Raw genomic sequence first — 115343 nt, forward strand, 5'->3', positions numbered from 1 at the left:
TGGGCGGCTCGTCAGCGCAGGATGGCGGCTCCGTCGGGCTACTGGAGTTACCGACGGACGGGTTGGCCCCGAAGGCCTCCGCGCGGTTCAGAACCCGCACGGGTTTGGCAGCGGTTGCCCTGCTAATGGTCTTAGTGGTGCTGGCAGGCAGTTGGCTGTGGTGGCAGGCAGCCACCGGCTCTCCCACAGCAGTTCCACTCAGTGATGTGTCCGCGCTCACTGGCGACGGTCCGGCAGCCGCGTCGGACCCGGCCGGGGCCGCCGCCGGACGGAGGGGATCCAACACCCGAATCAATCCTCGTCCACGTCGCCGGAGCAGTCGCCAGGGCAGGGGTAGTGGAACTGCCGGCCGGAAGCCGTCTCTTCGAAGCCATTGCGGCGGCAGGCGGGGGAACCGATGTGGCGGACCCAGCCCGGCTCAACCTTGCGGCTGTGCTGGCCGACGGACAAAAGGTCATCGTGCCGGCACTGGGAGAACCTGATCAGGCTTACACCCCACCCGACGGAACAGCTGGCTCCGGGATGAAACCAGACGCCGGCGGCCAGCTCCCCGGCAGCGGGAAGATCAATCTGAATACGGCCGACGTCGCCGAACTTGGCACGCTGCCACGCGTTGGCCCGGTCCTGGCCCAGCGCATCGTGGACTGGCGGCAACAGCACGGGCGCTTCACGTCCGTGGAGGAACTCGACGCAGTGGAAGGTGTGGGGCCAAAAATGCTCGCCGCACTGCGTCCGCTGGTGGCGATTTGAGATGGAGGGCGCTGAACTGAACGGACCCCAGAAGCAGGCTTCCCCGACGGATGGCACTGGGGCGGCCGGATCGAGCCCCGCCGTGCCGCGACGCTGGCAGCGCTTCGTGGACGTTGCGGTCGCGTCGGCCCCGGCCGAAACGTCAGGGCCAGCGGCCGGCCGGCCGGTGCGGACGGGCGCCGGCATCTCCGGACCAATAGTCCCCGGGGCCCGTGCCGGGAAAAGCCCGGTACCGGGAAGATACTTCGAGGCACGCCTCCGCCCCGGGCATGCAGCCGTGGCAGCGGACAGTGCTGTTCTGCCCCGCACCGACTTGCGCCTTGTCCCCGCAGCGCTGCTGGTGTGGGTCACGGCCGCAGCCGGGCAGTGGCTGACTGTTCCCGGGCTGGGGATCCTGTGCGTAGTGATGACGGTAACCGCAGGGCTCCTCGTGCGGGCGGCTTCCGCCAGGACCCGCGGCTGCCTGCGCGGAGAACCCAGTGCCAGGGGCCAGCGAAGCCTGCTGGCAACGCTGGCGGCAGCATTGATACTCGCCGCCGCCGCAGCGGCCCACGCGGCCGTTGCAGCGTCCCAACGCCTCGAGGGTCCCGTCGCGGCTGCTGCCACAGCCCGTGCGGCCATCGTTGCCGACCTCGAAATCGCGGGCATCCCGCGGCGGCTCACGATCCCGGGCAACCGGGGCGCGGCAGAACGCTGGGCCGTCCGGACAACCCTGCTCGTTATGCGAACGGACGGCCTCCAGTTCACGGCTTCGGCGGCCCTGCTGGTGATGGGTGGCCCGGAGTGGGCGGACGTCCTGCCCGGCCAGCAGTTGCGCGTCTCCGGCACGCTCCGCCCGGCCGAAGCAGGTCAGCCGCATGCGGGGGTCCTCGCTGCCTCGTCGGCAGCAGTAGTGACCGTGCGGCCGGACGACTGGCTTTCAGGCCTGGGTCATGTGCGCCAGGACTTCAGCGATGCGGCCGACCGGCTGGAAGGCGATGCCAGGGGCCTGCTGCCCGGGATGGTCACCGGGGACACCAGCGGACTCGACGGCGAGCTGGACCTCGCGATGAAAACGGTCGGAATGACCCACTTGACCGCCGTCAGCGGAGCGAACTGCAGCCTGATTCTTGGCGCGCTGCTGCTGGCAGCACGCACCGTGCGCCTGCCGCGACCAGCCGCCGCCGGTGTTTGCCTCTCCGGGCTCGGCCTGTTTGTACTCCTGGTCGGACCTGACCCCAGCGTTCTCCGCGCCGCCATGATGGGCGGCATCGGGTTGGCCGCATTGGCGTTCGGCCGCGCCGGCCGCGGACTGAGCCTCCTGTGCGTGGCCGTGATCGGCCTGGTCCTGGCTGACCCGGCCCTGGCTGCCAGCTTCGGCTTCGTCCTCTCGGTCCTGGCTACGTTCGGCATCGTGGTGGCGGGCCGGCGCATTATGAACTGGCTGCCGTCCCGGATGCCGCGATGGGCGGCAGCCGGGGTCGCGGTCCCGCTCTCGGCGCAACTCCTGTGCGGGCCGGTGATTGTGCTGCTGCAGCCCCAATTCGCAGCCTATGCCCTGCCCGCCAACGTGGCAGCCGCCGCGTTCGTGGTTCCGGTCACTCTTCTTGGGACCGCCGCGCTGCCACTCCTGCCGCTGATCCCGGCCGCAGCGGACATGCTCATGATGGTGTCCGGCGGGTTCGCCGCAGTCGTAGCCGGGACGGCGCGGTTTTTCGCCATTCTGCCGGGCGCGGCATTGCCATGGCCAGAAGGTATTTTTGGACTCTGCACCATGGCGCTGCTCTCCGCGGTAGCGCTGGCAGTCCTCTGGCTGGCGCTGCATCCGGCCGGGACGGTACGGCTGGCACTTTCCGCGCACGCCCGGACCAGTGCTCTGCTGGAGAGTTCATTTGCAGGGGCGTGGCGCGGGGGGCCGGTGGCGTGTGCGGCTCGCTCCGGCGCATCAGCGATCCCGCGGACGCGGTACTCCGGCCTCCCGACCGCGCCGCCCGCAGGCCGGGAACCGCGGCTTGGTGGACCGGTCCCGGCGTGGCACGCTTAGAGTCTGCAAACCAACTTCCGGGAGGAATCTTCAGTGGCGGCTTCCCAAACCCAACGCCCAAGGACGATGGCGGCGAACACCGCCACGTGGCGAGACGTGACCGCCGCGGCTGTCGTTCTGGTGGGCGGACCGGAGGACTACCTGGGCAGTCGTGCCATGGACCGCATCCGCGGCCAGGTCCGCGAGGCCGCTCCGGATGTTGAAGTGAGCCGGCTCAACGCCGCAATTTACATACCGGGCGCACTGGAGATGAACGTCAGCCCGTCCCTCTTCGGCGAGCAGAAGCTGATCGAGGCCGAGGGACTTGAAGCCATGAACGACGCCTTCCTCGTCGATGCCCTGAAGTATCTCGAGCGGCCCGAACCCGACGCCGTGCTGGTCCTGCGGCACGGCGGGGGCGTGCGCGGCAAGAAACTCCTGGACGCTGTGAAAGCCGGCGGCTGGCCGGTGGTTGATTGCCAGCCGCTCAAAAAGGATGCCGACAAGGTGGCGTTCGTGGCGTCTGAATTCAAGGCCGCGGCCAGACGCATCAATCCTGATGCCGTGCAAGCTCTGGTAAATGCCGTTGGTGCGCACCTGGCTGAACTGGCGGCGGCCTGCAGTCAGTTGATAGCAGATGCCACCACCGCTGTGGACGTGGAGATGGTTGACAGGTACTACGGCGGCCGGGTCGAGGCCACGGGCTTCAAAGTTGCCGATGCTGCGATGGCCGGGAACGCTCCGCTGGCTCTTTCAACCCTGCGCCACGCACTTGCGACAGGTGCGGACCCGGTCCCGATCGTTGCTGCGTTGGCATCCAAACTCCGGGGCCTGGCCAAGGTCGCCGGTGCGCAGGGGTCTTCGTCGCAGATCGCCAAACAGTTGGGTATGCAGCCGTGGCTCGTGGAGCAGGCGCAGCGCGACGTCCGGCGCTGGACGCCCGAGGGGCTGGTGCGCTCCATCCAGGTCACGGCCGAGGCCGACGCCCAGGTCAAGGGCCTGTCCCGGGACCCGGTCTACGCCGTGGAGCACGCCGTGACGGTGATTGCGACGTCGGTACGCCGCTCCTGAGCCACGGGGGCCGGGCCGGTTTTCCGGCCCGGTACCCAAAGACCCCGGTCAGCGTGGCCGAAAAGACACCCGGAGATCAAATCTATCCATTAACTGCATGTGGCCGGCGCCCCTAGGGGTGCCGGCCACAGTCATCAGTTCAGTTGAACTGGAAACCTTAGAGTGCGTTGACCTTCTTGGAGATCGCAGACTTGCGGTTTGCGGCGTTGTTCTTGTGGAGAACGCCCTTGCTGACAGCCTTGTCCAGCTTACGGCCGGCAGAAACCAGTGCAGCAGTAGCGGCATCCTTGTCGGTGGACGCAACGGCGGTGTTGACGGCGCGGATGGCAGTCTTCAGCTCGGACTTGACTGCGTTGTTGCGCAGGCGAGCCTTTTCGTTGGTCAGGATGCGCTTCTTCTGGGACTTGATATTAGCCACGTGTGAACTCTCTTTTTCAATGCGGAAAATGGTCTAGAGGGTTTTCAGATTGGCCATCGACTGAGCGGCGTGGGGATACCTATGGCGGCCAACCATGCATGGCCGTCGACCTGCACGGACACACAGCTGTCAATAATAGCAGAGACAGCGCTCGACCGACGTGTCGCGGACGGCGCGGCAGGCAGACGGGATCTGCCGGGTTAGGTCCAGCCGTGCCGGGCCCGCAGCTCCGCGGCGACAAGGCCAAAGCGCTGCGCATCAAGGATTGCTCCTTCGCGGCGGACATCTTTGGGGTTGATCTGCAGGACGCGATCGAGCTTGGCTTCGCTCGGCCGGCGCTGCCGGTCCCACGCGCCTGTTCCGATGTCCACATAGTCGTCAGCCAGGCGGGCATCGTCGTCGTGGTCCTTGCTTGTCAGCATCAGACCCAGCAGGTAGCGGCCGCTCGTCCCGACCAGCAAAACCGGGCGGTCCTTCCCCTGCGAGTAGTCCTCCTCGTAGGGAACCCAGGTCCAGACCACTTCTCCCGGCTCGGGCAGGCCGTTGGGGGATGGGGCGTAGCGGGCGGCGGCGGTTCCCCGGAAATCGCCCGGATAGGCTCCGGACAGTTCCGGTGCCGAAGTTTTTCCGGCGGGCGAGCCAGGCTGCGCCCGCCCCGGCTTCCGTGCAACTGGCCGCGCCGAGCTTCCGCGTGCCGGCTTGCCGTGCTTGTCCAGACTGTCGAGGAGGCGCAGTGCGCCGCGGACGGCATTGCCGATCGCGCGTAAGTTCAGTGCCATGGGAAAACCCTACCGCCAGCACTACTTAATGCGCCCTCATGCACGCGGACGTGGGACACTAGGAGTTCAGATATGCGGCACGCAGCAGGATGGTGGACCATCAACCGCGCAGCGCCGTCACAAGCCAACAGTAAGGACCCTGCGTGTCTCCCATGGCCCGCACCGCCCCGGTGCCCGCCGCAACAGATCCGGCCATCATCCGGAACTTTTGCATCATTGCGCACATTGACCACGGCAAGTCCACGCTGGCGGACCGGATGCTCCAGTACACCGGCGTCGTCCAGTCCCGGGACATGAAGGCCCAGTACCTGGACCGGATGGACATTGAGCGTGAACGCGGCATCACCATCAAGTCTCAGGCGGTTCGTATGCCATGGGAACTCGACGGCGTCAGTTACGCCCTCAACATGATCGACACCCCCGGACACGTGGACTTCACCTACGAGGTCTCCCGCTCGCTGGCAGCCTGCGAGGGTGCGGTCCTGCTTGTTGACGCGGCGCAGGGTATTGAGGCGCAGACTCTCGCGAACCTCTACCTGGCGATGGAAAACAACCTGACGATCATCCCGGTGCTGAACAAGATCGACCTCCCCGCTGCGCAACCGGAGAAATACGCCGCCGAACTCGCCAGCCTGATCGGCGGCGACCCCGACGACGTGCTCCGCGTCTCCGGAAAAACCGGAATGGGCGTCGAGGTCCTGCTGGACAAGATTGTCCGCGATCTGCCGGCCCCCGTGGGCGATCCAAACGCGCCGGCCCCGCGCCATGATCTTCGACTCCGTGTATGACACGTACCGCGGTGTGGTCACCTACGTCCGCGTGGTTGATGGCATGCTGCACCCCCGCGAACGCATCCAGATGATGTCCACCCGCGCCACCCACGAGCTCCTGGAAATCGGGGTCAGCTCCCCGGAGCCCACCCCCTCCAAGGGCCTCGGCGTCGGCGAAGTTGGCTACCTCATCACCGGTGTGAAAGACGTCCGCCTCTCCAAGGTTGGTGACACCGTCACCAATCTGGCCAAGCCCGCCACGGTATCCCTCCCCGGCTATGCCGACGCCAAACCCATGGTGTTCTCCGGCCTGTATCCCCTGGATGGCACGGATTATCCGGTGCTTCGGGATGCGCTGGAGAAGCTGATGCTCAATGACGCTGCGCTGGTGTACGAGCCGGAGACGTCTGCTGCTCTGGGATTCGGGTTCCGCGTGGGATTCCTGGGCCTGCTGCACCTGGAAATCACCCGTGAGCGCCTCGAGCGCGAATATAACCTGGACCTGATTTCCACCGCTCCGAACGTGGAATACGAAGTGACGCTGGAGGACAAGAAGGTCGTCCACGTCACGAATCCGAGCGAGTACCCCACCGGCAAAATTGCTGAAGTCCGCGAGCCGATGGTGTCAGCCACCATCCTTGCGCCGAACGAGTTTGTCGGCGCCATTATGGAACTTTGCCAAAGCCGGCGTGGCGTGATGGGCGGCATGGACTATCTCTCCGAAGACCGGGTGGAAATCCGCTACCGCCTGCCGCTGGCCGAAATAGTCTTCGATTTCTTCGACATCCTTAAATCAAAGACCCGCGGCTACGGGTCCCTGGACTGGAAAGCCGACGGCGAGCAGGTAGCGGACCTGGTCAAGGTGGACATCATGCTCCAGGGCGAGCAGGTGGACGCCTTCAGCGCCATCACACACCGGGACAAGGCCTACGCCTACGGCGTGATGATGACCGGCAAGCTCCGCGAACTCATTCCGCGCCAGCAGTTCGAGGTACCGATCCAGGCCGCGATTGGGTCCAGGATCATTGCCCGGGAAAGCATCCGCGCCATCCGCAAGGACGTCCTCGCCAAGTGCTACGGCGGTGACATCACGCGAAAGCGCAAACTGCTCGAAAAGCAGAAGGAAGGCAAGAAGCGGATGAAGATGGTGGGCCGCGTCGAAGTACCGCAGGAAGCGTTCATCGCGGCCCTGACCACGGACGAGTCCAAGGACAAGGCCAAGAAGTAGCTGTGACGGTGAAAGCAGCGGTCAGATCAGGGTCAGGCCGGACCCGTGCCTAGCATCCTTCCCCTCGGCGACCCCGCGCCGCCTGACGGACTGTTGCCGGCCCAGGCGCTCGACGGTGCCATCGGGCGGGCGTTTGGGCTATACGTCCACATCCCGTTCTGCGCGGTCCGGTGTGGCTACTGCGACTTCAACACCTACACCGCCACGGAGCTCGGCGGCGGTGCGTCGCAGGACGCCTACGCCAGCACGGCGATTTCCGAAGTTGAACTGGCGGTGAGGGTTCTGGCGGGGTCCGGCCTGCCGGCGCGTCCGCTGAGTACCGTCTTCTTCGGCGGCGGAACCCCCACCCTGCTGCCAGCGGAGGACCTGGCCCGCATCCTGACTGCCGCCATCGACGCCTGGGGGCTGGAACCCGGTGCCGAGGTAACCACGGAGGCCAACCCCGATTCGGTCACCCCCGGGTCGCTTCAGCTGCTGGCCGATGCCGGGTTCACCCGGGTCTCCTTCGGTATGCAGTCCGCGGTCCCGCACGTCCTGAAAGTCCTGGACCGCACCCATACCCCCAGCCGCGTGCCCCAGGTCGTTCAATGGGCCCGCGAAGCAGGGCTTGCCGTGAGCCTGGACCTGATCTACGGGACGCCGGGGGAGTCGCTGGCCGACTGGCGCCATTCGTTGGAGACGGCGCTGTCCTACGGCCCGGACCATATCAGCGCCTACGCACTCATCGTGGAGGACGGCACGAAACTCGCCGCGCAAATCCGCCGGGGCGAGGTTGCCGGCATCGACGACGACGATCATGCTGCCAAATACGAGCTCGCCGACAAACTCATTTCCGCCGCAGGACTCGGCTGGTACGAGGTCAGCAACTGGGCCCGGACTCCAGACCAGGTGTGCCGGCACAACATCGCCTACTGGCGTGGCGACGACTGGTGGGGCATCGGCCCCGGTGCCCACTCCCATGTGGGGGGCGTCCGCTGGTGGAACGTCAAACACCCCACAGCCTTCGCCGGACGGCTGGCCTCGGGAGCGTCACCGGCCGCTGGACGTGAAACCCTCGACGCAGCAACCCGCGATGTGGAGCGCATCATGCTCGAGGCCCGCCTGGCAACAGGGCTCAACGTGGTTGGACTGGGAGAGACCGGACGGCACGCCGTCGCCGGGCTGATTGCCGACGAACTCGTCGACCCGGCCCTTGCCTTCCGGGGCCGCCTGGTGCTTACGCTCAAGGGCCGGTTGCTGGCCGACGCCGTCGTCCGCCGGCTTCTGCCGGGCTAATACCTGCCCGAAGGCCGGCAGGACTGGCTGGGCCGAAACGCCAAGGCTCCGTGCGCCCCGGCCGTACGCCCAACTGATGTTGCCGGCTCGATCGCGGCTACTTGATCCAGCGGAGGTTGAACTCGTAACGGTGCGGCTGGCCGCGGTTGACGTGGATGCCTGCCGCGACCGAGAAACACGTCACGGCAATCCAGATCACGGTGGCCAGGACGGCGAACAGGTTTCCCACGACGGGGATAAAAACAAGCAGATTGGCCACGATTGCGGCGATGGTCGGGGGAAGCGTGAAGTTCAACGCTTCCTTGGACTCCTGCGCCGTGAAGGGTCCGCGGTCCTTGAAGATCAGATAGATCAAGAGGGCCGGGACGCAGCCCAGGATGCCGCCGAAGTGGGCCAACGTGGCCCACTGCCGGTCCTCGCTGGCTGTCAGCGGCAAGGCATTGGCGGGAACGCCATGGTACGGGTGCTGGCCATGGCCGGCCGGGTCGCCCATGTGTTCGTTATCTGCCACGGTGAAGTCCTTCGGATTGCGGTGATGCGTTGTTGCCTGGAAGTGCCCGGGCCGTACACGACGCGCGGGCACCCTTCCAAGAATACGTGCTCGGGCAGGGAAATGAAGCTCGGCGCCGGGGGCCACGCCGTCGCATGGTTACTCCACGGTCAGGAAATCAATGACTTCTTCGACCCGCCCCAGCAGGGATGCTTCCAGATCGGAGTAGCTGAGTACGGCCCCCAGAAGCTTCTGCCAACCCAGTCCGATGTCTTCCTTGGTGGTGTGTGGCCAGCCGAAGGCCGTCAGGATACCGGTCTTCCAGTCGACGCCGCGGGGAATGACCGGCCATTGCTCGATGCCAAGGACGGCCGGACGGATGGCCTGCCACACGTCCACGTACGGATGGCCCACGATCAGCACGTTGCCCGCAGCGCCCGGGGAGGCCATCACCGCATCGGCAATCCGGGATTCTTTCGAATTCGGCACAAGGTGGTCCACCAGGACCCCCAGCCGGCGTCCCGGCCCCGGACGGAAAGCTGCCACAGCGCCGGCCAGGTCATCGATGCCGTGCAGCGGCTCCACAACGATTCCCTCCACCCGGAGATCGTCGCCCCAGACCTTCTCGACGAGTTCGGCATCGTGCTTGCCTTCCACCCAGATCCGGCTGGCTTTCGCCACTTGGGCTCTCTGGCCCTCCACTCGGACCGACCCGGACGCTGTCCGTGCGGCGGCGGCCGGGGCCGGTGCGCGCGGAGCCGGCGGCAGCAGCCGGATCGGCTGACCCTCCAGCAGGAAACCGAAGCCAAGCCGGAAGGACCGCGATTTTCCGCGACGGTCCTCCAGCGCAACGACGTGCATGCCGCCGGACTTCTCGACCCGGGTCACGGCCCCGACCCAGCCGGACTGCACTTCCTCCAGCACCATGCCGCGCTGCGCCGGCACCTCCGGGAGCCGGCTGGGGGCCGGGGCAGACAGGTCCTGGGGTCCCCAGTTCTGGTACGACATCTCTATACACTCTGCTTTGCACTCGGAATCGATGGCTGCCGGTGATCCGGAATCAGATGCCCCGCGGTAATGCCCGGAGCGAATCCAATGCTAACAACGCGGCGACTCATATTAGACTGGTTAGCACTTGGGCATGCCGAGTGCTAACCCGTAGCCGCCGGCCCCGGTGAAAGCGGTCCGGCGCCGGGTGCCCGAACAGCAACACGTGTCGCATTTGGATGGGAGGCAGAGCATGAGTGAACCGCGCAAACTCGAAGTCCTGCGCGCCATCGTGGAGGACTACGTCCATTCCCGTGAGCCCGTCGGGTCCAAAGCCCTGGTGGAACGCCACCACTTGGGCGTCTCGAGTGCCACCATCCGCAATGACATGGCGGCTCTGGAGGACGAAGGCCTGATCGCCGCTCCGCACACGAGTGCGGGCCGGATCCCGACCGACAAGGGCTACCGGCTGTTCGTCGACCAGATTTCCGCCGTCAAACCGTTGTCCCAGGCGGAGCGCCGTGCCATTCAGGCGCTTCTTGAGGGTTCCGAGGATCTCGACGACGTCCTGGAACGGACCGTGCGGCTTCTGGCCCAGCTGACAAACCAGGTCGCCGTCGTGCAGTACCCGCTGCTGAGCCGGGCCAAGGTCCGGCATGTCGAATTCGTGCTGCTGGCGCCCCGGAAGGTGTTGGTGGTGCTTATTGCCGATACCGGCAAGGTGGAACAGCGGGTCATCGACGTCGGGCAGGAACTTCCGGATGAGGCGCTCTCCGAACTGCGGAACCGGTTCCTGGCCAGCTTGGCCGGGACACCACTGAGCTTGTTGGCACTGAGCCTGCAGTCCGTCGTCGCCGGCTGTCCACCGGCCCGGCGAGGGGCAGCCCAGGCGCTGGCCCGCGGCCTGGAGGCACTGGCTTTAAGCAGTCGCGAAGAGCGCATGGTCATGGCCGGCACCGCCAACCTGGCCCGTTCCAACGTGGACTTCCCACTCAGCATCGGCCCCGTCCTGGAGGCACTCGAGGAGCAGGTGGTGATGCTGCGCCTGCTCAGCGACATGGCGGAGGACCCCCGCGGCGTGACCGTGAGCATCGGCCGCGAGAATCCCTACGACGGCCTCGCAGAGGCATCCGTCGTGGCGACCGGCTACGGACCCGATGCGACCGCGAAGGTCGGCGTGCTGGGTCCCACCCGGATGGACTATCCCACCACCATGGCCGCAGTCCGTGCGGTAGCGCGGTACCTGTCGAGGATTCTGGGACCCTGAGGAACTGTTGACGGCCACCAACCCCGCGGACTTCCAGTCCGCACATTGACTTCTTGCCCACCGGGCTTTGCGCCCGGACGGCAAGGCAACTATGGCAGTACAAGAAGGAAGAGAAGCGAATTTTGAGCAGCCACTATGACGTTCTTGGAGTCTCCCGCGAAGCGACGGGCGAAGAGATCAAGAAGGCGTACCGCAAACTGGCACGGACCCTGCACCCGGATGTAAATCCGGGGGCGGACGCCTCGGACCGGTTCAAGGCCGTTACCCATGCCTACGAGGTGCTGTCCGATCCACAGAAACGCCGCGTCTACGACACCACCGGAAATGAGAACGGCACCGACAATGGCTTCGGCGGCGGCAGCTACTCCGGACAGGGCTTCGCGTTCCAGGACATCTTTGAGACCTTCTTCGGCGCAGGCGGCGGACAAGCCGGCCCGGCGTCGCGGGTCCGTCGCGGCCAGGACGCCCTGATCAGCGTGCGGATCGATCTGCGTGACGCCGTTTTCGGCGTCAACAAGAAGCTTGAGGTGGACACCGCTGTCACCTGCCCCACCTGCGAAGGTTCCTGCTGCCGTCCCGGCAGCCACCCGGAACGCTGTGACATCTGCGGCGGCAGCGGCCAGGTCCAGCGGGCCGTCCGGTCCATCCTCGGCCAGGTCATGACGACGGCGCCCTGCGGCTCCTGCGAGGGCTTCGGCACCGTCATCAAGGACCCGTGCAATGAGTGCAGCGGCCAGGGCCGGATCCGCAGCCGCCGTTCCCTGACAGTCAAGGTCCCCGCCGGTGTAGCCACCGGCACCCGCATCCAGTTGTCCGGTCAGGGCGAGGCAGGACCGGCCGGTGGTCCGTCCGGCGATCTCTACGTCGAGATCCGGGTGAACACGGATGCCACTTACGTCCGCGACGGGGACGACCTGCACGCAAGCCTGAACATTCCGATGACGGCGGCTGCCCTCGGCACTGAACTGACCTTGGACACCTTCGACGGCCAGCAGGAAATCGACGTCAAGGCCGGAACCCAATCGGGTGAGATCATCACCCTGCGCGGACTCGGCGTCACCCACCTGCGCGGCTACGGCCGCGGCGACCTCAAGGTCCACTTGCAGGTGGAGACCCCGGGCAAGCTCGACCCGGCCCAGGAAGACCTGCTCCGGCAACTGGCGAAGCTGCGCGGTGAACAGTTCACCGAGGGGAAACTGGCAGCCAGCGGTGGCGTCTTCGCCAAACTGCGGGACCGGCTCGGTAACCTGTAGCGGTGAGCAATCCGGTCTTCTTCACCGAACCGGGAACCCTGGACCAGCAGGTTCCCGGTTCGACCTTCATCCTCGGCGGCTCAGAGGCGCGCCACGCCGTTACTGTGAAACGCCTGGGTGCGGGGGAGCCCGTTGACATCGCGGACGGGGCCGGGAAACGGCTCACCGGCACGGTACGCGCCGCCGCCCCCGGCGAGCTCACCGTCGAATGTTCGGAACTCGCCGTTGAACCCCGGCCCGGTATTCGACTCGTCCTGGTCCAGGCCCTTGCCAAGGGCGACCGGGACGAGCTCGGTGCCGAAACCGCGACCGAGCTTGGCATCGACGCCGTCATCCCCTGGCAGGCCGAACGCTCCATCGTCCGCTGGAAAGCCGAACGGGCCGCGAAGGCCCACGCGAAGTGGCAGTCCGTCGTGACCGCGGCGGCCAAGCAGGCCCGCCGTGCCTGGATCCCCGAGGTCCGGGCAGCGGTCGACGGCGCCGGTCTGCAGTCCGCCGTGGCGGCCGCGGACTTCGCCGTCATCCTGCACGAGGACGCGGTCCGACCGCTGCGGCAGGTGCTGGAGGCGTGGCGGGATTCCCAGCCGCCCGCCGGCGGGCCGTCCGGCCCGGACCGTGAGGTGCTGCTGGTTGTGGGCCCCGAAGGCGGGATCAGCCCGCGCGAGGTCACCCGGCTGTGCGATGCCGGTGCCGTTACCGCCTTACTGGGCCACCACGTGCTGCGTTCCTCCACAGCGGGTCCCGCCGCGACTGTGCTGGCCAGCGATATTCTCGGCCGCTGGTAGGAACCCGCGCAGGGCAAAAGCGGGTGGAGCCGGGAGCAGAAAAATCCGGGCTGATGCAGGCTTAGGAAACAGTGAATCCGCGGGTGTCGGCGTACCGGCCGACGGTATTGGCCGCATCGATCTGTGATACCCGGACTTCGTAGGATCCAGGACCGAGGCTCAGCGAGAGGTCGAACGTCCCGGGGGACAAGGCATTGGCGGAGGATACGGCGTTGCCGTTCAAGTAGGGCGTCTTTGTCTTCTCGCCGTCGACGCGCAGGATTTCCCAATGGATTTTTCCGCCGGGGATCGTGCTCCGGCCGCTAATCGTGACCGGTCCCTCCACCATGGAGGCGCCTTCCTGCGGGCTGACGATCCACACCGGTGCGGCCATCCCCGGGGCGCGCGAGGTCGGTGAACCGAGCCGGACGTAATTGAACGCGACAAAGTCGGTGCGGCCGTCAACGAGCATGACCACCTGGATCTGTTGTCCGGAGTCGATCAGGCCGGAGCTGGCCGCGGCAGCCGTCGCCGTATAAACCAACTGCTGGATGGCGCGTTCGGCGGTGTCCGCATCCACGTTGCTGTTGAACGCGTCCGGGGAGACATCCACGGTGATAACGTTTTTGCCGGAAACAGACGTGGCCAGTTTCTTCGGGTTCTGCCACGGGCTAAAAAAATCCGGATCAAGGGGTTTTTCGGACATCATGACCCGAAGCGCCCGGGTGACCGGGTTGTCCTGCTCCGACACATCCCGGAACTCGCGGTACAGGAAAATGTGTTCGTTGCTTCGGCCAATCCAGTAGACCGGGGCCTTGTTGGAGGCCTGCGTTGTTTCGAGCGGCGTGCTCGTGCTCGGCACTCCCGCCGCCTCCGGGCCGGTGATGACCTGCGAAGGGCTGCTGGAATTGGTGATCCCGGTCTGGGGATTGGCCACACACGCTGACATAAACAAGGCAGCAGGCAGCGTCAACAACAGCCAGCCGTGGCGTAGATGCCCGGCTGGTGATGACTTTGTGCTCCCGCGCTGCCTGATTTTCGCTGTCCTTGCCTGTGCTCATTTACCGCCGTCGAGGCGGGACCGGATTCCAGCATGGCACACGGCCGGCCAGCGGCAGCTCCGTAGAGGACCCGTCGCCGGAACTGCAACGGGAACGATATGAGGCCGATACATAGTTGATATAAAAAAGCCGGGGATCCCGCCGTGCGCGCCACCGGAACCGACGGGCGACGGCGTGCAGTCCGCCGCGCTGGCGTAAGATGGAGGGACCCGCCAACACCGGCGCCGCAGGTGTAATCGCCGTCGGACCGATGCAGGCGGACAGACCAATTCCACACTGGAGGGGACCAGAGGCCCGCGGGCCAGCACTATGACTGAAGCAGCGAACGGCAAGGCCCGGTTCAGCGCCGCAGCGCGCACCGCAGGGGAATTCCCCCACTCCCTCCCAGGGTCGCGGACGGAGGTGGTCGTGTTCGACGACGCGGACCAGATGGTTCAGTCGCTCGGCAGTCATGACGAGGCCCTTCGGTTCATCGAGGAGCAGTTCCCTGCCGTTGACTTCCACGTCCGCGGCAACGAGCTTTCCATCAGCGGTCCTGCCGTGGACGTGCCGCGGATTATGCGGCTGCTGAATGAGGTGCGCGGTCTGGTGGCCCGGGACACCGTCATCACTCCTGCCGTGCTTCAGCAGCTTGTGCTGCTCCTCCGCAGCCAGTCCCTGCTGAACCCGGTAGAGGTGCTGACCACCAACATCCTTTCCACGCGTGGTAAGACCATTCGGCCGAAGACGCTGAACCAGAAGAACTACGTGGACGCAATTGATGCCAACACCGTGATCTTCGGGATCGGACCGGCAGGCACCGGCAAGACCTACCTGGCGATGGCCAAGGCTGTTCAGGCGCTGCAACAAAAAGAGGTCAGCCGGATTATTCTGACCCGGCCGGCCGTGGAGGCAGGGGAGCGGCTGGGCTTCCTGCCAGGCACGCTCAGTGACAAGATCGATCCTTATCTTCGTCCCTTATATGACGCCCTGCACGACATGATGGACCCCGAATCCATCCCCCGGCTGATGGCCGCCGGCACGATCGAGGTAGCACCGCTGGCCTATATGCGCGGCCGCACCCTCAACGACGCCTTCATTATTCTGGACGAGGCGCAGAACACCACTCCAGAGCAGATGAAGATGTTCCTCACCCGGCTGGGTTTCGGCTCAAAAATGGTCGTTACCGGTGACGTTACCCAGGTCGACCTGCCGTTCGGGACCCGCTCAGGGCTGCGGATCGTCGAGGAAATCCTGCAGGGTATAGACGACGTCAACTTCTCCATCCTGGACGCCGCTGATGTGGTTAGGCACCGTCTGGTCGGAGACATCGTCAACGCCTACGGCGTCTGGGACGACATTCAACGAAGCCGGGTCAAACATTCCAACACGCGGGAACCGCGGGGAGAACACGCATGAGCATTGAGGTCAACAACGAGTCCGGCGTCGCCGTGGATGAAGCCGGGCTGGTGGGGCTCTCACGGTTCATTTTTGAGCGCCTCTTCATCCACCCGCAGGCGGAGCTGTCGATCCTGCTCGTGGATGAACCGGCCATGGAGAAACTCCACATTGAGCTGATGGACGAGCCGGGATCCACCGATGTCCTTTCCGTCCCGATGGATGAACTCACACCCGGGACCCCGGACAAGCCCACGCCGCAGGGCATGCTCGGTGACATCGCCATCTGCCCTCAGGTCGCCGAGGTCCAGGCCCAGAACGCCGGCCACTCGACCCAGGACGAGATGCTGCTGCTCGCCACCCACGGCATCCTCCACCTGTTGGGATACGATCACGCCGAGCCGGATGAAAAAGAAGAAATGTTCGGACTGCAGCGTGAACTGCTGTCGGCCTACACCGGCAAAGCAGCCCCGTCAGAGACGATTCAGTGACCCCACTGATTCTCGCGGGCATGGCGCTGGTGTTCCTCAGTTTCGCCGCAGTCCTGACCGCCGCCGAGTCGGCCTTTAACTTCCTGCCCCGGCACGACGCGGAACAGGCTGTCCTGGAAAGCCGGGGGCCGGCGCTCAAACGCATCCTGTCGGACCCCGTGGCGCACATGAGGGCCCTCCGGTTCTGGCGGATCTGGTTCGACACGGCGACCGCCGTCGCCGTGACCGTCCTCCTGTACAGCGTCCTGGAGAACGTCTGGCTTGCCGGGATGGCCGCGACCGGCATCATGGCGCTCGTTGGCTTCGTGGTTGTCGGCGTCTCCCCGCGGCAGTTCGGCCGGGTTCACTCCGGCGCACTGGTCCGCGCCACGGCACCACTCGTCAGCTCCCTCAACGCCGTCCTGGGGCCCATCCCAGGGTGGCTCGTCACCCTCGGCAGCGCCGTCGCACCGGGGGCCCCCGGCCGACAACGAATCTTTCTTCAGCGAAGAGGAATTCCGGGAATTCGTGGACCGGGCCTCGGAATCCGACGTGATCGAGGACAACGAAGCGGAGCTGATCCAGTCGGTTTTCGACTTCGGCGATACCCTGGTCCGCGCCGTGATGGTGCCGCGGACCGATATTCTTTGCATTGATTCCGGCTCCAGCCTGCACCGCGCAATGTCGATGTTCCTGCGTTCGGGGTACTCGAGGATCCCGGTCATCGGTGAGAACACGGACCACATCCTGGGCATTGTGTACCTGAAAGACGTGGCCGCCGTCGTCCACAACCTCGGTCCGGGGGAGGAGCCGCCCGTCGTCGACGAACTGGCCCGCGGCGTGCGCTATGTGCCGGACTCAAAACCGGTCAGTGAACTGCTCCGCGAGCTGCAGAAGGAATCCACGCACGTCGCGATTGTCATCGATGAATACGGCGGGACCGCCGGGCTGGTCACCCTGGAGGATCTCATCGAGGAAATCGTGGGCGAGATCGTCGATGAGTACGACACCGAAAGCGCGGAAGCCGTGCCCCTCGGTGACGGCAGCTACCGGGTCAGCGCCCGGATGAGCATCGATGACCTCGGCGAACTCTTCGATCTGGAGCTCGACGACGACGAAGTGGACACGGTGGGAGGGCTGCTCGCCAAGGCCCTCGGCCGGGTGCCGATCGTCGGCAGCGCCGTCGAAGTCCACGGCCTGGCGCTCCGCGCCGACCGGCTGGAGGGCCGACGGAACCGGGTCAGCCACATCATTGCGGCCGCCGTTCCAAAGTCCGCCGTTCCAGACGATACTGACCTTGAAGACCAACTCGACGAGGCCGCACCAATCCAACAGGGAGTCCCACGTGAGCAAGCAGAATAAGACCGACGGCGAACCCGCCTATGGCGGTTACCGGGCCGGGTTCTCGGTCCTGGTGGGACGGCCCAACGCCGGCAAATCCACCCTCACCAATGCCCTCGTCGGCAAAAAAGTCGCAATCACCTCGGCGAAGCCACAGACGACGCGCCACACCATCCGAGGGATCGTGCACCGGGATGATGCCCAGCTGATCCTCGTGGACACGCCAGGCCTGCACCGGCCGCGGACCCTGCTGGGAAAGCGCCTCAATGAGCTCGTCGCGGACACCCTCGCAGAAGTCGACGCGATCGGCTTCTGCCTGCCCGCGAACGAAAAGATCGGCCCCGGGGACAAGTTCATCGCCGCGCAGCTCGCTGCCGTCGGGAACAAACCGATCATCGCGATCGTGACGAAGGCTGACACAGTCGACCGCCAGGCGCTCACCGAACAGCTGCTCGCCGTCGCTGCACTGGGCCGCAGCGTGCTGGGCGAAGAGGGCTGGAAAGACATCGTGCCGGTGTCCGCTACCGACGGGTTCCAGGTCGGGACCGTCGCCGACGTCCTGATCAGCCACATGCCGCCGTCGCCGATGCTCTACCCCGACGGTGAACTGACGGATGAACCCGAAGCCGTGATGGTCGCCGAACTGATCCGTGAAGCCGCCCTCGAAGGCGTCCGCGACGAACTGCCCCATTCCCTCGCCGTGGTCGTTGACGAGATTGTTCCCCGCGAGGGCCGGCCGGAAGACAGCCCGTTCCTTGATGTCCGGGTCAACCTTTACGTCGAGCGTCCCTCGCAGAAAGCCATTATCATCGGCAAGGGCGGCGCCCGGCTCCGCGAAGTCGGCACCACCGCCCGCAAGGGCATCGAGGCATTGCTGGGAACGCGGATCTACCTCGACCTGCATGTAAAGGTGGCCAAAGACTGGCAACGGGACCCGAAGCAACTCGTCAAACTGGGCTTCTAGACCGGCGGCCGCGGGCTGCGCCGACCCCACAACGCCGCTCCGGGGATTCCCGCCTTGGGTATTTTCACAGATTCGGACAGTAAAATTGGCAGACTCCCGTCTGTGAAAGAAGGCTCAACACGTGGTTCGTCCCCCTGAAAACCGTGCGCACGATTCCGGTGCGCCGGCACGATCGAGCGCTGCTGCCCGGCACTCGGAGGACCGTTCCGTCGGGCCGGCGCGCCACCTGGGTGCTATCCGGGGAGCTCCGGCCTGGCTGAAAATCGGCACCGGCGTCGTCGCTGTCATGCTCGTCGGCGTGCTGGCCTTCGGGGCCTATTGGGTCATCCGGCTGCAGGGAAACATCACGAAGGCGCCGTTGAGCGCCGGCACGGGCGCGGGCGGAACCGTGAGCAGCGACGCTACCGACCGGATGCAGATCCTGATCCTGGGATCCGACACCCGCGACGGAAAGAACTCCGACTATGGCACCTCCGACGACTCGACCGGGTACGGCCACTCGGATGTCATGATGCTGGTTGACATCTCGGCCGACAACAAGCGGGTCAACGTCGTCAGCTTCCCCCGCGACCTGCTCGTGGATATCCCGCAGTGCAGGGATCCAAAGACGAAAACAGACTATCCTGCGCGGACGGGCACGATGATCAACACGGCGATGTCCGAGGCCGGAATCGGTTGCGCCGTGGATACGGTCAACAAACTGACCGGGCTGAAGATTGACCACTTTATGATGGCCGATTTCAACGCTGTCAAGGAGCTTTCCAACACCGTCGGCGGCGTGAGCGTCTGCATCAGCGACGCCGTGTACGATCCCGATTCGCGGCTCAGGCTGCCCAAGGGCACCTCGTCGGTGCAGGGTGAGCAGGCGTTGGCCTTTCTGCGGACCCGCCATGCCTTTGCCGACGGCGGCGATCTGGGCCGGATCAAAGCCCAGCAGGGATTCCTGTCCTCGCTGACACGCAAGCTCAAGGACGAGGGCACGCTGTCCAATCCCGCGAGACTGCTCCAGATCGCCGACGTCGTGACGCGGAACCTCACGATTGATGACGGACTCGCCTCCATCCCTACGCTCGTGACGGTCGGCAACCGGCTGAAGAACATCGACGTCGACAAGGTCGCGTTCATTGCGGTCCCCACTGTTCCGGCGCAACTGGACGTCAATCGCCTGGAGCTCGCAGAGCCGGACTCCTCCCAGCTGTTCTCCGCGATGCGCAATAACGTGGACCTCACTGACCCCACGGGGACGGCATCGGCAACCGCCGGGGCGGGCGCCACACCGGAACCAACGCCCGGCGGCGCCGCACCCGCTTACGACAAGGCGCTTCAGCCCGTCGCCGTGGCGAACGGCTCAGGGGTCCCGGCCCGGGGCCAGGAAATTATGCAGGTCCTGACCTCGGACGGGTTCGCCCAGGCGAGCCAGCTCACCGCCCCGGCGGTCAACGCGACCGTTGTCTACTACGGGGCGGACTCCGCCGACGCAGCGGCCGACGTCGCCGCGCTGCTCGGGGTGGCGCCGGCCCAGGTGCTGGCGGCAGCCGGGGTTACCGGGGTGCAGGTCTATCTGGGCGCCGACTTCGCGACCGGCACGCCGACCGGCTCCGCCGCGGCTCCGCTTCCGGAGGACATCGTCAACCAGACAGCCGGAGACTCGGTCTGCCAGCAGGCAAACCCGGCACTGATCGTCCGCTGACCCTCCACCAGGACCGGCCCGCGACACCCTGAGGGCCGGCTGAGGTGCGGGCCTGCACTGCCGACCTCCGGGCCGGCCAGCCGGCGATCCGTTCTGCCATCTGCCCGGCTGCGGCCACGCACCGTACCGGAAGCGTAAGGATTGCGGTCTTGTGCCCCTCCGGCAGCGGGTCCTTAATGGGTCATATGAGCAGGGAGCGTTCGGCGACGATTGCAACTGCGGGTCCCCTCGGCACCGGGGACGACCGGCTGGTCCGCGCTGGGATTTGCGCATTGCGGGTCGGGGTTGCCCTGATGTGGATCCAAAACGTCGCCTGGAAGGTCCCCCCGGATTTTGGTGAGCGGGAAAACACGGGACTGTATCTTTTTACCCGCTGGGCCGTTGACTTCCCGGTGTTCCCACCCTTTGCGTGGTTCGTTGAAAACGTCGTGCTGGCCGCGTTCCCGTTATTCGGGTGGATGACGCTGCTGATGGAGGCCGGGCTCGGGGCGTTCCTGCTGATCGGCCTCGCCACCCGGTTCTGGGCAGTCGTCGGCATCGTCCAGTCCCTGGCGATCACACTGTCCGTCCTCAACGCCCCTAACGAATGGCACTGGGCCTACTATCTGATGATCCTGGCCCACACTGCGATCTTCGCCACCGCAGCCGGACGTGCTTATGGCGTTGATGGAGTCCTCAGGCCCCCACTGGCTGGAATCGGGCAGGGGATTCGAAAAGATCCTCGCGAGGCTGTCATGACCCGGACCCGGTTCGACCTGCCCGTTCTCACCCTGGGCGGCGCAGCGCTCCTGAGCTCGGTGTTTACCTTCTCCAGCGGCGGCCCCGCTCCTGTGGAGTTCATCCATATCCGGGGTGCCGGACTTGCCCTGCTCCTGATCTTTGGGGCGGCCGCGGTAGCAGCCGGGATAACGCGACTGCGGCTGTTGGCAATTATCGCCGGTGCCGGACTGGTCCTGGCAGCAGTGCTTCAACTGGTCCAGGCAGACCAAAACGTCAACTGGCTCAGCGGCGACGCTTCCACCGTCGCGCTGATGGGCGGGCTGGGGATCGGGTTGCTGGCCGTGACCCTGACACGGCGCCATTCAATCTCCGCGCATCCCGTTTCCACCACCCAGGACAGGACCCCCGATGACGAATCTGACCGATCTGCTTGAACCCGTGCTATCCGCCGCCCGCGCCAATGCCCGCGACGTGGACGAAACGGCCAGGTTTCCTGACGAAGCCGTCCAGGCCCTGCGCGAATCCGGGTTGCTCGGACTGACCCTGCCGCAGGAGTCCGGTGGCCTCGGCGGTGGTCCGCTCGAACTCGTCGAGGTCCTGAGCGCCCTGGCCGGGGCCTGCGGATCCACCGCCATGATCTACCTCATGCACATCAGCGCCGCGATGCCCGTGGCTGCGGCGCCGCCTCCGGGGCTGCCGGGCCTCGTCGCGGACCTGGCGAGCGGCCGCGCCCTCGGATCGCTTGCCTTCTCGGAAGCCGGGTCCCGGTCGCATTTCTGGGCACCTGTCTCGCAGGCACGGCAGAACGGTGCGGGCATAGTCCTCAACGCCAAAAAGAGCTGGGTGACCTCCGCCGGACACGCCGACGTCTACGTCATATCCACCCGGACCGCTGCGACGGACACGGTGGATCTGTTCGCGGTCCCGGCCGGCTGTCCCGGCGTCGACGTGGCCGGGGACTGGCGGGGCATGGGTCTGCGCGGGAACGCATCGAATCCGATGACCTTTACCGCTGAAGTGCCTGAGGACACCCGAATGGGCCCGTCGGGCGGCGGGATGGATCTGATGCTGCAGACGGTGCTGCCGTGGTTCAACCTCGGCAACGCGTCCGTCTCCGTGGGGCTCTCCCGCGCCGCCGTTGAAGCGGCAATCCGGCACACGAGCGCCGCACGGCTGGAACACCTGGCCGAGAGCCTGTCGGCACTGCCGACCGTCCGCGCCAGACTGGCTAAAATGTCCATTGAACTCGCCGTCACGACGGCCTACCTGCATCAGGCCGCAGACCGCCTTGCTGAGCCCCGTGAAGACACCATGCTGCACGTCCTGGGGGTGAAAGCCGCGGCCAACGATGCCGCTCTCAGCATCACCGACGCGGCGATGCGTGTCTGCGGCGGCGCGGCGTTCTCCGAGCATCTGCAGATCGACCGCTACTTCCGGGACGCGAGGGCCGGCCACGTGATGGCACCGACGGCAGACGTCCTTTACGACTTTTACGGAAGGGCCATCACCGGGCAGCCGCTTTTCGACAGTCCTGCCGCAACCGTGCAGGCGACGGCGTGAACGCCCCGCTCCTCGTGGGTTCGGTCGCCTACACCCCCACGGTCGTCACCATTTGGGAAGGGATCCGGGATTACTTCGCCGGGACGCCGGCGGAGTTGGACTTCGTGCTGTTCTCCAACTACGGTCGCCAGGTGGATGCCCTGCTGGAGGGCACCATCGATATTGCCTGGAACACCAATCTAGCCTGGGTGCGGACTGTCGCCCGGACTCAGGGCGCGTGCCGTGCACTGGCCATGCGGGACACCGATGCGGCCTTCCGGTCCGTCTTCGTGACCCGTGCCGGCAGCGGACTGGCAGGACTGGACGATCTGCGCGGCCGGCGACTGGCCCTTGGGTCACGTGATTCGGCCCAGGCTGCAATCCTTCCGGTCCATTTTCTGGCCCGGGGCCGGTCTTGGCAACGGGGCGGTGGAGCTGCTGCGGCTCAACAGCGACGTCGGAAAACATGGCGACACCGGCCGCAGCGAACTCGATGCCTTGCGGGCAGTGCTCGACGATCGCGCCGACGCCGCCGCGATCGGCATCAACACGTGGGAGGCGATCGGTCGGGATGAGCTGATGCCCGGTGCCTTCGAGGCGTTCTGGGAGTCTCCCGTCTACAGCCACTGTAACTTCACGGCGCTGCCGACCCTCCCGGAGGAGCGCACCGCGCCCTGGGTCGAGCACCTGTTCGCGATGGACTGGGACAACGCGGCGCACCGGCCCATCCTCGAAATGGAAGGACTCCGCCGCTGGGTGGAGCCCCGGATGGAGGGCTATCAGACCCTCTTCGATGCCGTCGATGAGCAAAGGATCGGCTCCCGATGGTGAATCCCGTCGTCATACTCGAACTCATGGAACGGATAGCAACCATCCCGGGCGGCTCCACTGTGACGGTGCCGCTGGGAACCGGGGACCCGGCAGAGGCAGCCCACACCGTGGCCGCCTGGTGCGAGCGAACCGGCAACGAATTCGTGCATGTTCTCGACGGCGCCGTAACGGTCCGCCGGGGCCGTGCCGCCGACCCGCTCGCGGCGGTGGAGCCGGAACGGCAGCCCGGGACCCGGCTGTGGATGTACACGAACTTCGACTGCAACCTGGCCTGCGACTACTGCTGCGCCCGGTCCTCACCGCAGACCGCCCGGCGTGCCCTCGGTATCGACCGGATACGCCGGCTCGCGGCGGAAGCCGTTGACTCCGGGGTCAGCGAGCTGATCCTGACCGGGGGAGAGCCGTTCCTGCTGCCGGACCTGGACGAGCTCGTCGCCGTCTGCACGGACGCCCTCCCGACCACGCTGCTGACCAACGGCATGCTCTTTCGCGGGCACCGGCTTGAACGGCTGCGCCGCATGGACCGCGACAGGCTCACACTGCAAATCAGCCTCGACTCCGCCATCCCGGAGGGTCACGACAGCCACCGCGGCAAAGGTTCCTGGGAAAAGGCGGTCGCCGGGATCCGGATTGCCCAGGATGAGGGGTTCAGGGTGAAAGTCGCGGCGACCCTGCCTGCCGCGCAAAGCCACGAACTCGCGCCATTCCACGAATTTCTCGATACCCTGGGTATCGATCCCGACGACCAGGTCATCCGGGCACTCGCGCACCGGGGCAACGCCGATGCCGGCATCGAATTGACGGTCGAATCCCTGATCCCCGAGGTCACGGTCACCGCCGAGGGCGTCTACTGGCACCCAATCGGCGCCGATGACACGGACCAGATGATCACCGCGGAAATCTTCCCCCTCGCCGCCGCCATCGATGAGGTCCGCCGCCGGTTTGCGGACCAACGGAGCCGCGCCGACGCCGCCAGCCAGTGGTTCCCCTGCGCCTGAGCATTCCGCCCACCCATCAGCGGCGCCAAAAGCGCCAACGTCACCGGGGCCCGGGTCACCAGATACTGACGCGGTCCTCCGCAGGCATCCACATGGCGTCCTGGCCGGTGACGCCAAAAGCGGCATGGAAAGCATCGAGGTTCCTGACGATCGCGTTGGTCCGGAACTCGTTGGGGGAGTGCGGGTCCGTGGCGAGCCGGCGGACCGCTTCCTCGGCCCGGATGACCTGCCGCCAGCCCGCGGCCCAGGACGCGAAGAAGCGCTGAACTCCGGACAGCCCGTCCAGTACGGGCGGCTCCTGGCCGTCGAGACTGATCAGGTAGGCCTTGTACGCAATGGCCAGGCCGCCGAGGTCGCCGATGTTCTCCCCCAGCGTCAGTTTTCCGTTGACCGTGTGGCCCGGCGCCGCGCTCGGGGACAGCACGTCAAACTGTGCCACCAGTTTCGAGGTCAACACCTCAAATGCGGCACGGTCGTCCTCGGTCCACCAGTTCCGGAGCATCCCGCTGCCGTCGTACTGCGAACCCTGGTCATCGAAACCGTGGCCGATCTCGTGGCCGATCACGGCTCCGATGCCGCCATAGTTGACGGCGTCGTCGGCGTCGGCCGTGAAAAACGGCGGCTGCAGGATGGCAGCCGGGAACACGATCTCGTTGAGCAGCGGGTGATAGTAGGCGTTCACGGTCTGCGGCGTCATGAGCCACTTTTCCCGGTCGACAGGCTTGCCGACCTCATCGAGGTGACGGTCGACGTCGGCGCTGTGGGCGCGCTCGACATTGCCCAGCAAATCCCCGGGAACAATGTCGACGTCCGCATAGTCGATCCACTGGTCAGGGAACCCGATTTTCGCCCCAAACGAATCCAGCTTCTTCAGCGCCTCCAGCTTCGTATCCGCACCCATCCACGCCAGGTCGCTGATGGACCCGCGGTAGGCCGCAATGAGGTTCGCGACGAGCGTCTGCATCCGGGCCTTGTGCGTGTCGGGGAAGTGCCGGGCCACATAGATCTGGCCCACGGCTTCGCCAAGGGCTGCTTCGACGACGGCCACTCCACGCTTCCAGCGGTCCCGGATCCGCGGGGTACCGCTGAGCGTGGTCCCGTAGAACGCGAAATTGGTGTTCACAAACTCCGTGGACAGGTACGGCGCGGCGGCACTGATGACGCGCATGGCGAGCCAGTCCTGCCAGGCCGCGAGCGGCTCGGAATCGAGCAGACCAGCCGCGCCGGAGAAGAAGTCCGGGGTGCTCACGACAAGTTCTGCGCGCTTCTCCGCAGCAATGCCGGCGGCGTCGAACCACGCGCCCAGGAGCGGGAACAGCTCCGCCGCTTCGACCGCGGACTTCAGGTTGTAGGTCTTTTGCGGATTGCGCAGCGTGACGTTGTCCCAGTGATGCGAGGCGAGGGCGGTTTCGAGCCCCACAACCCGGTCGGCGGCGTCCGCCGGGTCCGCGACACCGGCCAGGACGAGCATCGATTCGACGTGCTCCCGGTACGACTGCACCATCGGCGCGAACTTCTCCACCCGGTAATAGGACTCATCGGGGAGGCCGAGGCCGGCCTGGCCGGTGTAGAGCAGCACCCGGTCCGGGTTGCCGGCGTCCGGCGCCGGGTAGATATAGAACAGGCCGGACACGTCGGCCCGGAACAGGCGTCCGGCAAGCGCGATGAGTTCGGCCACCGATGTGGTGGCGAAAACCTCGGCGAGACGCCCGCGGACGGGTTCCAGGCCCTTGGCCTCGACCGCGGCCTCGTCCATGAAGCTGCTGTACAGGTCGCCGATCTTCCGTTCGACGCCGGTGGCCTCGCCGCCGCGGTCCGCGGCCTGTTCGATGATCTCCTTCACAGCCAACTCGGACGCATCACGCAAGGCCGTGAACGTACCCTCCAGCGGACGGTCGTCCGGAATCGTGGTGCTCTTGAGCCATCCGCCATTGACGTGTTGATAAAGGTCGTCCTGTGGCCGGACACCGGCGTCAAAGATGGAAAGATCGATTCCCGAAAGCGGCACGGATACTCCCTTGAGAGGCAACCCGGTCCCGACGCTGGCGGGACAGGGTCTGCATGGTGGACGGTGAAGTGGTCTGGCTCCATCATCTTACGCACCCGTGTTACTGTGAAATGGTGCGCGCAGAACTCCTTCTTCTTAGCTGCCGCGGCGAGGCCTCAGACGCAATCTAGCGCAAGGCCCACCCTCGCTGCGGAGTTTGTGTTGCCCGGCCACCTTTCACCCTGAATCACAGAAAAGGCCCCGAACGTAATGCGAAACGCACAGAAGCCCTCAGGAATGCCCGTCCACCGGTACGTCCCCTTCCAGGACCTGATCACCGTGGAACTGCCCGACCGCAACTGGCCGGACAAGGTCATCACCAAGGCCCCCCGCTGGTGCGCCGTGGACCTGCGTGACGGCAACCAGGCCTTGATAGATCCAATGAGCCCGGCCCGCAAGATGAAGATGTTCGATCTGCTGGTACGGATGGGCTACAAGGAAATCGAGGTCGGATTCCCGTCGGCATCGCAGACCGACTTCGACTTTGTCCGGCAGTTGATCGAAGGCAACCACATCCCGGATGACGTCTCGATCCAGGTCCTGACGCAGGCCCGTGAGCACCTGATCGAGCGCACCTACGAATCCCTCGTCGGCGCGAAGCAGGCAATCGTCCATCTCTATAACTCCACGTCTGTCCTGCAGCGCCGGGTTGTGTTTAACCAGGACGAGGATGGCATCCTGGATATCGCCCTGCAAGGGGCCCGGCTGTGCAAAAAATACGAGGAAACTCTCGGCGATACCCACATCACGTACGAATATTCACCGGAGTCGTTCACCGGCACCGAGCTCGAATACGCGGCCCGGGTCTGCAACGCGGTCGCCGATGTCTTCGAGGCGTCCGCGGACCGGCAGGTCATCATCAACCTGCCCGCTACAGTCGAAATGGCCACGCCCAACGTTTACGCCGACTCGATCGAATGGATGCACCGTAACCTGCACCCGCGCGAGGGCATCATCATCTCCCTGCACCCGCACAATGACCGGGGTACCGGCGTCGCGGCCGCAGAACTCGGCTACCTGGCCGGTGCCGACCGGATCGAAGGCTGCCTGTTCGGCAACGGTGAGCGGACCGGCAACGTGGATCTGGTGACGCTGGGCCTGAACATGTTTGTCCAGGGCATCGACCCGATGATCGATTTCTCGGACATCGATGAGATCCGCCGAACCGTCGAGTACTGCAACCAGCTGCCGGTCGCAGAACGCTCCCCGTATGGCGGGGACCTCGTCTTCACCGCGTTTTCCGGCTCCCACCAGGATGCCATCAAGAAGGGCCTCGAGGCGCTCGAGAAGGACGCCGCGGCGGCCGGAAAAGACGTCGCCGACTACCCGTGGCAGGTCCCGTACCTGCCAGTGGATCCCAAAGACGTCGGCCGCAGCTATGAGGCTGTTATCCGGGTCAACTCCCAGTCCGGCAAGGGCGGCGTCGCCTACCTGCTCAAAAACGAACACAGCCTGGACCTGCCCCGCCGTGCGCAGATCGAGTTCTCCGGCGTCATCCAGAAACAGACGGACACCATGGGCGGCGAGGTCAGCGGCGCCCGGCTCTGGCAGGTTTTCCAGGATGAGTACCTGCCATCCGGCGCTGCCGATGAGCAGTGGGGACGCTACGCCCTCGGTGCGATCAGCACTGAAACGGACGAAGGCGGCGACATGACACTGACGGCGGCGTTGAAGGTCGACGGCGTCCAGGTCCGCCGCACCGGCACCGGCAACGGCCCTATTGCGGCGCTGTTGAGTATTCTCCGCGAAGACGGCGTCGACGTCCGCGTCCTGGACTACAGCGAGCACGCCCTCTCGGAAGGCGGCAGCGCCTTGGCCGCCGCCTACGTCGAGTGCGCCGTGGGGGAACGGGTCCTCTGGGGTGTCGGAATCGACGCAAACACCAGCACTTCCGCGCTCAAGGCCGTTATCTCCGCCGTGAACCGTGCCATCCGGGACGCTCGCGCCTGAGAGTTCATGAGTGCGCCCTGCGCCGCCGGGACATCGGCGGTGAAGGGCGCGCTCATGCCGTGTTTCCCGACAGACAGTGCGAAGATTAACCGTGGCCCCATCCTTTGCAGCGCGCACCTACCGCGACGACGCCGTGGTGCTTCGCACCCATAAACTGGGCGAGGCCGACCGCATCATTACGCTGCTGACCAAGCATCACGGCCAGGTCCGGGCCGTTGCCAAGGGAGTCCGCCGCACCAGCAGCCGCTTCGGTGCCCGGCTGGAACCCTTTATGGTTGCCGATCTCCAGCTCATCTCCGGCCGCAGCCTGGACATCGTCACGCAGGCCGTCGCGAAGGGCGCCTACGGCGGCGCCATTGCCGCCGATTATGGCCGGTATACGGTGGCGGCGGCCATGACCGAAACTGCCGAGAAACTCACCGACGTCGACGGCGAGTCCGGAACCGCCCAGTACAACCTGCTCGTGGGGGCACTGGCCTCCCTGAGCCGTTCGGACCATGCCCCGGAACTGATCCTCGATTCCTATCTGCTCCGGGCCCTGTCCACCGGCGGGTGGGCGCCCAGCTTCACTGACTGCGCACGCTGCGGTGCCGCCGGGCCGCACAATGCCTTTTCCGCGCCGCTCGGCGGCATGGTCTGCCCGGACTGCCGGCCGCCGGGATCCCCGGCCCCCGCCGTGGAAACTGTACTCCTTCTGGGTGCCCTCCTCACCGGGAACTGGGCGACGGCGGACGCCTCCGCCACCGTCCACCGTCGTGAAGCCGCCGGTCTGGTTGCGGGCTACTTGCAGTGGCATTTGGAACGTGTCCTTAAATCCCTCAAACACGTGGAGCGTACTTAACAGTGGCGTTGGGAAAGAGCCTGGGGCGGAACCCGGGGAAGAAGAGTCCGGTCCGGCAACGGAGCACACCGGTGGTGGCCCCGTACCCGCACGCTTCCGGAGCTGTCCCGCCAGCGATCCCGCCCGAACTCATACCGCGGCACGTCGCTATCGTGATGGACGGCAATGGCCGCTGGGCGAACCAGCGCGGCCTGCCTCGGATCGAGGGACACAAAGCGGGGGAGCCGGCCCTTCTGGATGTTGTGGCCGGCGCGATCGAACTCGGCATCGAATACATCAGTGTGTACGCCTTTTCCACCGAGAACTGGCGCCGGTCCCCGGAGGAGATCCGCTTTCTGATGGGCTTCAACAAGGACGTGCTGCGCCGCCAACGCAACCAGCTCGATGACTGGGGCGTCCGCATCCGCTGGTCCGGGCGGCGCCCCAGGCTGTGGGGATCGGTGATCCGCGAACTGGAGGAAGCCGAGGACTACACCCTGGGCAACAGCACCTGCACCCTGAACATGTGCGTCAACTACGGCGGCCGGGCGGAGATCGCGGACGCCGTGACCGCCATCGCGGAGGATGTCGCCGCGGGGCGCCTCAAGCCCAAGGCCATCACGGAACGGACCATCCAGAAGTATCTGGACGAACCCGACCTCCCCGATGTGGACTTGTTTCTGCGCAGCTCCGGAGAGCAGCGGTTGTCGAACTTCATGCTGTGGCAGTCGGCCTATGCCGAATTCGTTTTCCTCGACACGCTGTGGCCTGACGTGGACCGGCGCACCCTGTGGGATGCCGTTGACATTTACGCCCAGCGTGACCGCCGCTATGGCGGGGCTGTCGACGCCGCCCCCGGCGCTCCCGCCGGTTAGCCCCTTATCCCGGACAGGCGCGCAGCCACTGGACGAGATCCCGATAGGCCTCCCGCCGGATGCCGCGGCGGGACAGGAAGATGTCGTGGATCGCTCCGGGGTAGCGGTAGATGGAGGTCCGGCGGCCCAGGCCCAGTGCGCGGCGGGCGGTTTCCTCTACGTCGATGACGGCGTCGACGCCCATCAGCTCCTCGCTCCATTCGGCCTGGATCCGGGTCCTCCCGGCCAGCATGATCAGCACCGGTTCCTGGATGTCCAGCTTGCCCTCCACGAGCGCATGCCCCGCAAGTACGGCTTTGGTCCAGCCCGCCCTGATCGGAAACGACGCCGTCGGACGCCACCGCGGGTCCAGCTCCCATTCGCCGTGTGCCTCCCGGCTCACGCTCTCCCAGTAGCCGGGCATATTGGGCAGCCGAAAGGACTGGTGGGGATCCGTCCGCGCCAGCAGATCGACGAGCCGGGTGGCGATCGTGCGGATCAGGCTGCTGCCCTGAAGCTCCAGCCACGGTGCGTTCAGGATCAACGTCGCCAGTTCGCCCGGATGCCGTTCCGCCCACAGGGCAGCCACCAGGCCGCCGAAAGAATGTGCCACCAGATGCACGGCCGGCGCGTCGGCCCGGCCGGTGCGGAGGGCAAGGTCCGCCGCGATGGCTGCCATGGCGGCCGCGATGTCCTCGTCGTAGTCCGCGAGATCGGAGATGTCGCCGGGACTCTGCCAGTCCCGGAGGCTCCGGCCAAACTTGCGCAGGTCGAGCGCATAGAAGTGGAGGCCTTCGGCTCCGAGGTGTTCCGCGAGTTCCGCCTGCAGGAAGTAGTCCGCCCAGCCGTGCAGGTACAGAATCGCCTGCGGCGGTGCGGCGGGTGCCGGTGATGCAGCCGGCCCGGCATCGTCGGGGCAAAGCCGCCGTCGCAGCGCCGCAGCGAGCGGGCCGCCGCCCTCCGGTCTCCGGCCCGGACCCGGGGTCCCGGCCGGGGTCCCGGCCTGGACCCGGTGCCGGACTAGCGTGGCCACCACTGCCCCTTCGGTGTCCTGCGCCAGCGGCAGCTCCAGGCACTCGAACCCGCTGCCCAGCACGTCCGGCTGCCAGACGGCGTCCTCCCGGGTTGTCACGGTGCTCCGCCGTCATCCAGGACGTAGGCCCGGATCCAACGGGCAAGCCGGTTGTAGGCGTCCGCGCGGACCCGCGGTGCGGAGAGGAAAACATCGTGCAGGGCCCCATCGATCCGCTCCAGCGTCACAGTCCTGCCCAGGCTCAAAGCACGAACCGCGATCGTGTTCACATCCAGGACCGCGTCTGTGCTGCGCATGGATTCCTTCCAGAACATTCCGTTGGCGCTGGCCCCGGAAATGAGCACCAGGATCGGGACATCGATGTTCAACCCGCGGGCCACCCGGGACTGTCCGGCCAGGACGGCGCTGAGCCAGCCGGCCCGGACGGGGAACGCATGAGGTGGCCGGTACTGGTCGTCCAGCGTCCACTCGCCCTCGGCCGCGCTGCTGATGCTGCGCCAGTAGAAGCCCCGTTCCGGGAGCCGGATGACGGATTCGGGCCACAACCGGGCAAACGGCTCCACCATGGTCCTGAACGCACGGCGCAGAGCAGGACTGCCATGCACTTCCAGCCACGGGCTGTCCAGAACCAGCTGGGGCCGCGTCCCCCGGGTGGATGCTGGCCCACAACGCCGCGATCAGTCCGCCGGTGGAATGCCCCATCAGGGTCAGCTGCGGCGGGGCTGTTCCCGCCGGGCGGAGCGTGGCGATGATGCCGATGGCAGCGGTGATCTCGGCGTCGTAGTCGGACAGATCCGCAACGTACCCGCCGTGGGTTCCGTGCGGCAGGCTGCGGCCGTGGTTGTGCATGTCGAGGGCGAAGAAATCGAATCCCCGGGCTGCCCAGAACTCCGCCAGTTCGACGTTGAAGAAATAGTCGCTCCAGCCGTGCAGGAACAGCACCGCTCGGCCGTCCGCCGGACGTTGTTCGCCAGTGGCGTCCGGGATGCGCCGGACCAGGGTTGCCGTCCGTTCGATCCCGTCGGGACCCGCCGCCTGGAAGGCGCAGGCCTGATAGTCATCGCCCAGGATGTCTGTCTGCCAGTCCATCGTGACCTCCTCAGGAATCATGCTAGCGCCCGGCGCCCGCTGGCTGCCGGATGCTCCGGCGGAAAGCGGCGGCCCGGCCGTGCCGGGTCATACGGGCGTCCTGGTCGTGTCCGGGTTTGGTCTGGGCGGCATGAACCGGAAAACTAGAGCCATGCGCGTATATCCCACCTTCTTCCGGCTGGCCTTTTCATGGATGGACGCCGAGCGCGCCCACAAGATCGGCTTCAAGGCCATCCGGTTCGCCCACCGCTCCGGCGCCGGCCGGGTGCTGCAGAAGTTCACCGCGCCCGCGGCGTCGCTGCAGACCCAGGCGTTCGGTCTCACCTTTCCTTCGCCGTTCGGCCTTGCGGCCGGCTTCGACAAGGAAGGTCACGGCATTGAGGCGCTGACCGAGCTCGGCTTCGGCCACGTGGAGGTCGGGACCATCACCGGCCAGGCGCAGCCCGGCAACCCGGCACCCCGGCTGTTCCGTCTGGTCGAAGACCGGGCAGTGATCAACCGGATGGGCTTCAACAACGACGGCGCCGCTGCGGTGGCGCCGCGGCTCAAGTCCGCCAGAGCCGCCCTACAGCGCCACTACCCGGCTGTCCGACCCGTGATCGGCGTCAACATCGGCAAGAGCAAGGCGGTGGAACTGGACGACGCGGTTGAGGACTACCTCGTCAGCGCGCGCAGTCTTGCTCCGGCGGCGGACTACCTCGTAGTCAACGTCAGCTCTCCGAACACCCCCGGACTGCGACTGCTGCAGGACGTGGCGACCCTGAGGCCCCTGCTCACTGCGGTGGGGCAGGAAGCCGACAAGGCCGCCGGCCGGCACATCCCGCTGCTGGTCAAGATCGCGCCGGACCTCAGCGATGAGGACATCGACGACGTCGCGCGCCTGGCTATGGATCTGCAGTTGGACGGCATCATCGCAACCAACACCACCATTGGCCGCAGCGGGCTGGTCTCAGGCCCGGACACGGTCCAGGCCTGCGGCGCCGGCGGCCTCTCCGGAGTGCCCCTGAAGGTGCGCTCCCTCGAGGTCCTGGCCCGGCTCAAGGCCTTGACCAACGGGGAACTCACCCTGGTCTCAGTTGGCGGCGTGGAAACGGCGCAGGACGTCCAGGAACGGCTCGACGCCGGCGCCACCCTGGTCCAGGGCTACACAGCGTTCCTCTACGAGGGCCCGTTCTGGGCGGCCCGGATCAACCGGATGCTGGCCAAGCACCCCGCGCGGCGCTAAGCCACCGCAACTGCCCTGACATAAAAGAAGCCCCCGTCGCCGGGGGCTTCTTAGTTGCGGTTCCGCAAGGGCCGCGTCGGGTGGATCAGGAGGGGAACTCGCCGCGCCGGACCAGCGGCTTGGGCAGCCGCAGACGGCGGAACTGCAGGGAACGCATCGAGCCATACCAGACGGTGCCGCGATCGACGTCGCCGAACTTCTCGGTCAGGCGTTTCTTCAGCTTGCGGGAGAGGATAAAGACGTCAACAAAGACGGCCAGGAACATGATCCAGAATCCGCCCAGGACGTAAATCATCTGCTCACTCGCGGCCGGGACGAGGAGGGAGATGATCACGAACACAAGTGCGCCAAACATCAGGTATTCACCGAGGCTGAACCGCGCGTCCACGTAGTCGCGGGCAAACCGCTTCTGCGGGCCCTTGTCCCGCAACGGCAGGAACCGCTCATCCCCGGTGTCCAGGGCCTGCCGCATTTTGAGCCGCTGCTCCTGCACCGCGGCGCGCTCGGCCGCCTTAGACGCCTTACGGTCCTCCGGCACGAGTGGTCGCTTGCGAGCGGCCACTTGGGCGTTGCGCTTAGGCGTGGGCGCGCCCTTGCCTACAGCGGTGTCCCGGGCGGCAGCCGCGGCTGCCTGCCGGTCAATTTCATCCTGCGCCAGGGGCGCTTCCTTTTTACGTCCAAACACCCCTCCAGAATACCCCGCGGTTGCACGCCCGAGACGCAGCCCACACGGGATCAGGCCCGCAGCGGCGCCGTTTGCGGGGACAGGGGACACAGGTATTGTTCTGGCCATGACTTCATCTCCCGCGCAGAACCCGCATACCGCCGACGCCCGGACCGGTACCCTCGACGCCGAGGCCATACGTCAGGCCGTTACCGAATCGTTCGACGGGACCATCCGCCACTTGAAGGACCTGGTCGCGATCCCGGGGATCGCCTGGCCGAGCTTTGACCAGGAACCGCTGAACCGCAGCGCCGACGCTGTCGCCGAACTTGTCCGCTCCAGCGGCTTCGAGAACGTACAGATCCTCCGGTGCGACAAGGAGGACGGGACACCAGGCGGGCCTGCCGTCGTCGCCCGCCGCCCGGCTGCGGCCGGAAAACCGACAGTTCTCCTCTACGCCCACCACGACGTCCAGCCGACCGGTGACCTCGCGCTCTGGGAGACAGAACCGTTCACCGCCGTCGAACGCAACGGACGGCTCTACGGGCGCGGCGCCGCGGACGACAAGGCCGGGATCCTTGCCCACATCGCCGCCTATACGGCGGTATCCCGGGTCCTCGGGGAAGAACTTGGCCTCGGCGTCACATTTTTCTTCGAAGGCGAGGAAGAAGCAGGATCGCCGACCTTCCGGTCCTTCCTGGAGGCGCACCGTGACCTGCTGCGCGCGGACGTGATCATCGTCGCCGACTCCAGCAACTGGAAGGTTGGTGTGCCGGCGCTGACCACCAGCCTGCGCGGACTCGTGGACGGGACCATCGAGGTGCAGGTCCTGGACCACGCCGTGCACTCGGGCATGTTCGGCGGGCCGGTGCTCGACGCCCCCACGCTCCTTGCCCGGTTGATAGCCACCCTGCACGACGCCGAGGGAAACGTCGCGATCGAGGGGCTGGTGAGCCGGGACGACGCCGCCGTGGATCTGACCGAAGCCGAATACCGGGCCGACGCGTCGGTGCTCGACGGCGTGCGGCTGGCGGGGACGGGCAGCATCGCCTCACGGCTGTGGACCAAGCCGGCCCTGTCGATCATCGGATTCGACGCCCCTGCCGTTGATGTGGCCTCGAATACTCTGCTGCCGCGGGCACGCGCCAAATTCAGCCTGCGGCTCGCACCGGGGCAGGACCCGGTGGCCGCCATGGAGGCGGTAAACCGCCATGTGGAAGCCAACGCGCCCTTTGGTGCGCGGGTTATCTTCACTCCGGGGGAGAGCGGTAACTCCTTCCAGACGGACACGTCATCCAAAGCCGCAACCATGGCCATGTGGGCCCTCGGCGAGGCCTGGGGTGTGCCGGCGGTGGAAATGGGCATCGGCGGCTCAATTCCATTTATCGCCGACCTGACAGATCTTTACCCGGACGCGCAGATCCTGGTCACCGGCGTCGAGGATCCCGATTCCCGCGCCCACAGCGCCAACGAATCCCTGCACCTGGGAGACTTCCGGAACGCGGTCGTCGCTGAGGCCTTTTTGCTTGCCCGCCTCAATGCTGAGGGTCTTGGCTGAACCAGTCCGATTCGGGGGAGCCGGGCGCCGGTGGCAGGGGGAACATCCTGCCGGTTCCGGCGGTTACGTCAAGAGTTAGAGCTGCACGTCGGATCGACGTAGCATGTAGCTATAGCCCATACCGATTAAGTAGGGGCGGGCATCGTGCAAGCGGAGCCGCCACCACCGTTGCAAGAAGGTAGGCCATGAGCACTACAACCAATGAAAACAGCACCGACAGCACTGCTGCCGCGGACACGGAACTGGCTACCCACGAGGTTCAGCTGACCGATGTAGCAGCCGGCAAGGTCCGGAGCCTCCTCGAGCAGGAAGGCCGCACCGACCTGCGCCTTCGCGTTGCCGTGCAGCCGGGCGGCTGCTCCGGCCTGATCTACCAGCTCTACTTTGACGAGCGGCTCCTGGACGGAGACGCCGTCCGTGATTACGACGGCGTTGAAGTGGTCGTCGACAAGATGAGCGTTCCGTACCTTAGCGGCGCCAGCATCGACTTCGAGGACACGATCTCAAAGCAGGGCTTCACCATCGACAACCCCAACGCCGGCGGTTCGTGCGCCTGCGGTGATTCCTTCCACTAAGGCCGGGCATTTGCCCGGCCTTAGTGCCGGCCGGCGCCGTTACGGCGCCGGCCGCCGGGACTGTTGAAAAGACTCCCGACGCACGGTGCCAGCATGTGGGCGAAAGCTACCGGAGAGCGGTAAGCTCTACACCGAGTAGTAAAACTTTTAGTGTGCCCTGGCCGCCATTGACGGCTGGGCGACAGCAACAAGTAGGAAGGGCCGTCTGTGAGTTCGCAGAACCGAACCGGCAGCCGACGCAAACAGATCACTACGATCACTGGCTTGGCACTTGCCGGCGCGTTGGTATTGACCGGATGTTCACCAGAGGTACAGCGAGGGTGGCTGCCCACTGATCGTGGCACCACCAGCAACACTGGCCGCATCATGGACCTCTGGGTCAACTCATGGATTGCTGCTCTTGTTGTCGGCATCATCACTTGGGGCCTGTTGATCTGGTGCATCGTCGCTTACCGCCGGCGCAAGGGCACCGTAGGGTTCCCGCGGCAGAACAGCTTCAACCTGCCCCTTGAGGTCTTCTACCTCACCATCCCGCTGTTTATGGTCCTGGTGTTCTTCTACTTTACCGACCGTGACCAGCAAGCGATCGATGACCGCTCCCAGCCGGCCGACGTCGTTGTCGACGTCCGCGGCAAACAGTGGTCATGGGACTTCAACTACAAAAAGGGCGACGTCGTCACTGACGATGTCTACGAGGCCGGCGTTCAGGCCAACCTCACCGGCGAGGCCATCGACTTGGAGAAGCTGCCGACCTTGTACCTGCCGGTCAACAAGTCCGTGGAGCTTGAGCTGAATGCCCGCGACGTTATCCACTCCTTCTGGGTGCCGGCGTTCCTGCAGAAGCGGGACATGATCCCGGGCAAGACCAACTACATCAGGCTGACCCCCACCAAAGAGGGAACCTACGACGGCAAGTGCGCCGAACTCTGCGGCGAGTACCACTCCGAGATGCTTTTCCGCGTCAAGGTAGTCTCCGAGGCCGAGTTCGCCGCGCACCTGGCCGATCTCCGGCAGGCCGGCAACACCGGCTCACTGGGCGAAGAGTACGACCGCAACCCGGCCCCGGCCGAAACAAAGTAAGGGGAGCGACGTGGCAACTTACACCCAATCCGCATCCGCCGGGACCCTTGAGGCTCCCGTAGTACCCCGGTCCAAGGGACGTATCGTCGTCAACTGGATCACCTCGACCGACCACAAAACGATCGGGTACATGTACCTGATCGCGTCGTTTGTGTTCTTCTGCTTCGGCGGCATCATGGCGCTGCTTATCCGTGCCGAACTCTTCGAGCCGGGCATGCAGATCCTGCAGACCAAGGAGCAGTACAACCAGCTGTTCACCATGCACGGCACGGTGATGCTGCTGATGTTCGCGACCCCGCTGTTTGCCGGCTTCGCCAACGTCATTATGCCGCTGCAGATCGGTGCCCCCGATGTGGCGTTCCCGCGCCTGAACGCGCTGGCGTTCTGGTTCTTCCTGTTCGGTTCCACGATTGCGGTCTCGGGCTTCATCACCCCGCAGGGTGCGGCGTCCTTTGGCTGGTTCGCGTACGCGCCGCTGTCCAACACGACCTTCAGCCCCGGCGTGGGCGGTGACCTCTGGGTCTTCGGCCTGGCGCTCTCCGGCTTCGGCACCATCCTCGGTGCGGTCAACTTCATCACCACGATCATCTGCATGCGCGCCCCGGGCATGACCATGTGGCGCATGCCGATCTTCACCTGGAACGTCCTGGTGACGGCAATCCTGGTCCTGATGGCGTTCCCGCCGCTCGCGGCGGCACTGTTCGCCCTCGGCGCGGACCGTAAGTTCGGAGCGCACATCTTTGATCCGGAGAACGGCGGTGCCGTCCTCTGGCAGCACCTGTTCTGGTTCTTCGGCCACCCCGAGGTGTACATCATCGCGCTGCCGTTCTTCGGCATCGTTTCGGAGATCTTCCCGGTGTTCAGCCGTAAGCCGATCTTCGGGTACAAGGGACTGGTCTACGCCACGATCTCCATTGCCGCCCTGTCCGTCACCGTGTGGGCCCCACCACATGTACGTCACCGGTTCGGTCCTGCTGCCCTTCTTCTCCTTTATGACGATGCTGATCGCGGTTCCGACAGGGGTGAAGTTCTTCAACTGGATCGGCACCATGTGGCGCGGTTCCATCACGTTCGAGACCCCCATGCTGTGGAGCATCGGCTTCCTGGCGACGTTCCTCTTCGGTGGCCTGACCGGCATCATCCTGGCTTCCCCGCCCCTGGACTTCCATGTCTCTGACTCGTACTTCGTGGTGGCGCACTTCCACTACGTGGTCTTCGGCACCGTGGTGTTCGCCATGTTCGCCGGCTTCTACTTCTGGTGGCCAAAGTGGACCGGCAAGATGCTCAACGAGCGCCTCGGCAAGATCCACTTCTGGTTGCTTTTCCTCGGCTTCCACGGCACGTTCCTGATCCAGCACTGGCTTGGTGTCGAGGGCATGCCGCGCCGCTACGCGGATTACCTGCCGCAGGATAACTTCACCTGGATGAACCAGTTCTCCACCATCGCCTCCTTCGTCCTGGGCGCGTCACTGATCCCGTTCTTCTGGAACGTCTACATCACCTGGCGCAGCAACGAAAAGGTCGAAGTGGATGACCCCTGGGGCTTCGGCGCCTCGCTTGAGTGGGCAACATCCTGCCCGCCGCCGCGGCACAACTTCACCTCCTTGCCCCGCATCCGCTCCGAGCGACCCGCCCTGGACCTGCACCACCCGGAGCTCGCTCAGTCATACACCGTCGACACTTCCGACTCCCCGGCCGCAGCTGTGCTGGGTAACGCCGACCAGAAGGACACCGCCCAGTGATAGTCGAATCCCGCATTTTCGGTCTCGGTGTCTTTTTCTTCGTCCCGGTCTCCGTGATCTACGGGTTCCTGACGAACTGGAGCGAATGGGTCGGTATCCTCGGCATCCTCCTGGTAGGCGGCCTCGCCGGCATGATCGGTGCGTACCTGGGCTTCACCGGCAAGCGTGTCGGCATGCGCCCCGAGGACCGTAACGACGCCGAGATCCATGAAGGCGCCGGTGAGCAGGGCCACTTCAGCCCGTGGAGCTGGTGGCCGCTGGTGCTGGGCCTCGCCTGTGCCGCAGGATTCCTGGGCCTGGCTGTCGGAGTGTGGATCCTCTACATCGGCGGCCTGCTCGCGGTCGTTGCCCTCGTGGGCTGGGTCTACGAGTACAGCCGCGGAGATCACGCGCACTAGAGTCCGCCGGAACTACGGTTCCCGGACCACAGCACTTACGACGGCGGGCCCCACCAAACGGTGGGGCCCGCCGTCGTTCGCGTTACAAGAGGAACGAGTGCCTCATTGCAGGGTGAGGCGGCAAGGTCAACAGTCGGAGCCCTGCTATCTTCTTGCCCGCGGTGCCTGCGTTGTTTCCAGCAGGACCCCAAGGCTCTCAAGGCTCCGTTCGACGTCGGCCCGACTCCAGCCCGAGGGAAGGGGACTCCCGGACACGGACAGTTCCACTTCGCAGTCACGCTGGAAATCCGCAGTCATGACCTCCAGCAGAGACCGGGCGTCGGCGCCCGCCTCTCCGGTCCTGGCAATAGTGATCGGCAGACCAGTCGCCTTGACGGCGCGGACAAATTCCGCAGCCGGCCGGGCGTGCAGGCCGATGGGTGAGCGGACGACTGATTTCCGCACTGGCATGTGTGCTCCTCTGTTCCTGGAGTGTTTCGGGTAATTCAGTGGCTGCTTCCTCAGGAAAAGAGCCTCTCCAAGGCTAGCCGTGGGGACATCGTGGAGCGATCTGCCACGCCATATTGGTCTAGACCTGTGCCGTGGATGTCTTATCCTTGACCTATGACTGGATACCGTGGGCCATACTGTGTCTTCACGTAACACTGCCCTCATGGCAGGCGAGATTGACCGGAAGAGCGGCACCGCGATCTATATCCAGCTCCGGGAGATACTCCGGGCCCATATAGTGAAGTCATGTCCTCCGGGTGCCGCGCTTCCCTCGGAACGCGACTTGGCGGAAAGGTTCGGGCTCGCCAGAATGACCGTGCGGCAGGCTATTGATGCACTTGTGGGGGAGGAGGTCATCGAGCGCGTAGTGGGCCTTGGGACGTTCGTGCGGAAACCCAAACTGGACCTGCAGGTGAAACTGACCTCCTACAGCGAAGAGATGCAGCGCCGTGGCATGGTGCCGGCGGCCAAGGTATTGAGCTTTGAACAAATCGGTGCCAGCGCGCTGCTGGCGCGCGAACTCCAGCTCGAGGAGGGTACACCGGTCGTTCGCTTCCGCCGGCTCCTGCTGGCTGACAGTGAGCCCATGAGCGTGGATGAGAACTTCATTCCGGCCCACCGGGTTCCCGGTCTTTTGGACGGCGAGCCGCCGACCTCGCTCTATAACGTCCTGAGCGAACGCTTTGGTCTTGTGATGGAGTGGGGCGAAGACATGATAGAGGCCACCGCCGCCTCACCGTCAACTGCACGGTTGCTCAATGTCGAGGTCGGATCGCCGTTGTTGAAGATCCAGCGGCACGCGTTTGTGGCCAGGGCAATGGTCGACTATTCGGTGTCCTACTACCGCGCCGACCGCTATAAGCTGTGGGTCCCGCTGCAGCGACCTGGCGTGCGGCCGACCCGCAACTACACCTCGGGCTACCGGCCGTAGCTCCGAAAGCACAACCAATGCGGGGTCACTGGATGCCCGTCCCCGAAAGGCTTATGCGCGGGTAGTGACGCCGCGTTGTTTTCAGCCGGCAGACAGGAAGGCCCGGCCCCCGTGCGGGGACCGGGCCTTCCGTGATTCGGAGCTGCGAATGCCTAGTGGCTGAGCGTCTTCTGCGACTCTGAAGATTCGACAGCGGCGTGTCCGTGGCCATGTGCGGCCTCGAGCTCAGCCGGGGTTGCCGGGGCGACCCGGTCCTCAAAGAACCAGCGCGAGAGCAGCGCGCGGCGCTTTTCCTTGCTGTCCACGACGCCGTTTTCATTCGGTTCCGCGGGGAGCGGAGCCGGGGATTCAAACCCGACCAGCTTGTAGCGCTTGTACTCATCCAGCGGGGCGTGGACCTCGATGAACTCGCCGTGCGGCAGGCGCACGATTCGTCCGGTTTCGCGGCCGTGCAGGGCGATCTCGCGGTCCTTGCGCTGGAGGGCCAGGGCAATGCGTTTCGTGACCACGAAAGCGATGACCGGTCCGACGAAGAACAGGGCCCGGAGCCAGTACGTCACGTCGTTCAGCGAAACACTGAAGTGTGTGGCGATGAGGTCGGAGCTAGCCGCGGCCCACATCACGCAGTAGAACGTGAAGCCTGCCATGCCGATGGCGGTACGGGTCGGGGCGTTCCGCGGGCGGTCCAACACGTGGTGTTCGCGGTTGTCCTTGGTGATCCAGCGTTCGATCCACGGGTAGGTGAACAGGACAGTGAAGACCAGGCCGGCCGGAACCAGCGCCGGAAGCAGGACGTTGAAAGCGAAGACGTGATCGAACCACACCTGCTCGACATGCCAGTTTCCAAAGGTGCCCGGCATGAGGCGCAGGGCGCCGTCCACCCAGCCGATGTACCAGTCAGGCTGGGTGCCTGCCGAGACGGGGGAGGGGTCGTAGGGGCCGTAATTCCAGATCGGGTTGATCGTGAAGAACGCTGCCATGAGGGCGATGACGCCGAAGACGATGAAGAAGAAGCCGCCGGCCTTGGCTGCGTAGACCGGTCCCAGCGGATAGCCGACGACGTTTCCGTCGTTGCGTCCCGGGCCGGGGTACTGGGTGTGCTTGTGGACGACCACCATGAAGAGGTGCATCACGATCATGAGCAGAATCAGCGCCGGGACCAACAGGATGTGGAGCATGTACAGGCGGCCGATAATCATGGTGCCGGGGAACTCTCCGCCGAAGAGGTAGAACGAGATCCAGGTGCCAACGACAGGGATGGACTTAACGACGCCGTCGATGATGCGCAGGCCGTTTCCGGAGAGCAGGTCATCGGGGAGGGAGTAGCCGGTGAAGCCGGCAGCCATCGAGAGGATGAGCAGGACGCCGCCCACTACCCAGTTAAGTTCGCGCGGTTTGCGGAAGGCTCCGGTGAAGAACACGCGGAGCATGTGCACGGATACGGAGGCGACGAACAGCAGCGCCGACCAGTGGTGGACCTGGCGCATAAACAGACCGCCACGGATGTCAAAGGAGATATCCAGGGAAGTGCTGTACGCGACTGACATTTCGACGTTCTGCAGCGGCGTATAAGAGCCATCGTAGTGCGTCTCCGCCATCGACGGATCGAAGAAGAACGTCAGGAAGGTGCCGGACATCAGCAGGATGACGAAGGAATACAGCGCCACTTCACCGAACATAAAGGACCAGTGGTCCGGGAAGACCTTCCGGCCGAATTCACGCAGCATCCCGGACCCGCCGACGCGCTGGTCCACGAAGTCCGTAATGCGCCCGCCCTTAGTCGCGGCGACGAAGGCGGGGGTTTCAGCTGTTGACGTTGCGCTCATGTACAGCACGCTCCCAGTAACTCGGTCCAACAGGTTCGTGGAAGTCGCTTGTGGCGACGAGATAGCCCTCGGCATCGACCGCGATCGGAAGCTGCGGGAGTGGCCGGCTGGCCGGGCCGAAGATGACCTTGCATTCCTGGGTCAGGTCAAAGGTCGATTGGTGGCACGGGCACAGCAGGTGGTGTGTCTGCTGCTCGTACAGGGCAACAGGGCAACCGACGTGGGTGCAGATCTTGGAATAGGCGACGATGCCGTTGTAGCCCCAGTCCTCGCGCCCGGCGGAGGGGTTGAGCTTTTCCGGGTTCAGGCGCATGAGCAGGACAACGGCTTTGGCCTTCTCGTTGAGCTTGCCCTCTTGCAGTTCGTTCAGCCCCTCGGGGATGACGTGGAATGCAGAGCCGATCGTAACGTCCGCTGCCTTGATGGGGGTGCCATCGGGGTCGCGGGTCAGCCGCTTGAGCTTGCCGTTCTCCGGTGCCCACATGGTGTGCGCGAGCTTGTCGTCAGGACGGGGGCCGAGGTCACCGAAGATGGCCAGTGCCGGCAGGGGAGCGAGTGCGACGGCGCCCAGCAGAGTGTTGCGGATGAGTGGCCGGCGTTTGATGCCGGTCTCTTCCACGATGTCGTCGACGATACGGACCGCAGCCAGCCGGTCCTCCTCGGTGCGGATGGCATGGCGTTCTTCTGAAACTTCGTGGTCCGGCATCAGGGCTTTGGCCCAGTGCACGATTCCGGTACCGATGCCGAGCATCGCAAATGCAGTGCCAAGGCCCAGCAGCATATTCTGCAGGCGGATATCGGCGATTGTGCCGTCCGCGCCCAGGTCGATGGCGAAGTACGCCACCAGGAATAACAGGGTGCCAACAACAGAGCTCCCGAAGAGGAGGGCCACCTGCCGTTCTGCTCGCTTGGCGGCCTTCGGGTCCGTGTCAGCCAGGCGCAAACGATGCGGGGGAATTCCAGGATCCTGGAACTTCTCCACCTCATTCTGACCAGCCCTAGCTACGGTGCCCGAGTGGCTCGGACTGCCGTCACTATGGTTGCCCATGATTCGCCTCATCCTTCTCTCGTCTCGACGTGTGCCGAGTTAGTTTTCAATTCAAACTGCTGAGCGGTCAGCAGAAAATTATGACAGGTGCAGGGTCCGCTTAGGACGTCCGGGACGTCAGCCAGATCGTGAACGCGATAATGACGCCCAGACCGGCAATCCATACGAAGAGACCTTCGGAGACCGGACCCAAGGCACCAAGATCGGCTCCGCCGGGAGAACCGTTGGCTTCAATCTGCTTCAGGAACGTGATGATGTCGCGTTTGCCCTCGGGGGTGATGTTCGCATCGCTGAAGACGGGCATGTTCTGCGGCCCTGTCACCATGGCCTCGTAGATGTGCGTTCCTGATACGCCGGCCAGGCCCGGTGCAAACTTGCCCCGGGTCAGTGCGCCTCCCGCGGCGGCAGCGTTGTGGCACATGGCGCAGTTGGTGCGGAAAAGTTCGCCGCCCTTGGCCGAATCACCTTGTTCGTCAAGGAGGCCCGCTTCCGGGATGGACGGGCCGGGGCCGAGGGTGGCAACGTAGGCTGCGAGCTGCCGGGTCTGTTCTTCGTTGAACTGGGCAGGCTTCTGCATGGCCTGCGGGCCGTTCATCTGCATGGGCATACGACCGGTACCGACCTGGAAGTCAACGGCGGCTGCACCAACGCCGACCAGCGAAGGCCCGGCCGTTGATCCGCTTGCACCCATGCCGTGGCAGGTGGCGCAGTTGGCGGCAAACAACTTGCCGCCCTCCTCTACGTCGCTTGCACTGAAGCTTGTGGTGTCGGCCTTGGCCTGATTGACGGTGGTGGTGACGGCGTACAGCCCACCAGTGACCAAGAGGCCCAGCAACAGCAATGCAATGGCTGCCAGTGGGTGACGTCGCTTTTGCGAGAGTGCCTTCACGTGGTGGTTCCTTTATTCGATCCTGCGTGGGCTCCGGGAGCCGATTCTTGAAATTCTACCTCTTGTAGAAAGAGTGTCTAGTCCTGGTTATTTGAGGACGTAGATGACCAGGAAGAGGCCGATCCACACAACGTCCACGAAGTGCCAGTAGTACGAGGTGACAATCGCCGACGTTGCCTCGAAGTGGCCGAATTTCTTCGCAGCGAAGGAGCGTCCGATGATCAGCAGGAAGGCGATCAGTCCGCCGATGACGTGCAGGCCGTGGAAGCCGGTGGTCATGTAGAAAGCGGAGCCGTAGGCGTTGCTCGAGAGCGAAACGTGCTCGGAAACGAGCATGGCGTACTCGGTGGTCTGGCCGGCGACGAAGATCGCCCCCATGATGAACGTCAGGATGAACCATCCGTTCATGCCCCAGCGGGTGAAGCTGAGTCGGCCTCCGCTCCGTCGCGGCTGAAGCCGCTCAGCGGCGAAGACGCCCATTTGGCAAGTAAAGGAACTGGCCACGAGGATGATGGTGTTTACGAGCGCGAACGGGAAGTTGAGCTTGGCTGTCTCTTCGGCCCACATCTGTCCGGAGGTCGAACGGAGTGTGAAGTACATGGCGAAGAGACCGGCGAAGAACATCAACTCACTGGACAGCCACACTACGGTTCCTACAGAAACCATGTTTGGGCGGTTCAGCGTCGGGTGCGCCGGGGTACTGGGGGCATGGGTCGCAGATGTCACATAGACATTATGTCTGTAAAAGTCCGTCCTGCCCAACACGAACCGCGTTTCGCGGGGACTTTTTCTACAAAGACGCGAATTCGCGCGGCAAAGTTCTTTGACTCGTTCACATTGGTCATTGCAGGGGGCCGCTCGATAGCATCGGGAGGTGACTTCTCCGGCATCTGCACAGACGGCAGGCAACACCTGGCCCCGGCTCATCAACGCCCTTATCAACGGCACGGACCTTTCCGCGGGCGATACAGAGTGGGCCATGAACTCCATCATGTCCGGCGAGGCCAGCCCGGTGCAGGTGGGTGGCTTCCTTGTGGCACTGCGGTCCAAGGGGGAGACCGTGGATGAACTGGTGGGTCTGGTTGACGCGATGCTCGCTCACGCCAACCCAATCGACGTTGCCGGTGAAAAGCTTGACATCGTCGGCACGGGCGGTGACCAGCAGAACACGGTCAATATCTCGACCATGGCCGCACTGATCGCCGCCGGTGCAGGCGCCAGGGTCGTCAAGCACGGAAACCGGGCCTCTTCTTCGGCTTCTGGTTCTGCCGACGTCCTTGAAGTCCTCGGTGTTCGGTTGGACCTGCCCATCCCCCGCGTGGCTCTCAACGCGGAGGAGGCCGGAATTACGTTCTGCTTCGCGCAGGCGTTCCACCCTTCGATGCGTCACGCCGCCGTCGCCCGTCGTGAGCTGGGCGTGCCGACAGCATTCAACTTTCTCGGTCCGATGACCAATCCTGCGCACGTCCAGGCGTCCGCGGTGGGGGTTGCCAACGAGAGGATGGCTCCGCTGGTGGCGGGCGTGCTGGCCCGGCGCGGGGGCCGCGGCCTCGTCTTCCGCGGCCATGACGGCCTCGACGAACTCACAACAACCGGTCCGTCCAAAGTCTGGGAAATCCGGAACGGCCATGTCACTGAGTCGATGTTCGACCCACGGATGCTCGGCATCCGCAAAGCGACCCTCGAGGACCTGCGGGGCGGCGACGCCGCAGCGAATGCCGCCGTCGTCCGTGCTGTCCTGGCCGGCGCTCCGGGGCCGGCGGCCGACGCCGCGCTGTTGAATGCGGCGGCGGGACTGGTGGCCTTTGATCTCGACGCTGTGGGTCCCTTCGAGGAGCGGATGGCAGCGGCCTTCAAGCGGGCGGAAGAGTCTGTGTCCTCCGGTGCGGCGGCAGAAGTGCTGGACAGATGGGTTTCGCTGTCCCGCGACTAGGAGCGGATTCCGGCGCAAAGTTCGAGCAGATCCCGCCGGATTAGCGGCGGGGCGCGACACGGACAGCCGCGGCTGATGACGTGTGCGCTACTGGTCGAAGCCGAGCGCGAAGGCCGCGTCGAGGTCGTGCTGCGAATAAGCCCGGAAAGCGATTTGCGTGGTGGTGTGCACAACCCCGCGGACTTTCGAGAGTTTGTCCGCGATGGCGTCGGCCAGGTCCTCGTGCTTGGCAACCCGTGCAATCGCGATGAGGTCCCATTCTCCAGTGACGGAGTACACCTCGCTGATGCCCGGAATTTCGGAGATTTCCTCCGCCGTCTCCGGAATCCGGGAAGCGTCTGTCTTGATCAGGACGAAAGCGGTAACCACGTGTGAACCTTTCCGGATCTGTTGCGCCGTTGCTGCCAGCCTAGTACATCAGACCCGCCGACGCCGTGCCCGGAACCGGGTACGGCCGGCCGCTGCAAGCCGCCATCCGAGCAGGAGGAATCCGAGGCTGAGCAGCGCAACGATCACGAACGGCAGGACAACCGTCTGCCCCGCTGCGGCGCGCAGGAGCATTCCGATGGCCACCGTGCCAAGCCACACGGCGACGCCGGCCGGCCAGAGGGAGAAGGAGTTGCGCCACACCCGAACGGCGAGCCAGGACACGGCGGCCCCTGCCAGGAACGGCCACGCTGTCGCGAAGATACCGGTGATGATGTCGCCGCGCGCATGCGCGTCCCTGCCGATGCCGGCGAACAGCAGGATCATGAGGGCGTCAGAGACTCCGGCAAACGCGGTGTTCCGCGCTGCCGGTTTTCCGGTCGTGGACAGGGCCGGGTCAGTGGGCGAAGGCATGCTCCAAGCCTAGTCGGGCTGCAGCGAGACCGATCCCCGACGACGTTCCAGTGGCGGGTAGGTGGGTGGAAGCGTAGCGGTCCGACCCGGATCCGCCTAGCATGGTGGACGATTCAGGAGCCCGCCCAACAGACAGGAGTTCGTCATGACAACCTTGTCAGGCCGGCCCAATACTGCCCTGGTGGTGGTCGACGTCCAGACAGGCGTCGTGGAACGAGCCCACCAACGCGGCGCGGTGGTCGCCAACATCGGCACCCTCGTTGCCCGGGCCCGTCAAGAGGGGGTGCCGATCGTCTGGGTCCAGCACTCCGATGAAGAGCTCGCGCGGGGGAGTGATGCCTGGGAGTACGTCCCCGAGCTGAGGAGGCAAGAGCAGGAAGCCCTGGTCCACAAGAGCTTCGGCGACTCGTTCGAAGGCACCGCGTTGGAGGACGTGCTGGCCGCGGCCGGCGTCGGGCGTCTTGTTGTGACGGGAGCGCAGACGGATGCCTGCATCCGGTCCACGATCCACGGCGCCTTTGCCCGCGGCTACGACGTGACCCTGGTCAGTGATGCACACACTACGGAGGACCAGAGCGCGTGGGGGGCTCCGCCGCCGGACCAGGTCATCGCGCACACCAACCTCTATTGGCGCTACCAGACCGCGCCCGGCCGGACCGCCGGCGTCACGGAAACCAAGGACGTGGCGTTCAGCGGCTGAACCGTAGGGCGCCGCCAGTGGCAGCGGGCAGCCTCATAGGCAAAGCCGGTCAAGGGTCTCCTGAAGGGCTGAGGCCATCTGGCCGTGGGAGGACACTGGCGGCGCCCAAGACCCTGTGGAGCGGAGAGTCGTAATGATCCGGGACCCGGGGCCGCCTCCAGTTCACGACCGCAAGGCCGGGAATGGCGACGAGGGCGTGTATCAGTAATCTGTTCACAGCGGGCCGTAGCCAACGCGTTGGGGTTCCCTTCAGTCCCGGTGCTCGCGGGTCTGCCCGTAGGGGACATCGCGGCTGACGGTGACGGTGTATGTCGTGAAGTTGTGTTGGGTGACGAGGATGCCGTGGCCGCATTCCTTCATGGCGTGTCGGCGGGCGATGTCGACGGCGGTGTTCAGATCGGTTTCGATGGTGTCCGGGTCGTTGGCGGTGATTTCCAGGACAACATCAGAGTGGTGCTTGATCATCGTGGTCTCTTTTCTCAGTGGGAGAAGCCGGTTCTCGGTGGGCACAGGCTTCCAGGACGGGCAGGACCCGTGAGGTTGAAAGCGGTGATTCGAGCGGGATTTGCCCGACATTCTCTGATGGGGCGATGGCCGGCCGGAGTATCCAGAGGGTTGGATCGGCGGAAGTATTCTTCCTGCGGATCTGTAGCCAGTCTGAACGGTCGGCGGCCCGAGCGCAACACCCGGCCCCAAATCAATTCATGAGTCCCCCAAAGGGAAACGCAGGATCATGCCCGCGTCCGGGTTGCGCTGAGGAGCGAACCCGCCGCGCACGCCTTCCGCAACACCGCCACTGCGGACGAAGCCGGCCGGTTCCTGCCAGCCGGCGTACCCCAGCGGGTTGTTCTTCTGCCAGCGCCAGTGATCCTCGCACATCTCATCCACGGTCTTTGTGGTGGACCAGCTGAGGTCAGCCAGGGCCGAAGAAGCATCGGCCCAGAACGCGGGAAGGTCGCCGGTGCGGCGCGCCGTGATTTCACGGGGGAGTGGCCGGCCGGTGGCTTTCTCGAAGGAGCGCAGCATTTCCAGCACCGACGTTCCGTGCCCGGAGCCGAGGTTCCAGCGGAAGACGCCCGCCCGCGGCGCAATGTGGTCCAGGGCGGCGACGTGCCCAGCGGCGAGGTCAACAACGTGGATAAAGTCGCGCAGGCACGTGCCGTCCGGAGTGTCGTAGTCGCCGCCAAAAATCATCAGCTTCTCACGCCGGCCCACCGCGACCTGGGCGATGAAGGGGACCAGGTTGTTTGGGATGCCCTGCGGGTCTTCGCCGATCCGGCCCGACGGGTGGGCACCTACCGGGTTGAAGTACCGCAGCAGCGCGATGTGCCAGCGGGGGTCGGCTGCGCCCAGATCGGACAGGATGTCCTCGACATGTTCCTTGGTCCGGCCATAGGGGTTGTTGGCGCCGATCTCCATTTTCTCAACGTAGGGGACCGGGTTGTGTTCTCCGTAGACGGTGGCCGAGGAACTGAAGACGAGCGAGCGGACGCCGTGCCGGTCCATGACCCGGAGCAGGTTCAGGGTCCCGACGACGTTGTTGTGGTAGTACCGCAACGGTTCCCGGACGGATTCGCCGACGGCCTTGAGTCCGGCGAAATGGACGACGGCGTCGATGGACAGTTCCACGAAGACGGCATCTAAGGCGGCCTCGTCCAGCAGATCCACGCGGTGGAATGTCACCGCAGTGCCGCTGAGTTCGGCAACCCGGCGCAGGGACTCCTCGCTGGAGTTCACCAGATTGTCGATGACCACCACATTATGGCCGGACTCCTGCAGGGCCAGAACGGTGTGCGTACCGATGTAGCCGGTGCCGCCGGTAACCAAAATTCTCATAGTGCGATTCCTCAAAAGTACGTCGGTGGGTGCAGAAGCCGGGCGTCGCCTAGCTGAGGCGCACGGCGCCGGCAGCCGGGGTGACGGTGAAGATCCCGGGAGCGACGAAGCCGGCGTCGGCAAAAGCCCGGGTGACGGCGTCGCGGACCTGCTGCTCGTCCCCGACCGGAGTCAGTGCAATCGCCGAACCGCCAAAACCGCCGCCGGTCATCCGGGCACCGATCGCTCCGCTGGCCCGGGCGGTGTCCACGGCGAGGTCGAGTTCCGGGCAGGAGATCTCAAAATCGTCGCGCATGGAGACATGGCTCGCGTCCAGCAGTGCGCCGATGTGTGCCGGACCGCCGGCGTTGAGGGTCTCCACGGTCTGCAGAACGCGCTCGTTTTCGGTGACCACGTGGCGGACCCGGCGGAAGGTCGTGGCGTCCAGCAGTTCCGCGGCACGATCGAGGTCCGCGGTCCCGACGTCGCGCAAAGACGACGCGCCCATGATTTCGGCGCCCCGCTCGCACGCGGCACGGCGGGAGGCATAGCCGCCGTCGGCGTGCGAATGTTCGACCTTGGTGTCAATGACCAGCAGGACGAGCCCGGCCTCCCGAGCCTGGAACGGGACAAGGCGCACGGACTGGTCCCGGCAGTCAAGGAAGACCGCATGGCCTTGGGAACCGCGCAGCGAGGCGGACTGATCCATGATGCCGGTCGGCGCGCCGACGTAATCGTTTTCCGCACGCTGGGTGAGCAGGACCATTTCTTCGGCCGTGAGTCCGGCTTCCGTGAGGTCATTGAGCGCCGTGATGACGGCGCATTCAATGGCATGGGAGGAGGAGAGCCCGGCGCCGAGCGGCACGTCCGAGTCGAGCAGGAGATCGAATCCCGGTACGTCGATTCCCTGCTGCTGCAGGGCCCAGACCACGCCCAGCGGGTATTTGGTCCAGTCTGAGGCGGCCCCGGGAGCCAGGGTGCGGGTATCGGCCTCAATGACGCCCTGGTTACCGAAGGTGGAAAGCAGCCGGACCATGGTGTCATTACGGCGTCGGACAACGGTCTTGGCGGTCTTATCAATGGCGAACGGCAGCACGAAACCTTCGTTGTAGTCCGTGTGCTCGCCAATCAGGTTGACCCGGCCCGGGGCCTGCCAGATGCCGTCCGGGCTGGCCCCGAAGGCGGCTTCGAAGCGTTCGATGAGACGTGACGGCTGCGCGCCGGTCATGGTGGTGTTCAAGCTGGGGCGCCTTCCGGAGAGCTGGCTGCGGTCCCGACTGCTGCTACTGCTCGCAGCCGTTCCGCGACGGATTCTGGGGTGGTGTCGTTGATGAAGGCGCCCACGGCGGCTTCGGAGCCGGCCAGGAACTTGAGCTTGTCCGCGGCGCGGCGGGGTGATGTCAGTTGCAGGTGAAGATGTCCGGCCCGGCGCAGCGCCGGCCCCACGGGAGCCTGGTGCCAAGCGGCAATGTACGGGGTCTCCGTCGGGTACAGAGCATCCAGGCGCGTCAGGAGTTCGGGGTACACATGCGCCAGCTCGTCGCGTTCGGCTCCCGTCAGGGCAGCGAAGTCGGGGACCTGCCGGTGCGGAACGAGATGAACTTCCAACGGCCAGCGGGCGGCGAACGGCACATAGGCGCTGAAGTGCTCGCCTTCGAGCACCATGCGCCGGCCGTCGTTCCGCTCCGCGGCAAGCAGCGCGGAGGAGAGCGATTGTGTGCCTCCACTGGCGTCCCAGTGCACCCCGGCGGCGGAGGCGATGGCTGCCGAACGCGGCGGAATGTACGGGTAGGCATAGATCTGGCCGTGCGGGTGGTGCAGGGTGACGCCGATTTCGGGGGCCCCGGTTCTCGAATGGGAAAACCTGCTGGATGCCGGGCAGGCTGCTGAGTGCTTCCGTCCGGTGTGCCCACGCATCAATGACCGTCCGGGCGCGGGGCCATCCGAGTGCGGAGAAGGACCCGGTGTGGCCGGGGGTGAAGGCAACCACTTCGCAGCGGCCGGATGCCGGGGCGGTAGTTCCCCAGCCGGGCTGCTGGGGGATGAGGCCGTTGACCGGTCCCAGCGAGGGGAAGCGGTTCTCAAAGACCACGACGTCGTAGTCCGGCGCCGGGATTTCGGACGGATTGGCGTTAGTAGTCGGGCAGATCGGGCATTGGTCCGCCGGTGGCAGGTGCGTGCGTGTCTGCCGGTGGGCGGCGACTGCGACCCACTCTCCGCTGAGGGCGTCATAGCGGACCTCTCCGGGCTCGGCGCGCCCCGGGAGTTCCCGCCGGTCCACGAGCGAATCGGGATGGCGGTCCGTTGACCCGGCGTCGTCGAAGTAGATGAGCTCTCGCCCATCAGCCAGGCGGGTCGTTGTGATTCGCGTCATGGCAACATTCTTACACGAAAAAGAACATTTAGCGACAGATTGGAACATTAACTATCAGCGGTGGCGGCTGTCGTGAATGGTTGACGGCGTCCGGAACGCGCCCCAAAATTGTCTCGTGAGCGACGCCCAGAAGGACCCCACGATAGGTGCCATCGTCGAGCGGCTGGCGGCCCGGTTTCCCGATGCCCCAAGGACCCACATCGCAGGAGTCGTCGGGCAGGAGTACGACTTGTTGGAGACCGGGCGTATCCGGCTCTACATTCCAACCCTGGTGGAACACAGTGCCAGACAGCGTCTCCACCGCGAGTTCCCGCCCCGGGCCCTCGATCCCTAGGCGGTTCCGCGACTGTTCAGCCTACGGCGACGATTGCCTGCCGGACCGAGAGGACCAGTTCGGCAGGCACCTCCACGAGCCCGTGAGCTGTGTCGGCATGTGCCGCGACCGTGGCCAGAATCTCATCCTCCGTGCTGCAGACCCATTTGGCCTGGCAGCCGGGGACAACGTCACCGCATGCAAACGACTTCACTTTTTCTCCTGACGATCCGGGGCCGCGAGTGTCCGGGCCCTCCTTGTAGTGAGTACTTCGACGGAGGCCGGGCTGCGGATGGGTCAACGCCTCCACGGCCTTCGGGCAGAGCCCGGGCTGCCCCGCACCGCCGCTGCCCCGCACCGCCGCTGCCCCGGATGCCCGGAGATGAGCCATGGTCAGGGGTGGGCCCGCAGGAAGCCGGCAACCGGCGCCGCCAGCGAGGACCCCACCGCCGCTGCGTCGAGCTTGCGTCCGCGGACCGCGAAGGAGTGGTCGCCGTCCTCGAGCCATTGGACCGCTGCGGAGGGGCCGATGCGCGCAGTCACGGCTTCGAGCAGCTCCGGGGTGGCGAAGGTATCCCGGGTGCCCTGCAGGAAGAGCATGGGCAGCGTCAGCCCATACAGGTGTTCGTCCCGGAGCTTCTCCGGTTTGCCCGGCGGATGCAGCGGATAGCCTAGGTAGATGAGGCCTGCGGCAGGCATGCCTTCGGCGACCGCCATGGAGGCCATCCGGCCACCAAATGATTTGCCGGCTGCCCACAGCGGCCCGTCGTTTCCCAGCGACGCGGCCGTGGCCATTGCCGCCCGCCATGCCGCGATGGCCAGAGGCGGCCGGTCCGGGAACTTTCGGCCCGCTTCACGGTAGGGGAAGTTGAAGCGCAGCGTCGCGATACCGGCGTCGTTCAACGCTCCGGTAAAGCCCCGCAGGAACGGATGGTCCATGCCGGCCCCCGCCCCGTGGGCAACCACAAGGGTCGCTGACGGGTTGTCCGGTCGAGCGTAGGCCGCGGACACGGAGACGTCGCCGACCCCAATGGTGACCGGAGAATCTTTGGCTGTCATGCTTCCATCATCCCTTGCCGTGGATGCCGTGGATGCCGTGGATGCTGAGTCCGCCGGCCCCATAAACCACCGCTGCTTCGAGCCAGCTTCCGTCCATTATCACTTCGGAATAGTCCGCACCGCGGACCGCAGGTGCGCCGGTGGATGGCTGGCACCGCGGCGGCACTCATCCTGACCGACTCCGCCGACGTAATGTGGGACTGCCCCTGCCACGGTTCCCGTTTTGCCCCCGACGGCTCAGTGATCCAGGGGCCGGCCAGCCGCCTCGCCGCCCGGCCCGCCCAGATCCGGCAAGGATGAGCGCAGCGTCCTCATCGTCGCAGGCCAGCCGCAGTCGCCCAGGAATGACGCCGTCGCGGGCCCGGCAGGGCGCCGTGTTACCTGAGGTCCGGTGCGCGGTTCCCGGTCCCGGCGGCGAGGAGGGCTTCGATCACAGTGGATGGGCCCGGGCCGGCCAGAAAATATCCCTGGCCCAATCCGCACCCGAGCCCGCGGAGCACATCCAGTTGCTCCATGTTTTCGACACCCTCGACAATCACCTCGAGCTGAAGCTTGCCGGCGAGGCCAAGGATGCCTTCGAGCATGGCCGCTGATGCTGCGTCTCTGGAATGCCCTGCCAGGAATGAGCGGTCAACTTTGAGGATGTCGGCCGGCAATGCAGCCAAGGTACTGAGCGATGAATAGCCGGTCCCGAAATCGTCGATGGCAAGGCGGGCGCCGTAGCTCTTGAGCCGATTAATGGCAATGATCCCGCTGTCGATGTTCGTCGCGAGAGCTGTTTCGGTGACTTCGAGCACCACCCGCTGCGGGCAGATCGTGGGATCAGCGAGGATACCCTCGAGGCGTGCCAGACACTTCGCGCTGGACAGCTGCAGGGCTGAAACGTTGACCGACACCCACAGATCCTCGCAGTGGCTCATGGACCGTCGCCAGCCGGCCACCTGGCGGACGGCGGTTTCCAGCACCCAAACGCCGATTTCGTCGATGTCGCCGGTTTCCTCCGCGAGCGGCATGAAGTCAGCCGGGCTCAAGCGTCCCTGCGTCGGATGGTCCCAGCGCACCACGGCTTCCACCCCGACGATGGCGCCGGAACCTAGATCGATCACCGGCTGGTAGTCGAGACCGAGCTGCCCGGCGGCAAGCGCGGCAGGAAGATCGGTCCGCAGGGCAGCCCGATACGACATGGTGTCGTCGCTCCGCGCGTCGAAGAGCTGATAGCGGCCCTTGCCGCCACGCTTTGCCATGTACATGGCAAAGTCTGCCTGCCGCAGCAGCTCGGCCGGGCTTCCGGTGGCCGGGTTTCGCTCGGCGGCACCCATGCTGGCGGAAACCTTGAGCCGGACGTCGCCGATGGTGAATGGTGTGTGCAGCGCTTCGTGAATCCGGGCTGCGACGCCGGTGGTGCGGGCCCCATCGCCGTCGTCCATGACCACGACGGCGAACTCGTCGCCTCCCAGCCGGGCGACGAGGTCTCCGGCACGCAAACAGGTCCTCAGCCGGTGGGCGAATTCGATCAGCAGCGCGTCGCCACCTTCGTGGCCGAGCGAGTCGTTGACTGCCTTGAAGTTGTCGACGTCAATGATCAGCAGGCCTCCGTGTCCGGCCTCACTGCCGGGTTGGCCGCGAAATACGTCGGCCAGGCGCTCGGTCAGCATGGTCCGGTTGCCCAGCCCGGTGAGGGGGTCGTGGTTGGCCCGGTGGCTGAGGGCCCGATGGCTGACCTGCACGGCTTCGGCCATGGTGTTAAAGGCCTCCGCAAGCTCTCCCAGCTCGTCACGCCGGACGACGTCGACGCGGTGGCTGTAGTCGCCCTTTTGGAGTTTCTGGACGCCACGGCGCAGGTCCTCGACTGGCCTGATCAGGAAGGTGGTCAGACGGCGGCGGAGGTACAGGACAGCGACGGCGAGAATGATCAGGAGTGCGCAGCGCCCCGCGAAAACCAGCAGATGAAGCTCCGTGGCGCCGGCGAGCCCAGTGTCCATCTCCTCGAACGAGATCCGCTCGATTTGGGCCAGCGTTGCGCGGGCGCTGGCACTCCCGGCGGCGTAGGCCGAGATCGTCTCCGGGGTTCCCGGCTGAAGGACTGCGACCTGGCCGCCCCAGAGGGAATGCGCTCTCAGGCCGGCCTGCCACGTGTCCTTCGTCTGCGCAGCGGCTGCCCGCATCCGTTCCGTCGGAAGTTTCGCCGTCGCGTCGTCAAGCAGGCGGGATATCTCTCTTTGCTGTTTCAGGAAATCTTCGGACTCGGAACCGGAGCCAGCCAACAGCCGGATGCCGGCCAGTTCGTGCGCTTCAAGGGCCGAGCGCAGTCCCGTGACCGTCTCAGAGACGAGCCGGAGGCGGTCGCCGGTTCCCAGCACTTGATCCGAAACGCCACGGACACCGAACAGTGTGGCGGATACTCCTACCAGCAGCGTCACGAGCATCAGCACGAGAGCCTTGGACCATTCCCGTTTCAGGCTCCACGTTCGGCCGGTATCCGCCGCCGCGGACCGGATGCCCACGGACGCCGGGTTCCGGCTGCGGAGTCCGGGCCGGTAGCCTTGCCGTTCGTGGGCGTCCGCATCGACGTCGTGGGTCATATCAGGCTTCCTCCGTTGCTGGCGGGGCCGGGCCCGGGGTCCGTGGCCAGCGCCGGCGCCCTGCCGGCAGGCACCGAATCGTCGATCAGGAGCTTATCGGAACATTTATATACCGGCGGGTACGGTACGTTGTTGGCGCCTTTGTGAAGCAGCCGCAGGCGGCTTGCGTGGCGGAGGCCCCGCGCACGCCGCCATCCGTCCCGCAGGTATCCGGGCCTCGTCGAGCCGGGTTGTCAGCTGAGGCAGTCCGCGCAGTAGGCATGTCCGGCCTTTTCGCGGGCCAATTGGGACCGGTGCCGGACCAGGAAGCATGAGTAGCAGGTGAACTCGTCGTCCTTCTGCGGGACGACGGTAACTGTCAGTTCCTCACCCGACAGATCCGCACCTGGCAGTTCCACTCCTTCGGAGGTATCCGCCTCGTCTAGTTCGCGCACCACACTTCGGGCATCTGGCGCGTTCGCGGAGCGGAGGGCCTCCAGGGAAGCGTTGCGGGATTCCGCGACGTCGGACCGTACTTCGTCATAATCTGTTGCCACTGTGCGCTGCTCTTTCCATTGCTGTTGTATTCGGTGTTACTCCGGCTTGCCGGGATTGAACGGTACAGCATCGTACTGTGCGTTTGCCGGGGACCGGCGCCATTCGGGGAGTGACCCTCACAACATCCGGGGGCGGGAGTCTCTGACCTCGGATAACAATGCACGGGGGATGTGATGCCGGGCCGTCATAGAGTTCCCGGACCGGCCTTGGCGGAGCCGTCCGGCGGTCCCCGGACGCAAGAGGGGGCCCAAAAGCGGGGGCCAGCGGGCATACTGTCCACAGGAGAGGAGTCCACGAATGCGGATTCTGATGGTGGAGGATGAGAAGGCCCTGGCCGAGACGGTGCGCCGGGGGCTGAAAAATGAGGGGTTCGTCGTGGATCTGGCCCATGACGGGCTGTCCGGCCTGGGCGCCGCGATCGACAACACCTACGACGCGATCCTGCTGGATTTGATGCTGCCGCTTAAGAACGGCTACGACGTCCTGAAGGAACTGCGGCAACACGAGATCTGGACGCCGGTGATGATGTTGACCGCCAAGGACGGCGAATACGACCAGACGGATGCGTTCGATCTGGGTGCCGACGACTACCTGACCAAGCCGTTCAGCTTCCTGGTCCTCGTTGCACGGATTCGGGCGCTCATCCGGCGGGGGGCGCCCGTACGCCCGGTCCTGCTGACCCTGGGCAGCCTGACCATGGACCCGGCAAAGCGCAGCGTCCGCCGCGGAGAAACCACGGTCAGCCTCACAGCCCGGGAATTCGGGCTTCTGGAGTATCTGATGCGCCGGCACGATCAGATCGTCTCCAAGGCGGAGATACTGTACAACGTGTGGGATCCGGCCTTCGAGGGAGGGGACAACGTGGTGGAGGTCTATATCGGATATCTGCGGCGCAAACTGGATCTGCCCTTCGGTGTGCACAGCCTGACGACGGTCCGTGGCATGGGCTACATGCTCAGCGCCGACTAGAGGCAGGCGGCCGGTGCCGGCGCGAACCGCGGGCCGCGGGGGCCGGCGCCGTAACCAGTCCGGGCGCCGGTAGGACCATTTCAAAACGGCATTGGCCGGAGGGCCCCTCGCTCGTGCGGATGGAGCCGCGGTGGGCGGTCATGATCCCTGCGGCGATGGCGAGGCCGAGGCCGCTGCCGCCGCTTTCGCGGGAACGGCTCGAGTCCAGCCGAACGAAGCGTTCAAAAATTCGGTCGCGGTCCGGCTCCGGCACGGGCGCCCCGTCGTTGTCCACTGTCACGATGGCAGCATCCCCGTAGGTGCTCAGCCGGATCGTGATTCGGGAAAGCGCGTGCCGCTCGGCGTTATCGAACACGTTGCGCAGTACCTGGGCGAGACGGTTGGCGTCGCCCCGGACCCGGGCCGGAATCAGTTCCGCCCGGATTTCCTTCCGGCTCGTGGAGCGCAGCCGGCGGACCTCCAGGTCCACGATGTCGTCAAGGTCCACGTCCGTCTCGTCCAGGGTAAGTCCGTGGTCATTCGCCTTCGCCAGCGTCAGCAGGCTTTCCACGAGGTACCGCATCCTGGCCGTCTCCTGGGACAGGACATCCTTCATCTCGAGCCACATCGCGCCGGACGGGTCCGCCGCGGCGATCTCCAGCCCCGCGCTCAGGGTGGCCAGCGGGCTGCGAAGCTCGTGGCTGGCATCTGAAACGAACCGGCGTTGTTCGTGATCTGATGCCTGCAGCCGCTCCAGCATGGTGTTCATTGTCAGCGCCAGGGCTCGGATTTCGTCGTGCGTGGACGGAACATCCACCCGCTCGTCCAGACGTTCGGCGTCGATCCTTGCCACCTGGCCGCGGATGGTTTCGACCTGGCGCAGGGAGCGCCCCACGAGCAGCCAGACCGAACCCGCCACTATGCCCAGCAACAGCGGTGTGGCGCCAAGCATAAACCAGGCGACGGTGGCGATGGTGTCCGCCCGGAGCTGGGTGGATTGGGCCACAATCACCGTATAGCCGCCCGGCGAGCCGCTGGCGACGAGGTGAAAATCATCCTGGTCGCCGAGGGTCGGCAGACTGGACACATCCTGGCTCAGCGTCCGGCCAGGTCCCGGGCGCTGAGCGGACAGCGGCGAATAGGCGGCTATCGGGTCGGAGCTGGCAACAACATAACCGGCAGGGTCCAGCAACTGTACGTACTGGCCGGCGCGTGCCGTTGCCAGCATGTACTCGTGGGCATCGGAAACATCCACATCCTCAAGCTCCACAATGACACTTTGTGCCTTCTGGCGGGCAGTCGTATTGGTCGAAGCGATCAACGACGACTGCAGCAGCACCAGGAGGAGCACACCGCCCAGAAGGAGCGCCACGGCGACAACACCGACGGCGACGGCGGTGGAGCTCTTTCGAACACCCCACCGCGTTTTGCCGGTGGCTCGGCCCGTGATGGCGGATATGACCTCTTCCATGTTCCAAGAATGCTGCACCGCGGAGGTACGGACAACCATTGGCGGGCAGGATCTTCTCCATTGTCAGATATCCGGGTTCTGCGGCGGGTTCTGCATTTGGCACGCCGAGGCCGGGGGAGCCTGCCGGAACCGCCGGTCCGGGGCCGGCCTGCCGTCCATTCTCAGTCCCTTCTCAGGAGACAGGGTCATAGTGATGGCAAGACCCGGAAGCCTGCCTGTCTGATTATTTGCAATTCGGACACACCGGCGGTTCGGACACACCGGCGGTTTGGGCACACCGTATGCCGGTGCCGGGGCTGGCGTTTCAAAGACTCCGGCCGCACGCTCTCCTCAACCAGCGTGCGGCCGGTACCTTGAATTTTCCTTTGGCGGCGTTCTGCCGCACCACTATTCACACGCATCATCGGGCAGTTTTGAGCCCCGCGGTGGTCGGGATCAGGGCTGGGCCGGGGAACGGAGCCATACAGACCCGTGCGGCCTGAGCACGATGCCCTGGTCAAGGCGCAGGTTCTCCGCGGTCAGGATGTCGACCGCCTCGGCCGCGAACCCGGAGAGGGTCTCCGCGGAGACCGACTGGGTTGCGTCGCTGAAGTTGGCCAGGGCCAGGATGGTGGTGCCGTCGCCGGGCCGCTGGTAGCCCAGGACGGCGCGGTTGTTCGTGGCAGAGTCGATTAGCCGGGTGCCGGCCAGTTCCGGCGTCGCCGATTGCGCGGTGATCATGCGCTGCAGCCCGGCGAAGACAGCACCGGACGGCGTCTCAGGGTCGTGGCGCTCCGCATACTGCTGCTCCGGGTAGTGGGGCCGGTTCACCCAACGTCTGTCCGCGCCGTGTCCGTCTTCGAGGGCATACCCGTAGTCGTTGAGCTGGCCCACCTCGTCGCCGAGGTACAGCAGCGGAATGCCGCCGGTGCTGAAGGCTTCCGAGTGCGCCAGGAGGATGCGGGCCACGGCCTCGGTTGACCCGTCCTCGAGTCCACAGAGCGACGCGGTGGTTCCGGAAATCCGGCAATCTCCAGTGCGCGGATTGTCCTGGAAAGGCACGCCGCGGGCGAAGCTGCCGGGGGAACCGGTCGACGTAGAAAGAATTCAGGAACCGGCGGTGCTCGAACCCGCTCATGCCGAGTTCGGCGGCGTCATCGTCCGCAAACGTCCAGCCAATGTCATCGTGGCTCCGAACGTAGTTTATCCAGGCGGTTCCCGCCGGAATGTTGTGCCTCCCCGCAGAGCATTTCATCGGACTGGAACCAGTCGGGGTTGGTTGCACGCTCGGCGTCCAGGGACTTGAGCTCCGCCGGCCGTTCCGACCAGGAGCGTGCGGCCTGCACCACCAGGGCGGTCAGCTGCGCCAGCCAGTCTTCCCGGACGCCGTAAAGGCCGTGGAACAACTTGCAGAGTTCGGGAAAACGCCGGTCAAACCACTCCTCGAAGTCGGTCCAGTCCGCTCCCTCGCGGACGATCCCGTCCCCCGTCGCCAGGGCGCTGCGCACGTGCTGCCGGGACTCGTGGTCCACGATGGCGGACTCGGGCACGGAGCGCCTCCTTGACGAATTTCGGACCGTGGTGGCCGGCTGGGATTTCCAGCGTATCGATGCCGGCGCTGCCTGCCCGTCTCCCGACGCCGAAAACCCGGGGACGACTCCGGTGATACGCCGGGACGCCTGTTACGCCGGGACGCGGATGGACAGCACGTCCATCGGCTGTCCGGCGGCGTATTGGCCGTCGAAAAGTTCGGCGCCGTCGGGGGAGTTCAGTACCTCAGCCTGCTCCCAGACCAGGAACCCGGCGAGTGCTCGGGGGGCTGACGCCTGCAGGAACCCCAGCTCGGCACGGTCTTGGCCAGCGCCGGTGCTGATGGAAAGAATTCCGCGGCCACCGGAGAACTCGACCCAAGGATCCAGTAACCGGACAAGGAGCATGCCGTGGTGGCCTGCAAGGCGGACGTCCCCCCGGAAGCGAAGGACCCCGGTACCGGTAAGGACGTCGTAATCCGAGCCGGCGGCCGGGAAGCTGAACCGTCCGGCCTCAGACATCGTGGCACCGGCGGAGACGGCCACAGTTCCGTCAGGGAGCTCCTTGATGTAATCAACGAAGCTTCGCTTAATGCCCCAGGTGAGGCCCATTGGAGGCAAGGGATCGGGTGAACGGGGCGCTGCGTGCACGCGGGAGCTCCTGTTGCTGGGTTGGCTGGTCTGCTCCGAGCCTAGCGGGGGATCGACGTCGGAATGAATTCTTGCAGCCGGCCCCCTCCCCGGCCCCCGTGCAGGAGCCTGGGCCGCACATGCTGCGGGGGCCACGGTCACCGCCGGATGCCGGGGGGAAGTCCGATCGTTTCCACCCCGGAGCATCGTTCCGGAAACTACTGGGACTACCGCGGGAAACTACTTGCCGCGCCATCGAACTACTTGCAATCCGGCCAACGCAGGCTACGCGGGACTACTAACCGCTGTACCCGTCTTTTTCGGGGCCCGAAGTCGGGTAGCGACATCGCTTGTTGCGCCCATTCAGGCGTGACACGGTGACATTGGAAAGTCGGAGGGAACAGTGTAGCAGCGCCGTCTAGTTCCGATGTTGTTGCGTCCCTCCCCCGAGCGATTAAGTTCGTTTTACCTGGGGAATACGGAGAATATCGTGCAAAACCAGACCGGACCCACACCATCGATTTCAGTGCGCCTCTTCGGAACGTTTGAGGTTCGCCGGGACGGGGTTGCCTTGACGGCGGCGGACATGGGCGGCTGCAAACCCCGGCACATCCTGGAAATACTGCTCTTGAATCTTGGTACGCCGGTTTCCAAAACGAGCCTGATTGAGCAACTCTGGGGCGCGGGCGCAAGCGACGGCGCCGTCGCAACCCTAGAGAGCTATATCAGCGGCATCCGCCGGGCGATCCAGCCAGGACAGACCAAGACCGGCCCGCTCCGCACCGCAAACAGCGGTTACGTTCTGGATCCGCAACTGGTGGATCTGGATCTCTCGAATTTCCACAAACTGGTGCGGGCCGCCGGTGTTTCGGAGCCCGCTGCGGCGTACCCGCTGCTGCTCGAAGCGCTGCAAATTTCGGCCGAGCCACTGCTCGGCTTCGAACTCGCCTCAGACTGGGCGGAGGAGGCCCGGATCCGCCACGCTGCCGACAAGGTCGCAGCGCAAATTGTCGCCGCGGAGACCGCGGCGACGCTGGGCGTGCCTGATGACGCTGTGAACCTGGCCCAGTCGGCCATTCGTGCCGAGCCGCTCAACGAACGGGCGTGGACGATTCTTGTCACGGCCTATGAACAGGCCGGTCTTCCCGTGGAAGGGCTCTCTGCCTACGACCGGTGCCGCCGGCTCTTTGATCATGACCTCGGCTGCGCCCCCGGGCCTGCCCTGCAGGCGGCTCACCTGAGGCTCCTGCGGCAACGCGCGGAAGGCAACACGGAGCTCTCCGAGGTGCTCGCAGCGCTGCTGTACCTGGGCGATCGCATGAATGGGTCCAAGAGCCGGCAACAGCCCGCGGCCGAGTCCCAGCGCATGCACGAGCACGCCGGGCGCGTTCTTGACGCCTTCCTGCAGAGGGTCCGGGCCGCCGTCTGACCTGCCGCACCGCATGCAGTCCGGCTGCGCTAGCACGGGGCTGACTGCAAGTCCCGCCAGGGATCCAGCCGCGCCGCCCGTTAGTTTCGTCACGTGCCCGGGGTTCGTCCGGCAACCTCCCTCCGATGGCCCCATAATGGGAGTGGCCCGCCCGGACTTTTCCTGCCGGCAGGCAGGAGGAGAAACCATGGACAAGCTGAAAGCCGTTGTGACCAACGAGTATTTCCCCGCGGCGGCGGTGCTCTTCGGCGTGGTCCTTTTCTGGACGCTTGGGCTGCTGGGCGGGCTCTCCCTCTTGAGCACCGGGCAGTCACCCGTGACCATTCTCAGCTGGCTCCTGTTCGTCTACGCCGCTGCGGTTTTGTCGCCCCTCGCCGGACTTATGGCGGTCAGCGACCTTATCCGCCGGTGGCTCCGGAACCGTACGCCGTCGGTCACGGCACAATCGACCGGCGCAACCTCCGGTAACTCACCGTCCGCGTAGCAGGGCGACGCACTTCCCAGAATGCCGGGCTGGCGCCGTCTGACGCTACTCGAACCGGGATGGGTCGCCCATGCCGCGGCGCACGACTTCCGCTTCGCCGCCGGAAAAATCGATGACCGTGGTCGGTTCCGCTCCGCAATCGCCGGAGTCCACTACGGCATCCACCACATGGTCCAGGCGTTCTTTAATTTCCCAGCCCTGGGTCAGGGGCTCCTCCTCGTCCGGGAGCAACAGCGTGCTGGAGAGCAACGGTTCGCCGAGTTCAGCCAGCAGGGCCTGGACGACAGGGTTGTCGGGTATGCGCACGCCGACAGTTTTCTTCTTCGGGTGCAGCAGCCGCTTGGGAACTTCTTTGGTCGCCGGCAGGATGAACGTGAAGCTGCCCGGCGTCACGGCCTTGATGCTGCGGAAAACATCGTTGTCGATCTGCACGAACTGTCCCAGCTGGGCGAAGTCCTTGCAGACCAGAGTGAAGTGGTGTTTGTCATTGAGCTGGCGGATCGTCCGGATCCGGTCCAGCGCTTCCTTGTTTCCCAGTTGCGCGCCGAGGGCGTAGCAGGAGTCGGTGGGATAGGCGATCAGGCCGCCTGACCGGATGATCTCCACCACTTGGCCTATGGAACGTGCCTGGGGATTCTGGGGGTGCACATCGAAGTATCTCGCCATCCCACGAGCTTACGCCCCGCGGGGTATGGTGCTGGCGATCTTCCCACGTCGACTCATAGAATGGCCGGTGTCACCGGGAGACTAATCCGGTGAACCCGGCGAACGCCCGTGGGCAGCCCCAACAGTAGGAGCAGCAATGACCTTGTCCCGTGAGGAAGCCAGCGATCTGAGGCAATGGAGCAGCCGGCTGATCCAGGCCCTGCAGATTCTCGATCTGGAGGTCGACCACGAGAAGATCATCGAGGTCGCCGAGCAGTCGGTACGGTCCGTGGGGCCCGCACGCCGGTGCGGTCAGTGCCTTCATCGTGGGATACGCGGCGGGCACAGTCTCCATCCACGGACGCAAAGACTCTCATGAGGCTGCAGCCACCGCGGCGGAGAAAGTTCTCCAGCTCACCGCCAACGGTGAGTCCGGCGGCCCCGACGAACACGGCTGGTCCAAGACCGCGCAATAAGACCGTTCTGCAGCATTACCGCCCCGGCAGCACACCGGCGGGCGCGCACCGCCGGCAGTACGGCGTGCGGGACACGAACGAGGCCGCCGCCCGGCAAGGCGGCGGCCTCGTTCGTGTTGCAGCTCAAGGAACGTCGGGGCCGCTAATGGGCTGCCGTTGCCCCTGCCGCTGAGTTCTCGGCGCTGTCCGGCGTCTGGTCCAGGCTGGGCTCCAGCCGGACAATGACCGCCTTCGAGATAGGCGTGTTGCTGCCCTCCGCGGTGTGGTTCAGCGGCACGAGCACGTTGGCCTCGGGATAATAGGCTGCAGCGCATCCCGGGGCGGTGGGGTAGGAGACCACCCGGAACTTGCGGATGACGCGCTCCGTCCCGTCCTGGTATTCGCCGCGGATGTCCACGAACTGCCCGTCGGCCAGCCCAAGCTCGGCAATATCCTCAGGATTGACGAACACCACGTGGCGCCCCTTCTTGATCCCGCGGTACCGGTCATTATGGCCGTAGATAGTGGTGTTGAACTGGTCATGGGACCGCATGGTCTGCAGAATCAGGGTCCCCGCAGGCCGTTCCACCGGCTCCAGGTGATTCACCGTGATAACGGCCTTGCCCGAAGGTGTCGGGAACGTGCGGGAGTCCCGCGGGCCGTTGGGCAAGATGAAGCCGCCTTCCTGGCGGATCCGCTCGTTGTAGTTCTCACAGCCGGCCACTACGCGGGAGATGTGGTCCCTGATCACGTCGTAGTTCCGCTCGAACCCATCCCAGTCGGCCTTGACCTTGTCTCCGACGACCTCCTTGGCGAGGCGGCTAACGATCACAGTCTCGGAGAGCAGGTGGTGCGAGACCGGCTCCACGCTGCCCCATGAACCATGCACCGCGCAGACGGTGTCTTCAACGGAAACAAACTGCGCACCGCTTTCCTGGATGTCGATCTCGGTACGTCCCAGCGTGGGCAGGATGAGGGGCCTCGGCCCCCGTGACGGTGTGGGAGCGGTTGAGCTTGGTGGAAACCTGGACGCTCATTTCCGTATTCTCCATCGCGGCCTCCGTGGCCTGCGTGTCGGAGATGGCGCCCACGAAGTTGCCGCCCATGCCGAAGAAAACCTTGAGCCGGCCATCGCGCATGCCCTCGATGGTCTGGACGGCGTCAACGCCATGCTCGCGCGGGGGGTCGAAGTCGAACTCTTTGGCCATGGCGTCCATAAAGGATTCTGGCATCTGCTCCCAGATGCCCATGGTGCGATCGCCCTGGACGTTGCTGTGTCCACGGATAGGCGAGGCGCCGGCGCCGGGCTTGCCGATGTTGCCGCGCAGCAGGAGAAGATTGATGATCTCCTTGATCGTGGCGACGCCCTTTTTCTGCTGCGTGATGCCCATCGCCCAGGTGATGATGACTTTGTCCGCCTTGAGGTAGCGGGCGGCGAGTTCATCGATTTCTTCGATGCGGAGCCCGGTGGCCTCGAGCACGGCGGCCTCGTCCAGCAGAGCGAGGTGTTCACGGAGCTCCTCGAGTCCCTCGCAGTGCTTGTTGAGGAAATCGTGGTCCAGGACTGTCCCGGGGTTCTTGGCCTCGGCGTCGAGGACGCGCTTCGACACGGCCTGGAGCAGCGCCATGTCGCCGCCAATGCGGATGTGCAGGAACTGGTCTGCGATCTCGGTGCCGCGCCCGACGACGCCCTTGACCTTCTGCGGGTTCTTGTAGCGGCGCAGGCCGGCCTCGGGGAGCGGGTTCACCGCGACGATCTCGCCGCCGTTTTCCTTGCAGGTCTCCAGCTCGGTCAGCATCCGCGGGTGGTTGGTGCCCGGGTTCTGGCCCATCACGATGATCAGGTCTGCATTGGCGTAATCCTCAAAGGAGACCGTTGCCTTGCCGATGCCGATGGTCTGCCCCATGCCCCAGCCCGAGGATTCATGGCACATGTTGGAGCAATCGGGGAGATTGTTGGTGCCGTAACCCCGCACGAACAACTGGTAGGCGAAGGCGGCCTCATTGGACGTCCTGCCGCTGGTGTAGAACACGGCTTCGTGCGGCGAGGCCAGGCTTTTGAGTTTGTTGCCCAGCAGCTTGATCGCCTCATCCCAACTGATCGGCCGGTAGTGATCCTCGCCGGCCGGTTTGTAGACCGGTTCCGTCAGGCGGCCCTGCATTCCCAGCCAGTACTCGCTGCGTTTACGCAGTTCACTGACCGGGTGTTCGGCCCAGAACTCGGAGCCGATAACGACGGGGGTGGCCTCCCAAGTGACAGCCTTGGCCCCGTTTTCGCAAAACTCAAACGTCTTGCGGTGGGCCGGATCCGGCCAGGCGCAACTGGGGCAGTCGAAGCCCTTTTTCTGGTTCATCGCGAGCACCGTCTTGCGGGTGCGGTTCACGCCCATGTGCTCGATGGCCGGGATCATGGAATGCAGGACGCCGGGAATGCCGGCAGCCCAACTTTTCGGACCATCTCCGACTTCGAGGTCTTTCTCGTCAGTCTCTTCGATCCGAGGGTTCTTGCGGGTCACGTAAACATCCCTTCTGCTAGCACCGCCGGGTTGGGCAGGCGTGCGGAGCTACCACTATGCACTTTACTCTCAGGCCGATCCCCGCGCGTCGACCGGCATGGAGCGAGGCGCGGAACCGTGTCGCGAGCAATGTTACGGACTCGCGTGCCCGGCCGGTTGGAAACTTCGCTGAATGCGCGGACCAAAATTTCCGGCCCGGTCGTCGATTTCCGTTGACCCGGCAAAGAATGTCGACGCCGCTGCGGTCTGTGTGTTCTAGCAGCGACGGAAAATAGTTTCGTACTGCCGCTCACTGCCGCTCACTGCCGTTCCTCGCGGCCTCCGGAGACGTCTACGGCTCCAGAATAAACGTTCCGGACAACCTTCCAAAAATTACTTTTTTGCTTTGATAGACAGTCAAATACCGCGTGTGGCATTGGCCTCGAAGCGTGCATTTAACTGCTAAACAAGCGCTTCTTGGGGTATTGATTCAGCTCACCGCGGACAAATTCTTTGGGGAATATGCCGAAATGATTGCGGGAGAGACTCGGCGCGACCGGATCCGTCCTCAGGCGGCCGAGGATCGCGTTACCATGTGGCAGCAGCGGACGGACGCGGGCCTGGCCTGCGGAATCACCGGAAAAAGTCCGCCATGTTGAGGGTTGGCCATCGCGCGAAGAAATCTCAGATTCCCACAAATCGCACATTTAGACCCCTTATCAATCGTTGGGGGTCCGTGCAAACTGCCCCGTGAAAAGCGCCCACGCAGGCGTCTTCCCGGATATCCGGTCGAAGCGTTGGCGTGAAAAATATGGTGCATAACGGCAGGCCCCGCAAGCATCAACAGGCTGCTGCCAGGGTGAGAATTGCCGTGCGGCCTGTAACTATTCCGTCAGCTCTATTTTTTTTGGATACGCTGCTCCTTTGCCGGCCGTGAATTAATTGCAAGGAGCGCTATCCGTGCTGTGATGCCGGCAATTTGCTGCTCCCACGCGTCCCATTCCTCCAAGAATAACTTTTCTATAAAGCGGCCTCTCGTCAGCCGACATCCGCCGCTTTCACGGGCCGATGACCGGGCTCTAAAAGTCCAAGTTTTCCCCAAGAATCTGGCCGCACTCTTGACCATCACTCACTCCAAGAGGCAGGTGTGCAATGAATGTGTTCGCATATTCGAGGGTTCAAGGTCAGGGCCGAGTCTTCGCCGGACCAACCCGCGTAGTCGCAGCAGGGACAGCGATGGCGCTGTTAAGTTTTCTCGGACTCACGTCCAGCGTTGTCAGCGCCAATGCGGCGCAGGCGCCCGTCGGCGCCGGATTCACCGTCACGGCAGCGGACCTGGCCTTCATCCTCAAGCAAATCAAGATTTCCGAAGCGCACGTAGCCAACACAACGTCGGCCACCGGCCCATGCGGGGCGCTGGTGGGAGCGGGGCCGAACCAAATTCCGAGTCCGCTGGTTTCCCAGGGACTGCGGACGGTGGACGGCTCCTGCAACAACCTCCAGCCGGGCCAGGAGAACTTCGGCGCGGCCGACCAGACCTTCCCGCGGTTGTCGACTCCCGTATTCCAGGACGCTGAGTTCAGTTCCCCCGCGTTCGGTCCTCCGGGACCAACGTCGTACAAGCAAAAAAAGGGGTCCGTTTTCGACTCTGAACCCCGCATGATCAGCAACCTGATCGTCGATCAGACGTCGACCAATCCGGCAGCCGTGGCGGCGGCCGGCAACCCGGTGAGGACCCAGGGAAACACCGGTGTCGTCCCGTGCACAACGGATCCGGAGCCCTTGGCCGCCGAGCCTGTGGCGGGAGTCCCCGAGGGCTGCGTTCCGTCCCGTCAAACGCTGTTTATCCCGAACGTGACAACCGATGTGGGTCTGTCCCCGCCATATAACTCGCTCTTCACCTTGTTCGGGCAGTTTTTCGACCACGGCGTCGACCAGACCGTCAAAGGCGGCGGCACCGTGTTCGTTCCGCTGAAATCCGACGATCCGCTCATAGCTGGTCCGGATGGTATCCGCGGCAACGGCGACGACCTGCCTGCGCACCTGCAGTTCATGGTGCTGACGCGGGGCCAGAACCAGCCGGGTCCGGACGGCGTCCTGGGAGACGATCCTGCGACGGCCGCCGATGAGAGCATCGACGATATCCAGAACGCGACTAATACGGACTCACCATGGGTAGACCAGAGCCAGACTTACACTTCCCATGCATCGCACCAGGTGTTCCTGCGTGAGTACATCAACAACGCCGACGGGAAGCCGGTCTCCACCGGGAAGCTGCTCGGCGGCCCGGCCGGGCCCACCGCAGGAGGCATGGCAACGTGGGAAGGCGTCAAACTGCAGGCCGAGATCGTCCTGGGCCTGAAGCTAGAAGACGTGGACATCCTGGACATCCCGATGATGGCCGCGGATCCGTACGGCAAGTTCATTCCGGGCCCGGCCCGCGGCCTGCCGCAGTACGTCACCTCGACCGGCCTGGTGGAAGGCAACAAGGCTGCCCCAGTGCCGGTTCCGGCCAATGTGTTGCACTTCAACACACCCTTCATGACGGATATTGCGCACAACGCGAACCCTGGCACGGTGGGGCCGTGCACTACCGGTATCGGTGTTACGCCTCGGGTCCCCACGGGTTGCCTGACACCCGATGCGGACAACGTTGCGTCGGCGGACTTCGCCAGCCAGCCCGCCGGAACCTACGACGACGAAATGTTGAACGCGCATTTCGCCGCGGGCGACGGCCGAGTTAACGAAAACATCGGCCTGACGGCGATCCACCAGGTCTTCCACTCTGAGCACGACCGCCTGGTCGACGACATCAAGAATACTCTCACCAACGACACGTCGACGTCCGGCACCGCTGCACTGACTGAATGGCATTCGGCCGCGGGCGCCAACGGCTGGAACGGGGAGCGGCTCTTCCAAGCCGCCCGGTTCATCACGGAAATGGAATACCAGCACCTGGTCTTCGAGGAGTTCGCCCGCAAGATCCAGCCCGCCATCAACCCCTTCCAGCCCTTTGCTTTTGTGCAGACCGAATTGAATCCGGCGGTCACGGCTGAATTTGCCCATGCCGTTTACCGCTTCGGCCACTCCATGCTGACTGAGACCATCTCGCGCAGGAATGAGGACCGTCCCGGACCGGACGGCAGGTTCGGTACATCAGACGACATCGGAGGCAGCGCGAACGACATCTCGCTCCTCGAAGGCTTCCTCAACCCGCCGGAATACACCAACGGCGGAGATGCAGGGGCTTTGACCTCGGAGGAAGCGGCCGGCAGTGTCATTATGGGAATGTCGGACCAGGTCGGCAATGAACTTGATGAGTTCGTGACCGATACTCTGCGGAACAAGCTCCTCGGGCTGCCTCTGGATCTTGCGACGATCAACATGACAAGGGCCCGCTCCGAAGGCATCCCGCGGTTGAATGTGCTGCGGCGGGACATCTTCGCCGCCACCAATGACAGCCAGCTGAAGCCCTACATCAACTGGATCGATTTCGGGGAGAATCTCAAGCACCCGGAGTCCCTGATCAACTTTGTGGCGGCGTACGGACGGCACCCGTCAATCACCGGGGCAACAACCCTGGCCGGGAAGCGGGAAGCCGCACGTCTGATTGTCAACCCGGATGTGCTCAACGGCGACGTCGCCCCGGGCGACGCTGCGGCATTCATGAACAGTATCGACGAATGGGCCAACAGCGGCACGCAATCCACCACGGGTCTGGATAATGTTGACCTGTGGGTCGGCGGCCTGGCCGAACGGACAAACCTCTTCGGCGGTCTGCTCGGCAGCACCTTCAACTACGTCTTCGAAAAGCAGTTGACGGATCTCCAGAACGGTGACCGGTTCTACTATCTTGCCCGCACGCCGGGAATGAACCTTCGAACGCAACTGGAAGGAAACTCCTTCGCCGAACTCATGATGCGCAACACGAACGTGCACACGCTGAAGGCCGACGCCTTCGCCACGGCGGATTGCAAGTTTGAACTCAAAAACCTGGCCGGAACGTCCGCGGGCTTTGCGTCTTTCGGTAACACCGTGGCGGATGATCCGCAGTCAGACTGCAACGAGAAAGCGCTGCTGATCCGCCAGCCCGACGGCACGATCAAGTACCGGGCACGCAACACCGTGGACCCGGCCGGGATCAACGGCCAGGGCGTTTACAACGGCACGGACGGCGTCGACCGGATTTACGGTGGCGTCGACAACGACACCTTCTGGGGTGGTCCAGGCAACGACATCATCGAGGGCGGCGACGGATCCGATGTCGTCCTGGGAGGGGATGGCAATGACATCATTACCGATCTGGCCGGTGACGACGTCCTGAAGGGCGGGCCAGGCAATGACGCGATCGAGGCAGGGCCCGGGCTGGACATCATCATGGGCGGTGACGGCAACGACTTTAGCAATGGCGGGGCCAACAGCAATGTGACGTTTGCCGGCACCGGTGATGACTTCGTGATCGCCGGACAAGGTGAAGATGCCGTCTTCGGCGACAGCGGCAACGACTGGATCGAGGGCGGAGACCAACCGGACCTATTGCAGGGAGACAGCGGTAACCTCTTCTTCCTGGATGACTCCCAGCGGCCCGGTCACGACATCCTTATCGGCCAGGGCGGGGACGACGACTACGACATGGAAGGCGGCGACGATATCGGTGTGGCCGGTCCCGGCGTCGAAAAGGTGGCCGGCGCTTCCGGCTACGACTGGGAGATCGGCCTGGGGGATCCGCAACCGCAGGATGCCGACCTGTCCCTGCCGCTCCCGCCGCTGGGAATCCTTCAGATCGGCGTGCGGGACAGGTTTAATGAGGTCGAAGCGCTCTCCGGCTGGGACTTCAACGACACTCTTCGCGGCGACAGCCTGGTACCCAGCGCCGTTGGCGGGGGCGGTTTCATCGGGTGTGACGTGCTGGATCAGTCGGGAGTGGACCGGATTTCCGGACTCGCCGCCATCCTGCCGCCATTGAACACGCCCTTGGCGTCTGTGGTCGCGAACTCGGCTTCGGGCGATTGCCCGCTGCTAAGCGGCACCAACGTCTGGGGCGACGGCAACATCCTGCTGGGCGGCTCCGGCAGCGACGTTATCGAAGGACGCGGTGGAAATGACGTCATCGACGGCGACGCTTACCTCAGCGTGCGGCTGAGTGTCCGGACCAACGCGGCCGACCCGTCCACCGAGATCGGCAGTGCGTCGGTGACCCAACCGGGGCAAAGCGCCATGACCAGCCGGTATCTGCGCGACGCAGCTGGCGTCCTGATAGGGAAAACTCTCCAGGAAGCGGTCTTCGCCGGCACCGTAGATCCCGGAAACATTGTGGCTGTCCGTGAGATCCTGATGGGCTCCGGTGGACGGGACGTCGCCGAGTTCTCAGATGTCCGGGCAAACTACACCGTCACTACGACCGGTGGGGACGGTACGCTCGGCTCACCGGGATCTGTCACGACAGTGGCACATAACGGTGGGGGCATCGATGGAACGGATACCCTCCGTAATATCGAATTTCTCAAGTTCTCCGACACCGTGGTTCCCAATGCCCCCGTCATTGGCACGGCGACCGCCGGCAACGCGTCGGCAACGGTCAACTGGACAGCCCCGACCGTCGGGGCGGCAGACTCCTTCTCGGTCAAGGTGCTGGACGTGACGACGAACCCGGCCGGTGTCCAGGTCGGAACGCTGCGAACCGCTCCGGCAGGGGCAACCAGCCTGGCGGTGACCGGTCTGACGAACGGTTCCCAGTACCGGTTCCAGGTGCTGGCAACCAACGCGCTGGGTGACAGCCCGTTCTCGGCAGTGTCCAACTCAGTGACTCCGGCCGAGGCCGTTACTCCCGGTGCTCCGACGATCGGGACCGCAACGGCCGGGGATGCTTCGGCTACCCTGACCTGGACGGCGCCCGGCACGGACGGCGGATCGGCGATCACGGGCTACAGCGTGCGCGCCTTCGCCGGCGCAGTTCTGGCGAAGACGCAGGCCATTGCCGGGAATGTGGGTACCGTCGTCATCACCGGCCTCACCAACGGGACTGCGTACACGTTCGATGTGGCCGCGATCAACGCAGTGGGCACCGGGGCCTTCTCGGCCCGCTCGGCGGCTGTTACTCCGGCAGTGCCGGACACGGTGGCCCCGACGGTCACGGCCAGGGTCCCCGCTTCGGGCGCCCTCGCGGCCAGCCGGACAGCAAACCTCACGGCGACGTTGAGCGAACCTGTGACCGGGGTGACGGGAACCAACTTCCAGCTGCGGCTGGGAACCACGTTGATCCCCGCCGTGGTGTCGTACAACCCGCTGACCCGGGTTGCGACGCTGAATCCGAACGCCACGCTGCTGACGGACCGTGTGTACACGGCCACTCTCTCGGGAGTCCGTGACGCAGCCGGGAACACTATGACCCCGGTGACCTGGTCCTTCACGACCGGGCCGTCGCCGATCATCACTGCAACGACGCCGGCTGCGGGAGCCACCGGGGTGCGGCGTGCGGCCAATGTGACCGCCAGGTTCAGTGAAGCCATCACTGGCTTCAACGTAGCCGGCAAGGTGAGGGTCGAAAGGGTATCCACCGGGGCGCAGTTCAGTTCCGCGGTGTCGTTCAACGCCGCCACGAGGACGTTGACGATCAACCCGAACGGTCCCCTGCTCCCGAACACCCAGTACCGGGTCACCATCACCGGTGGCACCACTGGCGTCCGGGATCTGGCGGGCAACCCGCTGACAACCCGGACCTGGACCTTCACCACAGGTGCGCGGCTGTAGCAGCATTTTGAGATCGCCGGCCGGCGGGTCTGCGCGGACCCGCCTGCCGGCGATCTCGTTCCGTCGAAAAATTTATCGACATCGACATAAGTTCAATGCCCCGCATGGAGGGACCATGACCACACGACGAGACATCTTTAGGATGGGAGCCGTCGGCGCCCTCGGCCTGGCCGGCCTTAAAAAGGGAGACGACGCGACCCCGTCCCCGACTTCATCGACGACCCCGTCTCCGACTCCCACCCCCACAGCACCGCCGCTGACATCCAGTCAACTGGCGACGAAGAACATGCCCATTCCCTACGCCGCGGTCTTTCGCCGTCCGCCGGAACTGCGGCCCTTCGACACCGGGTTCGACGACGGCGACCCGTCGCGGCCGTATGAGCGCTATGCGTTGACCCAGCAGCTGGGCCAGGCGCAGTTCGTGCCCGGACTGTCCACCACCGTGGCCGGGTACAACGGTATTTTTCCAGGCCCGACCATCCGCGCCACGCAAGGAACCCGGACCGAGATCCGGATCCGCAACGGCTTCCCGACGTTGGGGCCTCATCCACCCAGAGGCGTTTAATACCGTCACGCACCTGCACGGCTCCGCATCGTTGCCGCAATACGACGGCTACGCCAACGACTTCACCGCTCCCGGCAAGATCAAGAATTACCATTACCCGAACTGGCAGGCGGCCCGGACCCTCTGGTACCACGACCATAATCATCACGTCACCGCCCAAAATGTGTACTCCGGACTCGCCGCCTTCTATCCGTTGTCGGACGAGTTCGACCGGGCGCAGCTCCCGCAGGGAGAGTTCGATGTGCCCATCATGATCTCGGATGCCCTCTTTAAAGCGGACGGTTCCCTGGGTTACAACGACAACGACCACAAGGGATTGTGGGGCGACATCATCCTCGTCAACGGCGTGCCGTGGCCGACCATGAAGGTCAAGCCGAGGATCTACCGATTCCGGGTCCTCAATGCCTCAATTTCGCGTTCCTACCGCCCGACCCTTTCCAACGGGGAACCGGTGCACCTCGTGGCGACGGATGGCGGCCTGGTGCCAAAAGTCCAGGCGCTGAAATCGTGGCGGCACGGGTCTGCGGAGCGCTACGAAGTCTTGATTGATTTTCGCCGCTACCGGGCCGGGCAGACGGTCGAGTTGCGGAACCTGAGTAACAAGAACAACATCGACTTCCGCAATACCGGGAAGATCATGCGGTTCGAAGTGGTGGCCGACTCCGGTCCCGCGGCAGGGTCCATCTCCAGCATCCCGGCCACCTTGGATGACGGCGGGGCCCGCCATCCCGCCAGGGGCGGAATCGCCACGATGGACCTGACTCCGGACATGGCCGTCGCCAAGCGCGACCTGAAGCTCTTGAGGAAAAACAGTCAGTGGACCATCAACGGAGTGACGTGGGACGACGTCGAGAAGTCTGGTTTTACCAAACTGTTCAGCAATCCCAAGCCGTATGACGTGGAGCAGTGGACGATCATCAATGCCTCCGGCGGCTGGTTCCATCCCGTGCACGTTCACCTGGCGGACTCGAAGATCATTGGGCGCAACACGAATGGTGGGAAGCCCTTTCTCTGGGAAACTGGACCAAAAGACGTCTTCTATGCTGGCGAGAACGAGTCAATCACCGTGCTGATGCAGTTCAACACCGGTGAGGATGCCGGCGGCCGGTACATGGTGCACTGCCACAATCTGGTGCACGAGGACCATGACATGATGGTGCAATTCTCCGTCGGCGACCTGCGGAACAACGATCCCGTCACCACTGATCCTCCCGTCCTGGACATGACCCCTTTTGGATCCTTTCCACCGGCCTACCGGCCGGGTTTTCCCGCGGGGACGTGACGTGGGGATCAGAATGAGAGTCGCTGCAGCCGTAATTCTGCTGACGGCGCTCAGCGCCTGCACTCCCGGTATGCAGGGATCGCCCGGTCCGGCCGCCGGGGCAGAGACGGGTTCAGCAGCCGGCGCAGAGCCTATCTCTCTCGAGACGGGAACCGACGTCGGCAATGGCAGACCCACCGTCAGTCACGACGGGCTGATGGTTCGACGTCGGGCGGTCATCGCCGTCCACCCGACGCCGGAATTCGATCTCAGGTCTGTCCGCTCATCGCTGGACCAGGCAGCCGCCGGCAACGGCATGGAGCTCTACGAGATTTCACCGGATGTACTGGATCCGGCCGTCCTGGACCATCTTGTTCCGGAGCTGATCGTGGCCCTTCCGCCGGACGCCGTGCGTGCGGACGCGGAGCAAGTGGCGGAGCGCGCCTTCGGGCCAGAGGCGTCGTACCCGGGGGTGGAGCACCTCCATGTGGCCTTGGTGCTGGTCCATGATCTTAGATTCACGCTCGCCTCCACGGACCCGGGCGCATTGCTCGAATTTATCGCAGCCGAAGGAATTCTCTCAGACGCGCTGGGGAACTATGCCACGTCGCTGGAGGGAAGCGCCGTGACGGTCAGTTACACCGGTCCGTTGCTCAGCGACGCCCTGGTGGAAGCGGTAAGGACAGGGATGGCCCGCAGCGCAGGCGTCACGAGCGGCGACGTCGCCGTGACACCGCGTTCCCCTGCCGGCGAAGGCGTGGATCTGTCCAAGGAACCGGAACCGGAACCCGAATCAGGGCAGGAGGCCGGCTCCGGGCACTCGGGCAACGACGACCCCGGTCATGAAGACGACTCGCGCCGCGACCCGGGGACGTGACTTTCGGCCCTAGGTCCGGCCCTTGCCGGAGCGGAAGCTTAGGGTACACAGCGACTCACAGGTCCAACACGGTCCCGTGCCCGCACCCGGCATAATCCGGGTACCCCCGTGGCCGGACGGTGGCGGGTACCGGCACGGGAGCATCATGACGAAGCACCAGCAGCCCACCCTTCGTTTCCTCGGAGCCACAGATACCGTCACCGGTTCCCGCTATCTGATCGACTCCGGCGGAAAACGCGTGCTCGTGGACTGCGGGCTGTTCCAGGGTTATAAGCGGAGCCGCGAGCGCAACCGGGCGCCTTTCCCCGTCCCGCCGCACTCCATCGACGCCGTCGTGTTGACGCACGCGCATCTGGACCACACCGGCTATGTACCGGCGCTGGTCAGGGACGGATTCGGCGGTCCCGTGTACGCCACAGCCGGCACCACGGATCTCTGCAAGCTTCTCCTCCCGGACAGCGGATACCTTCAGGAGGAAGAGGCCAGGTACGCCGACCATCGGGGATCCTCCAAACACAGTCCGCCCCTGCCGCTCTATACCGCCGCCGACGCGGTCGCCTCGCTCAATCGTTTTAAGATCTGCGGGTTCGACGAGCCATTGGACCTCGGCGGCGGCATGGAACTGACCTTCTTTCCTGCCGGGCACATCCTCGGAGCTGCGCAGGTCCATATCAGGATCGGCTCCCAGTCGGTGCATTTCACTGGTGATCTGGGCCGCTCCGATGATCCGTTGATGTTTCCGCCGAGGGCCCCTGGGGAATGTTGGCGTGCTCGTCACCGAATCAACGTACGGCAACCGAAAACACTCCACCGTTGATCCGGAGCAACAACTCGGTGAGATCATCACCAGGGTTGCGAAGCGCAATGGCGTAGTGCTGATCGCCTCGTTTGCCGTTGGCCGGGCGGAGACCCTCATGCTGTACCTCTCCAGGCTCCGCCGCAAGCACGCAATCCCCGACGTTCCGGTGTATTTGAACAGCCCTATGGCCATCGATGCCTCCGATATGTATCAGCGCCACCCAGAGGAGCACCGGCTCCCGCCGGAAGACTATGAGGGGATGTACAAGGTTGCCAAGCTCTCCCGCACCGCGGACGACTCGAAGCTCCTGAATCTCCGGGGCGGCCCCATGGTCATCATCTCCGCAAGCGGCATGCTCACCGGCGGCAGGATCCTGCACCACGTGTCGGCGTACGGCCCGGATCCGAAGAACGCCATCATTCTCAGCGGCTACCAGGCCGCCGGCACCCGCGGAGCTGCACTGGCCACCGGGGAGCGGGACCTCCGGATCTACGGGGACAATGTTCCGATCCGGGCGGAAGTCATCCAAATGGAAAGCCTTTCCGCGCACGCGGATGCCGACGGCATCCTGGCATGGATGAGAGCTGCCGGGACCGCGCCGCGCATGACATACATCACCCACGGCGAACAGGATGCCTCCGACGCCTTGCGGTGCCGGATCAAACACGAACTCGGCTGGCGGGCAAGGGTGCCGGAGCACCTCGAACAGATTTCCCTCGAAGAGCCTCGATGACGCCCGGCGCCGACCCACGGCGCCGGATCGAGGAACGTGCCCCTGCGGAAGCCATCCGCGGCTGAACCCGGAGTCGGCTTCATGAGGCGACCCCATGCGCCGCGATACCTAGCCGGTGAGGGGCTTAAGGCACTACCGTGGGACCGGACAGCCGGGAACACTGAAGTGTCGGCAGCCGGTCTGTGCCGCCCGGACCGCAAGGTTTAAGGAACACACGACGGAAAGAGCAGGATTCAGCATGAGCAAACCCATCGTCGTCGGTATCAATGGTTCGCCGGGAAGCGAAGCGGCCCTGTCGTGGGCCCTCGACCGCGCCGCCCGGCGGGAACTTCCGGTCCTGATCATGCACGCCACGGATGACCGGTGGATTACCCGGGACGCCCAGAACCGCGAAGTCGTCCGGGAAGCCGGCCTGGCCCTGCTGCAGGAGGCCGAGACCAGTGCACGAGAGCAGTCAGCCGGTGTTGCAGTCGAGACCCAGTTGCGCCATGGCAGTGCGGCGGCGGCGCTGCGCGAAGCTTCGGCCGGCGCCGCGATGGTGGTGGTTGGTGTGCATAACAAGCATTGGCTGGACGGCGGTCCGCTGACGGACCGGGCGCTGCAGGTTGTGTCGGCCTCGGACTGCCCGGTCGCCGTCATCCCGCCAGGGCCGAGGAATGGGCACACGGGTGTCGTCGTCGGCGTCGACGGCTCCGAAGAGTCCCTGCAGGCCGTAATTCTCGCGGCTGCCGAGGCCGACCGTGCCGGGGAGGAACTGACGGTCGTGCATGCCTTCCCGAGCGCGGACCGCTGGGTGAAGGACACGATGCCGGACGGCCGCCTTACCGAGACTGTCATTGAAGAGGACCGGATCGTTCTGTCCGAATCCGTCGCAGGCCTGACAAATAAGTATCCTGACCTGGTGGTGCATCAGGAGCTTGAAACGTACAAGGAGCCGGCCAAGGCCCTCGTGGACGCTGCCGCGAAGGCGCGGCTGCTGGTTATCGGAAGCCGCGGCCGCGGGGGGTTTTCCCGGCTGGTGCTGGGTTCCACGGCGCACGCCGTCCTTCTGAACGTGCCCTGCCCCACCATCGTGACCCGGCTGGAGAAGGTCAAGCACAACGGTTGAGGCGCACGTCGGGGCCCGCGTGGTTTTGTCCCGTGCGGCTCTGCCGGCCGAGCCGGATGCAAAGAAGCCCCCGTCAGCAGGACGGGGGCTTCTTTCGCAGTGTTGTCTTAACCCTGGGTAAGGCCGTCGACGTAGTCCCGGTTCTCGGAAATCCACTGGGTGACCGCAGGGCCGTAGTCATCTGCCTTGGCACCGTTGAACATGGCGTTTTCCAGCGAGAAGAGCTTCTCCGGGTCCATCGCGAAATTTTGGAGCCAGCCGGCCAGGGTGGGGAAGTCCTGGGTAAAGGACTTGCTGGCGAAGCTGTGGATGCTCTCCGCTGCGCCAAGAGCCCCCTTGGGATCCTTCAGGTCCTTCAGCGGAAAGGCATCATAGGCCCAGTGCGGGCGCCAGAGGGTGACGGCAATGTTCTCCCCGGCGGCGGTGGCAGCCTTGAGTTCGGAGAGCATGGCAGGTGTTGATGAAGTGAGGTAGTCCATGTCCTCGAGGCCATATTCCGGGATCACCTTGTTGGTGGTCGCTTCGGTCAGGCCGGCCCCCGGCTCGATGCCTACCAGCCGGCCACCGAAGGCGCCGGAGTTCGCGGCGAGCTCCTCCAGGGAATCCACCGGGGCGTCCTTGTTGACGGCGATGGTCAGTTTCGCTTCGTCATTCCAGGCTCCCAGGTCTTCCATGTCGGAACCATATTTTTCGATGTAGCTCTTATGGGTCACCGGCAGCCAGGTGTCCAGAGTGACGTCGTAGTCTCCGGTGGACAGCCCGGAATAGACCGGTGCGGGGGCCGCGTATTCGAGTGCGACGTTATATCCCTTCTCCTCGAGCACCGCCTTCCACAGCTCCGAGGCCGCAATGCCCTCGTCCCAGCCGTTAAACACTGCAATCGTGAGGTCCTTCTTGTCCCCGTTGTCCGGGCCCGCTGACGCCTCGGTGGAGGCGCCACCGGCGCAACCGGACAGGGCGAGCATCGCTGCAGCGCTGAATGCGGTCAAAAGTGTCCGTGGAAATTTCATGGGTTCCTTTCGTCGCTGCGCGGGGCGCAGCATGGGTGCGGCGCCGGGCTCCGCGGTGCAGGGGCCCGGCAAATGTAAGGGAATGGTCGAGCGGTACGGTGGACGCCGACGGCGGCAGGCCCGGTCAGTGGGCGGTGGTTTCCGACCGGCGCCCGAGGCTTGCGGTGATGCGGTCCAGGAAGATGGCCAGAATGACCACCGAGACTCCGGCTTCGAAGCCGAGGGCGGCATCGATGCGGCTCAGGCTTTTGACGACGTCGCCGCCAAGGCCGCCGGCGCCCACCATGCCGGCGATGACCACCATCGACAGTGAGAGCATGATGACCTGATTTATGCCGGCCATGATCGTCGGTGTGGCCAGCGGCAGCTGGATCCGGGTGAGGATACGCCGGGGGCTGGCCCCGAAAGCGTGGCCGGCCTCAACAACTTCGCGGTCCACGCCGCGGATGCCGAGTTCGGTGAATCGCACGCCGGGCGCCATCGCGAAGATGATCGTGGCCACGATGCCCGGAACCACTCCGACCCGGAAGAGCAGAAGCGCCGGGATCAAGTACACAAAGGCGGGCATGGTCTGCATAAAGTCCAGCACCGGCTTCACAGCCGACGAAGCGGCCGCGGACCTGGCGGCAAGAATGCCGAGTGGAACACTGATGGCGATAGCGATGGCGCTTGCCACCAGGACCAGTGCCAGCGACGCCATGGCGTTCTCCCACTGCCCGACCCCGTAGATGACGGCGAAGCCGAGCAGGGATCCGGCGGCTAGCTTCCAGCCCTTGGCCGCGTACGCCAGACCGGAGAGCAGCACGATGACGGCCCAGAACGGGGGTGTGCCCAGCAACCAGTTCACGCCCTCAAAACTTGCGAGGAACAGCTGCCGCAGGGCCGTGAAGAAACCCCCAAAGGACAAAATGATCCAATTCAGGGCGGTGTCTACCCAGACCCCGAGGGGGATTCTGTACAGTGTCGAATCCATCATTAGTTTCCGCCTCCCACATGTGCTGCGGGCTCTGCCGCGGTCGATTCAAGGGTGTCGGTGACGATTTGTTCGGGGATCGGAGCCGGTGTCGCCTCCACGATCGGCAGACCGGTCGTGGTGGAGGGCACGTTGCCCAGGGCCGCCAGGAGCGTGACCCGCGGGATCGCACCTACCAGCTTGCCGTCGTCGTCCACAACTGCCAGCGGGATCGGACTCTCCACCGCCAGGCCGAACAGGTCGGCGAGAGCGGTCTCCGGAGACACGAAATCGGTGCGGTTGCGGACCACGGAGGACAATTCCGGATCGCGGTTTTCGACAAGTGTCATAACATCGCGGTCCCTCACGATTCCATGGAACTTCCGGCGGCGGTCGACGACGAAAGCCGCCGACGTCTGCAGGTCCCGCATCGCACGCAGCGCGTTGCGCGGTCCACCGGTGAGGTTCACGACCGCGCGGGCCGGTTCCATGACGGACCCGGCAGTCAGCACCCGGGTCCGGTCGACGTCCTGGACGAAATGGGCGACGTAGTCGTTCGCTGGCTGCGTCAGGATGTCGTCCGGGGTGCCGACCTGGACGATCTCTCCGTCGCGCATCACGGCGATCCGGTCGCCGAGGAACATGGCCTCGTTGAGGTCATGGGTAATGAAGATGATCGTCTTGCCGAGGTCGGACTGGAGCCCCAGGAGCTGCTCCTGCATCTCCCGGCGGATCAGGGGATCGAGCGCTGAGAAGGCCTCGTCCATTAGCAGGATGTCCGTTTCGGCGCACAACGCCCGGGCCAGCCCAACGCGCTGCTGCATGCCGCCGGAGAGCTGGGCCGGGTACTTGTCTTCCCAGCCGGCAAGGCCCACGAGGGACAGCACCTTCGCGGCGCTGGCCAACCGCTCCTTTCTTGCCACGCCCTGGACTTCCAGCCCGTAAGCGGCGTTCTCGATGATGGTGCGGTGCGGCATGAGGGCAAAATGCTGGAAAACCATCGAAATCTTCTTTTGCCGTACCTGCCGCAAGGCCTTCCCGGACAACGAGGAAATGTCGGTCCCACCGATCACAACGGTTCCGGCAGAGGCAGGCACTAGTCCGTTCAGCATCCGGATCAGGGTGGATTTTCCGGAGCCGGACAACCCCATCACCACAAAAATCTCTCCTGCTTTGACGTCGAAAGATGCGTCGACGACCGCGGCGGTGCCGAGGGCTGCCACGTCGGTGCGGGACTGTCCGGCCTTGATCCGTTTGACGGCCTCGGCTGGTTTCTTGCCGAAAACCTTAAAGACGTTGTTCACACTTACTGCAATTTCTTCGCTCACTGATGGCCTGTCTACGCGGTCACGGCCCCGGAACGGCGGGGGACGACGACGCGTGTAAATGCTTCGTTGGTGGTGCGGTCAGGGTCGAACCGGACGGCCCGCGAAAACGGCCCGCCGGGTGCCTGGTTCAGGGTGCCGGCGGACGGGCTGTAGCCAGGACCGCCGGGTGACCGTGCCCTGAAGAACGCCCCAGGTCGACTCCATCGACACTAACAACCGGCCGTTCACTCAGAGCGTAAAAATTGACTGTTGACGTGCGCTGACGTGCGATGGAGCCGCCGGCCGGCCCGCGGGTGCCTGCCGGGACCGGAGTTATGGCATTGTGACCCGAAGCGGCCAGATAGCCATCCAAGGCGGCTCCGGCGAGAATTCGAAGGCGGCCACCGGACGGTCGATGCTATCCGCGCGGCGCACACGCGCGGTACAAGAGGAAACGCTGCGTGCGGGCCGTGGACATTTTTCTGCGGATCCGGGAATGCACTCCGCGACGGCCGGAGGACCTTGAGGCCTGCCCGGGCCGGTGGGACGATGTACCGGTGGAGGACATCTTCGACTTCGTCGGGCACTTCTGGTGGCTCGTGTTTCCGCTGAGCGGGCTGCTCGGCGGGTGGGCGCGGTCCTGGTCGAGGGCCAGCGAACGCCGGCACCGTCGTCGGGTGGAGCTCTACAAGCTCCTGAACCAGGAGCTGCACGCCGAGGTGGCGAGCCAGGCCGAGGTGGCGTCGCTGCTGGCGACCCACGACGCGGTGAACCGGCGTTGGCTGGACTACGAGCTCGACGTCGGCAAACTCATCGACTATCCGGTCATGACAGATGTCCGGGAGCCCCTTACGGTCGCTTTCCTTCGGGCCAAGCGGCAGGTCGACGGCCTGCGTCCCGCCGCCGGAGAGGTCACGACGCCCGCGCGCCTCGCGGAGTACCGGGACGCCGTGCATGGCTTCGGGGTCGCTTTCGACGTTGCTGAGCGCGAGGCCATCCGGATCAGGGACAGCAAATTCACCGGACCGGAGCGCCGGCGCCTGGAGATCGCCCGCAAGCTCCTCAGAATCGCTGCTGATGCCGCCGCTACCCCGGCTGAACGCCAGACCGCCTATAAACGGGCGAAACGTGAGTTGGATGGGCTCATCGTCCTGCCCATGCCGACGCAGGCCGCCCTTGAACGGAGCATTGCCTCGACGCTCAGTGCCGGGGACAGCCCGGATTTTCGCCACCGCTGACAACCGGTCCGCATCCGGCAGGGGACAAGCGCCCCTGCGTGTGGAACCACCCGTCTGGCTGTTCGCGCCGATCGACTTGATGTTCACCAATGTGAGGTTTTGCGCAGCCACGGTTGCCGCGTACGATTTACCGGGGTTTCAAGCCGCTGTGTCCAAGGCTGGGCTCCGTTCGCACGGGGCTCCGCGGCAACGGGGAAGTGAAACTGCTGACCGTAGACTCTGCAGATTGGGCATTAGGTGGAAATCACCATCATGGTGGCGCTAGTGATAGCGCTGGCACTATTTTTTGACTTCACCAACGGATTTCACGACACGGCGAATGCCATGGCGACGCCCATCGCGACCGGCGCCATTACGCCCAGAAAAGCCGTCGCGCTGGCCGCGCTGCTGAACCTGGTTGGCGCCTTCCTGTCCACGGAAGTCGCCAGGACAGTCTCCGGCGGGATCATCCGCGAAGGCTCCGACGGCGTCCTCATCACGCCGGAGATCATCTTCGCTGGGCTGATGGGCGCGATCCTGTGGAACATGATCACGTGGCTCAAAGGCCTCCCGTCGAGCTCGTCCCACGCCCTTTTCGGCGGATTGATCGGTGCCGCCATCGCGGGCATCGGCATCCATTCTGTGAACTTTACGTCGCTTATGCAGAAAGTTATTATCCCGGCCGTGTTCGCGCCGCTCATCGCCTGTGGCGTGGCCTACCTCGCCACCCGGGTGGCATATTCCCTGACCTCACGGCACAACCCGGAAACCGGTGACAAGCTCACCCAGCGTCGCGGCGGTTTCAAAACCGGGCAGATTTTCACTTCCAGCCTCGTCGCCCTGGCCCATGGCACCAATGATGCACAGAAGACCATGGGCATCATTACGCTGGTCCTGATTGCGGCCGGGACCCAGCAGGCGGGAACCGGACCCCAGTTCTGGGTAATCACTGCCTGCGCTCTCGCCATCGCCATCGGCACGTACGCCGGTGGCTGGCGCATCATTCGCACGATGGGCGCCGGACTGACGGAAGTCAAGCCCGCCCAGGGCTTCGCCGCGGAGGCGAGCACGGCCTCCGCTATTCTCGCTTCCTCGCACCTTGGCTTCGCGCTCTCGACCACGCAGGTCGCCTCCGGATCCGTCATTGGCTCGGGACTGGGCCGCCGGGGTACCTCCGTGCGGTGGGGAACGGCAGGACGCATTGCGGTGGGCTGGCTCTTCACTCTGCCGGCCGCCGGAATCGTGGGGGCCTTGACGGCCCTGCTGGTAAACACTGGAGTCATCGGTGTGGTGATCGCCGCCGTGGCCGGAACAGGCGCCGTCCTGTACATGTTCATCCACTCACGCCGTTCCCATGTGGGCCACCACAATGCCATCGAAGTCGAGGACGCCGGCACTGCCGTGCGCTTCGCCACGAAGAAATCCGGCCGCAAGCCCGGCCGGAGCAAGGAACTGCAGCGATGAAATGGTTGGAACTCTTCACCGTGGCGGGGGCCACGCTCACCGCCGCCATGACGGTCGTTGTGCTTTACTCGCTGGGGGTCAGGCTCACCGCCATCGCCGGTGACGGAGCCGATGGACAGCGGAGCTGGCAGCGTCCCGTGTCGTACGTATGCTTCGGCCTTTGTGCCCTGGCCGTTCTCTTTGGCCTGTACCTGATCATTCCCTACTTCTCCAAGTAGCGCCCGGGCCCGCCGGCAAGACCTGCGCGCCGCGCAGTGGGCAGCCCGCAGCGCAATGGCTAGGCTTGGCCCATGGCAGGTTTCCAGTACTTCGTGGCATCGTCCCTTGATGGATTCATCGCCACCGCCGATGACAACCTTGACTGGCTTCTGCAGTTCGACGGTTTCGAAGGCGGCCGGGAAAGCTACGACGCGTTCATGGCCGGCATCGGCTGCGTGGTGATGGGCGGCGAAACCTACGCCTGGCTGCGGGAACACCAACCGGACGAGTGGCCGTATCCGGGCATCCCCTGCTGGGTCTTCACGCACCACGAACACTCTGCACCGAAAGGCGCCGACGTCACCTTCGTGCGCGGACCTGTCAAGGAGTTCGAATCTGACCTCGCCGCGGATGCAGGTGACCGGAACGTGTGGATCATCGGCGGGGGAGTCCTCGCGGCACAATTCGCCGACGCCGGGCTGCTGGATGAGCTGATCATCTCAATCATTCCCGTGATGCTGGGCGGCGGTAAACCGGTGTTGCCGGTGGGCCGCCCGACGACGCCGCTGGGACTGCTCTCGTCCCACTCCATGGGCCGGGGAGTGGTTGAACTGCGCTACCGCTTCGGCGGCAGGGCGTAGGCTACGCTGCGGCCTCGCGGATCAGGTTGGTGATCCGTGCCGTGGAGAGCCGCCGCCCCTGCTCGTCCGTCATAACGATTTCATGCGTTGTGAGGGTCCGGCCCAGGTGGATGGCAGTGCAGGTCCCTGTGATGGTCCCGCCGGAAACTGCCCGGTGGTGCGTGGCCCCCACCTCGATTCCCAGCGCCTGACGCGCGGGGGCCGGCGTGCATCGCGGCGGCGAAGGAACCCAAGGTCTCCGCCAGGACGACATGCGCACCGCCATGCAGGATTCCCGCCACCTGGGTATTCCCTTCCACCGGCATGGTCGCCACCATCCGCTCCGGGCTCATCTCCAGGAACCGGATCCCCATTTTCACCACCAGCGCGCCGACGCCCATCTGGCCGAGCCAATCATGCAGGCGGCTGGGTACCCCGGCGGCGGCCAGCTCGGCGGCGAAGGGACCGGGCGTGAAATTGTCCATCATGGCAACTAGGCTGGCACCTGTGAGTGAAACTACCAAACCGGCCCCTTCCCCCTCCGTGACAGACAATGCAGCGGACACACCAGCTGAACCTGCCGCCGGCCAGGGCACCCCGGTTCTTGTGGCGGAACCCGCCGCGAAACCCCGCAGCACCGCCGTCGACGTCTCCGCCACCGAGGCACCCGTGGCCCCCATTACCAGCCAGCCCCGGCTGATGGTGCTTGATGGCCACTCCATGGCATTCCGCGCGTTCTACGCCTTGCCGGCAGAGAACTTCGCCACTTCCACAGGCCAGCACACCAACGCCGTCCACGGCTTCACCTCCATGCTGATCAACCTGATCAAGGAGCAGAAGCCCACGCACGTCGCTGTCGCCTTCGATGTCTCCGACGACACCACCTTCCGAAAGGCCGAATACGACGGCTACAAGGGCGGCCGGAATGAGACGCCGCGCGAATTCAGCGGCCAGATCGACCTGATCGACAAGGTCATGCAGGCCTGGGGCATCAAGACCATCGCAATGCCCGGCTTCGAGGCCGACGACGTCCTCGCCACGCTGGCGGCCCAGGGCGACGCAGCCGGCTTCGAGGTGCTCCTCGTCTCCGGCGACCGCGACACCTTCCAGCTCATCACAGACAACGTCTTCGTCCTCTATCCGAAGCAGGGCGTCAGCAATATCCCGCGGATGGACGCGGCAGCCATCGAAGCCAAGTACTTCGTAACCCCGCCGCAGTACTCGGACCTCGCCGCGCTCGTGGGGGAGTCCGCGGACAACCTCCCAGGGGTGCCCGGCGTTGGCCCGAAGACCGCCGCCAAATGGATCAACCTCTATGGCGGCCTCGAAGGCATCCTCGAAAACCTGGACAAAATCGGCGGCAAAGTCGGCGACTCGCTCCGCGAACACATCGGCTCCGTCAAACGGAACCGGCGGCTCAACCACCTCCTGCGCGACCTGGAACTGCCGGTATCGCTCCAGGAACTCGAAGAGCCACGCCCCGACCACGACGCCGTCGAGGAACTCTTCGACACGCTGGAATTCAAAACGCTCAGGACCCGGCTCTTTGCGCTCTACGGCAACGAATCCAAGGACGTCCACGCCGAGAGCATCGAGGTTCCCGACTACACCACGCTCACCGGGGCTGCGGAACTCCGGGAGTTCCTCGACGCCGGCAAGGGGCAGCGCTCCGCCCTCGCCGTGGACCTGGTGCCCGGCGGAATCGCCGACGACGCCGCCGCGATCGCCGTCGCGCGTCCCGACGCCGCCGCGTTCATCGACCTCGCCTCCCTCGATGCCGAGGCCGATGCGGTGCTGGCCGCCTGGCTAAACGATCCGCACGCCCCCAAAGTCCTGCACGGCTTCAAACCCGCGCTCAAGGCCTTCACCGCCCGTGGCCTGGGCCTGGACGGCGTCGTCGACGACACATCCATCTCCGGGTACCTGATCCAGCCGGACCGCCGCAGCTACGAGCTGGCCGAACTCGCCCAGCATCACCTGAAGATGAACGTCTCGACGGAAGCTGCCAAGACCGGTCAACTGGAACTGGCCTTCGACGGCGAGGACGACGGCGCCGCCGCCGGCGCGCTCGTCCAGCAGTCCGCCGTCGTGCTGGCCCTGAGCCACCACTTCGAAACGGAACTGACGACCCGCGAGGCGCAGGAGCTGCTCACCAGCCTCGAACTGCCGGTCAGCCGCGTCCTGGCCCGGATGGAACTCGACGGGATCGCCGTGTCGATGGACCGTATGAACGAGCAGTTGGCGGATCTGTCGAAGGTCATCGAAAATGCCCAGGAGCTTGCGTTCGCGGCGATCGGGCATGAAGTGAACCTGGGATCCCCGAAGCAACTGCAGACGGTACTTTTTGAAGAACTGGGCCTGCCGAAGACCAAAAAAATCAAATCCGGGTACACCACCGACGCCGCCTCGCTCAAGACGCTGCTGGAAAAGACCGGACACGAATTCCTGGTCCAGCTGATGGCGCACCGGGAATCAGCCAAACTCCGGCAGATGGTGGAGTCACTCAAGAAGTCCGTGGCGGACGATGCCCGGATCCACACCACGTACGCGCAGAACGTCGCCGCGACGGGCCGGATCTCCTCCAACAACCCCAACCTGCAAAACATCCCGGTCCGCAGCGAGGAAGGCCGGCGTGTGCGCGGCATCTTCGTGGTCAGCGAGGGTTTTGAATGCCTGCTGTCCGCGGACTACTCGCAGATCGAGATGCGGATCATGGCGCACCTCTCCGCCGACCCGGGCCTGATCCAGGCCTACAAGGACGGCGAGGACCTGCACCGGTTCGTCGGTTCGCACATCTTCGGCGTGGCACCGGCCGAGGTCACCAGTGCGATGCGTTCCAAGGTCAAGGCGATGTCCTACGGCCTGGCCTACGGGCTGACCTCCTTCGGGCTGTCCAAGCAGCTGGAGATCTCCGTCGACGAGGCCCGGACCCTGATGAAGGAATACTTCGAACGCTTCGGCGCCGTCCGCGACTACCTCCGCGGCGTTGTTGAACAGGCCCGGATCGACGGCTACACGGCCACCATCGAGGGCCGCCGGCGTTACCTGCCGGACCTGACCAGCACGGACCGACAGCTGCGGGAAAACGCCGAACGTGTGGCGTTGAACTCGCCGATCCAGGGTTCCGCCGCCGACATCATCAAACGCGCCATGCTGGGGGTCTCGGAGGCGCTGGCCGACCAAGGCCTTAAATCGCGGATGCTGCTCCAGGTCCATGACGAACTGGTCCTCGAAGTCGCGCCCGGGGAACTGGAGGCCGTCCGGAAACTGGTCACGGAGCAAATGGGCGCCGCCGCGGAACTGTCCGTACCGCTCGATGTCCAGATCGGCGTTGGCTCCAGCTGGTTCGAGGCGGGCCACTAGTCCGTTGCGGCCCGGCTGGCCCGTTGGTTAGGCTCAGGACTGTGTCGAATCCACGAGGGGACTATGAAATCCGCCGGTTTGAACCGGCAGCCAAAGACGATCCGGCGTACCCCGGGTCGGTCGCGTGGAAGCGGGCGGTCGACTTTGGCTTCCACGACGCCCGCCGCACCGACGAGCGGGTGGACAAGGGCCTCGAGATGGACCGCGCTGACCGGCGGGTGATGACCGGTGCGTACCAGGCGGGGCCAGTTGCCGGCCACTCGCTCGGCGCGGACATACCCGTTGCCACGTTCGGAACGATGACCCGGACGCTGAACATTGGTTTCGGCCGCCTTCTGGATACCCGGCTGGTGACCAACGTGACCGTGCGGACCTCGCACCGGCGACGCGGACTGCTGCGCCGCATGATGGGCGGGGAGCTGGCCCTGGCCCGGCAGGAAGGCCTGGCGATGGCAGCACTCACCGCCTCGGAGGCCTCGATCTACGGCCGCTTCGGGTACGGCGTCGCGACGTCCGAGCAGTCGGTCAAAGTGGACACCACGGCGCGTTTCGTGTTGAAGCACATTCCGGTCGGCAGCGTCGAGGTGGCCGATCCGAAGGTCCTCCTGGAGCTGGCTCCGGAGGTCTTTGACCGCCTGCACCGCGTTACCCCCGGATCGATCGGCCGGCACGAGTTCTACCGGCAATTGGCCTCGGGTTCGGTCGGCCGCGACGGGGACGAGGACCTGAAGGTCAAGGTGGCGTTGCATTACGGGCCCCGACGGCGGTGTGGACGGCTACGTGTCCTATAAGTTCCGCGGCTGGTCCAGCACCCCCTACACGATGGAGGTAATCGACCTGGTGGCGGCGACCCGGGCGGCCTACCTGGAGCTGTGGCAGTACCTGGGCGCCATCGACCTCGTCGAACGCGTCACCTGGGCGGAAGCGCCCGTGGACGATCCGCTGCCATGGGCACTCGAGGACCCCCGTTGCGTCGACGCCTCGGAGGCCAGGGACATGCTCTGGCTGCGGGTGCTGGACGTCAGGAAGGCCCTGGAGGCACGCCATTACCCCGCCGACGGGCGGCTGGTGCTAAACGTCGCCGATCCGCTCGGCCTGGCGGACGGCACGTTCGCCCTCGACGTGAGCGGAGGTGCCGCCGTCGTCACGGACACAGGCGGTGCCGGCGCGGACCTTGAATTGGATGTGTCGGCGCTCTCCTCGATCTACCTCGGTGGCGTTCATCCGGTCACGCTGGCATCTTCGGGACGGATCGAAGAGCAGACGCCGGGCGCGGCATTTGCAGCCGCCCGCATGTTCGCCGTCGAACGCCCGCCGCACTGCCTGACGCATTTCTAGGCCCTGCCTGGTCCGGTTTTACGGTGTGATTCCGCGGCGCGCGGACGGACGTGGCGCTTTGACCGGGGGTAACGGAACCGACTAGACTAAACGGGCGTGCATTACGTGCGCGCATCTTCAAATCCACAAATCAGGATGACCCGGCGACGGTCCATGTGATCGGCCGAAATCTTTGCCTGCGTTCCATAATGCGGGACAAGCGGTTTGCCTGACCGACTAACTATCCACAACGGAGCCCCTACTACATGACCATCACCTCCACCGAGAAGCCCGGTACCCCCGTAGTCGCGATTAACGACATCGGTACCGCTGAGGACTTCCTCGCAGCAGTCGACGCCACCATCAAGTACTTCAACGACGGAGATCTCGTCGAAGGTACCGTCGTCAAGGTCGACCGCGATGAAGTTCTGCTCGACATCGGTTACAAGACCGAAGGTGTCATTCCCTCCCGCGAGCTTTCCATCAAGCATGACGTTGATCCCGGAGACGTCGTCTCCGTCGGCGATCTCGTCGAGGCCCTGGTGCTCACCAAGGAAGACAAAGAAGGCCGCCTGATCCTCTCCAAGAAGCGTGCTCAGTACGAGCGTGCCTGGGGCGACATCGAGAAGGTCAAGGAAGAAGACGGTGTCGTTACCGGTACCGTCATCGAGGTTGTCAAGGGTGGTCTTATCCTCGACATCGGCCCTGCGCGGCTTCCTGCCCGCATCCCTCGTCGAGATGCGCCGTGTGCGCGACCTTGCTCCGTACATCGGTCAGCAGATCGAAGCCAAGATCATCGAGCTGGACAAGAACCGCAACAACGTTGTGCTGTCCCGCCGTGCATGGCTCGAGCAGACCCAGTCCGAGGTCCGCTCCACGTTCCTCAACAAGCTGGAAAAGGGCCAGGTCCGTCCCGGCGTCGTTTCCTCCATCGTCAACTTCGGTGCATTCGTGGACCTGGGCGGCGTAGACGGCCTCGTGCACGTTTCCGAGCTGTCCTGGAAGCACATCGACCACCCGTCCGAGGTTGTCGAAGTTGGCCAGGAAGTCACCGTCGAGGTTCTCGAAGTCGACCTGGACCGCGAGCGTGTTTCCCTCTCGCTCAAGGCTACGCAGGAAGATCCGTGGCAGACCTTCGCCCGCACCCACGCCCTCGGGCAGGTTGTTCCGGGTAAGGTCACCAAGCTCGTTCCGTTCGGCGCGTTCGTTCGCGTTGAAGACGGCATCGAAGGCCTGGTCCACATCTCCGAGCTCGCCGTGCGCCACGTTGAGCTGGCCGAGCAGGTTGTCTCCGTTGGCGACGAGCTGTTCGTCAAGGTCATCGACATCGACCTCGAGCGCCGCCGCATCTCGCTCTCCCTCAAGCAGGCCAATGAGGGCGTCGACGCCGACAGCACCGAATTCGATCCGGCACTCTACGGCATGGCCGCCGAGTACGACGAAGAGGGCAACTACAAGTACCCGGAGGGCTTCGACCCGGAGTCCAACGAGTGGCTTGAAGGCTACGAGAACCAGCGCGCCGTTTGGGAGCAGCAGTACGCTGACGCCCAGACCCGCTGGGAAGCCCACAAGAAGCAGGTTGCCCAGCACGCTGCCGACGACGCTGCAGCTGCAACGTCCGGCGAGTCTGACTCCGGCACCACGAGCTACTCCTCTGAGCCGGCTGTAGCCGAGACCGGTGCAGGCACGCTTGCTTCGGACGAGGCTCTTGCCGCTCTGCGCGAGAAGCTCACCGGCAACTAGTTTGCCCCAGGTCATCATGGAGTCCGCTCCGTAAGACCAGGCAGTTAGTTCGCAGAAGGCGGCCGTCCCCCCGGGGCGGCCGCTTTTTTGTGCTCACCTGAATCCGTGGCCGGGGGACATGCCCAGTTTTTGTTTGACGTGGCTTGGGGACATGCCCAGTCCCTGCGGCCGGAGATGGGCACTTTGTCACTATGTCCAACCGCTGGCGTTGCCGGTGGACACTTCCCTTGACGCTGCATCCCTTGACGCGCGTGCCCTCCGCGACGAGACTGTCCGGGTCCGCTGCGGCACCGCCTACCGGAAAGGCCAAGAATGTCCAATACCTCAAACCCGAGCGATGCAACAACCGGCAACGCATCTGGCCAGTGGCCTCAGGGCGTTGGCGCCATCACGCTGTTTGTAGATGACCTGGCCGCATGTAGGGACTTCTATCAGGACGTGTTTGGCCTCGCCGTGACATTCGAGGATGATGTCTCGGCGGTCTTCAAATTCCAAAACGTCATGATCAATCTGCTGGACTCCACGGCCGCCCCTGAGCTCATCGGCCCGGCCGCCGTAGCGCCAGCCGCGGCCGGGGCCCGTCAGCAGTTCACGATCGAAGTCGGCGACGTTGACGCCATGTGTGCCGAACTGGAACGCCGCGGGGCAACGCTCCTCAACGGACCGATGGACAGGCCCTGGGGAATTCGCACGGCCAGCTTCCGTGATCCCGGCGGCCACATCTGGGAGATTGCCCAGTAGCCGTGCCGGTTGGGCTCGCCGGTCCGGGCCAAGGGACATGCTCAGTCCAAGACCCGGGTGACGGACACTTTGCCGCTATGCCCACCCGTGTGCGCCAAGGCAGAGCATGTCCCTCGGAACGGGCCGGATCTTACCCTGGGGGCGGGGCCGGCACCGTGGGCGTGGGGGGCCTCAGCCCAGTCGGATCCGGGCAGCGACGGGTGCCTTCGGCTCCTCAGCCCAGTCGGATCCGGGCCCTGACAGGTGCGGCCGGGGTATCTGCACCGGCGCTGGGACTGATCCCGGACACGATCTCGGCACCCCCAGCCCGCAGCAGGGCCTGCGCGGCATGATTGCCCGGGCTGGTTTGGGCCCTCAGCTCGCGGGCGCCGGCGGCCAACGCCAGGTCCCTGACCAGCCGAAACGCCTCCGCGCCGATGCCGGTCCCACGCATGGCCCGGCCCAGCCAGATTCCGGTCTCCAGCGACTGGCTGTCCGATTCGTGGTCCCGCCCACGGCTTGGGTCCCGCCCACGGCTTTGATCCGCCGGTCCGGTCCGCCGGAGCCGGATGGACCCGGCAATTTCGCCATTGCTGTAGACGGCCCAGGTCTTCTCCGCGGCCGGCCCTTCGAGCCCGGCAGCGGCGGCCCGGTGGTAGGCCCGGAACCAGCTGATCCGTTCGGTGTTCCAGCCGGCGGTGCCGCCCAGGGGTGGGGTGACTTCGTCGGCGTCGGCGTCGCTGGTGGCAAGGGCCAGCAGTTCCACGAGGACGGCCTCAGTCACGTCCTCCAGCACTACTCGGGATTCATTTGAGACGGGCATCGATCCACCGTGTTTCTCCGGGCACCAGGGTGGCTGTTCCGGCCGACAGCGAGGCCAGGAGCGCAGCTGCCTCTGCGAGGGCCGCCGCTTCGTCCGGGAGGGCAATCTTCAGGACAGCATCCTGCGCCTCATATCCGGTCTCTGCCATCACCTGGCCTGCCGAGCGCAGTTCGTTCTCCAGGCGACCGGCCGCGGCATGGGGGACCCGCACCGAGCAGATGCGCAACCGCCGCCGCAGGACCAGCGGCGCGAGATCCGCCGCGGCCGAGACCGATTCCGAGTAGGCCCGCACCAGACCGCCGGCGCCGAGCAGGATGCCGCCGAAGTAGCGGACGACGACGGCGGTGATGTCGCTGAGGTCGGCGTTCCCTGTGGGGGTTTCCCGCTTCAGGAGCGCGTCCAGCATCGGGATCCCCGCGGTTCCGGACGGCTCACCGTCGTCGCTGGAGCGCTGGATTCCGCGGTCCGGGCCGAGCACGAACGCGGAGCAGTGATGGCGGGCGTCATGGAATTCCCGGCGCAGGCCGGCAATCACAGCCCGGGCGCTGTCCTCGTCTCCGGTCCGGGCAAGAACGGTGATGAACCTGGATCGTTTGACCTCCAGCTCATGGCGGAATCCCGGTCCGGCGGCCAGGGTTGTGTAGACCGTCGCCCGGCTCTCCTCGATATCCACGTCATCTGCCACCGGATCAGTTTAGTCTGGTGGGGTGTTGATGATCGGGTTGACCGGCGGGATCGCTGCAGGAAAGTCAGTGGCTGCTGCCCGCCTGCGTGAACGCGGCGCCGTGCTTGTTGATGCTGATGCGCTGGCCCGCGAAGTGGTGGAGCCCGGCACGCCGGGCCTGGCCCGGGTAGTGGAGGAGTTTGGCGCGGAGATGCTCACGGCCGACGGCGCGCTGGACCGCGCCCGTCTGGGTGCTGCGGTCTTCGGTCATCCCGGGCGGCTCGAGACGCTCAACGGCATCATCCATCCTTTGGTGCGCGAACGCGCCGCCGCGCTCGTCGCCGCGGCCCCTGTCGGTGCTGTCGTTGTCCAGGACATCCCGCTCCTGGTGGAAACCGGGCAGGGCCGAAACTTCCACCTGGTCGTAGTGGTGGATGCGCCGGACGGACTGCGGCTCCAACGGCTGCTGGAGCGCCGGCAGATGGGCGAAGAAGCCGCACGGTCGAGAATGGCCGCCCAGGCATCCCGGGCCGACCGGCTGGCCGCCGCCGATGTAGTGCTCGAGAACGAGGGCACGCCGGAAGACCTCGCGGCCGCCGTCGACCGCCTGTGGGATGACCGGCTGGTGCCCTTCGCGCTCAATGTCGCACAGGAGCGGATCGCCCCACGGACGGAAGGCCCGGTCATTGCCGCGTTCAATCCGGACTGGAACACCCAGGCAGGCCGGATTATTGCCCGACTGCAGGCGGTGGCGCCGCAGGAGATCCTCGCGGTCGACCATATCGGGTCCACCGCCGTACCGGGACTGGACGCCAAGGACGTTATAGACCTCCAGCTCAGCGTCCGCGATCTCGCCGCCGCCGATCGTCTCGCGCCGCTCCTGGCAGCCGCCGGTTATCCCCGCTGGCCCGGCATCATCACGGACAACCCCAAGCCCTCGCACCCTGACCCCGCCGACTGGGGGAAGAGGCTCCACGCCAACGCCGACCCAGGCCGGGCGGTAAACCTTCACCTTCGCTCCGCAGGATCGCCAGGGTGGCGTTACGCGCTGTGCTTCCGTGACTGGCTTCGGGCGGAAGGCCGGGCACGCACCGACTATCTGGCGGAAAAACGACGGGTGGCAACCCTGCACGCCGTGGACAAGTCCACCGCGGGATACGCGGCAGACAAGGAAGGCTGGTTCACCGAGTACGCCGCGCCCCGCATGGAGGAATGGGTCCGGGAGGCCGGCTGGGCACCGCCGACGCCTGCCGTGGCGGTCAGTGGAGGCCCGGTCAGCGGCGGCCCGGACGATGCGGTGCCGCCTAAAGCTGAATCCGGAGCCGATGTCGGTGGTGCGCGGTAAATTAGTCGCATGAGTCTTGCCCAGGAAATTAACCGTGTTGTGGCTCCCTTTGAGGTCATCAGCGAGTTCCAGCCGGCCGGTGACCAGCCCGCAGCCATCGCGGAACTGACCGAGCGCATCCAGAACGGCGAAAAAGACGTGGTCCTGCTCGGTGCCACCGGAACCGGTAAAAGCGCCACGACGGCGTGGCTGATCGAACAGGTCCAGCGTCCCACCCTGGTGATGGTGCAAAACAAGACGCTCGCCGCGCAACTCGCCAACGAATTCCGCGAACTGCTTCCGAACAACGCGGTCGAATACTTCGTCTCCTACTACGACTACTACCAGCCAGAGGCGTATGTGGCGCAGACAGATACGTTCATCGAGAAGGACTCCTCGGTGAACGAGGAAGTCGAACGGCTCCGGCACTCGGCCACCAACGCGCTGCTGACGCGTCGGGATGTGATTGTGGTGGCCACCGTCTCCTGCATCTACGGCCTGGGCACCCCGGAAGAGTACATTGCCGGGATGGTTACGCTCCGTAAGGGGGCAGAGATGAACCGGGATGACCTGCTCCGGAAATTCGTGTCGATGCAGTACACACGAAATGACATGGACTTCCACCGCGGCACGTTCCGGGTCCGCGGGGACACCGTGGAAATCATTCCGATGTACGAAGAGCTGGCGATCCGGATCGAGTTCTTCGGCGATGAGATTGAAAACATCCATACCCTGCACCCGCTGACCGGCGAAGTGCTCCGGGATGAGGACGAAATGTACGTCTTCCCGGCCTCGCACTATGTGGCCGGCCCGGAGCGTATGGGCCGGGCAATTACGAGAATCGAAGACGAGCTCGCCGAACGGCTCAAGGTCCTGGAAAGCCAGAACAAACTGGTCGAATCCCAGCGGCTGCGGATGCGCACCACCTATGACCTGGAAATGATGCAGCAGATGGGGTTCTGCAACGGTATCGAGAACTACTCCTCGCATATCGACGGCCGCGCCCGCGGAACCGCGCCGCACTGCCTCATCGACTACTTCCCGGACGATTTCCTCCTCGTGATCGATGAATCCCACGTCACGGTGCCGCAGATCGGCGCCATGTACGAGGGCGACATGTCACGCAAACGCAACCTCGTGGACCACGGCTTCCGGCTGCCCTCGGCAATGGACAACCGCCCGCTCAAATGGGATGAATTCCAGGACCGCGTGGGCCAGACGGTCTACCTGTCCGCCACCCCGGGCAAGTACGAGCTCGGCAAGTCCGACGGCTTCGTGCAGCAGATTATCCGCCCGACCGGCCTGATCGACCCCGAGGTGATCGTGAAGCCCACCAAGGGCCAGATTGATGACCTCCTGGCCGAAATCCAGACCCGGACCGCGAAAAACGAACGCGTCCTCGTGACAACGCTGACCAAACGGATGGCCGAGGACCTCACCGACTACCTGCTGGGGCACGGCATCAAAGTCGAGTATCTGCACTCGGACGTGGACACCCTCCGCCGGGTGGAACTGCTGCGCGAACTGCGGATGGGTGTCTTCGACGTCCTGGTCGGTATCAACCTGCTCCGCGAAGGCCTTGACCTCCCCGAGGTCTCCCTCGTCAGCATCCTCGACGCGGACAAGGAAGGCTTCCTGCGCTCAGCCACGTCGCTGATCCAGACCATCGGCCGCGCCGCCCGCAACGTCTCCGGTGAGGTCCACATGTACGCGGACCGTATCACCGACTCGATGGCCAAGGCCATCGACGAAACCAACCGCCGCCGCGCTATCCAGGTTGCCTACAACACCGAGAAGGGCATCGATCCGCAGCCGCTCCGGAAGAAGATCGCCGACATCACGGACCAGATCGCCAAGGAGGACGCGGACACCCAGGAACTGCTGAACAACAACCGCCTGGCGAAGGGCGGCAAGCGGAGCAAATCGGGCGCAAAGGGCGCCGCGATGATCCGGCAGGACGGGCTGGCCGCCGCGCCCGCCGAGGACCTTGTGGGACTGATCGAGCAATTGACTGAGCAGATGCACGCAGCCGCCGCTGAGCTGCAGTTCGAGCTCGCCGCCCGGCTCCGCGACGAGGTCGGCGATCTCAAGAAGGAACTCCGGCAGATGCAATCGGCCGGGCACGCCTAGGGTACAGTGGACCGAACGTAGGGGAGTATCCCAAGCGCTACGATCGTCAGCACGCACGGCACAGATGCCGTGCCGGGCGTAGCGGGCAGCCAGGCAGTACCAGGTACGCAGTACCGGACATGCAGAGCCGTCGGAGAGACTTGCACCGCTGAGTCATACCCTGCGAAAGGTACATACGTGCCCGAATTGCCCCTCTGGTTCGAAATCGGCTCGTTTGCCGTCCTCGGCGTCATCCTCGCCATCGACCTGCTCATGGTCCTCAAACGCCCGCATGAGCCTTCCATGAAGGAAGCAGGGCTGTGGGTTTCCTTCTACGTGGCCCTCGCCCTCATCTTCGCCGGGGCCATGTTTGCCTTTACCGGCCCGGAATATGGCGGTCAGTTCCTCGCTGGCTGGGTGACGGAATACAGCCTCAGCATCGACAACTTGTTTGTCTTTATCATCATCATGGCCCGGTTCTCGGTACCGCGGAAATACCAGCAGGAAGTCCTGATGGTGGGTATCATCATTGCGCTCATCCTGCGCGGGATCTTTATCCTCGTCGGTGCCATTGTGATCGAGCAGTTCAGCTGGGTGTTCTACATCTTTGGTGCCTTCCTGCTCTGGACCGCCTGGAAGCAGGCGCAGGACGACGGGGAGGACGAGGAAGACCGGGAAAACCCGCTCATCGCCCGGATCCGCAAGGTACTGCCGATGTCCGAGAAGTACGACGGCGGGAAGCTGCGGACTGTGGTCGACGGCCGGCAGGTGTTCACCCCAATGCTGATCGTTTTCATCACCATTGGTTTGACGGACCTGCTGTTCGCGGTGGACTCCATCCCCGCTATTTTTGGGCTCACGCAGAGCGCGTTTATTGTGTTCACGGCTAACATCTTCGCTCTGATGGGCCTGCGCCAGCTCTACTTCCTGCTCGGCGGCCTGATGACCCGCCTCGTCTATCTCAAGCACGCGCTCTCGGTCATTCTGGGGTTCATCGGTGTCAAGCTGGTCCTACATGCCATGCACGTCAACGAATTGCCGTTCATCAACAGCGGCCGGCACATCGAGTGGGCGCCCGAGATCCCGACGTTCGTATCCCTCGGGGTCATCATCGTCACCATCATCGTCGCCGTCATCGCCAGCCTGCTCAGCTCCAGCGCCACGTCCACGAAGGTGGACGCCAGGCTCGAGGAGGACTCCCGCAAGAGTTTGGTTGACGCCGAGTAGGGCCTGACTTTCCGGGATCAATGCGGCGCGGACACCTGAGCAGGTGTCCGCGCCGCATTTCTGATTGACCGAGCCGTGTAGAAGTGGTGCTCCGCGGAGCTATCCCGCGGCGCGGACCATGCCAAGGAGCCGGCTGAAGATCGCTTCTCCGTCATCGGCGATGCCGTCGTGGTGGAAGTCCGCCGTCTCCCAGACCTGCAGTCCGCGGACAGCAGATGCCGTTTCAAGCGAAAGCTCCCGGTCGACATAAATGTCGTCGCTATAGACCGCCGCTGCTACCGGCACCGCGTTGTTCGCCAGACGACCGGAATCGTAGAGCCGCGGCCAGTCGGCCTTCGCAGCCAGCAGCTGTGCGACGTCGCCCAGCGGGCGGAGAGCGGCGTCCTGCTCGAAGTACCAGGGGTAGACCATCTCGCCGGTCAGCAGCGGCTCCGGGGCATCCGGGCGGAATTCCGGGAAATCCTCCAGCACCCGCCACGCAGCCCAGTCCGTCGCCGTGCCCTGGCCGTAGATCGACTCGTGCATCAGCGCGTAAAGCGGATTCGCAGAGCGGGACACAAGCGCGTGGACCTGCTCCAGGAATGCGTCGGAGAGCCGGTCGCCGTCGGGCGTCCGGACGAAAGCATCCTCCAGCAGGTGGTGCAGCGCGTCGACCCTCGTGTTGCCGCCAAGAAACGAGCCGACCATCTGGAAGCGCTCGACCGTGAGCCGGGCGCCGTCGGGCAAAATCTCCGCCGTGCTGCGCAGGTGCCCCGCGATCCGGCTGACAACCGCACGGTCCCCGGGATACCAGCCGAAGTACTCGGCGTTCCGGGCCGCGACCCGCTTAAAGGTTGCCTGGTACACCCGGTCTGCCGGTCCGCCCAGCGGGGCGAGGCCTCCGGTGACCAGTACTTCCCGCAACCCCTCCGGGGCGAAGGAAAGATAGCTCAGGGCACAGAAGCCCCCGAAGCTCTGGCCGTAGGCTGTCCACGGGCCGGATCCCAGGGCCTTCCGGATGGCCTCGGCGTCGGCGACGATCGAGTCAGCCCGGAAGTGCGCCAAATACTTGGCCTGGGCTGCGGCGTCGCCGCGCAGCGGCAGGGTGTTCCGGTCGACGGGCTGGGACAGGCCAGTGCCCCGTTGATCCAGCATGAGGATCCGGAAGTCCTTCGCGGCGGCCTTGGTCCATCCGTTCAGTGACGACAGCCGGTTACCGCGTCCGCCCGGTCCGCCTTGCAGGTACAGCAGCCATGGCAGCTGCGCGGCGTCCTCCTCACTGTGGTCTGCGGACACATATTCACGGGCGAAAACGGTGATCGATTCCGCGCCGCCGGAGCGGCCACCGCCCGCCCCGGCACCTGCACCAAAATGATCCAACGGGATCCGGAAGTAATGTTCAGCGGTCCGCATGCCGCGGTAGCTGTGACGGGCCCGGACGGTATGCGGGACCGTGCTTTCGGCCTCCAGCCGGCCGGCCGCGGCAAGACCCGTCATCGGCAGGTCGACGAGCGGCACATTGGCTTCGGGCAGGTCAGCCGTGGGCAGGCCGGACTGGGGCACTTCAGCCACCGGGAGCTAGCCGCGGGCCAGGGCCGTGCGGGCGCTGCCGAACGACGCCAGCGCGTCGCCGGTGAGCCGGAACGTTGACCAGCCGTCCATGGGTCCCGCACCGAGGCTCCGGTAGAAGTTGATGGAAGGCTCGTTCCAGTCCAGGACACTCCACTCGACACGGGCGTAGCCCTGTTCGACGGCGGTCGCGGCCAGGTGCTGCAGGAGCGCCTTGCCGTGCCCTTCGCCGCGGGCTTCCGGCATCACGTACAGGTCCTCCAGGTAGATACCGTGGACGCCCTCCCAGGTGGAGTAGTTCAGGAACCACAGGGCGAAGCCCTGGACGTCGCCTGCCGCGTTTTCCGCCATTGTCGCGAAGGCCCGGGGGTTCTCGCCGAAGAGCACTTCGGTAAGCAGCTCCGGGGTGTTCCGGACCGCATCCGGCTCCTTCTCGTACATCGCCAGATCATGGATCATCTGCAGGATTGCGGGGACATCGTTTGCCGTAGCAGGTCGGATTACACTCATGGTCCGAGCTTACCGGCGCCGGATGCCGGATTGGTCCGGACCCGTCAGAGGCGGTTCACGTCGGTGACCCGCACTACGGCGGTGCCGGTCTCATCCGAGGCAGCCAGATCGACATCCGCGGAAATGCCCCAGTCGTGGTTGCGGGCCGGATCATCAAAGATCTGCCGGACCTTCCAGACGCTGGCTTCCTCCGTGATGAACAGCAGGCCGGGACCGCGCGCGTCCGGACCCGTCCCGATGTCATTGTGCTCGTCAAAGTAGTCATCCAGTGCATCCTCCCAGCGTTCGGCATCCCAACCGGAACCGGCGTCGAGTTCACCCAGTGCGGTGGCTGCCTCGTCGGCGAACAACTCCACGCGGCGGAACATCTCATTGCGCACCATCACCCGGAAGGCCCGGGTGTTGGCGGTCAGCGACGGCGGCGGGGGAGGCGGGGCATCGTGCGGGGTCGGTGCGGCGCCGGAGGTGAGCTCCTCCCACTCGTCGAGCAGGCTCGAGTCCACCTGCCGGACGAGTTCGCCGAGCCAGGCGATGAGGTCCTCAAGGTCCTCGCGGAGCGCATCCTGGGGGACGGTCTGGCGGAGGGCCTTGAAACCGTCGGCGAGGTAGCGCAGCACAATCCCCTCGGAGCGGGCCAGGCCGTAAAACTGGACGAATTCGCCGAAGTTCATGGCGCGCTCGTACATGTCCCGGATTACGGACTTGGGCGCGAGTTCGAAGTCGCCGATCCAGGGAGCGGCCCGGCGGTACACGTCGAAGGCCTCGCCAAGGATCTCCGCGAGTGGTTGCGGGTAGGTGACCTCTTCGAGCATGGCCATGCGCTGGTCGTACTCAATCCCGTCGGCCTTCATCGCCGCGATCGCTTCGCCGCGGGCCTTCTTCTGCTGTGCGGCGAGGATCTGGCGCGGCTTCTCCAGCGTCGATTCAATCACCGAGACAACATCCAGGGCATATGACGGCGACTCCGGGTCCAGCAGCTCCAACGCGGCGAGGGCGAACGGGGACAACGGCTGGTTCAGCGCGAAGTTGGCCTGCAGGTGCACGGTGAGCCGTACGGTGCGGCCGTCCGGGCCTTGTTCTTCGGGCGGGATCCGCTCGACGACGCCGGCGGCGAGAAGTTCGCGGTAGATGCCGAGCGCCTTCTTCATCAGCTGCAACTGGGAAACCCGGGGTTCATGATTCTCCGTCAGCAGCCGGCGCGCCGCCTGGAACGGGTCGCCGGGGCGTTCCATGAGGTTCATCAGCATCGCGTGGGTCACCGTGAAACTGGACGTCAGCGGATCGGGGACCGACTCCACGAGGCGCTTGTACGTCGGCTCGCCCCAGGACACGAAGCCTTCAGGTGGCTTCTTCTTGACCACTTGGCGGAGCTTCTTCTGGTCATCGCCAAATTTCGCCGTAGCCTTCGCCATGGCTTTGACGTTTTCCGTGACGTGTTCCGGGGCCTGCACCACAACAGTTCCGGCCGTGTCATAGCCGGCGCGGCCGGCGCGGCCTGCGATCTGGTGGAATTCGCGGGAGTTCAGCAGCCGGGTCCGGACGCCGTCGTACTTGCTCAGGGCCGTCAGCAGGACGGTGCGGATGGGCACGTTAATACCCACCCCGAGGGTGTCCGTGCCGCAGATAACCTTGAGCAGTCCGGCCTGGGCCAGTTGCTCCACGAGCCGGCGATATTTCGGCAGCATCCCGGCGTGGTGGACGCCGATGCCATGCCGGACGAGCCGGTTGAGGGTCTTGCCGAAGCCGGCGGCGAAGCGGAAACCGGCAATCAGCCCGGCGATCTTGTCCTTCTCCTCGCGCGTGCAGACGTTGATGCTCATCAGGTTCTGCGCCCGGTCAATCGCCTCGATCTGGCTGAAGTGCACCACGTAGACAGGAACCTGCTTCGTCGCGAGGAGCTCCTCAAGCGTCTCGTGGACCGGGGTCTGTTCGTAGTAGTAGTGCAGCGGAATGGGACGTTCCGCGGAACTGACGGTCGTCGTCGGGCGCCCGGTCAGTTCGGTGATGCCCGCCTCGAAACGGCTGACATCGCCGAGCGTCGCAGACATCACCAGGAACTGGGCCTGCGGGAGTTCCAGCAGCGGGACCTGCCAGGGCCCAGCCGCGCTGCGGGTCGGAGTAGAAATGGAACTCATCCATGATCACGGCGCCGAGCACTGCCGCGGCGCCCTCACGGAGGGCGATATTGGCCAGGATTTCGGCGGTGCAGCAGATAATCGGTGCGTCCTGGTTGACGCCGGAGTCACCGGTGATCATACCGACGTTCTCGGCGCCGAAGATCTCGCAGAGGGCAAAGAACTTCTCCGAAACGAGGGCCTTGATCGGCGCCGTGTAGTAGCTGCGCTGCCCCCGGGCCATGGCCTGGAAATGCGCGGCGATCGCCACGAGCGACTTACCCGACCCGGTGGGCGTGGCCAGAATGACGTTGGCGCCGCCGGCAAGCTCCATCACGGCTTCATCCTGGGCGTCATAGAGCGCCAGTCCGCGGGTTTCGGTCCACTCCACAAAGCGGGTATACAGCTCGTCCGGGTCCAGGCCCGTCCTGCCGGAAAGTCGGGCGGCAGGGGCAGGGAGCTGGTCAACGAGTTTCATCGCTCTCCAGCTTAGTGCCCGCCGCAGCGTCGGCGGGCCTGTCCCCCCGGCAGCCCTGGTGGGTGCCTCCTCCGCAGGCGTCTGGTCCCCGGCTAGGATTCGACCAGTGCATCATCGTCCGGAACCGGAGGCACTCGTGAAATGGGATCCCGCAAAATATGTGCAATTCGGGGACTACCGGGTCAGGCCCTTTTTTGACCTGACGGCACGCATCCATGCCGAAGCGCCACGTCACGTCGTTGACCTGGGTTGCGGCCCGGGCAACCTGACCGCAACCCTCGCCGCACGCTGGCCGGGGGCGCAGGTGGTGGGCCTGGATTCCTCGCCCGAGATGCTGGCCAGATCCCGGGACCACGCCGCCGCCGCGGCCAATCTTTCCTATGACCTGATGGACATCGCCGGCTGGATGCCCTCCGGCGGGACGGACGTGGTGGTCAGCAACGCCGCCCTGCAGTGGGTGCCCGGCCACCGCCAGATGCTGCCGGCGTGGCTTGACGCGCTCAAGCCGGGCGCCTGGTTCGCCCTGCAGGTCCCGGGAAACTTCGGCGCCCCGTCGCACACCCTCATGCGCGAACTGGCCGAGTCCGACGCCTGGGCCGGCAGGCTCGCCGGTGTACTCCGCCATGCAGACGTTGTGGGGGACGCGGAGGAATATCTGGGCATCATGCTCGACGCCGGATGTGACGCCGACGCCTGGGAGACCACGTATCTGCAGCTGCTCCCCGGCGCGCATCCGGTACTTGAGTGGGTCCGCGGCACCGGACTCCGGCCGGTGCTCGCCGCCCTGCCCGGGGACGAGGCGGAGGAGTTCGAAGCCGAGTATTCGGCGCTGCTGGACACGGCGTACCCCGCAGGCGCGCACGGGACCGTCTTCCCGTTCCGGCGGACCTTCGCCGTGGCCCGGAGGCGCGGCTGATTCCCCCGGCGGCCGCAGTACGGTACCGGCACGTCTTGACACGCCGGCGGAAGAAAAGAAGTGTGACAAGAACAGCGGTGTGACCGGGCTTACAATTGCGAAGCGGCGTGTGGGGCCGGCCGTACCGAAATTATTCTGTCTGGGCCCTGACCTGATGATGGAGGTTCAGTGCTTCTCCGTCTGATGGGGCGGCTCCTGTCCGCTCACAAAATGACCGTGCTGGCCATCGTCGTCCTGCAGCTGGTGCAGACCACGGCGAACCTGTTGCTGCCCACCCTGAACGCTGCCATCATCGACGACGGAATTGTCGCGGGGGACACGGACGTGATCACCTTCCTCGGCGCCTGGATGGCCGGGATCGCGGCGGTGCAGGTCGTGACAGCCATAGCGGCCGGCTACCTCGGCGCCGTCGTCGCCATGGAGATCGGACGGCAGCTCCGGTCCGAGCTGTTCACCAAGGTGCAGTCCATGTCCTCGCAGGAAGTTGGGGTTTTCGGCGCCCCGAGCCTGGTCACGCGGTCCACGTCCGATGTGGCCCAGATCCAGAACCTCGCCGTCCTGGTGTTCACTATGCTGATCGCCGCCCCCGCCATCTTCCTCGGTGGAATCGCCCTCGCCGTCCACCAGGACCGGGCGCTGTCCTTCGTCGTGGTCGCCGTGGTGCCGATACTCACAATCATCATGGCCCTGATCGTGCGCCGCCTCATCCCGCTCTACCGTGCCGGCCAAGGGCTGATCGACCGGGTCAGCCGGGTACTCCGGGAACAAATCATCGGCGCCCACGTCATTCGGGGCTTCGCCCGCCAGGGGCACGAAATCCGCCGGTTCGACGCCACGAACAAGGACCTCACCCGCAACAACCTCCAGTCCGCACTGCTGGTGGCCGGTATGCTTCCGGCGATCATGCTCGTGGTCAACGTGTCGTCCGTCGCCGTGGTCTGGCTGGGCGGGCACCGGATTGAAGCCGGCCAGATGCGGGTGGGCGCCCTCACCGCACTGATTGCCTACATCCTCCAGATCCTCATGGCCATCATGATGGCCATGTATGTCTTCTCGGCCGCCCCGCGCGCGAACGCCTGCGCGGAACGCATCCGCGAGGTACTTGACCTGGAACCGGCAATTACTGACGGGGTGGAGCCCGGCCCGGCTGTGTCGGGACCGCCGGCGGCCCGGAGACCGGCAGGCTTCGGTGCGGCAGGCTTCGGTGCGGCACCTTCCGTTGAGGCAGCGGGCCGGACGGTACCTTCCGGCAGCAGAGTCGAATTCCGTGACGTCTCCTTCGCCCACCCCGGCGCCGAGGCTCCCGTGCTCGACGGCATCAGCTTCACGGCGGAGCCGGGCACCACGACGGCCATCATCGGCGCCACCGGCAGCGGCAAAACGACCCTGCTTAACCTGCTGCCCCGATTCCTGGATGCGACCGCCGGAGAAATCAGGATTGGCGGTCGGACTATCCGCTCGATGACGCTCGACGCCCTGCGCGGAGGCATCGCTGTCGTGCCACAGCGTTCATTCCTGTTCGCCGGAACCATCGCGGAAAACCTGCGCATCGGCTCGCCTGCGGCGACCGATGAGGAACTCTGGCAGGTGCTCCAGACGGCGCAGGCCGGGGAGTTCGTCCAGGCCCTGCCGGCAGGGCTCGGGTCGCCGGTGAGCCAGGGCGGCACAAACCTCTCCGGCGGCCAGCGTCAGCGGCTCTGCATTGCCCGTGCCCTGCTCCGCGCCGCCCCCGTCTTCCTCTTTGACGACAGCTTCTCGGCACTGGACTACCAAACTGATGCCAGACTGCGGGAGGCCCTTCAACCGCTCCGTCGTTCGGTCACCGTCCTGATCGTCGCGGAACGGGTGGCCACGGTCATGGATGCCGATCTCATCCTGGTTCTGGAGGCCGGCCGGATTGTCGCCCAGGGCACTCACGACCAGCTTCTGGTGTCGTCACGAAGCTACCAGGAGATCGCCGCCTCCCAGCTGGTCCTTGAGGACAGGCTGTGAGGCGGAACCAGGCCATCGACGCCCGGGCCGCTCCGTCGGGCGGGTCCGCCACAGCCGACCACGGCCGGCACCGTGCGCCCGCACCGACCGGACACGGGCCGGCCCGGAAAAACCGGCCACCGGCGCCAGCCGACGACGCCGTCCGGACCCGGTGGCGAGCCGCCCTCCGGCTGCTGGGGCTGCTCCGGCCGTCCAAGCGGCGGATGTTCCTCTCCATCGCTGCCACGTGCGCATTCGTCGCCCTGAATGTTGCGGCGCCCAAAGTCCTCGGCGATGCCACCGATGTGATTGTCAACGGCGTGGTGCAGGGCGCCTTCGACGAATCCCGGCTTGCGTCGCTGCTGCTGGCAGTGGCATGGATATATGTGGGAGCCTCGCTCTTCAGCTGGCTCCAGGGCACCCTGACAGCGACGGCAGTCCAGCGCGTCGGCTACGGACTGCGCGCCGCCGTGGAGGCCAAGCTGCACCGCCTTCCCTTCAGCCATTTCGAAGTGCAACGGCGCGGAGAAGTACTCAGCAGGGCCACGCACGACGTCGACATCATCGCGCAGGCGCTCAACCAACTGCTCAACCAGTTGATCCTCTCGGTCCTGATGCTCTCCGGGGCCCTTGCCATGATGGTGTGGCTCTCTCCGGTCCTGGCCTTGATCGCACTCGTGTCCGTGCCGGTGTCCACCGCGATCACCGTGCTGGTGGCCCGCAAGTCACAGGCCCAGTTCGCGGCGCAGGGAAGCAGTACCGGCGAGCTCCACGCCCAACTGGAGGACTTCTTCACCGGGCATGAGGTCATCAAAGCCTTCGGCCGGCAGGGGGAGGCGGCAACGGAATTCCATGCCCGCAACGACGAACTCACCCGCGCCGGCGCGCGGGCCCAGTTCCTGTCCGGGGCCGTGCAGCCGCTGATGGTGCTGGTCTCCAACCTCAACTACATCGCCGTCGCGGTGGTCGGAGCGCTCCAGGTCACGACGGGAACCCTGACGATCGGCGGCGTCCAGGCATTCATCCAGTTCAGCAGGCTGTTCAGCCAACCGATGGGCCAGATCGGCAGCATGCTGACGCTGGTACAGCCCTGCCTGGTGTCCGCCGGACGGGTCTTTGACCTGCTGGACGCAGCCGAGATCCCCGCCGAACCCGCAGCCGATGCCAGGTCAACGGCGGCCGCCGAAGCACCTCGGGACATGTCTCCGTCAACGCCTCCGGCGCGCCCGGCCCCGGCCCGCCGGGCTTCTGCACGGGTGGCCTTCGAGCACGTAACTTTCAGCTATGGCCAGGGCAAGCCTGTGGTGCAGGATCTGTCCTTCGTGGTGGAACCGGGCCAGCTGGTGGCCATCGTCGGTCCGACAGGGGCCGGAAAAACAACCGTGGTGAACCTGCTGATGCGGTTCTACGACGTCGGCTCCGGCCGCATCACCGTCGACGGCGTGGACATTTCGCAGGTGCCGCTGGACGAACTGCGCGGAATGTTCGGTACCGTGCTCCAGGACGCCTGGATCTTCACGGGAACGATCCGGGAGAACATCGAGTACGGCCGGCCGGGGGCCACCGATGACGAGATCATTGCCGCTGCAGTGCCCAGCCTTGTGGACCAGTTCGTCCGGTCGCTGCCGGCCGGGTATGGAACCCTCCTCGGCAATGACGGTGCTTCACTCAGCCACGGACAGCAGCAGCTCATCGGCATCGCCCGGGCGCAACTCGCAGCCCGCAACATCCTCGTGCTGGACGAGGCGACAAGCTCTGTGGACAGCCGAACCGAGGTGCAGATCAGGGAGGCCATGCAGCGGCTGCGCGAAGGACGCACCAGCTTCGTCATCGCCCACCGTTTGGCCACAGTCCGGGACGCTGATCTAATTCTCGTTATGGACCATGGACAGATCGTTGAACACGGAACCCACCGGCAACTGATGGCGGGAGGCGGATTCTACGCCAGCCTGCATCAGGCCCAGTTCGCTGGCCGCGAACAAACCCCCGGCGCTGCGGAGCCGAAACAGTGAGTCCCGCTGGGCACACAACCGCGCCGTTCCCGGGCGGCTGGAAGCCCAGTCCGTCCAGCTCTGTTCCGCTCTTTGAACAACTCCGGCTCTACATTATTGAACGTGCCGACAGCGGCAGCCTGGCACCCGGAACCAGGCTGCCCGCGGTCCGGAACCTTGCGGGCGAACTCGGTGTCGCACCGCATACCGTGGCGCGCGCCTACAAGGAACTTGAAGCTGCCGGGATCGTCGCGACCAGGGGCAGGAACGGGACGGTCGTCTGCGCCAGGGACGAAGCCTGGAGCTCGCTGTCCGAGGCTGCCGCGATGTTCGCCGCCGCGGCCAGGGCACAGGGCGCGAGCTTCGCTGAGGCGGTGCAGTTGCTCGCCGCTGCCTACGACAGCGAATAGCAGCGCGGCGTCTATGAAGTCCGCAGTACGGTCACAATTCGAAGAAGTTTTCGATTAGCATTGATTTCGTGCCTAAAGCTGTAGCTGAAGATCCAGCCGTTAAAGTTCAGTCCGACATCGCGCCTAAGACCTCCGCTGCCCCGGACGGGGAGCGGGCGGCCGTCCACCGCCCGGACCTGACGCGCCTCGTAGTGCAGGGTGCGAGGGAACACAACCTGCGCAACGTGGACCTGGACCTGCCCCGTGACGCGATGATCGTCTTCACCGGGCTTTCGGGGTCCGGGAAATCCTCGCTGGCCTTCGACACAATTTTTGCCGAAGGGCAGCGCCGTTACGTGGAATCGCTGTCCGCGTATGCCCGGCAATTCCTCGGCCAGGTGGATAAACCTGACGTCGACTTCATCGAAGGGCTTTCGCCGGCCGTTTCAATCGACCAAAAGTCCACGAGCAAGAATCCGCGCTCCACCGTGGGCACCATCACGGAAATCTACGACTACATGCGCCTGTTGTGGGCCCGGGTGGGCCGGCCGCATTGCCCCGTCTGCGGCGAACCGGTGGCGAAGCAGACCCCGCAGCAGATCGTGGACCAGTTGCTGGAACTGCAGGTCGGCACGCGCTTCCAGGTGCTGGCCCCGGTGGTCCGGGGACGCAAGGGCGAGTTCGTGGACCTTTTCAAAGAACTTACTGCCAAGGGCTACTCCAGGGCACGGGTGGACGGGGATCTTGTCCAGCTCAGCGACCCGCCGAAGCTGGGCAAGCAGTTCAAGCACACTATCGAAGTCGTGGTGGACCGGCTCGTCGTGAAGGAAGGCATCAGCCAGCGCCTGACCGACTCGGTGGAGACAGCGCTGGGGCTGGCCGAGGGCCGGGTCCTGGCTGAGTTCGTCGACCTGGACGCCGAGGATCCTGAACGGATCAGGGCCTTCTCCGAGCACCTTGCCTGCCCCAACGAACATCCCCTTGCCATCGACGAGATCGAGCCGCGGTCCTTCTCCTTCAACAATCCCTTCGGCGCCTGCACCGCCTGCAGCGGCATCGGCAGCAAACTGGAGGTGGATGAAGAGCTGATCATTCCGAACCCTGAACTCTCGCTCGCCGAAGGCGCTATCGCCCCGTGGTCGCTGGGAACGGCCACCACCGAATACTGGAACCGGCTGCTCGCCGGACTCGCAGATGAGCTCGGTTTCTCGATGACCGCCCCGTGGGAAAAACTCTCCACCGACGCCCGCCAGACGGTCCTGCACGGCAAAGACCACAAAGTCGTGGTCCAGTACCGGAACAGGTTTGGCCGGGAACGCAAGTACAGCACCGGCTTTGAAGGCGTCGTCCAATATGTGCACCGCAAGCACGGCGAGACAGATTCCGACCACGCCCGGGACCGCTACGAGGAGTACATGCGGCAGATCCCGTGCCCGGCCTGCAACGGTGCCCGGTTGAACCCGGCCTCGCTTTCCGTCCTGATCAACGGCAAGTCGATTGCCGAGGTCGCGGCCCTGCCAATGCGCGACTGCGCCCACTTCCTGAACACCCTCGTCCTGACCGGGCGTGAGGCGCAGATCGCGCACCAGGTCCTGAAGGAAATCCAGGCCCGCCTGACCTTCCTCCTTGACGTCGGCCTGGAGTACCTGAACCTGGAACGGCCCTCCGGTACGCTGTCCGGCGGCGAGGCCCAGCGCATCCGGCTGGCCACCCAGATCGGTTCCGGGCTGGTGGGCGTGCTGTACGTCCTCGACGAGCCCTCGATTGGCCTGCACCAGCGGGACAACCGGCGGCTGATCGAGACGCTGACCCGGCTGCGGGACCTGGGTAATACCCTGATCGTCGTCGAGCACGACGAGGACACCATCCAGGAGGCCGACTGGGTGGTTGATATCGGACCGGGCGCCGGCGAGCACGGCGGCATGGTGGTGCACTCCGGCTCCTACAAGGCGCTGCTGGAGAACACCGGCTCCCTGACCGGCGACTACCTCTCGGGCCGCAAGAAGATCGACATCCCGAAGAAACGGCGCAAGTACGACAAAAAGCGCGAACTGAAGGTCGTGGGCGCCAAGGAGAACAATCTCCTCAACGTTGATGCCACGTTCCCGCTGGGCTTGTTCACCGCGGTCACCGGGGTTAGCGGCTCGGGCAAGTCCACCCTGGTTAATGAGATTCTCTACAAGGTCCTGGCCAACAAGCTCAACGGCGCCAAGCAGGTCGCGGGCCGGCACAAGTCCATCCAGGGCCTGGAGCACCTGGACAAGGTGGTGCATGTCGACCAGAGCCCTATCGGCCGCACCCCGCGCTCCAACCCGGCCACGTACACCGGCGTGTTCGACAACATCCGAAAACTGTTTGCCGAGACCACTGAAGCGAAAGTCCGCGGCTACATGCCCGGACGGTTCTCTTTCAACGTCAAGGGCGGGCGCTGCGAAGCGTGTTCCGGTGACGGCACGCTCAAGATCGAGATGAACTTCTTGCCGGACGTCTACGTCCCGTGCGAAGTCTGCCACGGCGCCCGCTACAACCGCGAAACCCTCGAGGTCCACTACAAGGGCAAGACCATCGCGGATGTGCTGAACATGCCGATCGAGGAAGGCGCGGAATTCTTCGCGGCCTTCTCTCCGATCGCCCGGCACCTCAACACGCTGGTCGACGTCGGCCTCGGTTACGTCCGGCTGGGCCAGCCTGCCACAACCCTGTCGGGCGGCGAGGCCCCAGCGCGTGAAGCTTGCGGCGGAGTTGCAGAAGCGTTCAAATGGCCGCAGCATTTATGTCCTGGACGAACCCACGACGGGCCTGCACTTCGAGGACATCCGGAAGCTGCTCCTGGTCCTTCAGGGCCTGGTGGACAAGGGCAATACCGTCATCACGATCGAGCACAACCTCGACGTGATCAAGAGTGCCGACTGGATCGTGGATCTGGGACCCGACGGCGGATCCGGCGGCGGCCGGGTGGTCGCTTCGGGGACCCCCGAACAGGTCGCCAAGTCAGAGGAAAGCCACACGGCGGCCTTCCTGGCGGAGTTGCTGGGTTGACGGTGGGGCCGGGCGACTCCCCGGGCCCACCGCTCCGGGTGGATGAGACGAAGTATTCCGTCCGGGGAATGCGGGTTTCTGGCATCAGCGGACTCGTGAGAAACTAGGCCGGTGACCCATACAACAGTGCCCGTGATCTTTGACCTGGATGGCACTCTTGTCGATCCGGCCCGGGGAATATCGGACGGAATCACCACAGCCCTCAGCGCGCTGGGACTCGCGGTCCCGGGACAGGACCGCCTGGACGCGATGATCGGCCCCGAACTCCGTCACTCCATGCTGGACATCGCGGGTGTGCCGGCAGGACACCTCGAGGAAGCAATCAGGATCTACCGGGACTATTACTCGTCCACCGGGATCGCGCAGGGCAGGCTCTATCCGGGGATCCGGGATCTCCTGGCCGAATACGTCGAGGCCGGCCGCCCGGTCGCCGTCGCCACCCAGAAACCTGAGGGACTCGCCCGGATTGTGCTCGAACATCACGGAATCGCGTCCTTTTTCCAGTCCATCCGCGGTTCCGCTGCCAATGAAGCAGCGCGCACCGTCGGCCCTCCCGGCAAGATCGGCATTGTCGCCGCGGCACTTGCCGACCTCGCTGCACGCTCATCCGTGGACGCGGGCGCAGCCGTCATGGTGGGGGACCGGGCCCCAGGACGTCGCCGGCGCGGCCGCCAACGGACTCGACTGCATTGGCGTGGGCTGGGGCTTCGCGCTCGACGGTGAACTCCATGCAGCGGGTGCCGCTGCGATCGTGCACAACACGAGGGACCTTCGTGACACCATAGGCAGGCTGGACCACGTCCGCACCGCCGCCCTGACGACCAACGCCCTGAACGAGGTTCCTACCGATGGCAATGTTTGACGCAATCCGCTGGACCACACGCGGCCTGATCTCTTCGACGTGCCGGCCCACCGTCATCGGCCTGGAAAACGTACCGGCCGACGGAGCGTTTATCGTGGCCCCGAACCACCTCTCGTTCCTGGACAGCGTTATTGTCCAGGCCCTGATGCCACGGCCCGTCGCTTTCTTCGCGAAAGCGGAGTATTTCACCACCGGCGGCGTCAAGGGAAAAGCGATGAAATCATTCTTCGAGGCCGTCGGCTCCATCCCGGTAGAGCGCGGCGAACAGGCCGCGAGCGTTCAGGCCTTGAAGACCCTCCTGGACCTCCTGGAAGCCGGCAAAGGCATCGGTATCTATCCTGAGGGCACGCGCTCCCGCGACGGCATCCTGTACCGCGGACGGACCGGAGTCGGCTGGCTTGCCTTGACCACCGGCGCCCCCGTCATCCCCGTCGGCCTGATCGGCACCGAAAACCTGCAGCCCGCGGGCAGCAACGCGGTCAAACCACAGCACTTCACCGTGAAGGTGGGTGAGCCGCTCTACTTCGACAAGACCGGACCGGACCATTCGCTGCCGGCGCGCCGACAGGTGACCGACCGGATCATGGATGCCATCGCAGAACTCAGCGGGCAGCAGCGGTCGACAAGCTACAACCAGAGCAAGAGCGCTTAGCAGCCTCCAAAGGCTCAGTAGACTGGAGCCGTGGCAGATCCAGCAAGTTACCGACCCCAGACGGGTGAGATCCCAACCAACCCGGGCGTCTACCGCTTCCGCGACCCGCACGGCCGGGTCATCTACGTTGGCAAGGCAAAGAACCTCCGGTCCCGACTGAACTCCTACTTCGCCAACCCGGCCGGACTGCTGCCTAAGACTTTCGCCATGGTGCACGCCGCCAGCAGCGTTGAATGGACCGTGGTTGGCAGCGAACTCGAATCGCTCCAGCTCGAATACACCTGGATCAAGGAATTCACGCCGCGGTTCAACGTGATGTTTCGGGACGACAAGAGCTATCCCTACCTCGCCGTCACGATGGCCGAAAAATACCCCCGGGTGCAGGTTTTGCGCGGCGAACGCCGGAAGGGCACACGGTACTTCGGCCCGTACACGGCCGGCGCAATCCGCGAAACCCTGGATACACTGCTGCGGGTGTTTCCGGTCCGCAGTTGCAGCGCCGGGGTGCTTAAGCGGGCCGAGGCCAGCGGCCGACCCTGCCTGCTGGGCTACATCGACAAATGTGCGGCCCCGTGCGTGGGACGGATTTCGCCCGAAGACCACCGTGCCCTGGCAGAGGACTTCTGCACTTTTATGGGCGGGGAGGCGCGGCCCTTTGTGTCCCGGCTGGAGAAGGACATGGCCGCCGCGGTCGCGGAGCTGGACTATGAACAGGCCGGCAGGATCCGGGACGACATCATCGCGCTCAAAAAGGTATTTGAACGCAATGCTGTAGTCCTGGCTGAGGACACTGACGCGGACGTCTTTGCACTGCATGAAGATGAACTGGAAGCTGCCGTTCAGGTCTTCCACGTCCGCGGCGGACGGATCCGCGGGCAGCGCGGCTGGGTGGTGGAGAAGGTGGAGGACACCTCCACCCCGGACCTCGTGGAGCATCTGCTCCAGCAGGTCTATGGCGACGAAGCCGGAAGCCCGGGCAGGCTTCCCCGTGAAATCCTCATCCCCGCCGAACCAAGCAACCTGGCCGAACTCACACAATGGCTGGGCGGATTGCGCGGTGCGAAGGTGGATATCCGGGTGCCGCAGCGCGGCGACAAAGCAGCCCTGCTGTCAACTGTCCGGGACAACGCCGAGCACGCCCTCAAACTTCACAAGACCCGTCGGGCCGGCGACTTGACGCTCCGTTCCCAGGCGCTGCAGGAACTTCAGGAAGCGCTCGACCTGCCCGTGGCGCTGCTGCGGATCGAGTGCTATGACATCTCGCACGTGCAGGGCACCAACGTCGTCGGATCGATGGTCGTCGTCGAGGACGGACTGCCGAAGAAATCCGACTACCGTAAGTTCTCCGTGACCGGGGATGCCGCCAATGACGATACCGCTGCAATGCACGACGTCCTGACCCGCCGGTTCCGCAATTACCTGCAGGAGAAGGAGGTCCACGCCGAAGCGGCGAGGCTGCCCGGACATCAGGCGGCCCTGGACGCCGCAGTGTTCGGGGCCGCCGGTGCTTCCGCGGACACGACCACCCCGGCGCCCCGGGCGAAGTTCGCTTACCCGCCCAACCTCGTGGTCGTCGACGGCGGCCTGCCCCAGGTCAACGCAGCCGCACGGGCCCTTGCCGGCCTCGGCATCGACGACGTTTACGTCGTGGGGCTCGCCAAACGGCTGGAGGAGGTCTGGCTGCCGGACTCAGAATTTCCGGTGATCCTGCCGCGGGCGTCGGCCGGTCTCTACCTGCTGCAACGCATCCGGGACGAGGCACACCGCTTCGCCATCTCCTTCCACCGGCAGAAGCGCGGCAAGGCGATGACCGTGTCCGCGCTGGACAGCGTTCCCGGCCTCGGCGACTCGAAACGCAAGGCCCTCCTGGCCCGGTTCGGTTCCGTCAGGAGCATCAAGGCGGCCACTGTCGAGGAACTCATGGAGGCCAAGGGGATCGGTCCGTCCCTGGCCACGGCAATCGCCCGGCATTTCAGCCCGGACGGCGACGCCGGAGCAGCCAACGTTCCCGCCATCAACATGACAACCGGGGAAATACTCGAAACTTAGCTAGCACTGCGAATCTTAGCTAGGGTAAGGACTTGGGAATCGGCACGCCCGGCGGCAACTCAAGCACTCCGCGCGGCCACCGAACAGCAGAATGGGGCATCACAGATGGCAGATCCGACTACAGGATCCGGGCCGGAACCGGACGGCATGACGCCAGTCAAGCCCGAGGAGGCCGAACTGCTCGTGGTGACG

General features: G+C 65.1%; 92 protein-coding genes and 11 pseudogenes (1 of these 103 cut by a window edge). 63 read left to right on the forward strand and 40 right to left on the reverse strand.

Going from position 1 to position 115343, the window contains the following annotated elements; all coding sequences use genetic code 11:
* Positions 1 to 336: 336 nt before the first annotated feature.
* The 3 genes from KY499_RS17990 (at position 337) to holA (ending at position 3823) form a co-directional block, all read left to right on the forward strand.
* Positions 337 to 750, forward strand: a complete 414-nt coding sequence (locus KY499_RS17990) for a ComEA family DNA-binding protein (protein ID WP_258190894.1) — start codon at positions 337 to 339, stop codon at positions 748 to 750.
* A 277-nt stretch (positions 751 to 1027) separates the two neighbouring features.
* The gene (locus KY499_RS01885) at positions 1028 to 2773 is read left to right on the forward strand and encodes a ComEC/Rec2 family competence protein (RefSeq protein WP_258190895.1); all 1746 of its coding nucleotides are present in this window, start codon (positions 1028 to 1030) and stop codon (positions 2771 to 2773) included.
* Positions 2774 to 2839: 66 nt separating this feature from the next.
* Complete coding sequence (gene holA / locus KY499_RS01890) at positions 2840 to 3823, forward strand: DNA polymerase III subunit delta (RefSeq protein WP_375141108.1); 984 nt, start codon at positions 2840 to 2842, stop codon at positions 3821 to 3823.
* 157 nt (positions 3824 to 3980) lie between these two features.
* Here holA and rpsT read toward each other — a convergent pair whose 3' ends face one another.
* Both rpsT and KY499_RS01900 read right to left on the reverse strand, forming a co-directional pair.
* Entirely contained in the window at positions 3981 to 4241 is a 261-nt protein-coding gene (gene rpsT, locus KY499_RS01895) for a 30S ribosomal protein S20 (RefSeq protein ID WP_123254230.1), read from the reverse strand.
* A gap of 200 nt (positions 4242 to 4441) precedes the next feature.
* Positions 4442 to 5020 carry a type II toxin-antitoxin system PemK/MazF family toxin gene (locus KY499_RS01900; RefSeq protein WP_123254229.1) on the reverse strand — a complete coding sequence of 193 codons (579 nt, stop codon included), beginning with the start codon at positions 5018 to 5020 and terminating at the stop codon, positions 4442 to 4444.
* Positions 5021 to 5163: 143 nt separating this feature from the next.
* Here KY499_RS01900 and lepA point away from each other — a divergent pair.
* Positions 5164 to 7018, forward strand: a pseudogene (gene lepA, locus KY499_RS01905) (translation elongation factor 4).
* 45 nt (positions 7019 to 7063) lie between these two features.
* Positions 7064 to 8293, forward strand: a complete 1230-nt coding sequence (hemW, locus tag KY499_RS01910; protein WP_123254227.1) for a radical SAM family heme chaperone HemW — start codon at positions 7064 to 7066, stop codon at positions 8291 to 8293.
* 97 nt (positions 8294 to 8390) lie between these two features.
* Here the strand turns inward: hemW and KY499_RS01915 are convergent, their stop codons facing one another.
* Together KY499_RS01915 and KY499_RS01920 are read right to left on the reverse strand one after the other, a co-directional pair.
* A complete protein-coding gene (locus KY499_RS01915) occupies positions 8391 to 8804 on the reverse strand; it encodes a DUF4870 domain-containing protein (protein WP_375141109.1) in 414 nt (137 codons plus the stop codon).
* Between the two features lie 138 nt (positions 8805 to 8942).
* On the reverse strand, positions 8943 to 9791 hold the full coding sequence (locus KY499_RS01920; protein ID WP_123254225.1) for a DUF3097 domain-containing protein: 849 nt from the start codon (positions 9789 to 9791) through the stop codon (positions 8943 to 8945).
* A 232-nt stretch (positions 9792 to 10023) separates the two neighbouring features.
* Between KY499_RS01920 and hrcA the strand changes: the two genes are divergently transcribed.
* The 3 genes from hrcA (at position 10024) to KY499_RS01935 (ending at position 13075) form a co-directional block, all read left to right on the forward strand.
* Complete coding sequence (hrcA, locus tag KY499_RS01925) at positions 10024 to 11037, forward strand: heat-inducible transcriptional repressor HrcA (RefSeq protein ID WP_123254224.1); 1014 nt, start codon at positions 10024 to 10026, stop codon at positions 11035 to 11037.
* A 122-nt stretch (positions 11038 to 11159) separates the two neighbouring features.
* The gene (gene dnaJ, locus KY499_RS01930) at positions 11160 to 12290 is read left to right on the forward strand and encodes a molecular chaperone DnaJ (RefSeq protein ID WP_123254223.1); all 1131 of its coding nucleotides are present in this window, start codon (positions 11160 to 11162) and stop codon (positions 12288 to 12290) included.
* Between the two features lie 2 nt (positions 12291 to 12292).
* Positions 12293 to 13075, forward strand: coding sequence for a 16S rRNA (uracil(1498)-N(3))-methyltransferase (locus KY499_RS01935; protein ID WP_219886116.1), 783 nt, complete (start codon positions 12293 to 12295; stop codon positions 13073 to 13075).
* A gap of 61 nt (positions 13076 to 13136) precedes the next feature.
* On the opposite strand, the gene KY499_RS01940 is transcribed toward KY499_RS01935, so the two are convergent.
* Complete coding sequence (locus KY499_RS01940; protein ID WP_258190896.1) at positions 13137 to 13991, reverse strand: GerMN domain-containing protein; 855 nt, start codon at positions 13989 to 13991, stop codon at positions 13137 to 13139.
* 433 nt (positions 13992 to 14424) lie between these two features.
* On the opposite strand from KY499_RS01940, the gene KY499_RS01945 reads away from it, so the two are divergent.
* The 10 genes and pseudogenes from KY499_RS01945 to KY499_RS01990 all read left to right on the forward strand — a co-directional run bounded on the left by KY499_RS01945 (position 14425) and on the right by KY499_RS01990 (position 24045).
* The gene (locus tag KY499_RS01945; protein ID WP_123254220.1) at positions 14425 to 15513 is read left to right on the forward strand and encodes a PhoH family protein; all 1089 of its coding nucleotides are present in this window, start codon (positions 14425 to 14427) and stop codon (positions 15511 to 15513) included.
* Positions 15510 to 15983 carry an rRNA maturation RNase YbeY gene (ybeY, locus tag KY499_RS01950; RefSeq protein ID WP_123254219.1) on the forward strand — a complete coding sequence of 158 codons (474 nt, stop codon included), beginning with the start codon at positions 15510 to 15512 and terminating at the stop codon, positions 15981 to 15983. The genes KY499_RS01945 and ybeY overlap by 4 nt, the downstream gene beginning before the upstream one ends.
* Positions 15980 to 17324, forward strand: a pseudogene (locus KY499_RS01955) (hemolysin family protein). Before ybeY ends, KY499_RS01955 begins: the two are co-directional and overlap by 4 nt.
* Complete coding sequence (era, locus tag KY499_RS01960) at positions 17308 to 18267, forward strand: GTPase Era (protein ID WP_123254217.1); 960 nt, start codon at positions 17308 to 17310, stop codon at positions 18265 to 18267. Before KY499_RS01955 ends, era begins: the two are co-directional and overlap by 17 nt.
* A 121-nt stretch (positions 18268 to 18388) precedes the next feature.
* The gene (locus KY499_RS01965) at positions 18389 to 19957 is read left to right on the forward strand and encodes an LCP family protein (protein ID WP_123254216.1); all 1569 of its coding nucleotides are present in this window, start codon (positions 18389 to 18391) and stop codon (positions 19955 to 19957) included.
* 185 nt (positions 19958 to 20142) lie between these two features.
* The gene (locus tag KY499_RS01970; protein WP_219886117.1) at positions 20143 to 21111 is read left to right on the forward strand and encodes a TQO small subunit DoxD; all 969 of its coding nucleotides are present in this window, start codon (positions 20143 to 20145) and stop codon (positions 21109 to 21111) included.
* The gene (locus tag KY499_RS01975) at positions 21086 to 22237 is read left to right on the forward strand and encodes an acyl-CoA dehydrogenase family protein (RefSeq protein WP_123254214.1); all 1152 of its coding nucleotides are present in this window, start codon (positions 21086 to 21088) and stop codon (positions 22235 to 22237) included. Before KY499_RS01970 ends, KY499_RS01975 begins: the two co-directional genes overlap by 26 nt.
* A gap of 104 nt (positions 22238 to 22341) precedes the next feature.
* A complete protein-coding gene (locus KY499_RS18660; RefSeq protein ID WP_375141131.1) occupies positions 22342 to 22791 on the forward strand; it encodes a phosphate/phosphite/phosphonate ABC transporter substrate-binding protein in 450 nt (149 codons plus the stop codon).
* Positions 22724 to 23047: a PhnD/SsuA/transferrin family substrate-binding protein gene (locus KY499_RS18665; protein WP_375141110.1), complete on the forward strand. Its 324-nt coding sequence runs from the start codon at positions 22724 to 22726 to the stop codon at positions 23045 to 23047. Before KY499_RS18660 ends, KY499_RS18665 begins: the two co-directional genes overlap by 68 nt.
* Positions 23041 to 24045, forward strand: coding sequence for a radical SAM protein (locus KY499_RS01990; protein WP_123254212.1), 1005 nt, complete (start codon positions 23041 to 23043; stop codon positions 24043 to 24045). Before KY499_RS18665 ends, KY499_RS01990 begins: the two co-directional genes overlap by 7 nt.
* Positions 24046 to 24100: 55 nt before the next feature.
* On the opposite strand, the gene KY499_RS01995 is transcribed toward KY499_RS01990, so the two are convergent.
* Positions 24101 to 26053 carry a M13 family metallopeptidase gene (locus KY499_RS01995; protein WP_219886120.1) on the reverse strand — a complete coding sequence of 651 codons (1953 nt, stop codon included), beginning with the start codon at positions 26051 to 26053 and terminating at the stop codon, positions 24101 to 24103.
* A gap of 249 nt (positions 26054 to 26302) precedes the next feature.
* Here KY499_RS01995 and leuA point away from each other — a divergent pair, with 249 nt between their 5' ends.
* From leuA to KY499_RS02010, 3 genes are all read left to right on the forward strand, one after another.
* Positions 26303 to 28042 (forward strand): 2-isopropylmalate synthase, encoded by a 1740-nt coding sequence (gene leuA / locus KY499_RS02000; RefSeq protein ID WP_123254210.1) that lies wholly within the window; start codon positions 26303 to 26305, stop codon positions 28040 to 28042.
* A 91-nt stretch (positions 28043 to 28133) separates the two neighbouring features.
* Positions 28134 to 28883 carry a DNA repair protein RecO gene (gene recO / locus KY499_RS02005; protein ID WP_123254209.1) on the forward strand — a complete coding sequence of 250 codons (750 nt, stop codon included), beginning with the start codon at positions 28134 to 28136 and terminating at the stop codon, positions 28881 to 28883.
* 71 nt (positions 28884 to 28954) lie between these two features.
* Positions 28955 to 29737 (forward strand): isoprenyl transferase, encoded by a 783-nt coding sequence (locus KY499_RS02010; RefSeq protein ID WP_375141111.1) that lies wholly within the window; start codon positions 28955 to 28957, stop codon positions 29735 to 29737.
* A 4-nt stretch (positions 29738 to 29741) separates the two neighbouring features.
* Here the strand turns inward: KY499_RS02010 and KY499_RS02015 are convergent, their stop codons facing one another.
* Together KY499_RS02015 and KY499_RS02020 are read right to left on the reverse strand one after the other, a co-directional pair.
* On the reverse strand, positions 29742 to 30848 hold the full coding sequence (locus KY499_RS02015; protein ID WP_123254208.1) for an alpha/beta hydrolase: 1107 nt from the start codon (positions 30846 to 30848) through the stop codon (positions 29742 to 29744).
* A gap of 12 nt (positions 30849 to 30860) precedes the next feature.
* Entirely contained in the window at positions 30861 to 31859 is a 999-nt protein-coding gene (locus tag KY499_RS02020; RefSeq protein WP_375141112.1) for an alpha/beta hydrolase, read from the reverse strand.
* A 130-nt stretch (positions 31860 to 31989) separates the two neighbouring features.
* On the opposite strand from KY499_RS02020, the gene KY499_RS02025 reads away from it, so the two are divergent.
* The gene (locus KY499_RS02025) at positions 31990 to 33063 is read left to right on the forward strand and encodes a quinone-dependent dihydroorotate dehydrogenase (RefSeq protein ID WP_123254249.1); all 1074 of its coding nucleotides are present in this window, start codon (positions 31990 to 31992) and stop codon (positions 33061 to 33063) included.
* 85 nt (positions 33064 to 33148) lie between these two features.
* On the opposite strand, the gene KY499_RS02030 is transcribed toward KY499_RS02025, so the two are convergent.
* Positions 33149 to 33748 carry a DUF3043 domain-containing protein gene (locus tag KY499_RS02030; RefSeq protein ID WP_123254207.1) on the reverse strand — a complete coding sequence of 200 codons (600 nt, stop codon included), beginning with the start codon at positions 33746 to 33748 and terminating at the stop codon, positions 33149 to 33151.
* Between the two features lie 106 nt (positions 33749 to 33854).
* Here KY499_RS02030 and KY499_RS02035 point away from each other — a divergent pair, with 106 nt between their 5' ends.
* The 5 genes and pseudogenes from KY499_RS02035 to KY499_RS02055 all read left to right on the forward strand — a co-directional run bounded on the left by KY499_RS02035 (position 33855) and on the right by KY499_RS02055 (position 39080).
* Positions 33855 to 35285 (forward strand): dipeptidase, encoded by a 1431-nt coding sequence (locus KY499_RS02035; protein ID WP_123254206.1) that lies wholly within the window; start codon positions 33855 to 33857, stop codon positions 35283 to 35285.
* Positions 35286 to 35470: 185 nt separating this feature from the next.
* Complete coding sequence (locus KY499_RS02040; protein WP_123254205.1) at positions 35471 to 35860, forward strand: iron-sulfur cluster assembly accessory protein; 390 nt, start codon at positions 35471 to 35473, stop codon at positions 35858 to 35860.
* 207 nt (positions 35861 to 36067) lie between these two features.
* On the forward strand, positions 36068 to 36940 hold the full coding sequence (gene coxB, locus KY499_RS02045) for a cytochrome c oxidase subunit II (RefSeq protein ID WP_123254204.1): 873 nt from the start codon (positions 36068 to 36070) through the stop codon (positions 36938 to 36940).
* A 10-nt stretch (positions 36941 to 36950) separates the two neighbouring features.
* A pseudogene (ctaD, locus tag KY499_RS02050) lies at positions 36951 to 38682 on the forward strand (cytochrome c oxidase subunit I).
* Positions 38679 to 39080 carry a cytochrome c oxidase subunit 4 gene (locus KY499_RS02055; RefSeq protein WP_123254202.1) on the forward strand — a complete coding sequence of 134 codons (402 nt, stop codon included), beginning with the start codon at positions 38679 to 38681 and terminating at the stop codon, positions 39078 to 39080. The pseudogene ctaD and the gene KY499_RS02055 overlap by 4 nt, the downstream one beginning before the upstream one ends.
* A 144-nt stretch (positions 39081 to 39224) precedes the next feature.
* Here the strand turns inward: KY499_RS02055 and KY499_RS02060 are convergent, their stop codons facing one another.
* The gene (locus KY499_RS02060; protein WP_123254201.1) at positions 39225 to 39530 is read right to left on the reverse strand and encodes an HPr family phosphocarrier protein; all 306 of its coding nucleotides are present in this window, start codon (positions 39528 to 39530) and stop codon (positions 39225 to 39227) included.
* 202 nt (positions 39531 to 39732) lie between these two features.
* Here KY499_RS02060 and KY499_RS02065 point away from each other — a divergent pair, with 202 nt between their 5' ends.
* Positions 39733 to 40500: a GntR family transcriptional regulator gene (locus tag KY499_RS02065; protein ID WP_123254248.1), complete on the forward strand. Its 768-nt coding sequence runs from the start codon at positions 39733 to 39735 to the stop codon at positions 40498 to 40500.
* Positions 40501 to 40652: 152 nt separating this feature from the next.
* Here the strand turns inward: KY499_RS02065 and KY499_RS02070 are convergent, their stop codons facing one another.
* The 4 genes from KY499_RS02070 to KY499_RS02085 all read right to left on the reverse strand — a co-directional run bounded on the left by KY499_RS02070 (position 40653) and on the right by KY499_RS02085 (position 44908).
* Complete coding sequence (locus KY499_RS02070; protein WP_219886121.1) at positions 40653 to 42326, reverse strand: cytochrome bc complex cytochrome b subunit; 1674 nt, start codon at positions 42324 to 42326, stop codon at positions 40653 to 40655.
* Complete coding sequence (locus tag KY499_RS02075; protein WP_123254199.1) at positions 42304 to 43374, reverse strand: ubiquinol-cytochrome c reductase iron-sulfur subunit; 1071 nt, start codon at positions 43372 to 43374, stop codon at positions 42304 to 42306. The genes KY499_RS02070 and KY499_RS02075 overlap by 23 nt, the downstream gene beginning before the upstream one ends.
* Positions 43375 to 43474: 100 nt before the next feature.
* Complete coding sequence (locus KY499_RS02080) at positions 43475 to 44263, reverse strand: c-type cytochrome (protein WP_123254198.1); 789 nt, start codon at positions 44261 to 44263, stop codon at positions 43475 to 43477.
* Positions 44264 to 44350: 87 nt separating this feature from the next.
* Positions 44351 to 44908 (reverse strand): heme-copper oxidase subunit III, encoded by a 558-nt coding sequence (locus tag KY499_RS02085; protein ID WP_258190898.1) that lies wholly within the window; start codon positions 44906 to 44908, stop codon positions 44351 to 44353.
* A gap of 229 nt (positions 44909 to 45137) precedes the next feature.
* On the opposite strand from KY499_RS02085, the gene trpD reads away from it, so the two are divergent.
* Complete coding sequence (trpD, locus tag KY499_RS02090; protein WP_219886122.1) at positions 45138 to 46196, forward strand: anthranilate phosphoribosyltransferase; 1059 nt, start codon at positions 45138 to 45140, stop codon at positions 46194 to 46196.
* 87 nt (positions 46197 to 46283) lie between these two features.
* Here the strand turns inward: trpD and KY499_RS02095 are convergent, their stop codons facing one another.
* Complete coding sequence (locus KY499_RS02095; RefSeq protein WP_123254195.1) at positions 46284 to 46565, reverse strand: Lrp/AsnC family transcriptional regulator; 282 nt, start codon at positions 46563 to 46565, stop codon at positions 46284 to 46286.
* Between the two features lie 48 nt (positions 46566 to 46613).
* Positions 46614 to 47036: a DUF3054 domain-containing protein gene (locus tag KY499_RS02100; RefSeq protein ID WP_123254194.1), complete on the reverse strand. Its 423-nt coding sequence runs from the start codon at positions 47034 to 47036 to the stop codon at positions 46614 to 46616.
* Positions 47037 to 47181: 145 nt separating this feature from the next.
* On the opposite strand from KY499_RS02100, the gene KY499_RS02105 reads away from it, so the two are divergent.
* A complete protein-coding gene (locus tag KY499_RS02105) occupies positions 47182 to 47736 on the forward strand; it encodes an isochorismatase family protein (protein ID WP_219886123.1) in 555 nt (184 codons plus the stop codon).
* Positions 47737 to 47985: 249 nt separating this feature from the next.
* On the opposite strand, the gene KY499_RS02110 is transcribed toward KY499_RS02105, so the two are convergent.
* The 5 genes and pseudogenes from KY499_RS02110 to KY499_RS18675 form a co-directional block, all read right to left on the reverse strand.
* Positions 47986 to 48201, reverse strand: coding sequence for a hypothetical protein (locus KY499_RS02110; RefSeq protein WP_219886124.1), 216 nt, complete (start codon positions 48199 to 48201; stop codon positions 47986 to 47988).
* A 237-nt stretch (positions 48202 to 48438) separates the two neighbouring features.
* Positions 48439 to 49572 (reverse strand): UDP-glucose 4-epimerase GalE, encoded by a 1134-nt coding sequence (gene galE, locus KY499_RS02115; RefSeq protein WP_219886125.1) that lies wholly within the window; start codon positions 49570 to 49572, stop codon positions 48439 to 48441.
* A gap of 49 nt (positions 49573 to 49621) precedes the next feature.
* Complete coding sequence (galK, locus tag KY499_RS02120; RefSeq protein WP_219886893.1) at positions 49622 to 50779, reverse strand: galactokinase; 1158 nt, start codon at positions 50777 to 50779, stop codon at positions 49622 to 49624.
* Between the two features lie 8 nt (positions 50780 to 50787).
* Complete coding sequence (locus KY499_RS18670) at positions 50788 to 51468, reverse strand: hypothetical protein (RefSeq protein WP_375141113.1); 681 nt, start codon at positions 51466 to 51468, stop codon at positions 50788 to 50790.
* A pseudogene (locus KY499_RS18675) lies at positions 51380 to 51973 on the reverse strand (galactose-1-phosphate uridylyltransferase); the annotation flags it as partial. The pseudogene KY499_RS18675 and the gene KY499_RS18670, both read right to left, overlap by 89 nt.
* Positions 51974 to 52040: 67 nt before the next feature.
* Here KY499_RS18675 and KY499_RS02130 point away from each other — a divergent pair.
* A complete protein-coding gene (locus KY499_RS02130; RefSeq protein WP_123254246.1) occupies positions 52041 to 52259 on the forward strand; it encodes a three-helix bundle dimerization domain-containing protein in 219 nt (72 codons plus the stop codon).
* Positions 52260 to 52275: 16 nt separating this feature from the next.
* On the opposite strand, the gene KY499_RS02135 is transcribed toward KY499_RS02130, so the two are convergent.
* Together KY499_RS02135 and KY499_RS02140 are read right to left on the reverse strand one after the other, a co-directional pair.
* Entirely contained in the window at positions 52276 to 52452 is a 177-nt protein-coding gene (locus KY499_RS02135) for a DUF1059 domain-containing protein (protein ID WP_123254188.1), read from the reverse strand.
* A gap of 179 nt (positions 52453 to 52631) precedes the next feature.
* The gene (locus KY499_RS02140; RefSeq protein WP_123254187.1) at positions 52632 to 53297 is read right to left on the reverse strand and encodes an alpha/beta family hydrolase; all 666 of its coding nucleotides are present in this window, start codon (positions 53295 to 53297) and stop codon (positions 52632 to 52634) included.
* Between the two features lie 144 nt (positions 53298 to 53441).
* On the opposite strand from KY499_RS02140, the gene KY499_RS02145 reads away from it, so the two are divergent.
* On the forward strand, positions 53442 to 53597 hold the full coding sequence (locus KY499_RS02145; protein ID WP_258190899.1) for a Rieske 2Fe-2S domain-containing protein: 156 nt from the start codon (positions 53442 to 53444) through the stop codon (positions 53595 to 53597).
* 77 nt (positions 53598 to 53674) lie between these two features.
* On the opposite strand, the gene KY499_RS02150 is transcribed toward KY499_RS02145, so the two are convergent.
* A complete protein-coding gene (locus KY499_RS02150) occupies positions 53675 to 55879 on the reverse strand; it encodes a bifunctional diguanylate cyclase/phosphodiesterase (RefSeq protein WP_258190900.1) in 2205 nt (734 codons plus the stop codon).
* A 233-nt stretch (positions 55880 to 56112) separates the two neighbouring features.
* Positions 56113 to 56415: a DUF4193 domain-containing protein gene (locus tag KY499_RS02155; protein WP_123254186.1), complete on the reverse strand. Its 303-nt coding sequence runs from the start codon at positions 56413 to 56415 to the stop codon at positions 56113 to 56115.
* 298 nt (positions 56416 to 56713) lie between these two features.
* Here KY499_RS02155 and KY499_RS02160 point away from each other — a divergent pair, with 298 nt between their 5' ends.
* Positions 56714 to 57385 (forward strand): response regulator transcription factor, encoded by a 672-nt coding sequence (locus KY499_RS02160; RefSeq protein WP_123254185.1) that lies wholly within the window; start codon positions 56714 to 56716, stop codon positions 57383 to 57385.
* On the opposite strand, the gene KY499_RS02165 is transcribed toward KY499_RS02160, so the two are convergent.
* The 4 genes from KY499_RS02165 to KY499_RS02175 all read right to left on the reverse strand — a co-directional run bounded on the left by KY499_RS02165 (position 57372) and on the right by KY499_RS02175 (position 60994).
* Positions 57372 to 58835 carry a cell wall metabolism sensor histidine kinase WalK gene (locus KY499_RS02165; RefSeq protein ID WP_219886126.1) on the reverse strand — a complete coding sequence of 488 codons (1464 nt, stop codon included), beginning with the start codon at positions 58833 to 58835 and terminating at the stop codon, positions 57372 to 57374. The genes KY499_RS02160 and KY499_RS02165 overlap by 14 nt on opposite strands.
* Positions 58836 to 59270: 435 nt before the next feature.
* Positions 59271 to 59783 (reverse strand): hypothetical protein, encoded by a 513-nt coding sequence (locus KY499_RS18000; RefSeq protein ID WP_258190901.1) that lies wholly within the window; start codon positions 59781 to 59783, stop codon positions 59271 to 59273.
* Positions 59784 to 59995: 212 nt separating this feature from the next.
* Positions 59996 to 60364, reverse strand: coding sequence for a hypothetical protein (locus KY499_RS18005; RefSeq protein ID WP_123254184.1), 369 nt, complete (start codon positions 60362 to 60364; stop codon positions 59996 to 59998).
* A 132-nt stretch (positions 60365 to 60496) separates the two neighbouring features.
* Positions 60497 to 60994 carry an HtaA domain-containing protein gene (locus KY499_RS02175; protein WP_183164408.1) on the reverse strand — a complete coding sequence of 166 codons (498 nt, stop codon included), beginning with the start codon at positions 60992 to 60994 and terminating at the stop codon, positions 60497 to 60499.
* Between the two features lie 469 nt (positions 60995 to 61463).
* Between KY499_RS02175 and KY499_RS02180 the strand changes: the two genes are divergently transcribed.
* A complete protein-coding gene (locus KY499_RS02180; protein WP_258190902.1) occupies positions 61464 to 62402 on the forward strand; it encodes a BTAD domain-containing putative transcriptional regulator in 939 nt (312 codons plus the stop codon).
* Between the two features lie 187 nt (positions 62403 to 62589).
* Positions 62590 to 62886, forward strand: coding sequence for a hypothetical protein (locus tag KY499_RS02185; protein WP_123254181.1), 297 nt, complete (start codon positions 62590 to 62592; stop codon positions 62884 to 62886).
* A 45-nt stretch (positions 62887 to 62931) separates the two neighbouring features.
* On the opposite strand, the gene KY499_RS02190 is transcribed toward KY499_RS02185, so the two are convergent.
* A complete protein-coding gene (locus KY499_RS02190) occupies positions 62932 to 63552 on the reverse strand; it encodes an L-threonylcarbamoyladenylate synthase (protein ID WP_123254180.1) in 621 nt (206 codons plus the stop codon).
* A 136-nt stretch (positions 63553 to 63688) separates the two neighbouring features.
* On the opposite strand from KY499_RS02190, the gene KY499_RS02195 reads away from it, so the two are divergent.
* Entirely contained in the window at positions 63689 to 63910 is a 222-nt protein-coding gene (locus KY499_RS02195) for a hypothetical protein (RefSeq protein WP_258190903.1), read from the forward strand.
* Positions 63911 to 64149: 239 nt separating this feature from the next.
* Here KY499_RS02195 and KY499_RS02200 read toward each other — a convergent pair.
* Positions 64150 to 66502: pseudogene (locus KY499_RS02200) on the reverse strand (FdhF/YdeP family oxidoreductase).
* 1131 nt (positions 66503 to 67633) lie between these two features.
* Here KY499_RS02200 and KY499_RS02205 point away from each other — a divergent pair.
* From KY499_RS02205 to KY499_RS02225, 6 genes and pseudogenes are all read left to right on the forward strand, one after another.
* Positions 67634 to 73231 (forward strand): peroxidase family protein, encoded by a 5598-nt coding sequence (locus tag KY499_RS02205; RefSeq protein ID WP_258190904.1) that lies wholly within the window; start codon positions 67634 to 67636, stop codon positions 73229 to 73231.
* Between the two features lie 115 nt (positions 73232 to 73346).
* Positions 73347 to 73796 (forward strand): multicopper oxidase domain-containing protein, encoded by a 450-nt coding sequence (locus KY499_RS18010; protein WP_258190905.1) that lies wholly within the window; start codon positions 73347 to 73349, stop codon positions 73794 to 73796.
* Between the two features lie 31 nt (positions 73797 to 73827).
* Positions 73828 to 75078 (forward strand): multicopper oxidase family protein, encoded by a 1251-nt coding sequence (locus KY499_RS02210; protein WP_258190906.1) that lies wholly within the window; start codon positions 73828 to 73830, stop codon positions 75076 to 75078.
* Positions 75079 to 75091: 13 nt separating this feature from the next.
* Positions 75092 to 75934: a hypothetical protein gene (locus KY499_RS02215; RefSeq protein ID WP_148045164.1), complete on the forward strand. Its 843-nt coding sequence runs from the start codon at positions 75092 to 75094 to the stop codon at positions 75932 to 75934.
* A gap of 145 nt (positions 75935 to 76079) precedes the next feature.
* Positions 76080 to 77466, forward strand: a pseudogene (locus tag KY499_RS02220) (MBL fold metallo-hydrolase RNA specificity domain-containing protein).
* 238 nt (positions 77467 to 77704) lie between these two features.
* Positions 77705 to 78574: a universal stress protein gene (locus KY499_RS02225; RefSeq protein ID WP_123254173.1), complete on the forward strand. Its 870-nt coding sequence runs from the start codon at positions 77705 to 77707 to the stop codon at positions 78572 to 78574.
* 107 nt (positions 78575 to 78681) lie between these two features.
* Here the strand turns inward: KY499_RS02225 and KY499_RS02230 are convergent, their stop codons facing one another.
* The 3 genes from KY499_RS02230 to KY499_RS02240 all read right to left on the reverse strand — a co-directional run bounded on the left by KY499_RS02230 (position 78682) and on the right by KY499_RS02240 (position 81864).
* The gene (locus KY499_RS02230) at positions 78682 to 79584 is read right to left on the reverse strand and encodes a glycine betaine ABC transporter substrate-binding protein (RefSeq protein ID WP_123254172.1); all 903 of its coding nucleotides are present in this window, start codon (positions 79582 to 79584) and stop codon (positions 78682 to 78684) included.
* Between the two features lie 124 nt (positions 79585 to 79708).
* Positions 79709 to 80560, reverse strand: a complete 852-nt coding sequence (locus KY499_RS02235) for a proline/glycine betaine ABC transporter permease (protein ID WP_123254171.1) — start codon at positions 80558 to 80560, stop codon at positions 79709 to 79711.
* Entirely contained in the window at positions 80560 to 81864 is a 1305-nt protein-coding gene (locus KY499_RS02240) for a glycine betaine/L-proline ABC transporter ATP-binding protein (protein WP_123254170.1), read from the reverse strand. Before KY499_RS02240 ends, KY499_RS02235 begins: the two co-directional genes overlap by 1 nt.
* A 536-nt stretch (positions 81865 to 82400) precedes the next feature.
* Between KY499_RS02240 and KY499_RS02245 the strand changes: the two genes are divergently transcribed.
* From KY499_RS02245 to KY499_RS02260, 4 genes are all read left to right on the forward strand, one after another.
* Positions 82401 to 83081, forward strand: a complete 681-nt coding sequence (locus KY499_RS02245; protein ID WP_123254243.1) for a hypothetical protein — start codon at positions 82401 to 82403, stop codon at positions 83079 to 83081.
* A 237-nt stretch (positions 83082 to 83318) separates the two neighbouring features.
* The gene (locus KY499_RS02250; protein ID WP_219886127.1) at positions 83319 to 84524 is read left to right on the forward strand and encodes an inorganic phosphate transporter; all 1206 of its coding nucleotides are present in this window, start codon (positions 83319 to 83321) and stop codon (positions 84522 to 84524) included.
* The gene (locus KY499_RS02255) at positions 84521 to 84742 is read left to right on the forward strand and encodes a hypothetical protein (protein ID WP_123254168.1); all 222 of its coding nucleotides are present in this window, start codon (positions 84521 to 84523) and stop codon (positions 84740 to 84742) included. The genes KY499_RS02250 and KY499_RS02255 overlap by 4 nt, the downstream gene beginning before the upstream one ends.
* Before the next feature lie 72 nt (positions 84743 to 84814).
* Entirely contained in the window at positions 84815 to 85363 is a 549-nt protein-coding gene (locus KY499_RS02260; protein WP_219886128.1) for a dihydrofolate reductase family protein, read from the forward strand.
* Position 85364: 1 nt separating this feature from the next.
* Here the strand turns inward: KY499_RS02260 and KY499_RS02265 are convergent.
* A pseudogene (locus KY499_RS02265) lies at positions 85365 to 85830 on the reverse strand (hotdog fold thioesterase).
* Between the two features lie 232 nt (positions 85831 to 86062).
* On the opposite strand from KY499_RS02265, the gene polA reads away from it, so the two are divergent.
* The 5 genes and pseudogenes from polA (at position 86063) to KY499_RS02285 (ending at position 92506) form a co-directional block, all read left to right on the forward strand.
* Entirely contained in the window at positions 86063 to 88705 is a 2643-nt protein-coding gene (gene polA / locus KY499_RS02270) for a DNA polymerase I (RefSeq protein WP_258191052.1), read from the forward strand.
* Positions 88706 to 88746: 41 nt separating this feature from the next.
* Positions 88747 to 89496: a GNAT family N-acetyltransferase gene (locus tag KY499_RS18480; RefSeq protein WP_308813069.1), complete on the forward strand. Its 750-nt coding sequence runs from the start codon at positions 88747 to 88749 to the stop codon at positions 89494 to 89496.
* The gene (locus KY499_RS18485) at positions 89486 to 90043 is read left to right on the forward strand and encodes a sterol carrier protein domain-containing protein (protein ID WP_308813070.1); all 558 of its coding nucleotides are present in this window, start codon (positions 89486 to 89488) and stop codon (positions 90041 to 90043) included. The genes KY499_RS18480 and KY499_RS18485 overlap by 11 nt, the downstream gene beginning before the upstream one ends.
* A 245-nt stretch (positions 90044 to 90288) precedes the next feature.
* A pseudogene (gene rpsA, locus KY499_RS02280) lies at positions 90289 to 91765 on the forward strand (30S ribosomal protein S1).
* A gap of 312 nt (positions 91766 to 92077) precedes the next feature.
* Entirely contained in the window at positions 92078 to 92506 is a 429-nt protein-coding gene (locus KY499_RS02285) for a VOC family protein (protein WP_123254163.1), read from the forward strand.
* Between the two features lie 214 nt (positions 92507 to 92720).
* Here KY499_RS02285 and KY499_RS02290 read toward each other — a convergent pair whose 3' ends face one another.
* Together KY499_RS02290 and KY499_RS02295 are read right to left on the reverse strand one after the other, a co-directional pair.
* On the reverse strand, positions 92721 to 93308 hold the full coding sequence (locus tag KY499_RS02290; RefSeq protein WP_219886129.1) for a GNAT family N-acetyltransferase: 588 nt from the start codon (positions 93306 to 93308) through the stop codon (positions 92721 to 92723).
* A complete protein-coding gene (locus KY499_RS02295; protein WP_375141114.1) occupies positions 93292 to 93993 on the reverse strand; it encodes an IMPACT family protein in 702 nt (233 codons plus the stop codon). Before KY499_RS02295 ends, KY499_RS02290 begins: the two co-directional genes overlap by 17 nt.
* Before the next feature lie 22 nt (positions 93994 to 94015).
* Between KY499_RS02295 and coaE the strand changes: the two genes are divergently transcribed.
* The 3 genes from coaE to KY499_RS02310 all read left to right on the forward strand — a co-directional run bounded on the left by coaE (position 94016) and on the right by KY499_RS02310 (position 98632).
* A complete protein-coding gene (gene coaE, locus KY499_RS02300; protein ID WP_183164407.1) occupies positions 94016 to 95317 on the forward strand; it encodes a dephospho-CoA kinase in 1302 nt (433 codons plus the stop codon).
* Between the two features lie 9 nt (positions 95318 to 95326).
* Positions 95327 to 97426, forward strand: a complete 2100-nt coding sequence (uvrB, locus tag KY499_RS02305) for an excinuclease ABC subunit UvrB (protein ID WP_123254160.1) — start codon at positions 95327 to 95329, stop codon at positions 97424 to 97426.
* A 177-nt stretch (positions 97427 to 97603) separates the two neighbouring features.
* On the forward strand, positions 97604 to 98632 hold the full coding sequence (locus KY499_RS02310; RefSeq protein ID WP_219886130.1) for a TerC family protein: 1029 nt from the start codon (positions 97604 to 97606) through the stop codon (positions 98630 to 98632).
* Between the two features lie 99 nt (positions 98633 to 98731).
* On the opposite strand, the gene KY499_RS02315 is transcribed toward KY499_RS02310, so the two are convergent.
* From KY499_RS02315 to KY499_RS02325, 3 genes and pseudogenes are all read right to left on the reverse strand, one after another.
* Entirely contained in the window at positions 98732 to 100108 is a 1377-nt protein-coding gene (locus tag KY499_RS02315; protein WP_123254240.1) for an alpha/beta fold hydrolase, read from the reverse strand.
* An 81-nt stretch (positions 100109 to 100189) separates the two neighbouring features.
* Complete coding sequence (locus KY499_RS02320; protein WP_123254158.1) at positions 100190 to 100690, reverse strand: GNAT family N-acetyltransferase; 501 nt, start codon at positions 100688 to 100690, stop codon at positions 100190 to 100192.
* Positions 100691 to 100734: 44 nt separating this feature from the next.
* Positions 100735 to 103282 (reverse strand): annotated as a pseudogene (locus KY499_RS02325) (DEAD/DEAH box helicase).
* A gap of 136 nt (positions 103283 to 103418) precedes the next feature.
* Here KY499_RS02325 and KY499_RS02330 point away from each other — a divergent pair.
* The 9 genes and pseudogenes from KY499_RS02330 to rapZ all read left to right on the forward strand — a co-directional run.
* On the forward strand, positions 103419 to 104198 hold the full coding sequence (locus KY499_RS02330) for a trans-aconitate 2-methyltransferase (RefSeq protein WP_123254239.1): 780 nt from the start codon (positions 103419 to 103421) through the stop codon (positions 104196 to 104198).
* Between the two features lie 183 nt (positions 104199 to 104381).
* The gene (locus KY499_RS02335) at positions 104382 to 106190 is read left to right on the forward strand and encodes an ABC transporter ATP-binding protein (protein ID WP_183164411.1); all 1809 of its coding nucleotides are present in this window, start codon (positions 104382 to 104384) and stop codon (positions 106188 to 106190) included.
* Between the two features lie 203 nt (positions 106191 to 106393).
* Positions 106394 to 108181: an ABC transporter ATP-binding protein gene (locus KY499_RS02340; protein WP_123254238.1), complete on the forward strand. Its 1788-nt coding sequence runs from the start codon at positions 106394 to 106396 to the stop codon at positions 108179 to 108181.
* Entirely contained in the window at positions 108178 to 108570 is a 393-nt protein-coding gene (locus KY499_RS02345; protein ID WP_123254155.1) for a GntR family transcriptional regulator, read from the forward strand. The genes KY499_RS02340 and KY499_RS02345 overlap by 4 nt, the downstream gene beginning before the upstream one ends.
* A gap of 116 nt (positions 108571 to 108686) precedes the next feature.
* Positions 108687 to 111588: pseudogene (gene uvrA, locus KY499_RS02350) on the forward strand (excinuclease ABC subunit UvrA).
* A 111-nt stretch (positions 111589 to 111699) separates the two neighbouring features.
* Positions 111700 to 112450, forward strand: a pseudogene (locus KY499_RS02355) (HAD hydrolase-like protein).
* Positions 112437 to 113102 carry a 1-acyl-sn-glycerol-3-phosphate acyltransferase gene (locus tag KY499_RS02360; protein WP_123254153.1) on the forward strand — a complete coding sequence of 222 codons (666 nt, stop codon included), beginning with the start codon at positions 112437 to 112439 and terminating at the stop codon, positions 113100 to 113102. The pseudogene KY499_RS02355 and the gene KY499_RS02360 overlap by 14 nt, the downstream one beginning before the upstream one ends.
* 30 nt (positions 113103 to 113132) lie before the next feature.
* On the forward strand, positions 113133 to 115151 hold the full coding sequence (gene uvrC / locus KY499_RS02365) for an excinuclease ABC subunit UvrC (RefSeq protein WP_123254152.1): 2019 nt from the start codon (positions 113133 to 113135) through the stop codon (positions 115149 to 115151).
* A 105-nt stretch (positions 115152 to 115256) separates the two neighbouring features.
* Positions 115257 to 115343, forward strand: partial view of an RNase adapter RapZ gene (rapZ, locus tag KY499_RS02370; protein ID WP_123254151.1) — the 5' portion only. 837 nt of this gene lie beyond the right edge of the window; the window shows 87 of its 924 coding nt (coding positions 1-87); the start codon lies at positions 115257 to 115259; its stop codon lies off the right edge, out of view.

The sequence above is a fragment of the Arthrobacter sp. PAMC25284 genome (assembly GCF_019443425.1).
Lineage (GTDB): Bacteria > Actinomycetota > Actinomycetes > Actinomycetales > Micrococcaceae > Arthrobacter > Arthrobacter oryzae_A.

What these genes read in the sequence shown, in the direction of transcription:
- KY499_RS02235 (WP_123254171.1), bottom strand. Translation starts at nt 80,560, where the DNA reads ATGATGGATTCGACACTGTACAGAATCCCCCTCGGGGTCTGGGTAGAC.
- KY499_RS01945 (WP_123254220.1), top strand. Translation starts at nt 14,425, where the DNA reads ATGACTGAAGCAGCGAACGGCAAGGCCCGGTTCAGCGCCGCAGCGCGC.
- KY499_RS02165 (WP_219886126.1), bottom strand. Translation starts at nt 58,835, where the DNA reads ATGGAAGAGGTCATATCCGCCATCACGGGCCGAGCCACCGGCAAAACG.
- KY499_RS02255 (WP_123254168.1), top strand. Translation starts at nt 84,521, where the DNA reads ATGAAATGGTTGGAACTCTTCACCGTGGCGGGGGCCACGCTCACCGCC.
- KY499_RS02185 (WP_123254181.1), top strand. Translation starts at nt 62,590, where the DNA reads ATGGACAAGCTGAAAGCCGTTGTGACCAACGAGTATTTCCCCGCGGCG.
- KY499_RS02075 (WP_123254199.1), bottom strand. Translation starts at nt 43,374, where the DNA reads ATGGGCAACCATAGTGACGGCAGTCCGAGCCACTCGGGCACCGTAGCT.
- KY499_RS02025 (WP_123254249.1), top strand. Translation starts at nt 31,990, where the DNA reads ATGCGCGTATATCCCACCTTCTTCCGGCTGGCCTTTTCATGGATGGAC.
- KY499_RS02070 (WP_219886121.1), bottom strand. Translation starts at nt 42,326, where the DNA reads ATGAGCGCAACGTCAACAGCTGAAACCCCCGCCTTCGTCGCCGCGACT.
- KY499_RS02315 (WP_123254240.1), bottom strand. Translation starts at nt 100,108, where the DNA reads ATGACGGGTCTTGCCGCGGCCGGCCGGCTGGAGGCCGAAAGCACGGTC.
- KY499_RS02105 (WP_219886123.1), top strand. Translation starts at nt 47,182, where the DNA reads ATGACAACCTTGTCAGGCCGGCCCAATACTGCCCTGGTGGTGGTCGAC.
- KY499_RS02290 (WP_219886129.1), bottom strand. Translation starts at nt 93,308, where the DNA reads ATGCCCGTCTCAAATGAATCCCGAGTAGTGCTGGAGGACGTGACTGAG.
- leuA (WP_123254210.1), top strand. Translation starts at nt 26,303, where the DNA reads ATGCGAAACGCACAGAAGCCCTCAGGAATGCCCGTCCACCGGTACGTC.
- KY499_RS02020 (WP_375141112.1), bottom strand. Translation starts at nt 31,859, where the DNA reads ATGATTCCTGAGGAGGTCACGATGGACTGGCAGACAGACATCCTGGGC.
- galE (WP_219886125.1), bottom strand. Translation starts at nt 49,572, where the DNA reads ATGAGAATTTTGGTTACCGGCGGCACCGGCTACATCGGTACGCACACC.
- KY499_RS02195 (WP_258190903.1), top strand. Translation starts at nt 63,689, where the DNA reads ATGACCTTGTCCCGTGAGGAAGCCAGCGATCTGAGGCAATGGAGCAGC.
- KY499_RS02360 (WP_123254153.1), top strand. Translation starts at nt 112,437, where the DNA reads ATGGCAATGTTTGACGCAATCCGCTGGACCACACGCGGCCTGATCTCT.
- KY499_RS02225 (WP_123254173.1), top strand. Translation starts at nt 77,705, where the DNA reads ATGAGCAAACCCATCGTCGTCGGTATCAATGGTTCGCCGGGAAGCGAA.
- hrcA (WP_123254224.1), top strand. Translation starts at nt 10,024, where the DNA reads ATGAGTGAACCGCGCAAACTCGAAGTCCTGCGCGCCATCGTGGAGGAC.
- KY499_RS01970 (WP_219886117.1), top strand. Translation starts at nt 20,143, where the DNA reads ATGAGCAGGGAGCGTTCGGCGACGATTGCAACTGCGGGTCCCCTCGGC.
- KY499_RS18670 (WP_375141113.1), bottom strand. Translation starts at nt 51,468, where the DNA reads ATGCGTGGGCACACCGGACGGAAGCACTCAGCAGCCTGCCCGGCATCC.
- KY499_RS02205 (WP_258190904.1), top strand. Translation starts at nt 67,634, where the DNA reads ATGAATGTGTTCGCATATTCGAGGGTTCAAGGTCAGGGCCGAGTCTTC.
- uvrB (WP_123254160.1), top strand. Translation starts at nt 95,327, where the DNA reads ATGAGTCTTGCCCAGGAAATTAACCGTGTTGTGGCTCCCTTTGAGGTC.
- KY499_RS01990 (WP_123254212.1), top strand. Translation starts at nt 23,041, where the DNA reads ATGGTGAATCCCGTCGTCATACTCGAACTCATGGAACGGATAGCAACC.
- KY499_RS02110 (WP_219886124.1), bottom strand. Translation starts at nt 48,201, where the DNA reads ATGATCAAGCACCACTCTGATGTTGTCCTGGAAATCACCGCCAACGAC.
- KY499_RS02035 (WP_123254206.1), top strand. Translation starts at nt 33,855, where the DNA reads ATGACTTCATCTCCCGCGCAGAACCCGCATACCGCCGACGCCCGGACC.
- KY499_RS02040 (WP_123254205.1), top strand. Translation starts at nt 35,471, where the DNA reads ATGAGCACTACAACCAATGAAAACAGCACCGACAGCACTGCTGCCGCG.
- galK (WP_219886893.1), bottom strand. Translation starts at nt 50,779, where the DNA reads ATGACCGGCGCGCAGCCGTCACGTCTCATCGAACGCTTCGAAGCCGCC.
- KY499_RS02320 (WP_123254158.1), bottom strand. Translation starts at nt 100,690, where the DNA reads ATGAGTGTAATCCGACCTGCTACGGCAAACGATGTCCCCGCAATCCTG.
- KY499_RS01975 (WP_123254214.1), top strand. Translation starts at nt 21,086, where the DNA reads ATGACGAATCTGACCGATCTGCTTGAACCCGTGCTATCCGCCGCCCGC.
- KY499_RS02190 (WP_123254180.1), bottom strand. Translation starts at nt 63,552, where the DNA reads ATGGCGAGATACTTCGATGTGCACCCCCAGAATCCCCAGGCACGTTCC.
- KY499_RS02065 (WP_123254248.1), top strand. Translation starts at nt 39,733, where the DNA reads ATGGCAGGCGAGATTGACCGGAAGAGCGGCACCGCGATCTATATCCAG.
- polA (WP_258191052.1), top strand. Translation starts at nt 86,063, where the DNA reads ATGGCATTCCGCGCGTTCTACGCCTTGCCGGCAGAGAACTTCGCCACT.
- KY499_RS02060 (WP_123254201.1), bottom strand. Translation starts at nt 39,530, where the DNA reads ATGCCAGTGCGGAAATCAGTCGTCCGCTCACCCATCGGCCTGCACGCC.
- KY499_RS18010 (WP_258190905.1), top strand. Translation starts at nt 73,347, where the DNA reads ATGACCACACGACGAGACATCTTTAGGATGGGAGCCGTCGGCGCCCTC.
- KY499_RS02285 (WP_123254163.1), top strand. Translation starts at nt 92,078, where the DNA reads ATGTCCAATACCTCAAACCCGAGCGATGCAACAACCGGCAACGCATCT.
- KY499_RS02260 (WP_219886128.1), top strand. Translation starts at nt 84,815, where the DNA reads ATGGCAGGTTTCCAGTACTTCGTGGCATCGTCCCTTGATGGATTCATC.
- KY499_RS02230 (WP_123254172.1), bottom strand. Translation starts at nt 79,584, where the DNA reads ATGAAATTTCCACGGACACTTTTGACCGCATTCAGCGCTGCAGCGATG.
- KY499_RS02145 (WP_258190899.1), top strand. Translation starts at nt 53,442, where the DNA reads ATGGCTGGCACCGCGGCGGCACTCATCCTGACCGACTCCGCCGACGTA.
- KY499_RS02160 (WP_123254185.1), top strand. Translation starts at nt 56,714, where the DNA reads ATGCGGATTCTGATGGTGGAGGATGAGAAGGCCCTGGCCGAGACGGTG.
- KY499_RS02150 (WP_258190900.1), bottom strand. Translation starts at nt 55,879, where the DNA reads ATGACCCACGACGTCGATGCGGACGCCCACGAACGGCAAGGCTACCGG.
- KY499_RS02340 (WP_123254238.1), top strand. Translation starts at nt 106,394, where the DNA reads ATGTTCCTCTCCATCGCTGCCACGTGCGCATTCGTCGCCCTGAATGTT.
- KY499_RS02140 (WP_123254187.1), bottom strand. Translation starts at nt 53,297, where the DNA reads ATGACAGCCAAAGATTCTCCGGTCACCATTGGGGTCGGCGACGTCTCC.
- ybeY (WP_123254219.1), top strand. Translation starts at nt 15,510, where the DNA reads ATGAGCATTGAGGTCAACAACGAGTCCGGCGTCGCCGTGGATGAAGCC.
- KY499_RS02335 (WP_183164411.1), top strand. Translation starts at nt 104,382, where the DNA reads ATGGGGCGGCTCCTGTCCGCTCACAAAATGACCGTGCTGGCCATCGTC.
- KY499_RS01920 (WP_123254225.1), bottom strand. Translation starts at nt 9,791, where the DNA reads ATGTCGTACCAGAACTGGGGACCCCAGGACCTGTCTGCCCCGGCCCCC.
- holA (WP_375141108.1), top strand. Translation starts at nt 2,840, where the DNA reads ATGGCGGCGAACACCGCCACGTGGCGAGACGTGACCGCCGCGGCTGTC.
- KY499_RS01900 (WP_123254229.1), bottom strand. Translation starts at nt 5,020, where the DNA reads ATGGCACTGAACTTACGCGCGATCGGCAATGCCGTCCGCGGCGCACTG.
- KY499_RS02100 (WP_123254194.1), bottom strand. Translation starts at nt 47,036, where the DNA reads ATGCCTTCGCCCACTGACCCGGCCCTGTCCACGACCGGAAAACCGGCA.
- KY499_RS02215 (WP_148045164.1), top strand. Translation starts at nt 75,092, where the DNA reads ATGAGAGTCGCTGCAGCCGTAATTCTGCTGACGGCGCTCAGCGCCTGC.